The 115,343-nt window shown below is 40.6% G+C and carries 111 protein-coding genes (2 of these 111 cut by a window edge); 52 read left to right on the forward strand and 59 right to left on the reverse strand.

Features of this window, described 5'->3' with window-relative positions; genetic code table 11:
- The 6 genes from BFS30_RS00455 to BFS30_RS00480 all read right to left on the reverse strand — a co-directional run.
- Positions 1 to 718, reverse strand: the beginning of a protein-coding gene (locus tag BFS30_RS00455; protein ID WP_083251884.1) for a SusC/RagA family TonB-linked outer membrane protein. 2,348 nt of this gene lie to the left of the window's left edge; the window shows 718 of its 3,066 coding nt (coding positions 1-718); it begins with the start codon at positions 716 to 718; its stop codon lies off the left edge, out of view.
- A gap of 236 nt (positions 719 to 954) precedes the next feature.
- Positions 955 to 2,790, reverse strand: coding sequence for a beta-N-acetylhexosaminidase (locus BFS30_RS00460; RefSeq protein WP_069377471.1), 1,836 nt, complete (start codon positions 2,788 to 2,790; stop codon positions 955 to 957).
- A 159-nt stretch (positions 2,791 to 2,949) separates the two neighbouring features.
- On the reverse strand, positions 2,950 to 3,345 hold the full coding sequence (tssD, locus tag BFS30_RS00465; RefSeq protein WP_069377472.1) for a type VI secretion system tube protein TssD: 396 nt from the start codon (positions 3,343 to 3,345) through the stop codon (positions 2,950 to 2,952).
- 39 nt (positions 3,346 to 3,384) lie between these two features.
- Positions 3,385 to 3,780: a type VI secretion system tube protein TssD gene (gene tssD, locus BFS30_RS00470; RefSeq protein WP_069377473.1), complete on the reverse strand. Its 396-nt coding sequence runs from the start codon at positions 3,778 to 3,780 to the stop codon at positions 3,385 to 3,387.
- 240 nt (positions 3,781 to 4,020) lie between these two features.
- Positions 4,021 to 5,547 (reverse strand): alpha-L-fucosidase, encoded by a 1,527-nt coding sequence (locus BFS30_RS00475; RefSeq protein WP_069377474.1) that lies wholly within the window; start codon positions 5,545 to 5,547, stop codon positions 4,021 to 4,023.
- Positions 5,548 to 5,747: 200 nt separating this feature from the next.
- Positions 5,748 to 6,371, reverse strand: coding sequence for a sterol desaturase family protein (locus BFS30_RS00480; RefSeq protein ID WP_069377475.1), 624 nt, complete (start codon positions 6,369 to 6,371; stop codon positions 5,748 to 5,750).
- Between the two features lie 179 nt (positions 6,372 to 6,550).
- Here BFS30_RS00480 and BFS30_RS00485 point away from each other — a divergent pair, with 179 nt between their 5' ends.
- The 19 genes from BFS30_RS00485 to BFS30_RS00575 all read left to right on the forward strand — a co-directional run bounded on the left by BFS30_RS00485 (position 6,551) and on the right by BFS30_RS00575 (position 24,280).
- Positions 6,551 to 7,486 (forward strand): ring-cleaving dioxygenase, encoded by a 936-nt coding sequence (locus BFS30_RS00485; protein WP_069377476.1) that lies wholly within the window; start codon positions 6,551 to 6,553, stop codon positions 7,484 to 7,486.
- 2 nt (positions 7,487 to 7,488) lie between these two features.
- Positions 7,489 to 8,115, forward strand: a complete 627-nt coding sequence (locus BFS30_RS00490) for an alpha/beta hydrolase (protein ID WP_069377477.1) — start codon at positions 7,489 to 7,491, stop codon at positions 8,113 to 8,115.
- Between the two features lie 27 nt (positions 8,116 to 8,142).
- A complete protein-coding gene (locus BFS30_RS00495) occupies positions 8,143 to 8,859 on the forward strand; it encodes a pirin family protein (protein ID WP_069377478.1) in 717 nt (238 codons plus the stop codon).
- Between the two features lie 4 nt (positions 8,860 to 8,863).
- Entirely contained in the window at positions 8,864 to 9,169 is a 306-nt protein-coding gene (locus BFS30_RS00500; RefSeq protein ID WP_069377479.1) for a response regulator, read from the forward strand.
- Between the two features lie 114 nt (positions 9,170 to 9,283).
- Positions 9,284 to 10,036, forward strand: a complete 753-nt coding sequence (locus BFS30_RS00505) for an ROK family protein (RefSeq protein ID WP_069377480.1) — start codon at positions 9,284 to 9,286, stop codon at positions 10,034 to 10,036.
- 10 nt (positions 10,037 to 10,046) lie between these two features.
- Positions 10,047 to 11,459 (forward strand): NADP-dependent phosphogluconate dehydrogenase, encoded by a 1,413-nt coding sequence (gndA, locus tag BFS30_RS00510; RefSeq protein ID WP_069377481.1) that lies wholly within the window; start codon positions 10,047 to 10,049, stop codon positions 11,457 to 11,459.
- A 36-nt stretch (positions 11,460 to 11,495) separates the two neighbouring features.
- Entirely contained in the window at positions 11,496 to 13,007 is a 1,512-nt protein-coding gene (gene zwf / locus BFS30_RS00515) for a glucose-6-phosphate dehydrogenase (protein WP_069377482.1), read from the forward strand.
- 83 nt (positions 13,008 to 13,090) lie between these two features.
- Positions 13,091 to 13,816 (forward strand): 6-phosphogluconolactonase, encoded by a 726-nt coding sequence (gene pgl, locus BFS30_RS00520; RefSeq protein ID WP_069377483.1) that lies wholly within the window; start codon positions 13,091 to 13,093, stop codon positions 13,814 to 13,816.
- Between the two features lie 494 nt (positions 13,817 to 14,310).
- Positions 14,311 to 16,044 (forward strand): hypothetical protein, encoded by a 1,734-nt coding sequence (locus BFS30_RS00525; protein ID WP_157262840.1) that lies wholly within the window; start codon positions 14,311 to 14,313, stop codon positions 16,042 to 16,044.
- A 39-nt stretch (positions 16,045 to 16,083) separates the two neighbouring features.
- The gene (locus tag BFS30_RS00530) at positions 16,084 to 16,833 is read left to right on the forward strand and encodes a hypothetical protein (protein ID WP_069377485.1); all 750 of its coding nucleotides are present in this window, start codon (positions 16,084 to 16,086) and stop codon (positions 16,831 to 16,833) included.
- 40 nt (positions 16,834 to 16,873) lie between these two features.
- On the forward strand, positions 16,874 to 17,821 hold the full coding sequence (locus BFS30_RS00535) for a gliding motility-associated C-terminal domain-containing protein (protein ID WP_069377486.1): 948 nt from the start codon (positions 16,874 to 16,876) through the stop codon (positions 17,819 to 17,821).
- Positions 17,822 to 17,845: 24 nt separating this feature from the next.
- On the forward strand, positions 17,846 to 18,829 hold the full coding sequence (locus BFS30_RS00540) for a type IX secretion system membrane protein PorP/SprF (protein WP_069377487.1): 984 nt from the start codon (positions 17,846 to 17,848) through the stop codon (positions 18,827 to 18,829).
- Between the two features lie 48 nt (positions 18,830 to 18,877).
- A complete protein-coding gene (locus BFS30_RS00545; RefSeq protein WP_069377488.1) occupies positions 18,878 to 20,008 on the forward strand; it encodes an NAD(P)/FAD-dependent oxidoreductase in 1,131 nt (376 codons plus the stop codon).
- Entirely contained in the window at positions 20,005 to 20,718 is a 714-nt protein-coding gene (locus BFS30_RS00550) for a methyltransferase domain-containing protein (protein ID WP_069377489.1), read from the forward strand. Before BFS30_RS00545 ends, BFS30_RS00550 begins: the two co-directional genes overlap by 4 nt.
- Positions 20,715 to 21,767, forward strand: a complete 1,053-nt coding sequence (locus BFS30_RS00555; protein ID WP_069377490.1) for a type III polyketide synthase — start codon at positions 20,715 to 20,717, stop codon at positions 21,765 to 21,767. The genes BFS30_RS00550 and BFS30_RS00555 overlap by 4 nt, the downstream gene beginning before the upstream one ends.
- A 27-nt stretch (positions 21,768 to 21,794) precedes the next feature.
- On the forward strand, positions 21,795 to 22,241 hold the full coding sequence (locus BFS30_RS00560) for a 3-hydroxyacyl-ACP dehydratase FabZ family protein (protein ID WP_069377491.1): 447 nt from the start codon (positions 21,795 to 21,797) through the stop codon (positions 22,239 to 22,241).
- Positions 22,234 to 23,511, forward strand: coding sequence for a beta-ketoacyl-[acyl-carrier-protein] synthase family protein (locus tag BFS30_RS00565; protein ID WP_069377492.1), 1,278 nt, complete (start codon positions 22,234 to 22,236; stop codon positions 23,509 to 23,511). The genes BFS30_RS00560 and BFS30_RS00565 overlap by 8 nt, the downstream gene beginning before the upstream one ends.
- 50 nt (positions 23,512 to 23,561) lie before the next feature.
- The gene (locus tag BFS30_RS00570; protein WP_069377493.1) at positions 23,562 to 23,816 is read left to right on the forward strand and encodes a phosphopantetheine-binding protein; all 255 of its coding nucleotides are present in this window, start codon (positions 23,562 to 23,564) and stop codon (positions 23,814 to 23,816) included.
- Positions 23,813 to 24,280: a 4'-phosphopantetheinyl transferase family protein gene (locus tag BFS30_RS00575; RefSeq protein ID WP_069377494.1), complete on the forward strand. Its 468-nt coding sequence runs from the start codon at positions 23,813 to 23,815 to the stop codon at positions 24,278 to 24,280. The genes BFS30_RS00570 and BFS30_RS00575 overlap by 4 nt, the downstream gene beginning before the upstream one ends.
- Here BFS30_RS00575 and BFS30_RS00580 read toward each other — a convergent pair.
- The 3 genes from BFS30_RS00580 to BFS30_RS00590 form a co-directional block, all read right to left on the reverse strand.
- Complete coding sequence (locus BFS30_RS00580; RefSeq protein ID WP_069377495.1) at positions 24,271 to 25,167, reverse strand: exopolyphosphatase; 897 nt, start codon at positions 25,165 to 25,167, stop codon at positions 24,271 to 24,273. The genes BFS30_RS00575 and BFS30_RS00580 overlap by 10 nt on opposite strands.
- Before the next feature lie 5 nt (positions 25,168 to 25,172).
- Complete coding sequence (ppk1, locus tag BFS30_RS00585) at positions 25,173 to 27,230, reverse strand: polyphosphate kinase 1 (protein WP_069382212.1); 2,058 nt, start codon at positions 27,228 to 27,230, stop codon at positions 25,173 to 25,175.
- A gap of 111 nt (positions 27,231 to 27,341) precedes the next feature.
- The gene (locus BFS30_RS00590) at positions 27,342 to 28,130 is read right to left on the reverse strand and encodes a hypothetical protein (protein ID WP_069377496.1); all 789 of its coding nucleotides are present in this window, start codon (positions 28,128 to 28,130) and stop codon (positions 27,342 to 27,344) included.
- A gap of 126 nt (positions 28,131 to 28,256) precedes the next feature.
- Between BFS30_RS00590 and BFS30_RS00595 the strand changes: the two genes are divergently transcribed.
- Both BFS30_RS00595 and BFS30_RS00600 read left to right on the forward strand, forming a co-directional pair.
- On the forward strand, positions 28,257 to 28,748 hold the full coding sequence (locus tag BFS30_RS00595) for a YajQ family cyclic di-GMP-binding protein (protein ID WP_069377497.1): 492 nt from the start codon (positions 28,257 to 28,259) through the stop codon (positions 28,746 to 28,748).
- 74 nt (positions 28,749 to 28,822) lie between these two features.
- A complete protein-coding gene (locus tag BFS30_RS00600; RefSeq protein ID WP_069377498.1) occupies positions 28,823 to 29,257 on the forward strand; it encodes a GNAT family N-acetyltransferase in 435 nt (144 codons plus the stop codon).
- Between the two features lie 8 nt (positions 29,258 to 29,265).
- On the opposite strand, the gene BFS30_RS00605 is transcribed toward BFS30_RS00600, so the two are convergent.
- Complete coding sequence (locus BFS30_RS00605) at positions 29,266 to 30,579, reverse strand: nicotinamide mononucleotide adenylyltransferase (protein ID WP_069377499.1); 1,314 nt, start codon at positions 30,577 to 30,579, stop codon at positions 29,266 to 29,268.
- Between the two features lie 51 nt (positions 30,580 to 30,630).
- On the opposite strand from BFS30_RS00605, the gene BFS30_RS00610 reads away from it, so the two are divergent.
- Positions 30,631 to 32,385, forward strand: coding sequence for an ABC transporter ATP-binding protein (locus BFS30_RS00610; protein ID WP_335645349.1), 1,755 nt, complete (start codon positions 30,631 to 30,633; stop codon positions 32,383 to 32,385).
- Here the strand turns inward: BFS30_RS00610 and BFS30_RS00615 are convergent.
- Positions 32,382 to 33,269 (reverse strand): mechanosensitive ion channel family protein, encoded by an 888-nt coding sequence (locus BFS30_RS00615; RefSeq protein ID WP_069377501.1) that lies wholly within the window; start codon positions 33,267 to 33,269, stop codon positions 32,382 to 32,384. The two genes, BFS30_RS00610 and BFS30_RS00615, sit on opposite strands and share 4 nt — an antisense overlap.
- A 109-nt stretch (positions 33,270 to 33,378) precedes the next feature.
- Complete coding sequence (locus BFS30_RS00620; RefSeq protein ID WP_069382213.1) at positions 33,379 to 34,131, reverse strand: SDR family NAD(P)-dependent oxidoreductase; 753 nt, start codon at positions 34,129 to 34,131, stop codon at positions 33,379 to 33,381.
- Between the two features lie 142 nt (positions 34,132 to 34,273).
- On the opposite strand from BFS30_RS00620, the gene BFS30_RS00625 reads away from it, so the two are divergent.
- Entirely contained in the window at positions 34,274 to 34,624 is a 351-nt protein-coding gene (locus BFS30_RS00625; protein ID WP_069377502.1) for a winged helix-turn-helix transcriptional regulator, read from the forward strand.
- A gap of 1 nt (position 34,625) precedes the next feature.
- Here BFS30_RS00625 and BFS30_RS00630 read toward each other — a convergent pair whose 3' ends face one another.
- From BFS30_RS00630 to BFS30_RS00640, 3 genes are all read right to left on the reverse strand, one after another.
- Positions 34,626 to 36,995 (reverse strand): TonB-dependent receptor domain-containing protein, encoded by a 2,370-nt coding sequence (locus BFS30_RS00630; protein WP_069377503.1) that lies wholly within the window; start codon positions 36,993 to 36,995, stop codon positions 34,626 to 34,628.
- 117 nt (positions 36,996 to 37,112) lie between these two features.
- Positions 37,113 to 37,439, reverse strand: coding sequence for a LytR/AlgR family response regulator transcription factor (locus BFS30_RS00635; protein ID WP_069377504.1), 327 nt, complete (start codon positions 37,437 to 37,439; stop codon positions 37,113 to 37,115).
- Positions 37,440 to 37,554: 115 nt separating this feature from the next.
- Complete coding sequence (locus BFS30_RS00640) at positions 37,555 to 38,088, reverse strand: GNAT family N-acetyltransferase (protein WP_069377505.1); 534 nt, start codon at positions 38,086 to 38,088, stop codon at positions 37,555 to 37,557.
- Positions 38,089 to 38,372: 284 nt separating this feature from the next.
- On the opposite strand from BFS30_RS00640, the gene rnr reads away from it, so the two are divergent.
- Positions 38,373 to 40,502 (forward strand): ribonuclease R, encoded by a 2,130-nt coding sequence (gene rnr / locus BFS30_RS00645; RefSeq protein WP_069377506.1) that lies wholly within the window; start codon positions 38,373 to 38,375, stop codon positions 40,500 to 40,502.
- A 38-nt stretch (positions 40,503 to 40,540) separates the two neighbouring features.
- Positions 40,541 to 41,509 carry a polyprenyl synthetase family protein gene (locus tag BFS30_RS00650; RefSeq protein ID WP_069377507.1) on the forward strand — a complete coding sequence of 323 codons (969 nt, stop codon included), beginning with the start codon at positions 40,541 to 40,543 and terminating at the stop codon, positions 41,507 to 41,509.
- A gap of 52 nt (positions 41,510 to 41,561) precedes the next feature.
- Here BFS30_RS00650 and BFS30_RS27325 read toward each other — a convergent pair whose 3' ends face one another.
- Positions 41,562 to 42,524 (reverse strand): response regulator, encoded by a 963-nt coding sequence (locus tag BFS30_RS27325; RefSeq protein ID WP_083251886.1) that lies wholly within the window; start codon positions 42,522 to 42,524, stop codon positions 41,562 to 41,564.
- Between the two features lie 207 nt (positions 42,525 to 42,731).
- On the opposite strand from BFS30_RS27325, the gene BFS30_RS00660 reads away from it, so the two are divergent.
- Positions 42,732 to 43,097 carry a helix-turn-helix domain-containing protein gene (locus tag BFS30_RS00660; protein ID WP_069377508.1) on the forward strand — a complete coding sequence of 122 codons (366 nt, stop codon included), beginning with the start codon at positions 42,732 to 42,734 and terminating at the stop codon, positions 43,095 to 43,097.
- A 57-nt stretch (positions 43,098 to 43,154) separates the two neighbouring features.
- Here the strand turns inward: BFS30_RS00660 and rpmA are convergent, their stop codons facing one another.
- The 4 genes from rpmA to BFS30_RS00680 form a co-directional block, all read right to left on the reverse strand.
- A complete protein-coding gene (rpmA, locus tag BFS30_RS27330; RefSeq protein ID WP_083251887.1) occupies positions 43,155 to 43,580 on the reverse strand; it encodes a 50S ribosomal protein L27 in 426 nt (141 codons plus the stop codon).
- A gap of 59 nt (positions 43,581 to 43,639) precedes the next feature.
- Positions 43,640 to 43,951, reverse strand: a complete 312-nt coding sequence (gene rplU, locus BFS30_RS00670; RefSeq protein ID WP_069377509.1) for a 50S ribosomal protein L21 — start codon at positions 43,949 to 43,951, stop codon at positions 43,640 to 43,642.
- An 83-nt stretch (positions 43,952 to 44,034) separates the two neighbouring features.
- A complete protein-coding gene (locus tag BFS30_RS00675) occupies positions 44,035 to 44,547 on the reverse strand; it encodes a hypothetical protein (protein WP_083251888.1) in 513 nt (170 codons plus the stop codon).
- A 36-nt stretch (positions 44,548 to 44,583) separates the two neighbouring features.
- Positions 44,584 to 45,969: a dicarboxylate/amino acid:cation symporter gene (locus BFS30_RS00680; protein ID WP_069377511.1), complete on the reverse strand. Its 1,386-nt coding sequence runs from the start codon at positions 45,967 to 45,969 to the stop codon at positions 44,584 to 44,586.
- A gap of 150 nt (positions 45,970 to 46,119) precedes the next feature.
- Here BFS30_RS00680 and BFS30_RS00685 point away from each other — a divergent pair, with 150 nt between their 5' ends.
- Together BFS30_RS00685 and BFS30_RS00690 are read left to right on the forward strand one after the other, a co-directional pair.
- Complete coding sequence (locus tag BFS30_RS00685; RefSeq protein WP_069377512.1) at positions 46,120 to 46,617, forward strand: RNA polymerase sigma factor; 498 nt, start codon at positions 46,120 to 46,122, stop codon at positions 46,615 to 46,617.
- On the forward strand, positions 46,604 to 47,203 hold the full coding sequence (locus tag BFS30_RS00690) for a hypothetical protein (protein WP_069377513.1): 600 nt from the start codon (positions 46,604 to 46,606) through the stop codon (positions 47,201 to 47,203). The genes BFS30_RS00685 and BFS30_RS00690 overlap by 14 nt, the downstream gene beginning before the upstream one ends.
- 151 nt (positions 47,204 to 47,354) lie before the next feature.
- Here the strand turns inward: BFS30_RS00690 and BFS30_RS00695 are convergent, their stop codons facing one another.
- The 3 genes from BFS30_RS00695 to BFS30_RS00705 form a co-directional block, all read right to left on the reverse strand.
- Positions 47,355 to 47,804, reverse strand: a complete 450-nt coding sequence (locus BFS30_RS00695; protein ID WP_069377514.1) for a nuclear transport factor 2 family protein — start codon at positions 47,802 to 47,804, stop codon at positions 47,355 to 47,357.
- 88 nt (positions 47,805 to 47,892) lie between these two features.
- Positions 47,893 to 48,750 (reverse strand): helix-turn-helix transcriptional regulator, encoded by an 858-nt coding sequence (locus tag BFS30_RS00700; RefSeq protein WP_069377515.1) that lies wholly within the window; start codon positions 48,748 to 48,750, stop codon positions 47,893 to 47,895.
- A gap of 11 nt (positions 48,751 to 48,761) precedes the next feature.
- Complete coding sequence (locus tag BFS30_RS00705; RefSeq protein ID WP_069377516.1) at positions 48,762 to 49,124, reverse strand: hypothetical protein; 363 nt, start codon at positions 49,122 to 49,124, stop codon at positions 48,762 to 48,764.
- A gap of 242 nt (positions 49,125 to 49,366) precedes the next feature.
- On the opposite strand from BFS30_RS00705, the gene BFS30_RS00710 reads away from it, so the two are divergent.
- Positions 49,367 to 52,231 carry a ligand-binding sensor domain-containing protein gene (locus BFS30_RS00710; protein ID WP_157262841.1) on the forward strand — a complete coding sequence of 955 codons (2,865 nt, stop codon included), beginning with the start codon at positions 49,367 to 49,369 and terminating at the stop codon, positions 52,229 to 52,231.
- Positions 52,224 to 52,856: a response regulator gene (locus BFS30_RS00715; protein ID WP_069377517.1), complete on the forward strand. Its 633-nt coding sequence runs from the start codon at positions 52,224 to 52,226 to the stop codon at positions 52,854 to 52,856. The genes BFS30_RS00710 and BFS30_RS00715 overlap by 8 nt, the downstream gene beginning before the upstream one ends.
- A gap of 49 nt (positions 52,857 to 52,905) precedes the next feature.
- Here the strand turns inward: BFS30_RS00715 and BFS30_RS00720 are convergent, their stop codons facing one another.
- The 7 genes from BFS30_RS00720 to BFS30_RS00750 form a co-directional block, all read right to left on the reverse strand.
- Positions 52,906 to 53,529: a hypothetical protein gene (locus BFS30_RS00720; protein WP_237028684.1), complete on the reverse strand. Its 624-nt coding sequence runs from the start codon at positions 53,527 to 53,529 to the stop codon at positions 52,906 to 52,908.
- 20 nt (positions 53,530 to 53,549) lie between these two features.
- Entirely contained in the window at positions 53,550 to 55,451 is a 1,902-nt protein-coding gene (locus BFS30_RS00725) for a beta-N-acetylhexosaminidase (protein ID WP_069377519.1), read from the reverse strand.
- A 221-nt stretch (positions 55,452 to 55,672) separates the two neighbouring features.
- On the reverse strand, positions 55,673 to 56,635 hold the full coding sequence (gene trxB / locus BFS30_RS00730; protein ID WP_069377520.1) for a thioredoxin-disulfide reductase: 963 nt from the start codon (positions 56,633 to 56,635) through the stop codon (positions 55,673 to 55,675).
- 126 nt (positions 56,636 to 56,761) lie between these two features.
- Entirely contained in the window at positions 56,762 to 58,390 is a 1,629-nt protein-coding gene (locus BFS30_RS00735) for an acyl-CoA carboxylase subunit beta (protein WP_069377521.1), read from the reverse strand.
- A 128-nt stretch (positions 58,391 to 58,518) separates the two neighbouring features.
- On the reverse strand, positions 58,519 to 58,782 hold the full coding sequence (locus tag BFS30_RS00740) for a hypothetical protein (RefSeq protein ID WP_069377522.1): 264 nt from the start codon (positions 58,780 to 58,782) through the stop codon (positions 58,519 to 58,521).
- A gap of 1 nt (position 58,783) precedes the next feature.
- Complete coding sequence (locus BFS30_RS00745) at positions 58,784 to 59,002, reverse strand: hypothetical protein (RefSeq protein ID WP_069377523.1); 219 nt, start codon at positions 59,000 to 59,002, stop codon at positions 58,784 to 58,786.
- 204 nt (positions 59,003 to 59,206) lie between these two features.
- Positions 59,207 to 59,902 (reverse strand): diphthine--ammonia ligase, encoded by a 696-nt coding sequence (locus BFS30_RS00750; protein ID WP_069377524.1) that lies wholly within the window; start codon positions 59,900 to 59,902, stop codon positions 59,207 to 59,209.
- A gap of 83 nt (positions 59,903 to 59,985) precedes the next feature.
- Here BFS30_RS00750 and BFS30_RS00755 point away from each other — a divergent pair, with 83 nt between their 5' ends.
- Positions 59,986 to 60,699: a hypothetical protein gene (locus BFS30_RS00755; RefSeq protein ID WP_069377525.1), complete on the forward strand. Its 714-nt coding sequence runs from the start codon at positions 59,986 to 59,988 to the stop codon at positions 60,697 to 60,699.
- 1 nt (position 60,700) lies between these two features.
- On the opposite strand, the gene BFS30_RS00760 is transcribed toward BFS30_RS00755, so the two are convergent.
- The 11 genes from BFS30_RS00760 to BFS30_RS00810 form a co-directional block, all read right to left on the reverse strand.
- On the reverse strand, positions 60,701 to 61,285 hold the full coding sequence (locus BFS30_RS00760) for a TIGR00730 family Rossman fold protein (protein WP_069377526.1): 585 nt from the start codon (positions 61,283 to 61,285) through the stop codon (positions 60,701 to 60,703).
- A gap of 66 nt (positions 61,286 to 61,351) precedes the next feature.
- Positions 61,352 to 62,827 carry an IMP dehydrogenase gene (guaB, locus tag BFS30_RS00765; RefSeq protein ID WP_069377527.1) on the reverse strand — a complete coding sequence of 492 codons (1,476 nt, stop codon included), beginning with the start codon at positions 62,825 to 62,827 and terminating at the stop codon, positions 61,352 to 61,354.
- Between the two features lie 138 nt (positions 62,828 to 62,965).
- Positions 62,966 to 63,412, reverse strand: a complete 447-nt coding sequence (locus BFS30_RS00770; protein WP_069377528.1) for a DinB family protein — start codon at positions 63,410 to 63,412, stop codon at positions 62,966 to 62,968.
- Between the two features lie 113 nt (positions 63,413 to 63,525).
- Complete coding sequence (locus tag BFS30_RS00775) at positions 63,526 to 64,599, reverse strand: hypothetical protein (protein WP_157262842.1); 1,074 nt, start codon at positions 64,597 to 64,599, stop codon at positions 63,526 to 63,528.
- 68 nt (positions 64,600 to 64,667) lie between these two features.
- Positions 64,668 to 65,987 (reverse strand): hypothetical protein, encoded by a 1,320-nt coding sequence (locus BFS30_RS00780; protein ID WP_069377530.1) that lies wholly within the window; start codon positions 65,985 to 65,987, stop codon positions 64,668 to 64,670.
- Positions 65,988 to 66,336: 349 nt separating this feature from the next.
- Entirely contained in the window at positions 66,337 to 69,537 is a 3,201-nt protein-coding gene (locus BFS30_RS00785; RefSeq protein WP_069377531.1) for a TonB-dependent receptor domain-containing protein, read from the reverse strand.
- Positions 69,538 to 69,689: 152 nt separating this feature from the next.
- Entirely contained in the window at positions 69,690 to 70,721 is a 1,032-nt protein-coding gene (locus tag BFS30_RS00790; protein WP_167353111.1) for a FecR family protein, read from the reverse strand.
- Between the two features lie 176 nt (positions 70,722 to 70,897).
- On the reverse strand, positions 70,898 to 71,491 hold the full coding sequence (locus BFS30_RS00795) for an RNA polymerase sigma-70 factor (protein ID WP_167353112.1): 594 nt from the start codon (positions 71,489 to 71,491) through the stop codon (positions 70,898 to 70,900).
- A gap of 111 nt (positions 71,492 to 71,602) precedes the next feature.
- On the reverse strand, positions 71,603 to 73,009 hold the full coding sequence (locus tag BFS30_RS00800) for a S41 family peptidase (protein WP_083251890.1): 1,407 nt from the start codon (positions 73,007 to 73,009) through the stop codon (positions 71,603 to 71,605).
- Positions 73,010 to 73,096: 87 nt separating this feature from the next.
- Positions 73,097 to 73,993 carry a GNAT family N-acetyltransferase gene (locus BFS30_RS00805; RefSeq protein ID WP_083251891.1) on the reverse strand — a complete coding sequence of 299 codons (897 nt, stop codon included), beginning with the start codon at positions 73,991 to 73,993 and terminating at the stop codon, positions 73,097 to 73,099.
- A gap of 7 nt (positions 73,994 to 74,000) precedes the next feature.
- Entirely contained in the window at positions 74,001 to 74,840 is an 840-nt protein-coding gene (locus tag BFS30_RS00810; RefSeq protein WP_069377535.1) for an alpha/beta hydrolase, read from the reverse strand.
- 144 nt (positions 74,841 to 74,984) lie between these two features.
- Here BFS30_RS00810 and BFS30_RS00815 point away from each other — a divergent pair, with 144 nt between their 5' ends.
- The 3 genes from BFS30_RS00815 to BFS30_RS00825 are packed head-to-tail and all read left to right on the forward strand — an operon-like array spanning position 74,985 to position 77,244.
- Positions 74,985 to 75,941 (forward strand): ketopantoate reductase family protein, encoded by a 957-nt coding sequence (locus BFS30_RS00815; protein WP_069377536.1) that lies wholly within the window; start codon positions 74,985 to 74,987, stop codon positions 75,939 to 75,941.
- Between the two features lie 38 nt (positions 75,942 to 75,979).
- Positions 75,980 to 76,345: a helix-turn-helix domain-containing protein gene (locus BFS30_RS00820; RefSeq protein ID WP_069377537.1), complete on the forward strand. Its 366-nt coding sequence runs from the start codon at positions 75,980 to 75,982 to the stop codon at positions 76,343 to 76,345.
- Positions 76,342 to 77,244 carry an IS3 family transposase gene (locus BFS30_RS00825; protein ID WP_157262844.1) on the forward strand — a complete coding sequence of 301 codons (903 nt, stop codon included), beginning with the start codon at positions 76,342 to 76,344 and terminating at the stop codon, positions 77,242 to 77,244. The genes BFS30_RS00820 and BFS30_RS00825 overlap by 4 nt, the downstream gene beginning before the upstream one ends.
- A 319-nt stretch (positions 77,245 to 77,563) precedes the next feature.
- On the opposite strand, the gene BFS30_RS00830 is transcribed toward BFS30_RS00825, so the two are convergent.
- Genes BFS30_RS00830 through BFS30_RS00840 form a run of 3 tightly spaced genes read right to left on the reverse strand, consistent with a single transcriptional unit; the run spans position 77,564 to position 81,558 of the window.
- A complete protein-coding gene (locus BFS30_RS00830) occupies positions 77,564 to 79,153 on the reverse strand; it encodes an MFS transporter (RefSeq protein WP_069377538.1) in 1,590 nt (529 codons plus the stop codon).
- Positions 79,146 to 80,213 carry an HlyD family secretion protein gene (locus BFS30_RS00835; protein ID WP_069377539.1) on the reverse strand — a complete coding sequence of 356 codons (1,068 nt, stop codon included), beginning with the start codon at positions 80,211 to 80,213 and terminating at the stop codon, positions 79,146 to 79,148. Before BFS30_RS00835 ends, BFS30_RS00830 begins: the two co-directional genes overlap by 8 nt.
- Position 80,214: 1 nt before the next feature.
- Complete coding sequence (locus tag BFS30_RS00840; protein ID WP_069377540.1) at positions 80,215 to 81,558, reverse strand: TolC family protein; 1,344 nt, start codon at positions 81,556 to 81,558, stop codon at positions 80,215 to 80,217.
- An 85-nt stretch (positions 81,559 to 81,643) separates the two neighbouring features.
- On the opposite strand from BFS30_RS00840, the gene BFS30_RS00845 reads away from it, so the two are divergent.
- Complete coding sequence (locus tag BFS30_RS00845) at positions 81,644 to 82,459, forward strand: AraC family transcriptional regulator (protein ID WP_069377541.1); 816 nt, start codon at positions 81,644 to 81,646, stop codon at positions 82,457 to 82,459.
- On the opposite strand, the gene BFS30_RS00850 is transcribed toward BFS30_RS00845, so the two are convergent.
- Entirely contained in the window at positions 82,456 to 82,929 is a 474-nt protein-coding gene (locus tag BFS30_RS00850; RefSeq protein ID WP_083251892.1) for a GNAT family N-acetyltransferase, read from the reverse strand. The genes BFS30_RS00845 and BFS30_RS00850 overlap by 4 nt on opposite strands.
- Positions 82,930 to 83,100: 171 nt before the next feature.
- On the opposite strand from BFS30_RS00850, the gene BFS30_RS00855 reads away from it, so the two are divergent.
- Positions 83,101 to 85,104, forward strand: coding sequence for a DUF3857 domain-containing protein (locus BFS30_RS00855; RefSeq protein WP_069377542.1), 2,004 nt, complete (start codon positions 83,101 to 83,103; stop codon positions 85,102 to 85,104).
- A complete protein-coding gene (locus BFS30_RS00860; RefSeq protein ID WP_237028685.1) occupies positions 85,104 to 87,002 on the forward strand; it encodes a DUF3857 domain-containing protein in 1,899 nt (632 codons plus the stop codon). Before BFS30_RS00855 ends, BFS30_RS00860 begins: the two co-directional genes overlap by 1 nt.
- A 12-nt stretch (positions 87,003 to 87,014) precedes the next feature.
- Here the strand turns inward: BFS30_RS00860 and BFS30_RS00865 are convergent, their stop codons facing one another.
- Together BFS30_RS00865 and BFS30_RS00870 are read right to left on the reverse strand one after the other, a co-directional pair.
- On the reverse strand, positions 87,015 to 88,289 hold the full coding sequence (locus tag BFS30_RS00865; protein ID WP_069377544.1) for a M16 family metallopeptidase: 1,275 nt from the start codon (positions 88,287 to 88,289) through the stop codon (positions 87,015 to 87,017).
- Positions 88,282 to 89,526, reverse strand: a complete 1,245-nt coding sequence (locus BFS30_RS00870) for a M16 family metallopeptidase (RefSeq protein WP_069377545.1) — start codon at positions 89,524 to 89,526, stop codon at positions 88,282 to 88,284. The genes BFS30_RS00865 and BFS30_RS00870 overlap by 8 nt, the downstream gene beginning before the upstream one ends.
- Before the next feature lie 98 nt (positions 89,527 to 89,624).
- Between BFS30_RS00870 and BFS30_RS00875 the strand changes: the two genes are divergently transcribed.
- A complete protein-coding gene (locus BFS30_RS00875) occupies positions 89,625 to 90,749 on the forward strand; it encodes a CofH family radical SAM protein (protein ID WP_069377546.1) in 1,125 nt (374 codons plus the stop codon).
- Between the two features lie 56 nt (positions 90,750 to 90,805).
- Here BFS30_RS00875 and BFS30_RS00880 read toward each other — a convergent pair whose 3' ends face one another.
- Both BFS30_RS00880 and BFS30_RS00885 read right to left on the reverse strand, forming a co-directional pair.
- On the reverse strand, positions 90,806 to 91,651 hold the full coding sequence (locus tag BFS30_RS00880; RefSeq protein WP_069377547.1) for a ferritin-like domain-containing protein: 846 nt from the start codon (positions 91,649 to 91,651) through the stop codon (positions 90,806 to 90,808).
- A gap of 11 nt (positions 91,652 to 91,662) precedes the next feature.
- Positions 91,663 to 92,346 carry a ferritin-like domain-containing protein gene (locus BFS30_RS00885; RefSeq protein ID WP_069377548.1) on the reverse strand — a complete coding sequence of 228 codons (684 nt, stop codon included), beginning with the start codon at positions 92,344 to 92,346 and terminating at the stop codon, positions 91,663 to 91,665.
- 182 nt (positions 92,347 to 92,528) lie between these two features.
- On the opposite strand from BFS30_RS00885, the gene BFS30_RS00890 reads away from it, so the two are divergent.
- From BFS30_RS00890 to BFS30_RS00905, 4 genes are all read left to right on the forward strand, one after another.
- Positions 92,529 to 93,308, forward strand: coding sequence for a LytR/AlgR family response regulator transcription factor (locus tag BFS30_RS00890; RefSeq protein ID WP_069377549.1), 780 nt, complete (start codon positions 92,529 to 92,531; stop codon positions 93,306 to 93,308).
- Complete coding sequence (locus BFS30_RS00895) at positions 93,298 to 96,258, forward strand: ligand-binding sensor domain-containing protein (protein ID WP_069377550.1); 2,961 nt, start codon at positions 93,298 to 93,300, stop codon at positions 96,256 to 96,258. The genes BFS30_RS00890 and BFS30_RS00895 overlap by 11 nt, the downstream gene beginning before the upstream one ends.
- A 411-nt stretch (positions 96,259 to 96,669) precedes the next feature.
- On the forward strand, positions 96,670 to 96,858 hold the full coding sequence (locus tag BFS30_RS00900) for a hypothetical protein (protein ID WP_069377551.1): 189 nt from the start codon (positions 96,670 to 96,672) through the stop codon (positions 96,856 to 96,858).
- Positions 96,859 to 96,927: 69 nt separating this feature from the next.
- On the forward strand, positions 96,928 to 98,046 hold the full coding sequence (locus tag BFS30_RS00905; RefSeq protein ID WP_069382219.1) for a hypothetical protein: 1,119 nt from the start codon (positions 96,928 to 96,930) through the stop codon (positions 98,044 to 98,046).
- Between the two features lie 5 nt (positions 98,047 to 98,051).
- Here the strand turns inward: BFS30_RS00905 and BFS30_RS00910 are convergent, their stop codons facing one another.
- The 8 genes from BFS30_RS00910 to mce form a co-directional block, all read right to left on the reverse strand.
- Positions 98,052 to 98,381 (reverse strand): helix-turn-helix domain-containing protein, encoded by a 330-nt coding sequence (locus tag BFS30_RS00910; RefSeq protein WP_069377552.1) that lies wholly within the window; start codon positions 98,379 to 98,381, stop codon positions 98,052 to 98,054.
- A 39-nt stretch (positions 98,382 to 98,420) separates the two neighbouring features.
- Positions 98,421 to 99,776: a UDP-N-acetylmuramate--L-alanine ligase gene (locus tag BFS30_RS00915; RefSeq protein ID WP_069377553.1), complete on the reverse strand. Its 1,356-nt coding sequence runs from the start codon at positions 99,774 to 99,776 to the stop codon at positions 98,421 to 98,423.
- Positions 99,777 to 99,818: 42 nt separating this feature from the next.
- Complete coding sequence (gene prmA, locus BFS30_RS00920; protein ID WP_069377554.1) at positions 99,819 to 100,658, reverse strand: 50S ribosomal protein L11 methyltransferase; 840 nt, start codon at positions 100,656 to 100,658, stop codon at positions 99,819 to 99,821.
- Entirely contained in the window at positions 100,658 to 101,422 is a 765-nt protein-coding gene (gene tpiA / locus BFS30_RS00925; protein WP_069377555.1) for a triose-phosphate isomerase, read from the reverse strand. Before tpiA ends, prmA begins: the two co-directional genes overlap by 1 nt.
- Before the next feature lie 59 nt (positions 101,423 to 101,481).
- Positions 101,482 to 102,660 (reverse strand): GlmU family protein, encoded by a 1,179-nt coding sequence (locus BFS30_RS00930; protein WP_069377556.1) that lies wholly within the window; start codon positions 102,658 to 102,660, stop codon positions 101,482 to 101,484.
- Positions 102,661 to 102,731: 71 nt separating this feature from the next.
- Positions 102,732 to 102,980, reverse strand: a complete 249-nt coding sequence (locus BFS30_RS00935; RefSeq protein WP_069377557.1) for a type B 50S ribosomal protein L31 — start codon at positions 102,978 to 102,980, stop codon at positions 102,732 to 102,734.
- A 95-nt stretch (positions 102,981 to 103,075) separates the two neighbouring features.
- A complete protein-coding gene (locus BFS30_RS00940) occupies positions 103,076 to 103,363 on the reverse strand; it encodes a hypothetical protein (protein WP_069377558.1) in 288 nt (95 codons plus the stop codon).
- On the reverse strand, positions 103,363 to 103,770 hold the full coding sequence (mce, locus tag BFS30_RS00945) for a methylmalonyl-CoA epimerase (RefSeq protein WP_069377559.1): 408 nt from the start codon (positions 103,768 to 103,770) through the stop codon (positions 103,363 to 103,365). The genes BFS30_RS00940 and mce overlap by 1 nt, the downstream gene beginning before the upstream one ends.
- Positions 103,771 to 103,894: 124 nt before the next feature.
- Here mce and BFS30_RS00950 point away from each other — a divergent pair, with 124 nt between their 5' ends.
- From BFS30_RS00950 to BFS30_RS00975, 6 genes are all read left to right on the forward strand, one after another.
- On the forward strand, positions 103,895 to 105,106 hold the full coding sequence (locus tag BFS30_RS00950) for an IscS subfamily cysteine desulfurase (protein ID WP_069377560.1): 1,212 nt from the start codon (positions 103,895 to 103,897) through the stop codon (positions 105,104 to 105,106).
- A 66-nt stretch (positions 105,107 to 105,172) separates the two neighbouring features.
- Positions 105,173 to 105,586 carry a Fe-S cluster assembly scaffold IscU gene (iscU, locus tag BFS30_RS00955; protein WP_069382220.1) on the forward strand — a complete coding sequence of 138 codons (414 nt, stop codon included), beginning with the start codon at positions 105,173 to 105,175 and terminating at the stop codon, positions 105,584 to 105,586.
- A gap of 66 nt (positions 105,587 to 105,652) precedes the next feature.
- Positions 105,653 to 105,979: a HesB/IscA family protein gene (locus BFS30_RS00960; protein ID WP_069377561.1), complete on the forward strand. Its 327-nt coding sequence runs from the start codon at positions 105,653 to 105,655 to the stop codon at positions 105,977 to 105,979.
- 101 nt (positions 105,980 to 106,080) lie between these two features.
- Entirely contained in the window at positions 106,081 to 107,988 is a 1,908-nt protein-coding gene (locus BFS30_RS00965; protein ID WP_069377562.1) for an AMP-dependent synthetase/ligase, read from the forward strand.
- Between the two features lie 263 nt (positions 107,989 to 108,251).
- Positions 108,252 to 109,973: a lysine--tRNA ligase gene (lysS, locus tag BFS30_RS00970; RefSeq protein WP_069377563.1), complete on the forward strand. Its 1,722-nt coding sequence runs from the start codon at positions 108,252 to 108,254 to the stop codon at positions 109,971 to 109,973.
- An 87-nt stretch (positions 109,974 to 110,060) separates the two neighbouring features.
- A complete protein-coding gene (locus tag BFS30_RS00975) occupies positions 110,061 to 110,273 on the forward strand; it encodes a hypothetical protein (protein WP_069377564.1) in 213 nt (70 codons plus the stop codon).
- A gap of 46 nt (positions 110,274 to 110,319) precedes the next feature.
- On the opposite strand, the gene BFS30_RS00980 is transcribed toward BFS30_RS00975, so the two are convergent.
- Positions 110,320 to 110,859, reverse strand: a complete 540-nt coding sequence (locus BFS30_RS00980; RefSeq protein WP_069377565.1) for a hypothetical protein — start codon at positions 110,857 to 110,859, stop codon at positions 110,320 to 110,322.
- Between the two features lie 145 nt (positions 110,860 to 111,004).
- Between BFS30_RS00980 and BFS30_RS00985 the strand changes: the two genes are divergently transcribed.
- Together BFS30_RS00985 and ung are read left to right on the forward strand one after the other, a co-directional pair.
- Positions 111,005 to 111,517 carry a thioredoxin family protein gene (locus tag BFS30_RS00985; RefSeq protein ID WP_069377566.1) on the forward strand — a complete coding sequence of 171 codons (513 nt, stop codon included), beginning with the start codon at positions 111,005 to 111,007 and terminating at the stop codon, positions 111,515 to 111,517.
- Positions 111,518 to 111,521: 4 nt separating this feature from the next.
- Positions 111,522 to 112,199 carry a uracil-DNA glycosylase gene (ung, locus tag BFS30_RS00990; protein WP_069377567.1) on the forward strand — a complete coding sequence of 226 codons (678 nt, stop codon included), beginning with the start codon at positions 111,522 to 111,524 and terminating at the stop codon, positions 112,197 to 112,199.
- Positions 112,200 to 112,273: 74 nt separating this feature from the next.
- Here the strand turns inward: ung and BFS30_RS00995 are convergent, their stop codons facing one another.
- Positions 112,274 to 112,744 (reverse strand): Lrp/AsnC family transcriptional regulator, encoded by a 471-nt coding sequence (locus BFS30_RS00995; RefSeq protein WP_048906633.1) that lies wholly within the window; start codon positions 112,742 to 112,744, stop codon positions 112,274 to 112,276.
- 138 nt (positions 112,745 to 112,882) lie between these two features.
- On the opposite strand from BFS30_RS00995, the gene BFS30_RS01000 reads away from it, so the two are divergent.
- A complete protein-coding gene (locus tag BFS30_RS01000; RefSeq protein WP_069377568.1) occupies positions 112,883 to 113,536 on the forward strand; it encodes a metal-dependent transcriptional regulator in 654 nt (217 codons plus the stop codon).
- Between the two features lies 1 nt (position 113,537).
- Positions 113,538 to 115,343: the 5' portion of an Nramp family divalent metal transporter gene (locus tag BFS30_RS01005; protein WP_069377569.1), read on the forward strand. The gene runs 54 nt beyond the window's last position; the window shows 1,806 of its 1,860 coding nt (coding positions 1-1,806); it begins with the start codon at positions 113,538 to 113,540; its stop codon lies beyond the right edge, outside the window.

Here is a 115,343-nt window from a genome sequence, read left to right on the forward strand (position 1 = left end):
TTCCTTTTTTGGTAGTCACCAGGATGACTCCATTTGCAGCCCTGTTACCATAAATAGAGGCAGAAGCTGCATCTTTGAGTACTGAAATACTTTCCACATCATTGGAATTGATGCGGGCAAAATCTGCCGGGCTTGCCGGAATTCCATCTACGACAATCAAAGGCTCTTTTGAGACTGCGCTCTGCCCGGCCAGTGTGATCTGGTTCGTTCCGCGGAGAGACAAACCGCCGATATCGCCACCCACATCCCCTGTTGAGGATTTCACGGTTAAGCCAGGACTAATTCCCTGCAGGGCATTTTGCATAGAAGTAACCGGTCTGCCGGTAATCTGCGCAGAACTGATGCTGGCTACCGATCCGGTCAGGTTTACCTTTTTCTGCGTTCCGTATCCTACCACAACCACTTCGTTCAGACCCTGGTCTGCCTGAACCAGGTAGATGTCTAATTGTGTCTTATTGCCAACCTCTATCTGCTGACTGCCATAGCCGACATAGTTGACGATCAAAACTGCTGAAGCGGCGGATCCGACATCTAAAGTAAAATTCCCTTTGGCATCCGACTGTACGCCCTTCTTGCTTCCTTTAAGCATGATAGAGACTCCCGGCAGAGGCGAATTGTCTGCTTTATCCAGTGTTTTACCGAAAATATTTCTAACCTGAGCTTTTGCAAAGCCACAGGTCAGAAAAACAAATAATAATAGTAAATGTAAACGAATCATAGTTGGTTAGTTTAGGTGAATTATTGGTTATAAAGTTTGCGGGGGATGGCAGGACTAAAGTTAAGGGCGTTAAATGCCCGGAACTCTACTTTGATTGTCTAATGATGACACGATATTGTCCTAAATGATCTGCTCAACTTTATCAACCCTGACCTATCGGACTAAGCAGGCTATCAACAGAAAAGGCGCTATCCGGGTATGGATAGCGCCTTTTCTTGCAATAAATAATGAATGGCTTATTTTTTAGCCTTCTTTATTTTGGGAAATGAATCTGTAGATCCTTTTCTTTTGTCTTTAAAGAACAAGGCATATCGGATTACCTGATCCTTTTGTAAGGTTACCGGTTCTATATACCGTGAAGATGCCGGAGTCACTTCCCCACCATCGAGCGTAAACCTGATGATGCCATTTTTTGTAGGATCTGTTAATGCAATTGTAGAACTCAGTCCGGAAGTCCGGACTACCGCTAACTTTGGCACGGGAACACGGAACTGAATTCCCTGTTTTTCATACCGTTGATATTGAGCAACCAGTCTGTTGTTAAAGTCATCAAAATTCCTGGATGCTTTCGGCGACCAGTCTATTTCTGATAATGCAGCAATCCTCGGGAAGACCATGTATTGAAAATAATCTTCAGTACCGATAAACTCTGTCCATAAATTTGCCTGGGCTCCAAGGATATGTTTGGCTTCCTTATCTTTCAATGCCGGGTGGACAGGTTCAAAAGCATATACGCTATCCAACGGCACCCAATAACCGATAGCCATCGGTTCTATTTTAGAATCTGCCTGATATCCATCAAAATACAAATGAGAATATGGAGACATGATGGCATCATGGCCACTTTTGGCTGCTTTCAATCCACTTTCCACGCCTAACCAGGAATGAACGGTTGCATTTTCTGCCAATCCTCCCTGCATGATTTCTTCCCAGCCAATGATTTTCTTTCCTTTTTGATTGATGAATTTCTCCATTCTTCTGATAAACCAGCTCTGTAAAGCGGCCTCATCCGATAAACCTTCCGTCTTCATTCTGGCCTGACATTTAGGACAGGTTTTCCAGGCATCATGCGGGGCCTCATCTCCACCAATATGGATATATTGAGATGGGAATAAAGGCATAATTTCAGAGAGCACATCTTCCAGAAAAGTGAAGACCTGCTCATTTCCAGCACAGTATAAATCTTTTGATACGCCCCACACCTTTCTTACTTCAAAAGGTTTTCCATTTTCAAAGCTCACTGCTCCACATGCCAGATAAGGATAAGCAGTAATCGCGGCCACGGAATGTCCTGGCATTTCTATTTCAGGAATTACCTCTACATATCTGGAAGTGGCATAAGCTACCACTTCTTTTACCTGTTCCTGAGTATAATAACCACCATACCTAATCGTGTCTACATCTTTTTTACGATCCGGGCCAATCTGTGTTCCATTTCTATAGGCCGCAATTTCCTGTAAGCGCGGATATTTTTTGATCTCAATCCTCCAGCCCTGATCTTCTGTCAGGTGCCAGTGGAACTTATTCAGTTTATGTTTAGCCAGCTGATCGATAAACTTTTTGATAAAATCTACAGAAAACATATGGCGGCAGTTATCGAACATCATACCTCTCCAGCTGAAACGGGGTTCATCTTCGATAACCAGTGCGGGAATCTTTTTTGCTCCTGTTAAGGGAATTAATTGCTGAAGAGTTTGAATGGCATAGAAGAGGCCATTTTCTGTACTGGCTTTAAGGGTGATTTTTAGCGGGCTAACGTCCAGTTGATAGCCCTCTTTGGCTGTTACTGCCGGATCAATTTGCAGGCTAATTGTTCTTGCCCCTCTTTGCATCCACCTTCCGGTACGCAGTCCGGCTTTCAGACCACTGGTCTCCAGGATTGCAGACTGCAGGTAAACAGCGAGGTCTTTTAATTCCGTGTTCGGATAACTGATGTATACATTTTTATCCAATAAAAAACTCCCTTTTCTTTCTTCCATTTTTGCAGGTAAGGGAATCAGGGAGATCTTAGATTGTGCCGATAATTTGATAGAGCAGATCAGAAGAAATGCCAGGAGAAAAAATCTGTTCATGTGGTTTGTTTAGGTTTAATTTTAGCGTGTTATCACTGCCCCTAAGATAACCATTTAGTATAAGATTCCAAACGAATGTTTAGTATTGGTAAACAGATAGCATAAAAAAAATCCGCAGGAACCTGAAGCTCCTGCGGATTGCAACGAATGGTTATTTACTTAAGCTTTTGGCCAGTCGTTGATATGTTCTGCATTACCGATCTTTAATTTACGGGCCGATATTACAAAACTTAATGTCATTGGTGTATTGTCGTTCACCGCAATACCCTCGTTGTACTGGATGATGTAGCTGTCTTCGAATGACAATTCTTTCATCTTTGCATCTTCTTCACCTTTTTTAAAGGTAATGGTACCTGAAAGTGGTTTGTACTGATTGTTCACCATAGATTCAATCACTGAAGTATCTTCTGTAGATTCTACTTCAAGGTGAATTGTTCCACCGTAAACACCTGATGACGGACGTCCTTTTGCGTCTACGTCCCTGTTCAATGAAAAGCTGCACTGCAACACATCGAATTCTTTTGAACCTAAGTTCAGCCTGGTTTTAAATGCCATGATAATGTTTTTTTAAATGTTAAACTTCCTTAATTTGAATTATGCCTTAGGCCAGTCATTGGTGTGCTCAGCGTTGCCGAGTTTCAATTTACGGGCAGAGATCTGGAATTTCAATGTCATTGGATTATCTCCAACGATGTTGATTCCTTCGGAATATTTCACAATATATCCGTCTTCAAAATGAACTTCCTTCATCTTCGCATCTTCTTCTGATTTTTTGATCAGTAAAGTACCGGTTAAAGGTTTGTACTGGTTGTTTACCATTGCTTCGATGACAGAGGTGTCTTCGGTAGATTCGATCTCGATATCGATCGTTCCACCATAAACTCCGGAAGAAGGTCTTCCTTTTGCATCTACATCACGGTTTAGGGAATAGGCGCAGTGAAGTACATCGTACTCCTTGCCCGAAAAGTCTAATCTTGCTTTGAAAGCCATAACTTTTTGTTTTAGGGTTTGTTATTAATTAACTGTAAATGAGACATCAAAAAGTCTGCCATTTTTACGTTAAAATCAATACGGTATAAAATTAAGATAAAAATATCCTTAAAGTACTTCCTGCAAAGTTTGTTTTTAAATTAAAAATAATTTATTCGCTGTGTTTGAACGCAGTGTATGGATTACCAAACAATTTTAAGACAGCAGCATAAACAATCTGTCTTATTTCCTATACTATGTTTACTGGACACCACTCCCTTCAGGACGCAGGTATAATCCAACTTCAGCAATGGCCGGCTGAAGCCTCGAAGAAATAATTTTCAATCTCAGTTCTCTGGCAGTCACCGCAGGAAAACGCAGTAGACGTTTGTAACCGATTGTTGTTCCTTCCGTCGCCTTTTTCCAGCTTGTTCCTTCCTTATATTCCAATACAAACTGTTCTACTCTTTGTCCTATCTGCAGATTTTCCTGAAGAAGCAACACATCAAATTTTTGCGCTTTGTCCAGCTCAAAGTTCAGCAGCAGATGCCCTTCTCCTTTCTTTCCGGTTTTCCAGTAAGAACTATCTTTACCATCAAACAATGATGCTGTTTTCTTTGAAGCATTACCATTGACCTTTGCTGATTTCAGCAGGTTATTTTCAAATGTCTCATCCAGGTATTTCCTAAATCCGATTAAGGAACTGACATCACTATCGCTGATCAATCCGCGTTTATCGGGTGGGATATTCAACAAAAGCACTCCGTTTCTGCCCACCGAACTATAATAAATATCCAGCAGTTTTTCCGGTGTTTTCACTTTTGTATCTTCTGCCGGATGATGAAACCATCCCGGACGGATAGACACATCAATCTCTGCCGGATACCATACCAGGCTCTTTGCTTTAGCTATTTTTATCCGGCTTCCAAGATCATCAGACATCAGGTCACGTGGAGCAAAATCAACATTTTTCTGAGAATTAGCAGCTACCGCCTCAGGAATCATCTGATCTCCCGGAACGATGCTCCATTCTGTTTCTCTTCCATATCCCGTTTCTGTTCCAATCCATCTCACATCCGGACCCGACACCGCAATCGTAGCAGAAGGTTGCAATTTACGAATCAGGTTATACCATCTGTTATATTCATACACCTGCTTTTTACCGGTAGGTCCTTCTCCATTTGCGCCATCAAACCAGACCTCATCAATTTGTCCATATTGGGTAAGCAGTTCGGTCAGCTGATTGATGAAATAGTCGTTATACTGCATACTTCCAAAGTAAGGAGAATTGCGGTCCCAGGGCGAAAGATAAATTCCAAAGCCGATACCGAACTCCTTACAAGCTTCTGCCACCTCACGTACGACATCCCCTTTTCCCTCTTTCCATGGACTATTTTTAACCGAATGTTCTGTGAATTTACTTGGCCATAAACAAAATCCATCATGATGTTTCGCAGTCAGGATAATTTGCTTAAATCCTGCGTCTTTACAAACCTTCACCCATTGACGGGCATCCAGTTCCTGAGGATTAAAAATTTTGGGATCTTCCGTACCATCCCCCCATTCTTTGTTCGTAAAAGTATTGATCCCAAAATGAATAAAGGCTGTAAGTTCCAGTTGTTGCCATCTTAATTGTCGTGGGGAAGGTGTTACATTTGCCGCTTTTTTAATGATATCTGCTTCTTTGTCCTCAGGACTGATTTTTACATAATTCTTATCTGTAAAAATCTGCGCAATTCCCTTTTCTGGTAAAGCAAGTGCCGCAGCACAACTTAAAATAAACATCATGCGATGGCAAACTTTGCCTTTTAAAAACTTCATCTCCATTATTTATCCGGTGAGTATTGTGGTATCTCCAAAGAAAAGACGAATTCCAGTCATAAAATTGGCGATAATTGTCAAAATGTTAAGCTTTTTTGGCAATCACTCCTCTAATCCACTACGATGAGCAGATTATTCCGACCTCAGGGTATCCTACCGGACTAAGGTTATTTCGATGTCCTTTTTGAAAGCTCAGAGCCAAAAACTTTATCCCAAAGGTCAGAAGTTACCCCATAACCTTTCGTTGCATCATCGTAATGGTGTAACATATGGTGTTGTTTGAGTTTCTTCCAGAAAGGAGCGGTAAACTTTGCATGGTGCAACATGTAGTGTGTCATGTCATAAACCAGATAACCCAGTATGAAACCAGCAAAGAAGCCGTCCAGTATTGTTACAGGAATCAGCACTTTAAACAAAAAATAAAAGGCCGTGGCCAAAGGAATGCTTGCGGAGGGTGGCATCACCAATCTATGCGCATCATTTGGGTAATCATGATGTACACCATGAAAGATAAAGTGAATCCTTCTGCCCCACTCTGACTTTGGATAAAAGTGAAACACAAAGCGATGCATTACATATTCTATTAAGGTCCAGATAAAAAGCCCGACCAGGATCTGACCGATGGCAGTAAGCGGATTGTTTAGTACAAATGATTGCCAGCAAAAATACCCGATCACCGGAATGAATACAATCAAGGGTACAAAATAAGGAACTTTAGACAGGCTTTCTAAAAATGAACTCTTAAACATTCTAACAGATTCGGACGAATTTGATATATAATTCTTTTTCATTAAGATGGACTTTTGGGGAGTAGCAAACTTATGCAGGATTCGTTAAAATTTAATTTCTTAATAATAGTTATGAAACTATAATGACATTTTTAAAGTTACAAAAAAGTTATTTCTTACGATATGGTAAGATTTCCCCCGGTTGCAGGCCGTAATTTTGTGGTGTAATTAATAATTGAGTTATGAAAAACGAAATTTTAGGTATCCACCACATTACTGCCATCGCAGGAAACGCAAAAAAGAACTATGATTTTTATACCCGGGTATTGGGATTAAGGTTAGTTAAAAAAACTGTTAATTTCGATGATCCTCATACTTATCATTTTTATTATGGAGACGAACATGGAACTCCGGGGAGTATCCTGACCTTCTTCCCATGGGAAGGCATCGGAACCGGCAGAAGAGGGACCAGACAGGTGACTGAAATCGGATATAGTGTACCTGCAGGAAGTCTTGATTTCTGGCAGAGCAGATTTGAAAAAAACAACATCATTTATAATAAACCCGCGGTAAAATTCGGAGAAAGGTATTTAACTTTTCTGGATCCTGACGGCTTGAAGTTTGAATTGACAGAAGCAAAAAATCCGGATAACAGGGCACAGTGGGAAACCAAAGAAGTGAGTAAAGAAAATGCGGTTCATGGATTCCATCATATTACCATTACCACCAACAAAATGGAAGCCACTGCAGCAATTTTAACCCATGTATTGGGTTATCGCTTACAGGAAACTGAGGTAAACCGCTCCCGTTTCATTACTGATAGTGTGGAACATGCAGCAATTGTAGATTTAGTAGAAGCACCTGGGGAAGCTGTAGGGCATGTTGCAGGTGGTTCAGTACACCATGTTGCCTTCCGGGTTAAAGACGAAGAGACTTTGATGTATTTCAGAGATAAGATTGTGGAACTGGGTTTAAACATTACCGAAAAAATTGACCGCAACTATTTCTATTCCTTATACTTCCGTGAACCAGGAGGGGTACTTTTTGAACTGGCAACAGACAACCCCGGCTTCACCGTTGATGAGTCTTTAGAGGAGTTGGGCACCAATTTGAAATTACCGGCACAATATGAAAGTAACCGTGCAGTAATTGAGGGCATTTTACCTAAATTAAGTTAATTATGTATACACACCATAAAAACATCATCACGGCCGGAATTCCGGTAGAAAGTGCAGATAAAGCGATTATCTTTCTACATGGCCGTGGTGCTACGGCAGTCGATATCATTAGTCTGAACGATCATTTTCAGGTGGATGACGCTGCCTTATTTGCCCCGCAGGCAACCAACCATAGTTGGTATCCCTATAGCTTTATGGCGCCAGAGAATGAGAATCAACCGGCTTTAAACTCTGCACTGGAACTCATCTCGGAACTGGTGGCCGATATTGTTGCAAAGGGCATTCCATTAAATAAGATTTTTTTCGCCGGATTTTCCCAGGGCGCCTGTCTGACATTGGAATATATCAGCAGGAATGCTGCACAATATGGTGGTGCAATTGCATTTACCGGAGGCCTGATTGGAGAAACGATCAACAGGGCTAATTACAGCGGGGACTTCATGCAGACACCCGTATTCATCAGCACCGGAAATCCGGATCCTCATGTTCCGGTTTCCAGAGTTGAAGCGAGCAGCGATATCCTAAAAGAAATGAATGCAGAAGTACAGGTGAAAATTTACCCTGGAAGGGCGCACACCATTAGCAGGGAAGAAATTGATCTGGCCCGAAAACTGGTATTTCATCTTTAAGTTTAACCCGATATAAAAAACACAAATATGGCAAACACGATATTACATCAGGCCAACAGCCGCAGCCTCGCCGATCATGGCTGGTTGAAAAGCTATCAGACATTTAGCTTCGGAATGAATTATGATCCTGAACGCATACAGTTTGGTGCGTTGAGGGTACTAAATGACGACATCGTAGATGGAGGAATGGGATTCGGTGAACATCCTCATGACAATATGGAAATCATCTCGATTGCATTGGAAGGATCTCTTCAACATGAAGACAGCATGCAAAATGTAGCCATTATTGAACCAGGAGAAATACAGGTCATGAGCGCCGGAACAGGCATCTACCATAAAGAATTTAATAAGGACAAAAACCAGCCAGTGAAATTCCTTCAGATCTGGTTGTTTCCTAACCGGCGCAACGTTAGCCCAAGGTATCAGCAGGAACGATATGACACTTTACTAAAGCCCAATGAGTTTACCCAGATCTTATCCCCCGATCAGGAGGACAGCGGAGTCTGGATTTATCAGAATGCCTGGTTTCACATCGGTAAACTTGAAGCAGGAGTTAAGCTGACCCATCGTTTAAAAAACAAAGAAAACGGCATTTATGCATTTGTGATTAAAGGTGCGGTAAAAGTAAATGATCAGCAACTGGAAGAACGGGATGGCTACGGATTATGGGAAACCGAATCAATTGATATTGAAGCGATCAGCGCGACAGAGGTTTTATTGATGGAAGTCCCTATGAACTATTAATGCGATGGAAAAGACAGAAATTTTAGTAGTCTGCTGTCATCCGGAAATTTCAGCAACCATCATCCGCCTGATCAATAAAGATGAACAAATGACTGGTACTGCTGTGGTTTCTCCGGAAGCCGCAGTAGCCAGCTTTACTTCCGGATCATTTGACCTTGTACTGATTGGCGCAGGTTTGGCCCCGGAAACTGAAAAGCAACTGGAAACAGCACTCAAAAAGTTAAACCCAGTCATTCCGGTCATTTATCATTTTGGCGGTGGAAGTGGGTTGTTGTATACAGAGATTAAACAAGCCTTGAATAAGGTCTGAGGTGATGGAATGTTTTTTTATTGTATTATCTTGAGGTTTAGCATCTTTAAATGGACGATTTTTTGTTATTTTGAGTGTTATTAGTACACCGGGTTATTTTTATACAAATCCTACATGCCTGAAGAACAGAAAAACAAGAATATTTTATCCATCGATATTGGTGGAACAAGCATCAAAGCATGTATTTTAGACCCTAAGGGTGAACTGCTTTCCGAATTTAAAAAACTTCCCACTCCCAAAGACTCCAACCCGGAGCAGGTGATCAAATCGATCAGGGAACTGGTGGCGACACTGGATCTTCCTTTCGAAAAAATTTCTATTGGTTTTCCTGGTTATGTAAAATGTGGCGTGGTACAAACCGCACCAAACCTGGCTAAAAACAAATGGACCAATGTGGATCTTGCACAACAAATCAGTGATGCATTTGGAAAACCTGTCCGCCTGATTAACGATGCAGATCAACAGGCACTGGGTATTGTATCCGGTAAAGGTTTTGAAATTGTATTTACCGTAGGCACCGGTTTCGGCACAGCCCTGGTATTTGACGGAGACCTGCTTCCACATCTGGAACTGGCACATCTTCCAATTACCAAGACCAAGGATTACGATGATTATCTCGGCAATAAGGCTTTTGAGAAACACGGAAAGAAAGAATGGAATGAGCGTCTGAAACGCGTGATTGAAATCTACAAAACAGTATTTAACTACGACACCCTATATATCGGTGGTGGCAACTCCAAGGAGATTAATTTTCCATTAGACCATAACATCAAACTTGTATCCAACAAAGATGGAATCAAGGGTGGTGCAAAATTATGGGATATGGAAGAGAAGTTTCACGTATTCACCACACACCCTAAAAAATAAATAGCAGATAATGAACAAGTACACTTTAGGAATGATTGGCCTGGGCACAATGGGCCGCAATTTATTGCTTAACATGGCCGACAATGGCTTCTCAGTAACAGGTTATGATAAGAGTCAGGACATGTTAAAGAAGCTGGAGGAGGATGGTAAAGCACATCAATTGAAAGGTTTTGCGGTCCTTGAAGATTTCGTTCAAAGCCTGGAATTACCAAGAAGAATTGTTCTTCTGGTACCGGCAGGTCCCATTGTAGATAGTGTGATCCAGGAGCTTCTTCCTTTACTGGATAAAGGTGATCTGATCATTGACAGTGGAAACTCGCACTTTACGGATACCACCAGAAGGTCATTAGAACTGGCTGAACAGGGAATTCATTTCTTTGGAATGGGAATATCAGGTGGTGAAGAAGGTGCACGTTTTGGACCAAGCATGATGCCTGGCGGGGATAAAGCAGCTTACAATGCCGTAAAACCAATCCTTGAGGCGGTATCAGCAAAAGTAAATGGTGATCCATGTGTGGCATATATCGGTCCGGGAGCCTCCGGACACTTTGTGAAAATGGTACACAATGGTATTGAATACAGCATGATGCAAATCCTGGCTGAAACATATGACCTGTTAAAGAACAGCCTGGGTTACAACAATGAGCAGATCTATGCCGTATTCGAAAAATGGAACAATGGCCGTTTAAAATCCTTTTTATTAGAAGTAACCAGAGATGTTTTCAAGGTTAAAGATGTAAAATCCGGAGGTTACCTGATTGACGTGATCAAAGATCAGGCAAAATCAAAAGGTACAGGAAAATGGACTTCTCAGGTATCTATGGATCTTCAATTACCGATTCCTACCATCAACGAATCAGTAAGTGCACGTGATCTTTCCAAATTCAAAGATCTTCGGGTATCCCTTGGTGCAGCCTTGCCTCATCCTCCGGTTAAAATTGACGATGTAGAAGCTTTTATCGTTCATCTGGAGCAGGCTTTATATTTTGCGATGATCACTTCTTATGCTCAAGGTTTACACCTGTTGAACCAGGCTTCTATTGAATATAAATACGAACTGAACCTTCAGGAGATTTCCCAGATCTGGCGCGGAGGGTGTATCATCAGGGCGGTATTACTGGAAGATATTTATCAGGCTTATAAAAAACAACCTCAGCTGCCGCACCTTTATTCGGATGAAAGCATTCAGCAACAATTGAAAGATATCATACCGGGAACAAGAAATGTGGTAGTTACTGCAATTAACCATGGTATTGCCGTACCATGTTTTGCCTCTGCCCTTACCTATTATGATTCGTTAAGAACAGCAAATTCACCGCTTAACTTAACACAGGCACAGCGAGACTTTTTTGGCGCACATACTTTTGAACGTACAGATAGCGAAGGAATATTCCACGCGGACTGGAATTCAAACAATTCATAAATAACCCCAGTGAACTAAAGACACAAATTCACAACAATGAAAACAAGCATCAACCTCAATCCAACCATAATCGTAATTTTTGGTGGTACCGGTGATTTAAATTTGCGCAAACTTGCGCCTGCACTTTACAATCTACATTCTGACGGCTTTATGCCGGCAAAATATGCGATCATTGGTACAGCCCGAAAGAAGCTTACTGATGATGATTTCAGAAAAACATTGATGGGAGGCGTAAACAGCTTCTCCAGATCTGGTAAGGTGAAGGAAGATAAGTGGAACAAATTTGCAGAAAATATTCATTACAGCCCGGTTGATGTAGAAGCTCCGGAAACTTTTGGAGTTTTAAAAACTAACATAGAGAAGTATCAGAAAGAATTTGGCCCGGATACACAGATCCTGTATTACCTTGCAGTAGCGCCAAATCTATTCCCTCTGATTGCCAAATGCCTGTCTGAATATAACCTTGCAGGGGAAGAAGACAATTGCAGAATTGTGATCGAAAAACCTTTTGGAAGAGACCTGGAAACTGCCAGAGAGCTGAACAGCATCCTGACCAGCATCTTTACCGAAAAACAGATTTATCGTATTGATCATTATCTGGGTAAGGAAACCGTTCAGAATATCATGGCCTTCCGTTTTGCCAACTCCTTCCTGGAACCACTATGGAACCGTACCTATATCGATCACGTACAAATCTCTGTAACGGAGCAATTGGGTGTGGGCGACAGAGGAGGTTATTATGAGGGTGCCGGTGCACTGAGAGACATGATCCAGAATCACCTGCTTCAACTGCTTTGTTTAATTGGCATGGAAACCCCGATTAACTTTGATGCAGATGAGATCAGAAATAAAAAAGTCGATGTATTGAAAGCAATGCGTCCGTTCAGTCCGGAAGACATCAGGTTCAGTACCGTTCGCGGTCAGTACACCAAAGGATGGGTAGAGGGAAAAGAAGTTCCGGGATACCGTCATGAAAATGGCGTTGATCCGGATTCAAATACAGAAACCTTTGCTGCCATCAAGTTCTTTGTAGACAACTGGCGCTGGCAGGGAATCCCTTTCTATGTACGTACAGGAAAGCGTTTATTCCAGACTTCGTCATTGATCACCATTCAGTTTAAAGATGTACCTCACCAGGTTTTCCCTTCGGGAGTAACCGAGCACTGGCAACAAAACAGACTGATCATCAGCATCCAGCCGGAAATGAGTATCCGTTTACAGGTTCAGGCAAAAAGACCGGGACTGGACATGGTTTTAAATCCTGTAGATATGGTTTTCGACTATAAAGGAACGTATACTGCTCAGGCACCGGAAGCTTACGAAACGTTGTTACTGGACGTAATGACTGGAGATCAGACCCAGTTTATGCGTGCAGATCAGGTAGAAAGTGCATGGGAATTGCTGATGCCGATCGTGAATGCATGGGAGACTAAAAAATCATTGAGCTTCCCTAACTATACTGCTGATTCATGGGGTCCGGAAGATGCGGAAGCTTTGATTGCAAGAGATGGCTTCCATTGGTTTACTTTACCACTGAATAAGGATTAAAAAAAATCACATTTTTAAGAGGTTAATCGTAAGGGCATATATGGCAATTACGATTGACCTCTTGACAATAAAAACAAATCGTAATGAACTTATTGATATATAAAACCCAGGAAGAATTACAGGAAGATCTTGTCGATTATATTGTAGCGATCGCCAATAAAGCGATTGAAGAACAAGGTTGTTTCAATTTTGTACTTACCGGGGGGAACTCTCCAAAGGCATTGTACCATTCACTGGCGACCACCTATAAAAATAAAATCGACTGGACTAAAGTTTATTTCTTTTTTGGGGATGAGCGTAACGTAATGCCTACGCATGAAAGTTATAATGGTCTGATGGCAAAAAATGCTATGCTTGATCTGCTGGAAATTCCTGAAAATCAGATTTTCTATGTAGACACGACTCTGGCTCCTGAAAAAGCAGCTATTGAATACACCAAAGCGATCAATGCCCATTTCAAGGGTGGGGACCTGAGCTTTGACCTGATCCTTTTAGGGATGGGTGATGACGCACATACGGCCTCTCTGTTCCCTGGAACAACGATCCTGAACAGTAAAGAAGTAGAGGTTGACTCTGTATTTGTAGAAAAATTATCTACTTATCGCATCAGCTTCACCGCGCCATTGATCAATAAGGCAAAAAACATTGCATTTCTGGTTTTTGGAGAAAACAAAGCTGATGCAGTAAAACATGTGATCGAAGACAAGAAAAAGAATACCAGGTTATACCCTACCCAGCTGATTCAACCCGTTGACGGAAGTGTTACCTGGTTTCTGGACGATGCTGCTGCAGCCTTACTGGATAGCTAAATATTCAGACCTTAAATTAATATAAGGGTCCAATATCGGAATGCCCCAAAAAGTCTTTGACTTTTTGGGGCATTTTCTTTTATATTCGATTTCAAAGCGACAACGTTCATCTTTCGTTTATCGTATTCCGGGCTTTTTGAACCGGATAAAAAGGCGCCTCAAAATCGAATATAACGCACTTAACTATGAACAAAATGAATGATTTTTTCCTGAAATCAATACAAATGCCGATAGCTAAGTGATTTAGAACCCATTAGCAGATAGTTGTTCTATTATTAATAAAAAAACACTTAAATAAAGCAACTAAAAATGAACAATATGAACAGAGATTAAGCCCGTTTTCTGGCCTAAGTTTGAGGTAATAAAAAAACAAATTGGCTGTTTTCATGTATCCTGTGGCATAAAAACAACCATAAACCTCTTTCATCATGCTCTTGCTCAGACTGAAAAACATATATACAAGTTGTTTTTGGTTGCTGCTAACTTTCCTGTTAGTGGCTGGAGGAGGAAATGTGGTGAAGGGACAGCTGAGAACTTATGCCGGGATTTTGGGTTTACGCTCTGGAACCACCGGGGGAGCAAACGCCATCCTAACTGACGAAACTTTTGCTACCACTACCAGTCCGGTAGGACTTGCCAGTACATCCTCCCTTCAATTGCTATTTGCCAATACAACCAATGTGGTACCTGCAAACACCATTGTTTTTGTCAAAATCAATACGATTGGCTCCGTAGGTGTTACGGTCCAGACTGGTGCAACTTCCACAACTGCAGGTACAGATGTAGCCACCACGATGAATGTACTATTTTCTCCGGATGGAACCAATCTTTACGCCGCAGTCACTGCTGCCGTTCCATTTAATGCCGTGAAAGTAACCGTCACAGGAGCCTTGCTGGGCTCAAATTCCGTCAGGACATATTACGCATTTTACAATCAGAACAATCCGCTTGATTGTGGAACCGGAATGGCTGCCGGAAAGGCGGTGAATGCTGTATTGGCTATTGGCGCAGATGTCACGAATCCACTGAATGCCATTGATAACGACCCCACCCTTTCTACTGCTGCTTTTTTGACCTTAGGAACCCTTGCGGTTGCGGGTACTGTATCTGAAAATGTATATTTTTCCGGCCCATCTACTACGGGAGATGCTGTCCGCGCTACTTTTTCTATTCCTCCAAGCTTATTAAATGTTGGGCTTTTGGGCAATATCTCCATCCAGGCCTATAGTGGAAATACACCCATCGGTACTCCTCAAAGTCTGGCTTCAGTACTCAGTCTGGACTTGTTGGGATTACTGGGCAGCAATGCGAAATACACATTTTATTTTGTTCCAGGCCAGACATTTGACCGGGTCGAATTCGTAGTAGGTGGCGTAGTATCTCTTTTAGGTGGTTTAAACCTCTACGATGTTCAAAGGGTGCCCAGCCCCCTGATTGCTGGCGCCAGCCCTTTAAGTGAAGTGAGTGCCTGCGGAACAACCGCAACAGTCAGCATTGCCGCTCCTTTGGCAGGCATCACCTACCAGTGGTACAATACGGCCAGTGGCGGTACAGTTTTGGGCACAGGTACTTCATTTCCTGTAACGGGATTAACTCCTGGAACCACCAGCATTTATTATGTAGAAGCCATAAAACCAGGTTGTACCAATGCCTTAAGGCATCCGGTTCAGATTAAATCCCTTGCCTTACCTACTGTTGGTCCAATTACCGGTAATACCAATATCTGTTTAAATCAGTCAACTACACTAAGCAGCACTTCAACCGGAGGTGTCTGGTCCAGTAGTGATCCTTTAATCGCCACCATTAACAGCAGTACCGGTGTGGTAACTGCGGTATCCTCAGGAAGCAGTACCATTACTTATACCTATACAGATCCTGCTACAACCTGCTCCAATTCCGTCCAGGCAACCCTCACCGTAAAGCCTCTTCCTGCCCTAAGCAGCAACCTCAGCCCCGTTGTCTGCAGTGGCAGTGTCTTTAATTATACTGCTACAAGTAATTTAGGAGGGACCACCTTTAATTGGAACCGTGCTGTTGTTTCAGGTATCAGTAATCCTGCAGGCTCCGGCCTGACCAGTAGTATCAACGAAACACTGATAAATACCACCAATTCAGCTATTACCGTCACCTATGTATTCAACCTAACAGCAGATGGATGCTCAAATGTAATCAATGTCCAGTTAAAGGTAAATCCCAAGCCTGGGATTCCACATATATTATCTCAATAACCTCTTAATTATTCACAAACCCCTAAAATTTTAAAAATTATGAAAACGACAAGTAAAACAATCAGACTGGCAGTAGCATTTTGTTTCCTGTTCATCTTGCCATTAAGCGTTTTTTCAGCTACACCAGACATCTACGTATGCGGTACAGGATCCGTTACACTTGCCTATAGCGGTACTTATGTACTGGCAACAGGTGATAAGGTGGTATGGCAAAAGGTAGACGCCGGCGGAGTTCCCGTTAGCGGATATACCGCAGTAGTCAATACTTTTTCCGGAACAGCGGGTAGTGCAGATCTTACCGTAACTGGTGGCACGGATATTACCGCAGCCGGTGAACATTTTTGGGTGGCTCATGTAATCAGCGCAGATCCTGCAGCCTGTACCGGAGATGTATCCACACCTATTGATATCTATATGCTGCCTACATTTACTGTGGCTGTTACTCCGGCAGCAACGACCTATTGTGTGGCTGGAACAACAAATACAACTAAAACTGTGGTTAGTTCATTGGCTACTCCGGCCTCGGGGCTTCCTGCGAATGTAGTTTTTACCTACGATTGGAATGGTACAACTCCTGGTGCAGGTACAGTAGACGGAACTGATTCTAAAAAATTCAACATGACTTCTGTTACTCCGGCCAGCTATACTGTTACTTCCAACGTAAAATATGATGTATCCGCAACAGGAAAAACGTTAAAATCAGCAGGTGGTACCGCATGTCTTGAAACCGGTTCAACAACAATTACCGTTGCGCCTAAGCCAGGAACACCAACGATTACAGTTTCTTAAAACTAAGGTACAAATGTCTTACCTATAACTGATTAAATACGTGTCGAACAGAAAAATAAGTTTTGTGTCAGGTATGCTGTTGCTTAGTGCAACGGCATGCTTTGCGCAATCTTCTGGTTCTACTTCGACGAATATTCCAAATGGATCTTCTCTGAAGCTACGGGCCAATTCTGTTTATGCCGTATCCTATCAATGGATCAAAGACGGTGTAACGATTCCGAGTGCTACTCAACAGGAATATGTTGCATTACTACCCGGCACTTATACCGTAATTTCATTCAATACGGAAGGCTGTGCCTCCGATATCTCAGCACCGCTGATTTTAACCTCCGACCCCGGCCCTTCCGTTACAGCGGATGTAATGATCAAAAAGCAATCAGAACTCAAAGGGGTCAGCATCAACAATACTTTTGAATACACCATTCAGGTGAAAAATAATGGCGCAGGTGCAGCAAACCTGATCAAAGTACATGATGTGCTGCCTAATGAATTAATTCTGGAAGAACTTGGAAGGCCAACATTGGGTTTTGCAAATTACAACCAGGGTAGCAAAACCATCCTCTGGGAAATTGTCAGGTTGGAAAACGGAGCAACTGCGGACCTTAAAATAAAGGTGAAGGCTCTAAATTCCGGAATGATCAGCAATACCGCCACAGTAACGGCCACTGAACAGGATCCCAACCCGGATAACAATACCTCCACAGACCTTAAATCAGTGGCAAACATTACGATTCCCAATGTATTTACCCCCAATGGAGATGGTATGAACGACACTTTTGTTATCCCGGGACTGGAATTTTTTGAGGCCAATGAACTCACTATATTTAATCGCTGGGGCTCTACTGTGTACGACAAAAAAGGATACAAAAATGATTGGGATGGATCCCAGTTAAATGAGGGTACCTACTTCTACCTATTGAAAATCAAATCAGCTTCCAACAAATGGGAGGTCTATAAAGGGTTCATTACCATTATCCGCGGAAAATAGAACATTAAATGATCAGTTATTAAGATGAAAAAAGCTTTATTACTATTCCTTTTAATTTGCATCCATCAGGGACTTCGTGCCCAACAGGACAGCCAGTTCACCCAATACCTCTTCAATGGGCTCCATATTAATCCGGCATATGCAGGGACGAAAGGGGATTATTACATTCAGTCTTTTTATCGTTCTCAATGGCAGGGCGTAACAGGTGCACCAAAATCCTTTTCCATCGCAGCCGACGGATCCTTTTATGACGGTAATGTCGGACTTGGTTTAATTGTAGCCAATGATCAGATTGGTGCACAAACCAGTCTTACAGCCTTTGCAAATTATGCTTATCATTTAAGGTTAAATGATGAGGGAAATGCAAACCTCTCCTTTGGATTGGCCGCAGGTATGATGCAAATGGGCCTTAATGGAAGGAAGTTGATCGAAATAAACCCGGGAGATGGCGCCATCATGCCATACGCCTCACAAACCAAAATCTATCCGGATGCACGTTTCGGAATTTACTATTCCAGCAAGAAATATTTTGCGGGTATTTCGGCTACAAACCTGGTCGCCAGATATATGTCTGACAAAAACAGTAACGATTTTCTGGTACCAGTACCTGAACCTCATTTTTACTTCAGCGCAGGTGCATTGTTTCCGTTGAGTGATGACATCCACATCAAACCAAGTATTTTAGTTAAAGATGACATTAAAGGGCCAACCTCAGTTGATTTTAATGCCTTTTTTTTAATTAAGGAGCGCGTGTGGATCGGCAGCTTTTACAGAGGTTCTTACAACATACACAATCGCAACCTGCAGCAAAATCTGCCTGTTAACAATTCTATTGGTTTAATTACTGAAATATTTGCTACCCCGGATCTCAGAATCGGGTATTCTTACGACTATTCCCTTGGCAAACTCAGAGGTTATGGCAGTGGAAGTCATGAAATTTCTGCCGGACTGTATATCAATAAGAAAGATTATAAAAAAACCAGGCTCACCCGGTGTTATGTCTTTTAAACAATTCAGCAATTACCTTGTTATAGTTATCAGCTTACCTGTCCCTGTATGGAACCTAAGATTGATATACTCATTACAGGAGGTGGACTGGCGGGATTAACCGCAGCAATCCATCTCTTAAAATCAGGATTTCCAGTAACACTTATTGAAAAAAACACTTACCCTCATCATAAAGTATGTGGCGAATATATCTCGAATGAGGTTCTTCCCTACTTCGAATGGCTGGGTATAGACATTCAGGACCTTCAGCCCAACCGGATTCAAAATTTCCAGATCTCTACCATTAAAGGCGACCATGTAAAAGCAAGCCTTCCCCTGGGCGGCTTTGGAATCAGCAGATATACCCTTGATGCCTTTCTCTACAAATATGCAGCACTAAATGGTTGTGTCTTCATCCATGAAACGGTCTCCGACATTACTTTCAAGGAAGATGAATTTCAGGTAAGCCTTTCGAACAAGCAGGTGATTCCAGCCAGAATTGTAATCGGGGCCTATGGTAAAAGAGATGCGCTGGATCAGAGGTTATCCAGGAGCTTCATTCAAAAGAAGTCGCCATGGCTTGCCATAAAGGGGCACTATGAAGGTTCTTTTCCCGATGGGCTCGTCGCCCTCCATACTTTTGAGGGTGGATATTGTGGTGTTTCCAAAATTGAAGACAACCGGATCAACATCTGTTATCTGGTAAATTATGCCTCCTTCAAATCCTACAAAAGCATTCCAGAACACAGAATGCAGGTGCTTTACAAAAATGAGCACCTAAGGAAAATCTTCGAAAATTCAACAATGATTTTCGACCAATCGATGGTGATCGGACAGATTTCCTTTGAACGAAAAAAGGCTGTAGATCAACACATACTCATGATTGGAGATACCGCCGGATTGATCCACCCGCTCTGTGGAAATGGAATGGCAATGGCTGTACTTAGCGCTAAGATTTGTGTAGAGTCCATTATCTCCTATTTAGACGGAACAATTTCAAGTCGTCAGGAACTGGAAATACATTACCAGAATTTATGGAACAAACACTTTAACAGAAGGCTCATCACCGGAAAAATAATTGCCGGGATCCTGAGGAAGAAGCAACTCTCTTCCCGATTCTTACGTATCTTAATGAGGTTTCCATCCTTATTACCACTACTGATTAAACAAACCCATGGAAAACCTATAATGAATAAATGATGATAAATACCTCCCGAAGAAGTGAAGCAACAGAAATCATGGATAATTTTTCCATGGAGGGGGAAATATTGAGAGATGCCCTCGACAAAATTGCAGGAATCAACCGGCTTTTAGGAGGAAATAAAATCAGTATTCAGGGAGTGAATGCTTTGCTTAGGAGCGGCAAAGAGAGAGAGGAAATCAGAATTCTTGACGTCGGCTGTGGCAATGGAGATATGTTGAGGACATTGGCAGATTTTGCGATTAAAAAACAATTCAAATTCCATCTCACTGGCATAGATGCAAATTCCTTTACCATTGGTTATGCCCGGCAATTGTCTGAAAATTATGAAAATATTCATTTTCAATGTGCCGATATATTTGAGGAGATCCATTCGGAAAATAATTACGATCTCATTCTCTGCACCCTCACCCTCCACCACTTTAAAGATGAAGAGATCTTAAAGCTTATCAGCAGTTTTAAAGAAAAATCAAGGCTGGGTATTGTAATTAATGATCTACAGCGCAGCGCCATTCCCTACTACCTGTTTACCGCGTTATGTTTTGTTTTCCGGCTCAATAAGATGTCGAAACAAGATGGACTGGTCTCCATTTTGAGAGGATTTAAGAAAGCTGACCTGCAGCAATACTCCAAACAATTAAATTTAAAAAATACCACCATCCGATGGAAATGGGCATTCCGCTACCTATGGATTATCCCTTCAATATGAGTGTAAAAATTAAAACGATTGCCAGGGCATTGCCTGCCTATTCCAGGACTACAGAAGAGATCATTCCCTTTTTGGACGGATGGCTGTCCGGGCAAGAGGACCGGTTTATCAGAAAGGTAAAAAAGATCTTCGAAAATGCGATGGTCGACAAAAGATACTCGATCATGTCGCCGGAAGAAGTTTTCAGTAAGATCTCCTTTGAAGAAAGAAATGATATTTACATCAGAGAGAGCATCCGGCTTGGAACGGATTGTCTAAAGCTGGCTTTGGAAAAAGCCGACTGGAGTGCGGCAGATTTAGATTATATCATTACGGTGAGCTGTACAGGAGTGATGATCCCATCTATGGATGCTTACCTCATCAATAACTTAAAACTACGACAGGATATTGTACGCTTACCGGTTACCGAAATGGGTTGTGCTGCCGGAATCTCAGGAATGATTTATGCCAGGAATTTTCTACAGGCAAATCCCGGAAAACGTGCAGCAGTAATTGCGGTAGAATCGCCAACTGCCACATTCCAGCTGAATGATTTTTCCATGGCCAATATCGTGAGCGCTGCTATTTTTGGGGATGGTGCCGCCTGCGTGCTGATGTCTTCCGATCCTCGGGATGAAGGGCCCGAAATGATAGCAGACGAGATGTACCATTTCTACGATGCGACTCAGTTAATGGGTTTTCGCCTGCAGAATACGGGATTAACAATGGTACTGGATGTGGAGGTTCCGGAACAGATTGCTTTACATTTCTCTCAGATCATCCATCCTTTTCTGGCGAAACAAGGGTTAAGCATTGCAGAGATAGATCATCTGATCTTTCATCCCGGCGGAAAGAAAATCATTCAGATCGTCGAAGAATTGTTTAGTCAGTCAGGGAAAAATATCAATGAGACTAAAGAAGTACTCCGGCAATATGGAAATATGTCAAGTGTCACCGTACTCTATGTACTGGCCCGGTTTATGGATACCCGTCCTAAGAAAGGAGAACTTGGTCTGATGCTGAGTTTCGGACCGGGTTTTTCTGCTCAGAGAATATTATTAAAGTGGTAAATTAGCAGATTAATTATAGAAAAAGACATGAATACAGCAGAATTACTTAGCCACTTACCTTATACCAAGCCATTTTTATTTGTTGATGAGTTGCAGCACATTGATGAAAACAGTGTGAAAGGATCTTATACCTTTTCTAAAGATCTTGATTTTTATAAAGGTCATTTCAAGGACCAGCCGGTAACTCCAGGTGTGATCTTAACGGAAACAATGGCTCAGATTGGTTTGGTTTGCCTGGGTATCTACTTAACAGCAACAGCTGTTGGTGGTGTTCCCGGACATGTGATGCTGACTTCGACCGCCATCGATTTCATGAAGCCCGTTTTCCCGGGAGAGAAAGTAACTGTAACCGCAGAAAAGGTATACTTCCGTTTTAAAAAATTAAACTGTACCGTACAAATGACAAATGAAGCAGGCGAGGTCGTTTGTAAAGGAACGATTGCAGGAATGGTAACCAATAAAATGAATGCTTAACAGGGTAGTCATAACGGGTTTGGGTATAGTTGCCCCAAATGGGCCTGAACTCGGCTCATTCCTGGAGGCGATGCGCCTGGGTCGTTCCGGAATCGCCCATGATCCGCAATTGAAAGAACTCCAGTTTTCCTGTCAGATTGCAGGAAAACCATTTCTCTCTGAAGAACGGATTGCCCGCTATTTCTCGGAGCTGGAACTAAAAAACTTTAACAGCTCCGGGATTTTATATGGTGTAATTGCTGCCATGGATGCCTGGAGGGACGCGGGATTAAGTACAGAAGCCACAGAAGAACCGGACTGGGACAGTGGGACCATTTTTGGAGCCGGCAGCTCCGGAGTTGATAAATTCAGAGAAGCAATTTATAAAATAGACGACTTGCAGGCCCGTAAACTGGGGAGTACCATTGTCATGCAAACCATGGCGAGTGGCATCAGTGCCTATATTGGCGGGAAGCTTGGACTGGGCAATCAGGTCAGCACAAACTCTTCGGCTTGTACAACAGGCACAGAAAGCATTTTAATGGCTTATGAGCGCATCAAATCAGGACAGGCAGTCCGAATGCTTACCGGTAGTACCAGCGATAGCGGGCCCTATATCTGGGCTGGATTCGATGCCATGCGGGTATGCACATTCAAGCACAATGATTCTCCGGAACAAGGATCAAGACCCATGAGTGCCAGTGCCAGCGGTTTTGTTCCGGGAAGCGGCGCCGGGGCCCTGGTGCTGGAGTCATTGGAAAGCGCCCTGTCCAGAGGAGCGAGAATCTATGCAGAGGTTCTTGGAGGAAATATCAATTCCGGCGGGCAACGCGGTAATGGCACGATGACTGCACCAAATACAATCGCCGTTCAACGTTGCATCACTGCTGCAGTTCATCAGGCCGGCATCCAGGCGGCCGACATCGATCTCATCAACGGACACCTCACCGCGACTTCAAAAGATCCCATCGAAATCATGAACTGGAGTATGGCCCTGCAAAGATCAGGTCAGGATTTTCCCTATATCAATTCTTTAAAATCTATGGTTGGACATTGTTTAGGTGCAGCGGGAAGTATCGAATCTGTGGCCGCGGTGTTACAGTTACATCATGGATTTATAGCAGCAAACCTGAACTGTGAGGACATACATCCGGATATCTCTGCCTGCATAGATGCTGATAAAATACCCCGGAAGATGGTAGCTAAAGACATCAATATTATAGCCAAAGCAAGCTTTGGATTTGGAGATGTAAATGCCTGTATCATTTTAAAAAAACTTATTACTCCCTGATCTGTTTGATAGGAGTAACAGGGGGATCGACTACTATTTCAAAAGAAAACATGGATAGACAATTATTACTCTCAAAATTAAAAACCATTGTTGCCAGCTATAGTCATGACAAGGATGCTTTAGAATACCTCAGCGAAACCACCGATTTCACAAAAGACCTGAAAATCAATTCTGCCAATCTGGTGGATGTAGTACTGGATGTCGAAGAAGAGTTCGACATTGAAATAGACAATCTTTCTATGGAACGTATGCTCAATATCAGCGCTGCTATAGAAATTATAGAAAGTAAACTGAAAGAGAAGTGATCGGTAACGACATCGTTGACCTGCTGCAGGCAGATACAGACAGCAACTGGCAGAGAAAAGGATATCTTTCAAAAGTTTTCTCAGCTGATGAGCAGGAGATGATCCGGCAGTCGGCCAATCCTTGTCAGCTGGTCTGGCTGTTATGGAGCATGAAAGAAGCCGCGTATAAGGTTCATTCCAGAAGAAAAAACTGGCATGTTTTTGCTCCGGCAAAACTGCTTTGCAGCGAACTTAATATCCATGGTCAGCTTGCGTCAGGTATTGTTATTTGTCAGCGGCACCGGTATTTTACGCAAAGCTCAGTCTGTACTGACTTTATCCATACCATTGCCAGTGAAAGCTTTCCCATACCACCGGTAAGAATTGAGATCAGTAGTTACGACCCCGCTGAGCGCAGTTACCGGAATACAGCACCGGCCACAGTTAGTCACCATGGCCGATACCTTGCCCTGGCTTATTTGTAGTTCGATTGAACCAGATTCTCTTCAATCAAAAGGTTGATGATTCCATCAGCCATACCTACTTTAGGCACATAGATTTGTTTGATGCCTGTCCATTTCAACAATGTGATATAAATTTCACAAGCTGGAATAATTACGTCTGCACGATCCGGATTCAGACCAAAGACATTAATCCTTTCCTTTAAAGAATGTGCATTCAGATTGTTATATAGACCTTTCAATTTTAAGAATGACATTGGCATTCCTTCTTTTTCATCAGACATCCGGTAAAGTTTGTTGATGTTTCCACCCGTACCTATGGCTGCAAGATTTTTTAGTGTTTTCGTATTTTCCTTCACCCACAATTTCATTTCCTCCCAGGTCTCTTCCCTGTCCTGGTTGTCCAGGATTCTGATCGTTCCGATGTCAAAAGATTTAGAGGCAATCGGAATGCGGTTTACAAATACAGAAAGCTCCGTACTTCCTCCACCTACATCAATATACAGGTAACTTTTTTTGTTATCCAGGTTCTCTTCAATATGATTGGAATAAATGATATTGGCTTCTCTTTGTCCTTCGATAATTTCCAGATCAAGATCAGTTAATTTCTTTACTTTTTTGATGATATCGGTTCCATTTTCTGCTTCACGCATGGCGGAAGTAGCACAGGCCAGATATTTAGACACCTGATATACATCCATCAGGTTTTTGAAAGCAGCCATTGTTTTTAACAGGTCTTCAGTTTTACGTTCCGAGATGCGGTGATCCAGGAAGGCATCATCTCCCAAACGTAAAGGAACCCGGATCAAAGTGTTTTTTTTGAAGCCAAAGCCTTCATCATTTTTCGTGATATCAGCAATTAATAACCTAACGGCATTTGACCCTATATCTATAGCAGCATATCTAAGCATTGGCTTTATTGATGTTTATTTTTTAAGTAATTGTAGGTCTGCACCTGCGCCCTAACTTTTGTATTGATTCTGTTTTTATGATATTTATTATTGTTCAGTTTGGTAATATCCCGTGCTTTAACATTGTCCTGTAACTGAAATTCGATGATGTCTCGGATCTCCTGGCGAACCTCCTTATCGAGTACCGGAAAGCCGACTTCTACCCGATGTTCGAAATTTCTGCTCATCAGATCTGCTGAGGAAAGGAACATTTCTTCTTTCCCGCCATTTCCAAAGATGAAAACCCTCGCATGTTCCAGAAATTTATCAATGATGCTGATTACCGTAATATTTTCGCTGAAACCGGGAACTCCGGGCACCAGCGTACAGATTCCTCTAACGATCATCTTAATCTTCACTCCTGCATTGCTGGCTTCGTATAATTTTTCTACTACTCCCTCATCGGCAAGACTATTTACTTTCAGGATCATATATGCCGGTTTCCCCTGTTTCGCAATTTTGATTTCCCGTTCAATCAGGCCATAGAACTTCGTTCTGGAATCAAGGGGGGAGACGATCAGGTGTTTGAAACCATCCGCTACCGTTTTTTTATTCAATGCGGTAAATAGCTTCAGCAGGTCATGAGTAATTTCCTTTTTCGCCGTAAAAATACTGTGGTCACAATAGATTCTTGCTGTTTTCTCGTTGAAATTTCCCGTAGCGAGGTTCGCATAATAAACCGCCCTGCCCTTTTCCATTCTCTTCACCAGACAAATTTTGGAATGCACCTTATAATCAGTCAGTCCATAATTCACATTTACCCCTTCTTCCTTAAGCCTGGTACTCCAAAAGATATTGGCCTGTTCATCAAACCTGGCTTTCAGTTCTACTAGACAGTTTACCTTTTTACCATTTTTTGCCGCGTTGATCAAAGCGTTAACTACTCTGGAATTTTCTGCAAGCCGGTACAAGGTGATATTGATCTCCGTAACTTTCGGATCAATGGCCGCCTCTCTTAAAAATAGAATGATATAATCGTAGGATTGATAAGGCAGGTTGATCAGGTAATCGCGTTCGGCCAGCTTATTAAAGATGCTTTCTGTGCGGTGTAATCCAGAAACCTTAATCGGCGGATTTTGCGCATATTCCAGCTCTTTACCACCCACATTAGGGAAGGAAATAAAATCACCAAACCGGTGGTAACGGTTACCCGGAATCAGGCTTTCGGCTTCAATTTTCATCTTGTTCACGAGTACGGTAAGCATTTCAAAGGGCATTTCCGTATCGTATAGCAAGCGCATCGGCTTTCCTTTTTTACGTTTATCAAGGCTACTCTTCAATTCCTCAATAAACTTATCGCTTACATTTTTATCGATGTCCAGTTCCGCATCACGCGTCAACTGAATAGAATAGGCACTCAGCTCATCATAGTTAAAAACATAAAATATATCGTCCAGACAGTATTTGATAATGTCTTCGGCAAGAATAATAAATTTAAGGCCGTTAGTTTCCGGTAGCACTAAAAATCTGGGAAGATCCGGAGGCAATTCGATCAGGGCATACCTGGCATTCGTTTTAGACGATTTTTTAGAAAGCCTGACAAAGAAATATAGATAACGGTCTTTAAGTTCGGGAAAAGGCTTCTCCAGGTCCACCATAATGGGCACCAGATTGGAAAGTATTTTATCCCGGAAATGGTTTCTTACAAACTCTCCCCTCGCCACATTCAGCTGGGTTTCATTCAGGATAAAGATCCTGTTTTGTGCCAGTTCGTTGATTAGCGTGGCCTGGAATAACTGTTCGAACTTACGCTCCTGTCTGACCACAATATTCTTTATTTCATTCAGGATCTTTTTGGGATTGAAACCCAGTAAAGCTTTTGCTTTTTCGTTTAGATTGGCTAAACGACTCATTGTGGCTACCCTAACCCTATAGAATTCTTCCAGGTTAGAAGAAAATATAGACAGGAACTTGATCCGCTCAATCAGGGGAACCGTTTCATCTGCAGCTTCCTGCAGGACCCGTTCGTTAAAATATAACCAACTGATCTCTCTATTTAGAAATGGTGCCTTTTTTCTCGTCATGTATAAAATAAAAAAATCCCTGTAAGAAACAGGGATGCTCAAAACTGCAAATTCTATTGTTAAGTAATTGTTAATTATCACTTAACCATAGAATTAAAACTTAACCTCCCGTTATTTGCTCTCTGCAGCATCCTTCACAGGCGCTACAGGTTCCGCAGCAACTTCAGGCTTTGCCGGAGCAGGCTCTGGTTTGGCGGGTGTGGCTTTCGGCCCACTTGCTTTTGGTGCAGCAACAGGTTTGGTGGCAACAGATTTAGCGACCACTGGTTTAGCTGCAGCAGCCTTAGGGGCAGCCGGTTTCCTGGCGGCAGTGGGCTTTGCAGCCGGCTTAGCTGTTGTTTTTGCAGGCGCTTTTACGGCTGTAACAATTTCTTTTTTAGCATCAGCTGCAGCCTCAGTGACCGCTTTAGCAGCAGTTTTTGTTTTAGCTACCACCTTAGTCGCAGTTTTAGCAATAGCATCAGCAGCCTTTTCTTCGCTGGCAATTGCAGCAACTTTGACGCTTTGAACTACGGGTTTAGCCTTTGCAACCGCTTTCTTAACTACTTTCTTTGCATTTTTAACGTCTTTGGAAACTTCCTTCTTCACCTCTTTCTTTACAGACTTGGCTTTCTTTTCTGCTTTTTTACCAGCTTTAGCAGCTTTCTTTTTCACGGAGTCACTTGCCGCAGCTGCTTCTTCCAGTTTTTCATTCACTACTTTCCTTACTTCCAGGAATTTCTTAGACAATTTACCGGCAACAACCTTGCTGGCTTTGGCAATATCATCCCCTATTTTCTCGGCATCATGGCCTAAATGTTTTACTACTTCAAAGAACTTATCGCTAAGACTCTTTTCCAATTGTTTTTTGGCTGCCTTTTTATCAGCTTTCTTTTGCACTCTTGATTTATTGCCTTTCATATTCTTTTATTTATAAGTTTTATTGTTGATCGTATTCTTTGTTTAATGTTATATTTGTGAGAAGAACCCTCAATGGGTTAATTTTTACTTTAAATCTAATATATTTTTTATTCTAAAGCTATAATCATGCCCACTTTTGATATTGTAAGTAAAGTTGACGCGCAAACTTTTGACAACGCGATGAACAATGCAAAAAAAGAAATCCTGAACCGTTACGATTTCAATACGTCTAAAAGTACGATAGACCATGATAAGAAGACCAACCTAATCACTATCGTAACAGAAGACGATATGCGTTTAAAGGCCATTCAGGATGCTATTATTTCCAGAATGGTAAAACAAGGTCTGGATTCTAACAGCCTGGACTTTGGTAAAGAACAATATGCTTCAGGAAATATGATCAGAAAAGAGATCTCTGTTAAGGAAGGAATTGACAAAGAAACTGCTAAAAAAATTGTTGCAAAAATAAAAGCCAGTGGACTAAAAGTTCAGGCTTCAATGATGGATGACCAGGTTCGTGTACAAAGTAAAAGCATTGATGACCTGCAAGGCGTCATTGCACTTTGCAAGGGCGAAGATTTTGGACAACCGTTACAATTTATAAATATGCGTAACTAATCTTTTTACGTCACTTTATTTCCGGACAATTCCAGAAATAAGGTGACGTAATTTTTAGAGGTAAACCGATACTCATGGAAATTATTGACAGTGGTTTTATTTATTCAGACGACAAGCAAAAAATAGATGCGGTTGCCGTTCACCATTACCTGAGCACCCAATCTTATTGGGCTCAGAATATTCCCTTGAAAACCGTTCAGAAATCTATCGATAATTCCCTCTGTTTTGGAATTTACAAGGATGCCGAGCAGATTGGATTTGCCAGATGGATCACCGATAAAGCTACCTTCGCCTACCTTGCTGATGTATATGTATCTGAGATTTACCGCGGACAGGGACTTTCTAAAAAGCTCATGTCCCTGATGCTTTTCCATCCTGATTTACAAGGATTAAGAAGGTATATGCTGGCCACCATGGATGCCCATGGCTTATATGCACAATTTGGGTTTAAACAAATTGACCATCCGGAAAGGCTCATGGCAGTTGTCATTAAAGACGCCTACCTGTAAAACCGGCCTTAAACCGTTTTCACATCCCCCTCACTATAATCCCTGATATCAGCAATATATCCGTTCAGGATAAGGAAATCAAACAAAGGTTTGGCATCAGGCGTCACCGGCATATTTGCACTGGTAATTACCGTATTGGTCTTTTTGTCCAGAAAAGGATAGGCGAATAAGCGGACATTCTTACTGAACATATCACTCACATAGCTCAACAGCTGACTGGAATAGTTCTCTCCGAAGTTATTGGAGTTGAACACAAATTTAAGGTTATTGATGTTCGTAGAAATCCCCACACTTTTCGGCTTGCAACGGTCTAAATATTTAGCCAGTTTGTTGTGTCTGGTAAAGTTAGATACCATCACAAGGTTACCAGTTTTGCACATGTCTTCCGCACGTTTAGCCACGGCTTCCAGGTCGAAGCTTTCTGGTTCTTCTTCTCCGGAACTCAGCACATTGGACATCAACACTTCAATCAATACACTTAAATTCTCTTTACTGACACTTTCGGAGTGTACAAACTGGTCTACAGCTTTATTTAACATGCTGAAGTTGGGATTGGATTTCTGCGCGTATTTCGTCCGCAAAATCATGATGTCCTTTTTATACAAAAGATCTTTAGGTAAACAAGGTTTACCAAGAGAGTCAAATATAGCGGCATCCGAGAAGTCCTTTACAATCAGGTAAAGGTTCAAAAGGATGTTGTTGATATTTTTAAATGCAGGTCCGTTGACTGAGATTAAATCGATCTCCACAGAACCTACAGTAAGGTTATCTGCCAGAGATTCAATCATTGTTTTTGGATCCTGATTATAATAAAAGGCAGCATAAACCAGGTTTACTCCAATAATCCCCAATACATTCTGTTGCAATGCAGCATCGGTATCCAGTAACCTGACGTGGAAAAAGATTTCATTAGGCTCCCCTCCAGGCTCTGCCTGGAAACGGATTCCAATCCAACCGTGAGGATCATTTGATTTGTTATAATTTAAGGTTGTTACGGTATCTGCAAAAGCAAAGAAAGTACGGTCATCATATTTCTCTCCGTGTAACCTTTCATTCAGTAAGCTAAACTCATGGCTCAGCATTTTCAGTAACCTGGACTGACTAACATACCTGCCAGATTCTTCAACTCCATAAATCGCATCACTAAACGTCATGTCATAAGCAGACATGGTTTTAGCAACCGTTCCTGAAGCAGCCCCAGCAGTAAAAAAGTTACGGGCCACTTCCTGTCCTGCACCGATCTCTGCAAAGGTTCCGTAAATCTTAGGGTTTAAGTTAATCTTCAAAGCTTTACGCTTGGTATCCAGAATTTCTCTTTCCATTTTGCAAAAATAACACAATAACACGGAATTCAGGCCATAAAATTGCCTATCTTGATTTCAATTTTTTTAAGATCAAAACACTACCTTGGTTGTCAGATGCTAAACGTTAAAAACCTCGACATACAGTTCCTGAATAAAGAAGATAAATCCTGTCTAAAAGCCGTGAACGATATTAGTTTCCGGGTAGAAAAAGGAAAAGTTCTGGGCATTGTCGGGGAATCAGGATCTGGAAAATCAGTAACTTCATTCTCTATTATGAGGTTACATGATCCGGAAAATACCAGGATTACCGGAGATATTGAATTTGACAGGATCGACCTGCTTGGCTTATCCGCAGCTGAGATCAGAAAATACAGGGGCAATAAAATTGCCATGATCTTTCAGGAGCCTATGACTTCTCTAAATCCTGTCTTCACCTGTGGTTATCAGGTTCAGGAAGCCATTATACTCCATCAGCATAGTAATAAAAGCGAGGCCAGAGCACAGACTATCGAATTATTTAAAGAGGTACAACTCCCTCGTCCGGAGCAAATTTTTGAAAGCTATCCCCATCAGCTTTCCGGCGGACAAAAGCAGAGGGTAATGATTGCCATGGCACTTAGCTGTAATCCGGAGTTGTTAATTGCCGATGAGCCAACGACTGCCCTGGATGTTACGGTTCAAAAAACGATCCTGGAGTTGTTACTGAGGTTAAAGGAAGAGCGCCAGATGGCCATGATATTTATCTCTCATGACCTTGCGGTAATCCGCGAAATTGCAGATGAAGTTGCAGTGATGTACAAAGGGAATATTGTGGAGCAAGGACCTGCGAAATACGTATTTGAGTTGCCGGAACATCCTTATACCAAAGGTTTGCTGGCTTGCAGGCCCGATCCGAAACATTTATTAAAAAAACTTCCTGTTGTTGCAGATTTCCTAAACGAAAACAAAGAGATGGCGGTGGCCCACCTGTTGGAAAGCAATGCCTATACTGCTGTGGAAATTGCAGAAAGGAGAAAAAACTTATATGCTCAAACACCTATCCTTCAGGTCAGAAACCTATGTACCTGGTATCCGGTAAAAAAAGGGTTATTCGGTAAACCTACAGAATTTGTAAAGGCCGTAGATGATGTTTCATTTGAGATCTTTCCAGGTGAAACGCTTGGACTGGTTGGCGAATCCGGCTGTGGTAAAACCACACTCGGCAGAAGTATCCTCAGACTTGTAGAGCCCAGTTCCGGAACCCTGCTGTTTGAAGGAACAGATATGCTGTCTTTGAATAAGACCGCCTTAAGAAAAATGAGAAGAGAAGTGCAGATTATTTTTCAGGACCCCTATTCTTCTTTAAATCCGCGACTAACAGTAGGTAACGCATTGATGGAACCTTTACAGGTTCATGGGCTGTTTGTGAACGACCAGCAACGTAAAGCCCATGTGCTGGAATTGTTGGAACGTGTAGATTTGAAAGCGGAGTATTTCAACAGGTATCCACATGAGTTTTCCGGCGGACAACGTCAGCGGATTGTGATTGCGAGAGCATTGGCACTCCAACCTAAATTCATCATCTGTGATGAATCTGTTTCTGCGCTGGATGTGTCAGTTCAGGCACAAGTGTTGAACCTATTGCGCCAGTTGCAGCAGGATTTCGGATTGACTTATATTTTTATTTCGCACGACCTTTCTGTGGTAAAACACATTTCCGATCGTATGATCGTGATGAATAAAGGAAAAATTGAAGAAGCAGGTTTTCCGGAAGACATTTACAACCATCCCAAAGCGGAGTACACTAAGAAACTGATTGCCGCAATTCCCGGCAGCAATCGCTAATGAATTTCCAGTTCATCCTGCCCTGCAGCAAGACGTAATAAAGCAGTATTGAGCAAACGTCTGACCACCCTTTCTTTGACTTTGTCATAATGTTTCAGCAGCACCATGACTTTAAATATGGCTGCATCCTTGTTGATGGCTATCGTCTTTACTGACAGGCCACCCTCCATTACATTTTCCGTATTATTGGCAATGGCCTTGTTCAGGTATTCTTCGAGAAAAGCAGGAGTATATCCATTTTTTAAAGGCATATCAAATTCAATGCTCAGCTTCTTTGTATTCTGTTTGGACTGGTTAATAATGACAGAACTGAAAGCTACGGAATTTGGAATAATCACCATATCACTATCTTCATTCTGAAGAATCATATTGATCAGGGTAATGTCCAGAATCTTTCCTTCATGCTCCCCTAAGCGAATGTGGTCGCCCAGAGAAAGCCGGTCGGAAAACATAATGATCAAGCCGTTGATCATATTGGCAATATAATCTTTAAAGGTAACCGCCAGGGCTGCAGCAACAATGGAAACGCTAAAAATCAGGTCCTTCGGATTGACATCGAAAAAAGAAGTGAATGCAATTGCGAAAAAGACCGTATTCAAAATAGAAACCACCCTATTGATTCCAAGAATAAAGTTGTCCTTGATGTTCTTTTTTAGCTTGTGCTTTTTAACATACCAATAAATAACAATTAACCGGATCACAGATATGATCAGACTTGGTCCTAAAAAGAGAATGGAAGTATCTGCAATTTTATCCAGTGTAGGATATTCTTTATAAATTTCCGGATTACTGATGTAAAAATAGATCAATACTAAGCATATGAGCGCTTTTACCAGAATCATCAGGAGCTCCTTACCTGTTTGTCTCTCTTTGTCTTCTATCATTTTTAACTGGAGTTTTAATTAAAAAGGGTTCAATTCTCCGGTAAAAACAAAGGTACAAATTCATAGTGTGATTTTATTCAGCAGAAAAAACCTTCTCTGGTCTAAACGATCAAAAGGCGTAATGACGTCCCCCCCCGTCCACAACGGCCACCGTACCAGTAATGTATTTCGCTCTTGGTGATACCAGGAAAGCAGCCATATTGGCGATGTCCTGAGCTTCGCCAAAATCCCCAAGCGGAATTTCCCGCTCAGCGTGTTCTTTACGTTGTTCTGCTGTAAAGAAACGGCGAATATTTTCCGTGTCTATCAAACCCGGCTGCAGCGAGTTGACCCTGATGCCATATCTTCCCAATTGCCCGGACAACTGTTTGGACCACACCACAATTGCTGCTTTGGCAACAGCAGAAGCATTGATCATTTTTAATTCATACGTACTGGTAATGTTCAGGATGGAGCCTTGTTTGCGTTCCATAAACTGAGGTAAAAGTTGCTGGGTCAGTTGCCTGTGGCGATCAAAATCCAGCGTCATCGATGCAGCCCATTCTTCCTCTGACCCAATTACATCTAATGGCCGGCTGCGCCCTGCATTATTAACCAGAATATCAACCTGCCCAAGACTGGACAATGCAGCGGCCGCAATCTTTTCTGGTGCATCAGCAGCAACAAAATCCTGAATGAAGGTAACGGGCTCTATGCCACCAGCTTTCCTGATTTCGGCTTTCAGACTGTCCAGTAGATCTTCGTTTCTGGCTGTGGCAAAAACTTTTACCCCCTCCGTAGCCAATTCTTTCGTGATTGCCCGTCCAAATCCCTGACTCGCGCCAGTCACTACTGCTGTTTTACCATTTAAATAGAGATCCATAGTTTTTATAATTAAGGCGACCGTCTCCCGGACGATCCGGTTAAAAAAATGTTTTTCAGAAATTCCTTTGTAAAAGTAGTCCGAAGCATCTAATTTTACCTGTGTTACAGCCAATTGTGCGGTACGAACAAACTTGTAAGTAATGGCAGCCCGAAAAAAAAACTCAACCTATACCCGTAATGAAGAACACATCATTGAATGTGATCTTACCTATGCTGTCAACAAAATCAATGGCAGATGGAAAATATTGATCATCAGCAAACTGGAATCGGGAAAAATGAGATTCGGGGAGCTAAAGAAAGAGTTCCCCTATATGACAGAGCGTATGCTCAGCCTACAACTCCGGGCAATGGAACAGGACGGACTAGTTAAACGCACAGTTTATGCTGAAGTTCCTCCAAGAGTAGAATATGAACTTACGGAGATGGCATTGGCATTCGGACCTATTTTTAAGCAATTGAGTGAATGGGGAGGTAAATACCGGCTTCCATGATTTACCTTCTATCCTCTTCTGAATTCGGATGGCTCGGTTTGTCATATTTGATTTTTCTGCTGCCCAACTTGTATTGTAATGACAGCCTAAAAAACCTAGGTTCCCAATAGTTGTAAAAATCTTGATTAATATGATTTACCCGGGTAGAAAAACGCTCAGAATTAGACTTTAAGACATCCGAAATAGTCAGGCCCACATTAAGACTCTTTTGAAGTAATAAAAACTTCAGGCCCAGATCCAGATTATATTGTTTGCCATAAAATGCTTCTAACTCGATATTTGACGATTGATACCAGAAACTCAGTTCTGCTGAGACCGTTTTTGCTCCATTTAACTGCATCTGGTTATTCATCATAAAATACCATCCTTTAAGCTTAGTGTCTGATATTGAACTAATTTTAGTCAGGTATTCTTTATAAAAGCCCTGCAGTTGCAGATTGGTTTCCAACCATCCGACTGCGCGGATTGATTTGGTTAACATTAGCTGATACAGGTGAGCATTCATATAATTTAAGGCCTGGTGAGCAACAACATTACCCGGCTGAAAAACGGCGATCTGTTCAAAATTATCTTTGATATTCGAATAAGAAAAAGCAGTAATGAAGGTCTGATGAAAACTATGAGAAATATTCAGGTTATTGGTCACCGATGGCCTCAGGAAGGGGTTACCTTCCCAATAATCATAGGCATTAACATACGCCCGGAATGGGTTCAACAGCTTAAAACCAGGCCTGTTTATTCGTTTTCCATAAGTCAGATCGAAACTATTACTTTCATTCAGGTTATATCCTATACTCAAAGAAGGAAAGAACTGCAAATCATCTTTCCGGAAAGAAGTTTTGTGAATGGTTGCCGACAGCCCATTGATCTGTGTATATTCCATTCTTAACCCCAATTGAAATTTCCATTTGTCAAATGTCTTTTTAAGATCTGAAAATACCGCCTGTCTATTCTCTTTATACGTGGAAACCGGTGATTGCGAGGCATTAAAAACATTCTCATCATTTAGGCCTTCAAATATTTGCGAATTATTCCTCAAATCGATGAAAGTGGCCTTCCCTCCAACAGACAGCTCGTATCCGTCAAAAGGCACTTTGAACTCCGCATTAACGGTTAAAACAGCTAAATCTGTTCTGTTCTTGCTTCTGATTCCAGACTGGCTAAGCGGCTGAAGTACAACCGGGCTAAGGTAATTTTGACTCCACAGATTCTGACTTCTATTTTCCCCTCTGTCTAACCAGTCTGTCGCCATGGTTAGCGATTTCCCATCGGAATTAAAGCTATGTTTAAATTGAAAACCAACCGACGATTGGCTGCTTTTCCTATTTAGCGCAGCAATGCTATTACTTATGGAGTCCAGCTGGTTATTAAGCCCAAAAATATGGGTCTTAGAATCCGTCTTTTTAGCAGACTTTATGTTTGTATTTGAAAATGTAAAACTCAGCTGCGTTTGATCAGAAAGACGATATTGAATATCCAGGCCTGAATTGAAGTTGCGGTTCTTATCGATCCCCGCTCCCTGGAGATGCCAGGTTTGATTCGTATAATAGGTATCAATCCCGTTTTTTTCCAGATCTGTCCCCGCAGCATAAGCCAGCCCCACATTGAGCTGCCATTTCCCTTTATTGAAAGCTAAGCTGGCCTGCTCATTAAAAGTTGCATACTGGTGTTGTCTATAACTCAGATTAACCGTTGCACTATAGCCTTCTTTGCTGTTTATTTTCGTAACGATATTCAATACGCCACTGCTCCCCTGCGCATCATACTTTGCTGAGGGGCTGGTTACCACTTCAATTTTAGCGATGTCACTGGAAGAAATCGTTTTCAGAAAACTTACTAAATCCTCCCCGGTTAACTGCAATATTTTATCATCTACAGTCACAATTACATCGCTCTTACCCATTAAACTGATTTGCTTCGAAGAGGTCTTTATACCCGGTGTTTTTCCGATCAGGGAAAAAGCATCAGCTCCCATTGCCGTTATACTGTTGGCGACATCTATCACATATTTATCAGGTTTTCTTGCAATGAGATTTTTCCTTGAACTAATCACGACTTCGCTTAATTTGTGCGCAGTCTCTTCAAGTTCCAGATCTGCAATCGTGTCTTTAGATATGGAGAATGACACCTTTTTCCTTATAAAATTGAGGTCCTGAAAAAAAAGATCATAGTAACCAGTCTTGTTAATTTTCAATCTATAATTTCCCGAAGTATCTGTTATTGTCTGGGCAACAAGAGATGAATCATGCTTAACAACTACATTTACAAAAGGAATTGGCATTTTATTCCGGTCTGAGACTTTACCTGAAATAAAGATTTGTGCAGATCCCGCAAGGGGAAACAGGAGCATGATGTAAAAAAGTAATTTCATTTTATAGTGTTTTAGTCTTTCGATTCCGAGCAAACTAAACCATAATTAAATGTGCCTTAAATTTTTTTATGCTGATATACTATGTTCTTATTTGGTTATCTGTTTTTCTTATTTATGTTATAGTAAAAACTTATTAAAAGTAGACAATAAGCATTCCTTATAACTTTTTCCAATCGCAATTTTTACGTCTTTTAAAACAATATGATTGTCCTCAAACAGATCGACATTAGTCAAATTCACAATGTAAGAATTATGAACCCTCATGAATTCATTTGGCAAATTGGCTATCAGATCTTTGAGTGACTTGTAATACACGTATTTCTTTTCGCTTACCGTTGAAATTTCCACATAATTCCCTAAGCCTTTTATGACTGTCACATCGTCAAAATATAACTTGATTAGCTTTTTGTCAGTTTTAATGAATGTGAATTTTTCATTCTTCATAAAGGTGCCTAACCGTTTTATAGATCATGGTATTCAAATCCGGTCACCCATAAAAGTATAAAAAATTGCCGAAACAGTTTAATTCATGGATTTCACGAAACATACCATATAGAAGCTAACGTGTTTTCGAAGGAAACCAGGCCATTGGAATATCCGCTTCAAATGAGTTGTTGCCATTACTGATCCTGTTTTCAAACCTTCCTTCTATTTTAAAGCCAAGGTTTTGATATAACTGAATCGCTTTTGAATTTGATTCCCTGGCAATGAGCTCAACCCTTAAAATATCTGGTCTGTTTAATTGAATATCGTCCAGCAAAGTTTGAAAAAGCTTTTTCCCTAAGCCCTTCCCCTGGTAGTCAGGATGTACAGCAACCGTCAACTCAGATAAGATATGTTTAAAGACACCTGGCTCCAGTTGATAGCAATGAATTTCAGCTATAATTTCCTGTTCATCTGATGAATCAGTAACCACAAACTGTAATCCGTTTTCAAATGATTTATGGCTAAAGTTTTCGATGTAACTTTTGGTAATTTCTTTCTCTATCCGGGCAAGACCACCGATTTCCTTACTTACCGTTTTATAGAGTTCAAAAATCTGATCTGTGTCTTCAGGGCTTGCTTTTCTGATCATGAATTGAGTCGTCTTCATTTTATAATAGTTCCGGATTTTATTAAAAAGATTTTAGAGATATGCCATAAATATGCTAATATTAAACAAGAATCAAAATCCCATTCCCTGGTTGAGATGGTGTTTAATTAAACCTTTTTAAAGTAATCGATTCTACGCTTTACCCATCAAATCATTCTTTTCCTCTTATTTCCCGAATTCCACAGTCCAACTGTCATTTCAAATCCCTCTTAAACACATTTAACTAGGGTTTCAGTCAGTTTTTCAGTTCAAATTGTTACCTTCGAAAGATTCATATCTATACTATGGCAAAAAATAAATCATCTCATTTAGAACTCGTTTTAATACAATTAATTAGCGATGTTCTGGAGAAAAGCAATAAAGAGGCTTTAAATTACAAACAAGTCTCTGCAAAATTAAACATTACGGATGCCGCTTCAAAAGAAACCATCCTGGACATATTAAAACAACAGACACGTAAAGGAGTATTTGCAGAGCCTGAAAGAGGAAAGTTCCGCTTAAAAGACCTGAAGGTTTACCTTACAGGTAAAGTAGACATGACTGCTGATGGTTCAGCATTCATCATTCCCGACGATGAGTTCGAGAAAGACGTTTTTGTTTCTTCCAGAAAGCTGCACAATGCCCTGCATGGTGATAAGGTAAAAGTTTACATCTACGCTAAGAAAAGCGGACGTAAAAATGAAGGTGAAGTCGTGGAGATTATTGAACGCGCGAAGACCGACTTTATCGGGGTCATCAAGATTTCCGACCGTTTCGCTTTTGTCAACATTGACGACCGCAAAATGATGCAGGACATCTTTGTTCCTTTGAGCGACCTTAACGGTGCTAAAAACGGACAAAAAGTACAGGTCAGCATTACCGACTGGCCGGATGGGGCTAAAAACCCGATCGGTAAAATCATTACGATCCTTGGTGAGCAGGGGGAAAATAATACCGAAATGAATGCCATCCTTGCGCAATATGGATTTCCGCTCAGCTTCCCACCAGAAGTAGAAAAAGAAGCCAATGCGATTCCTGAACAGGTAACGGAAGCAGAAATTGCCGGCCGTAAGGATTTCAGGAATACGGTGACCTTTACCATTGACCCTGCTGATGCAAAAGATTTTGATGATGCCATTTCCTTTAAAAAGCTGGAAAACGGCAATTATGAAATAGGTGTGCACATCGCTGATGTTTCTCACTATGTGAAACCCAACTCTCCCCTGGATAAAGAAGCTTATGGAAGGGCAACCTCAGTCTACCTGGTAGACCGGGTAATTCCAATGCTTCCTGAGCGTTTAAGTAATGGCGTATGCTCTCTTCGTCCGCATGAAGACAAACTTTGCTTTGCTGCAGTTTTCGAACTGGATGATAAAGCAAATATCATTACCGAGTGGTTTGGAAGAACGGTCATCCATTCTAACAGACGTTTCAGTTATGAAGAAGCCCAGGAGGTTATCGAAACAAAAGAAGGCGATCACGCGGAAGAGATCCTTAAACTGAATGAGCTTGCTTACATCCTGAGAGACCGTAAATTTAAAAATGGAGCGATCAGTTTTGAAAGTACAGAAGTAAAATTCAAGCTTGATGAGACGGGAAAACCTATTGGTGTTTTCGTAAAAGAACGTAAAGATGCCCATAAACTGATTGAAGATTACATGCTGCTGGCCAATAAAAAGGTTGCAGAGTTTATCGCCAAGAAAGGAAAAGGCAAACAGAAATATACATTTATCTACCGTTCACACGACTCTCCAAATCTGGAAAACCTGGGTAATTTCGCCCTGTTTGCCGCTCGCTTCGGATATAAGATCAACATGAAATCTGATAAAGACATCGCAAAATCGCTTAATTATCTGATGGAAGATGTTGAAGGCAAGAAAGAACAGAATGTGCTCACGCAACTGGCCATCCGTTCTATGGCAAAAGCCGTTTATACCACTAAAAAGACCAGCCATTATGGATTGGCATTTGACCATTATACCCACTTTACCTCGCCTATCCGCCGTTACCCTGATGTGATGGTACACCGTCTCCTTGCCTCCTATCTGAACAATGAAAAGTCGGCCAACGCAGAAGAGTATGAGGTAGCAGCATCTCATTCTTCTTCTATGGAAAAACGTGCTGCAGATGCGGAACGTGCATCCATCAAATACAAACAGGCGGAATATCTGGAAGAAAATATTGGCAATACTTTTCTCGGGATTATTTCAGGAGTTACGGAATGGGGAATGTATGTCGAACTGGTAGAGAACAAGTGCGAAGGTATGATTCGCCTGAGGGATTTATCAGACGATTTCTATGTACTTGACGAAAAGAATTACTGCATCATCGGACAGCGCAAGAAAAAAACCTACCAGCTGGGTGATGAAGTACAGGTAAAAGTCAAAAAAGTAGACCTTTCAAAAAGACAAATAGATTTTTCTTTAATACAATAACAATAAAACAGACACTACGGTAAATTCCATTGCAAAAAATGTATACTCCTGCCCAATTACAAGAAATTATAGAAAACGCTATTCAGAACATCCAGTATCCTGCTCATCCTGCGCGGTTATATCAACCGATCAGTTATATTATGAGTCTTGGAGGTAAAAGAATAAGACCAGCACTGGTATTAATGGCAGCCGACTTGTTTGGGGCAGACCTGCACCGGGCAATTCCCGCAGCGCTGGCGATAGAGACCTTTCACAATTTCACATTGATCCATGATGACATTATGGACAATGCTCCTTTAAGAAGGGGTAAACAAAGTGTGCATGAAAAATGGGGTGTTAACAACGCCATTTTAAGCGGAGATGTGATGATGGTAGAATCCAATAAACACCTTTCTAAGCTGGATGCTTCGGTACTTAAGGATGCGCTTGACACCTTCAACACCACCGCACAGGGTGTATGTGAAGGCCAACAGCTGGATATGGAATTTGAAGAGCGTGAAGTGGTAAGTATTGAGGAATACATCAATATGATTCGCCTGAAGACAGCAGTATTGCTCGGCGGCGCGATGAAATTAGGTGCCCAGGTAGCGGGAGCAAGCCCAGAGGAAGCAGAGCAGCTTTACCAGTTTGGAGAAAATATCGGGATTGCTTTCCAGCTTCAGGACGACATTCTGGACGTTTATGGAGACCCGGAAAAATTCGGAAAACAAGTTGGGGGGGACATTATGGCAAATAAGAAGACTCTGCTCCTGTTAAAACTGAAAGAACTTGCCAGAGATTCAGATTTAGCGGAACTGGAAAAGCAAAGTGCAAATCAGAATTTTGACGATAAGATCCGGAATACCACCTTACTGTACAACAAATATGACATCAGGGAACTGGCGAGCATAGAGATGAGAAATTACTCAGATAAAGCTTTTAACGCCCTCAGTAATTTAGCGGTCCCTGAAGAGCGTAAAAGAGAATTGATACTATTGTCTAATCAATTGATGAACAGAGAGCACTAGCCGCTTTAAAAGCAGCTTAAAAGATCGACAAAGCAGCTGTAAGGAGATGCATTTAATCTTCCAGCAGCTGCTTTACTTTTTCGGAGGTCAGTGGCTTTACATAAAAGTCTTTGACACACATAAAGGATTTCGCCCTTAATCTTTCCCGGGGGTCTATCGACGAAGAAACAATAATCACATCAATAAATATGTTATGTTCTTCCATCATATGCAGAAATTTCCATCCATCAATCTCCGGCATATGCAGGTCAAGGAGGATTAAATCAGGATTGTTCTCTTTTATATACCCCAGTGCAACCTCAGGATCGTCAAAAAGCGCTATTTTTTTATCACTATGGTGTTTTTTAATCAACATCTGATGCAACCTGTTTGTGATGACATCATCATCTACCAGAACGATATACTTATTCTCTCCTTTCTCATTTAAGGCATCAAACAGATCTGTATTCTCTTCCTGATGTAACATAGAATTCAGCATTTTGATGATTTCATCCAGTTTTAAGGCCTGCAGATTGATGTCACTGAGCAGCTGGCTGATCTTAAGGATATCATAAGATTCCAATGGGTGATAATTAGTGATGGTGGAGAGGCTTAAGATATTGGTGATCGGGGCCCTTAATTCATGTGAAGTGAGGTGTGAGTACTCGCTTAGCATTTTCATGGATCCCAGCGTATCGGTATTGTTGATCAAGGTGCAGATGACCTGGTCTTCTTCCCCATCTTTTGATAAAGGGGTAAAGATAATCTGCAGAAAAAGATCATTTGATTTCTCTATAGCGAAGCGCTGTTCAATACTAAAACTACGGCCTTCAAAGCATCTCGCCAGTAGGTTTTGAAAATTCTTTCTGTATTTCTGAGCAATCATTTCCACAGCAGAATCCCCAATTGAGGGACTTTTAGCGAGAAAGCTTCCCAGATCGTTCTGAGGATCGATCTTGAAAAATGTTACCTTATAATTTTTATCAATTAAGAAAAATGAACTGTTTGCGCACCCGCAAATCCTTCTAGTTGGCATGTTTGACGTCTTTTATGCCATTAAATGAACATAAATGCGTATAAATACATTTTACCTCACATTCATTTCCTAGCTTTAGCATTAACATAATTAAACCTTATTTATTGTAACCTGATACTTTGACGAATTTTATGGAGCTATAATTGCCTTACATTCAAAACAATTAACCCCCGTACTCATCACAAATCAACGAAATATATATTACTTATGCAAGAAATTCTATCAAAGAAGGATATTGGTGAAAGGATAAAGGATTTAAGATTAGACAATGGCCTTTCCCAGTCATTTATAGCTGAAATACTCCATTTATCCAGAAGCAATTACTCCCAAATAGAACTTGGAAACCAATACCCGTCCTTCCACACTTTACACAGTATTGCCAGATATTATAGCAAAAGTTACGAATGGCTTTTACATGGCAGTGGAGGAGAGAAAAGCGATGAACCTACAGCTAAGGTCGACCTGCTGATCAAAGATCTGGAGAGCACCTTAAAGAGCTTCACAGACTCGTTGGAAAAGCTGGAACAGGAATTAACGCAGATTAAGAACAGAAGAACTAAAACCGCATCATAAGCCCATAAAAAAAGGCCACAACAAATGTTGCGGCCTTTTTTATATTTTAATATTTTACTATTCTGCCGGAGCTGCTTCTTCAGTAGCTTCAGATTTAGTTTCTTCTGCTTTAACTACTTTCTTTGCAGGTGCTTTTTTAGCCGGTGCAGCTTCTTCTTTAGCAGGAGCAGCAGCTTTTGCAGCTTTAGCTACAGGTGCTTTTTTCTCTGCTACTTCTTCAGTAACTACCGGTAAAGGCAAGATAGAAACATATGATTTGTTATCTTGTTTCTTTTTGAAGATTACGGTACCATCAACCAAAGCGAATAAAGTATGGTCTTTACCAATACCTACTCCTTTATCTGGATGATGTTTAGTACCACGCTGACGTACAAGAATGTTTCCAGCGATAGCTATCTGACCACCAAAAATTTTAATACCTAAGCGTTTACTATGCGATTCACGTCCGTTTCTCGAACTACCGGCTCCTTTTTTGTGTGCCATCTTGTTTTATATTTTACAAATCACCTGATAATCCGGCAATTTTTTTGTTTAACAACTAATTATAAACTGATACCAGAAATCTGGATTTTAGTGAAGTACTGGCGGTGACCATTTTTCTTTTTGTAACCTTTTCTACGTTTCTTTTTGAAAACGATTACTTTATCACCTTTTAAATGAGACACGATCTTAGCTGAAACCGAAGCACCTTTCAAAGTAGGAGCTCCTACTGTGATTTTACCACCATCTTCAACCAACAATACATTGTCAAATTCAATACTAGCGCCTTCATCTCCTTGCAAACGGTGTACAAAAAGGTGCTGGTCTTTTGCAACTTTGAATTGCTGTCCTGCTATATTTACTATTGCGTACATTGTTAAATAATTATTATTTTAAACTGTTTATTTTTTTATCGAGGTGCAAATATAGAATTAATTATTCTAAATCCATAACAGATTTATTTTTTCTTTCCATACCTTTCTTCTGCATCATTGATGCTCTGTGAAACAAGGGTTTTCATTTGTTCTGCCAGCCCTTTTAATTTAGGGATCTCCACATAATCTGACAGGTAAACCACCTTTTTAGATTTCTTCTTATAATTGAACTGGATGACATAACGCAGGACCTTTGAAGAATCCAGGTTAGTTCCCTGATTGGCAATCACCTCAGGAAAGTTCCAGAAACCAATTTCTGCTGCTTTACTGTGCAGGTACAACATGTCGTTAGACCTCAGTTTCACATTTGTTCTGATTACAGAGTCTTTCCCATCCACATACTGATAATCCCCCGTTGCAGAATTATAAGTATTCTCCAGATTATTCCCCAGTCCCCATTTGAAATCAATAGATTCAAATTCAGTCGACTTAAAAGGCGCATTACGAAACATTGGCGTGTAATAAATGACACAATAGGCCAGGAAAGGAACGACAATGGTTAATAATAAGAAGATTTTCTTCGCTTTGCTACTCATGTTATTTTATTGTTGTTTATATATATTGTTTTAAGGCTAATCCTGCGGTTCTGAGAGTTCTCCCTCCCACTTGCTGACCACTGCGGTAGCGATGCTGTTTCCGATTACGTTGGTTGCAGATCTGCCCATATCCAGCAGAGGATCAATTCCAATCAGCAGGGCTAAACCTGCTTCGGGAATATTAAATGAAGCAATTGTACCTGCAATCACCACCAGGGATGCTCTTGGCACACCAGCAATTCCTTTACTGGTCAGCATCAGAATCAACAGCATGGAAATCTGCTGTTCAAAAGACAAATGAATGCCGTAAGACTGTGCAATAAATAAGGAGGCAAAGGTCATATATAACATGGATCCATCCAGATTGAAGGAATACCCCAATGGCAATACAAAGCTTACAATTTTCTCTTTACAGCCAAAGCGCTCCAGCTGGAGCATCGTTTTCGGATAAGCGGCCTCACTACTGGCCGTGCTAAAAGCAACTAATACCGGCTCTTTCATTCTGTTCATCAGATTAAACACCCTCTTTTTTAGAATGGCAAAGCCAATAAAGATGAGCAGGATCCACAGCAATAACATACTTGAATAGAATTCTCCTATAAACAATGCATACGTGGACAACACACTCAGCCCCTGTTTGGCAACAATGGCGGCCATCGCACCAAACACGGCAAAAGGCGCAAAATTCATCACATACCCCGTTACTTTTAAAATTACATGTGCCACCGCATCAAAGAACTTAATAATCAACTGTCCTTTTTCGCCAATTGCAGCTGTAGCAACCCCAAAGAAAAGCGAGAATACCACAATTTGCAGGATTTCGTTGGTGGCCATAGCCTCAGTCATACTTTTAGGAACAATATGAGAGATAAAATCCTTAAGTGAAACGGCAACTTTATGAATGCCTGTATCTGCATTGCTTGGAGGCAAAGGCAGGTTCATGGCTTCTCCGGGTTTAAAGATATTGACCATAATCATTCCCAGTACCAGTGATAAAAGAGAGGCACTCATAAACCAAAGCATGGTTTTTCCACCAATCCTTCCCACTGCTTTAATATCGCCCACTTTAGCTACCCCTACCACAAGGGTCGAGAAAACAAGGGGTGCCACGATCATTTTAATCAGGCGCAGGAAGATATCGCTTAATAAAGTCAGTGGTTCTAATTTCTTCTCTCTGATCTTTTCCGCTTCCACACGTTCTTTCTGGGCAGCAACCTTCTGAACTTTAAGTTCTGCATATTGAACAACAGTTGTGTCTTTAAGGTTATTAAGTTTAACTTCTATACCTTTTATGTTATTCTCTGCTTTGGCAATGTCTTCATTGTAACCTTTAAATGAATTTACATTTAAAAAATACCCCAGTGCAACCCCCAATATCAGGGCAAGAAAAATGAAAAATGTTAACCTATTGTTCTTTGACATCGTAAGCTTTTAAAGTAATTGTACAGCCTGTAAAACTACAACAATTAAATTATTCTCTAAATATTATTGATAATGCAACTAACTTTATACCTTGCATTTTGTAACAAATGGCCCTTGTCTACATCTAAACCAATAATAAAAAGACGCATATTGAAAGAGAAAGACCTGTTATTTAAACAAATCTTTGACACGAACTCCAAGAAAATATTCCACCTGTGCTATGGTTATACAGGAGATGAAGACGCAGCGAATGACCTCCTGCAGGAAACCTTTTTAAAGGTTTGGCAAAATCTCGATAAGTTCCGGAATAAGTCTCTGATTTCTACCTGGATTTACCGTATTGCCGTAAATACCTGCCTTACCTATTTAAGATCAGAAAAGCGGCAGGCAAAAGATGAGCTGACCGACAATATTATAGAAAGCCGGCCTGAGGAATTCTCTGAGAAGAACGAGCAAGTTGCCTTACTTTATAAGTCGATTTCTCAATTGGAAGAAAATGACCGTTTGATCATTACGATGGTTCTGGATGAGCTCCCTTACCACGAAATCGCGGAGATATCAGGAATCAGCGAAGGAAACCTAAGGGTAAAGATTCATCGCATTAAACTAAAACTTACAGAATTATACAATCAGCATGCAAGAATTTGATCATATACAATCGCTTTGGCAATCTCATTCCGTGGAGGTAAAGATCTCTTCGGATGAAATGTTGGCCCAGGCAAAAAAGGAAGTGAATTCCATCCGCAACAGATCGGTATTAAATATTGCAGGCATGGTAATTTCCTTTGTAGCTGTAGCCAGCTTATGGATCTTCTTTGACTTTCAGTCATGGACCACACATGCCGGAATAGCCATCTTCCTGGTCGCAATAGCTGCCCTTACTGTTATCTTAATTCATGGACACCGTCTGATCTCCAGGAATGATTTCACCACACATCCCAATGAGTTTCTCGTGAGCCTGAAACAATACCAGCTGAACAGGTTTAGCCTCTACAATAAAATGTACTGGATTTATGCAGTTGCCTTAACACTTGGAACAGCATTGTACCTCATAGAAGTCCTGACCTATATGGACTTATGGGCGCAGATTCTCATCGTGCTCTTCAGCCTTTTATGGATGATCTTCTGTTCTACCCTGGTCCGCAAAGCAGTGATAAAAAAAGACAGGGAAAGAATTGCCCTCCTGATCGAGAAGTTCGAAAGACTTGGGAGTCAGTTCAAAACCCAATCTTAAAACATCAGACATAAAAAAAGTCATCTTCCTGAAGGAGATGACTTTTTTACTATTAACTAACCCAAATTTAATTCATCCGAACTTATATGTGGATCATCCTGCAACAAATATAGTTTCAATGATCCCCCTGCGATAGGCGAAAATCACCAATTTATCGGTTTTCATTAAATTTATTAACCTGTGTAACTTCCCAAAGTCCGCGTTCATTTTTTTCAATTGTCAGAAAATTACGCTGTAAAAAAGTGGGAAATTTAAAATCTACGCGCACCATCACCACATTACCGCTACTGGACAAGACTTCATAATCCGACTCACAATTCAAGTCTGTAGGACCTTGTTTTTTATAGAAAGATAACAGGGCTGATTTGCGTTGTTTTTCGGCCTTTCTTCCGTTGCAAAAGCTGACGAATGCCTGATCACTCATCACCTGGTTAAACAGCTTTGCATCAGTATGCATACTGGCATCAATATATGCCGTAACGACATCACTGGGTTTACTGTTTACCGTCTTTTTTAAGGGGCGTTCTTCAGCAGTTTTTCCGTATACTACCGTGCAGCCAATACATAGTATCGTCAGGCACATTATCAGCTTTTTTTTCATGTTGTGTTTTTTTATTAAAATTCATTTAATTAACTGACTATCAGTATGCTAAAAACACTTTTCAACTAAAAAAATAGTAATAATTAAGTTACCTGTATTGCCCTGGAGTAACCTGGAAAGAGTTCCTGAACAGGCGGATAAATGAGCTCGGGCATTCGAAGCCAACGATGTCTACAATTTCATTGATAGGGTAATCGGTATTTCGCAGAAAATACTTAGCCTGCTGCAAGCGGATGCTCGTTAAAAACTGATGTGGGGATTGCTGATAAGCCTGTTTAAAGGTACGTAGAAAATGATTTACAGACAGGCAGGCTATTCTGGCAATATCTTCCAGACAGATATTTTTATTGTAATTGCTAATGATGTAATCTCTTGCAATAGATAATCTCCTCAGTATTTCTGATTTGGTCGTATGGCTGAGAAACTTAAGGGACGCTTCCCTATTGATCACCTCTGCATGGTAGATTTCATAATAATTGATCAGACAATGTTCGAGGTAGCTGCTGAGCAGCAAATTATCCGTACTCCCCTGATCGATGTGTTTTTTCAGGTGGAGCATATTAAATTTCATATTTCCATTCAAAGGATAGATTGCCTCTACAAAAACCGGAGCTTCTTTTTTGTGATTTTCAGGATTATCCAAAAGGATGCTGTCTTTTGCAGTTCTGGAATATTCAAAATCACTCACAAAACCAGGATCAAATAACACCGACATCGAACGGACTTTTACACCGGAATTGATCCTTTTGGTATAGGAAGTCTGTTGGTTAAAAAAGATAAAATTTTCAGAGAAAAGTGTCAGATCACGATTCGCAGCAGTATAATCTGCAGATCCGCTAAAGATCATATCAATAGCATACCTGCCGGAAATTTCCGGGTGAAAAGAATCGTAAGCCGATTCTATAATCACTTCATTTTTGTTAACCAGGGTTCTTTGATATTTCATATCCTTATTAATTAGGCATCTTTATAATCTCTTTCTTCCAGCAATATAAATCTGTTGCCACAGGGATCGGGGAATTCTACAGCTATACCATCAGGTCTGTATACAGGATCAGTTAAACCACTTACCTGCACTTCTTTAAGTCGATAATGATCCCTCAGACAATCATCAGTACTTAAGATAACCGGAGCGGTTTCCAGCTCATCATTTTGCAACAACATCAGAAAATCGCCATTGAACATTTCCAGTACCACACAATCCCTTCCCTGCACGTCCAATTCCTCCTGTTCTTTCAAACCAATCTTGTTGATAAAGAAATCAAGTGACTTCCGGATGTCGGTCACATAGACAACTTTATATTTTTGTTCAAGATTCATGATATAAAAATCAGCGAAGATGGGTTCTTTTGTAAATTATTTAACAAATTTAACATCGCTTAATCACTGTCTGTTCCCCCCTGAGGGGGTATATTTCATATTTCATAAAATATCACCCTTAAAGGGGTATTTTTTAATTGTATCGGGATAAATATATTTACACTGGTTTAAACCCTGAATTCCCACCTGCAGTGTATTACAAAAAGATTATTCTCCTAGGATTATGCTTACTATTACATAGTTTGCCTGGTTTTTCACAGCGTTATAATTTTCGTCAATATGATATTGAGGATGGCCTGACTCAATCTCAGGTAACCTCAATTACCCAGGATAGCAAACGAAGATTATGGATAGCTACCCTTGGCGGATTAAGCTGCTTTAACGGTAAACTGTTCTGCAGTTATACCAAGACGAACGGTTTAAACAACAATTTCGCACTGGCCCTTAGCCTGGATAAAAATGATGGCATCTGGGTAGGCACTGCGAGAGGGGTTTCGAAATTTAACGGACAGAAATTCAACAATTACAAACAAACCAAAGATTGGGTCGGCAAACTGGTGACCAGTCATACCGGAACCGTATACGGACTTTCTTCCGCAAAACTGTTCAAAACCAATGAAGCAGTCACAGAGTTCCTGAACATCACTAAAGATGAGGACGAGAATGTAAGTGCATTAAAAGTGGATGATGAAGGGAAGATAGCCGTTGCCATTATCAGAAAGGGTATTTTTTATCTGGAAAATGAAAAATGGCGGCCACACCCACTCAACGATCAGTTAAAGAATTTTTTCATTACTGATTTTTTCAGCGATAGGTTTCATAAAAACAAGCTCTGGTTTCTGAGTGTTGAGGGGCTTCATTCTGCTGAAAATGGCAAGATATCTCAATATGTATCAGGAAAGTTCAGGGTAATAGAACAGGATGCAAAAAGTAACATCTGGATAGGTGCCACAAACGGAGCTTATTATCTGACAGATACCGAACTCATTCATTTCAATGGAAAAAATGGGTTCAGTAACAATATGGTCAATGCCATTTTCAGGGATGCGGAAAATAACATCTGGCTGGCTACAGATGGTGCCGGATTGTTTAGATTTATAGACCGAAATTATGTAATTTTTGATGAATCACAGGGATTAAGAAGCAAGATTGTCATGAGCCTGGCTAAAGGGCATGCCCAGGATGAGATTTGGATGGGTACCTATGGAGGTCTTTTTCAATACAAAAGCGGACAGATCAAAGAGATCAAAATTCCTTCAGATCAGGAAGACAGCAAGAATGTTATCTTTCTGTACAACGACCGCGAAAAGAACATTTGGATCGGAACAATGTATGGTGGTCTGTGGCGGCACAACGGCAAGCGGATGGAGCTCATGACTAAAGATCAGCACGCCATTGCCTATAACACCATTCTCGAAGATAGCCAGGGGCGTATATGGCTATCTACTGACGCAGGTTGTTTCCTGCTGGATAAGAAGAATAAACGGCTAAAATCAATCAGCAAGCAATTTGGCAGCGCCTTATTGGAAACCAATCAGGGCGAGATCCTGCTGGGGACAGAGGATGGGGTTTATATGATCAATTCCAGGTATGAAGTTGTCCGGTTAAAACTACCACAGTTAACAGGCTCCAGTATTCTTTGTATGGCAAAATCAGGGGGCGCTATCCTTTTTGGAACTTCTGATAACGGAATACTCGTATGGGATCGAAAAACGGGAAACACCCAGGTCATCAATACCCGTGCAGGTTTAGCATCAGACCATGTATACAGTATGCTTGTTGATGATCAGGGCATCCTCTGGACAGGTACAGGTAAAGGGGTAAATAAGATCAAGACCGGCGATTTCAGTGTGATCAAAAACAGCAATGAGCAATCCTTACTTGTAGAATGCAACCAAAACGCCATCCTTCAGGATAAAAATAAAGTCTGGATAGGAACAACCAAAGGGGCTATTGTTTACAATAGTGCCTCTTATATTCCAAAATCCGGAAAACCGTATATTTATATTAACTCTGTCACTGCTTTTGCACAAAATAAGGGGCAGCAGCAGAAACAGCAAACTACTTTTCAAGCCAATGATCTGGGCAGCATCATCAGCATTCCTTATCAGCAAAACAACATTATCGTCAATTTTACAGGCATTTTCCTGACCAATCCTGAAGGATTGCTGTATCAGTACCGCCTGATCGGCCTGGACACCAAGTTTAGTGAAACGATTAGTAATACTTCTATGAACTTCACTTCCGTTCCTCCGGGAAGGTATACTTTTCAGGTAAAAGCGATTACAAAAAATGGAACTTCCTCGGTAAATGCAGCTTCTTTTACTTTTGAAATTAGTCCGCCCTATTATCAGACAGGTATATTCAGATTATTTATCTTTGTACTCATTGTCCTGCTTATTCTTTTAGCAGTTTATATCATTATTAATTTAAAGGAGCGTAAGCGAAAACTAAGATTGAAGATCAAGCTGGAGGAGCAGTTTAAGGTCAGAAAACAAACTGCTGAAGATTTTCATGACGATCTTGGTAACAAATTGACCCGGATCTCTGTCTTATCAGAAGTATTGAGCAGCATGATTGATGAGAAAGACACTGAAAAGAGAAGTATCATCTTAAAGATCAATGACAATGTAAATGAATTATATAGGGGTACCAAGGATATATTATGGTCGTTAAATCCTAAAAATGATAAGTTAAGTGAATTGCTGGAGCACATCCGGGAATTTGGAAAGGAAATGTTTAACAGCACTCCTATTCGTTTTGAAGATCGCATTCAACTGAATAATCAGGATGGAAAACTATCATTAGACATGAGCAGAAACCTGCTGATGATATTTAAGGAAGCGATACACAATGCGCTGAAACATTCCAAAGCGGGAGTGGTTATTTTTTCAGCAACAGTGCAGGATGGTATACTTGAAATTGCCGTAAAAGACGATGGACAGGGCCTGAGTACTGCAGCATCTATGGATGGACATGGAATAAACAATATGAATGTGAGAGCACAGAGAATCAATGCAAAATTAAATATCAATTCGAACCATTCCGGCATGGAAATCATGTTAAGGGTTAATCTTTCCACGCTAATGCGCGCCAAAAATGTATAGCCAGCCAGAGCCAAGAATAGTTATTATTGAGGACGATCAGACGATCAGGGAGGGATATGCTTATTTGATCAATCATACCTCGCCTTATACTGTCGTTGCCACTTATCCGTCCTTTGATGCCGCAAGGAACAAAATTGCTAAAGATAATCCTGATGTTATTATACTGGATATTCAGCTTCCTGGCACAAATGGCATCGATGCTTTACCCATACTCAAAAGATTACTACCAGAAACATATATCATTATGCTTACGGTTTATGAAACAGAAAAGACCATTCTTGATGCACTGGCTAATGGGGCATCCGGATATTTCACTAAAAACACCCCTACTGCAAAATTGATTGAAGCGATCCGGGATGTCGTTCAGGGTGGTGGCCCTATGAGCCCTGATGTGGCCAAGACCGTAATTCTTTCCCTGCAAAAAAATCCGGATTCTCCCCTTACGAAAAGGGAAACCCAGATTCTCGAACTGATGACCACAGGTAAAGACCGCGGACAGATTGCAAAAGAATTATTTATAGAAGTAGAAACGGTCAGAACACACACCAAAAATATTTACAGCAAGCTCAATGTGAATTCAAAAGCAGAAGCCATACAGGTTGCAAAAAACAAAAGGCTGGTTTAAATATAAACCAGCCTTTTGTTTTAATTAATGTATCCTATTTACAGGTAACTTATTCTTTTATTTCATTCGTAGAAAAGCTGTTCCCGGTTAAGCGGTATTGCAGCATCTTTATTGCACCGGCTTTAATGGTCGTATCCCTGGGATTGACCATAGGGAAAGAACGGAACAAATCACCATTTTTAATAATGAATTTATCGCCTCCGGCATAAGATTTTTTCATCGTACTGCTTAAAGGTGGGAAACTGATCTTTCTAAACTCCCCTCCTGCATATTCGTAAACATTCAGGTCCAGCACATTTTTCTTGCTCAGCAGTTCAATATAAAGCTCAGGGTTTCCATCATTATCAAGATCCATATTCCAGGCATCAGTAATGACTCCCTTACGTTCGTTAGAAAAAGATTTATAGTTATTTCTAAGGGTATCTGATAACAGAATCAGGTACCCTCCTACACTATCCACCCCTTTTCCCCAGCTTACGATTTCAAAATTAATTCCCGGCCGGATGGCAATGTCCTTATAAAAGGGAAACTGGCCCGCAGGTTTTTTAGTCTCAGACTGGGCAGATTTGGTCGCAGCCATCTTTTCAGTGGTATTGTCTCCACAGGAAGCCAATAAAAACAGTCCTGCAAATAGCAAGGACAGCTTCATGAAATATTTACCTAGGTTCATCATTTGTCTTTTTTAGCGAACAATTATTTAGCTTTTACATCAGCAGCACCATTGTTTAAAATGGTCTCTGTTACCACACTTTGTTTTCCGGATGGCGTAATCACCACTGTCTTCAAAATACGCTTTTCTCCCTTAGGAACGATTACTTTTACTCCATTAGTATACAAGTTCCCATTAATTGAAGGACGGGTAAGGTCTAATGTATAATAAATTTTCGATCCTTCTACCGGGGCTTTAAGCTCAAGGTTAAAGTTTTCTCCATTTAACACTTTCTCATTTAAACCAATTGGCGCAGGTACCCAATAATTGGTTTCGGATTTATCCAGTCTTGCCAAATGAAGCGGAAGACGTTGCTCAGAGAAGTTTTTAAGGTCTTTACGTTCCGCCTGGCTCCAGGCAATTTCCGCCAAAGAGAATACTCGTGGAATGATCATGTATTCCACCTTTACCGGAGTCTGAATATATTCAGTCCAAAGGTTTGCCTGAACACCAATTACATATTTCTGCTGATCAGCATTCAGTTCTTTAGGCATCGGGTCATAAGCATAAGAGCTGGTATATGGCGCAAAACCACCAATATTTGTAGGCTCATCCGGAGAATTGCTTTGCTTATGGTCAAAATACAAACCACCTGCATTAGGCGTCATGATCACATCATGATTTTGTTTAGCAGCTGCAATACCACCTTCTGTACCTCTCCAGGACATCACGGTCGCATTAGGAGCCAAACCACCTTCCAGGATCTCATCCCATCCGATTACAGAGCGGCCTCTTTTATTGACATGCTTTTCTATTCTTTGGATAAAATAACTCTGTAAGCCATGCTCATCCTTAAGATTTAGTTTTTTAATCAGTTTCTGACAGAATTCACTTTGTTTCCAATATTCTTTAGGGCATTCATCACCACCAATATGGATGTATTTAGAAGGGAATAGAGCGATAACTTCATCCAATACATTTTCAAGGAATTTGAAAGTGTTATCATTAGGTACGAAGACATCATCAAATACACCAAACTGTTGTTGAACCTGTTTGCCTTTTCTGCTTCCAGACCAAGGTGTTTTCGGATCGATAAAAGTATCTCTCTCCGGAAAGCAGCTCAACTCCGGATAGGCAGCAATTGCAGCTGAAGCATGTCCTGGAAGTTCAATTTCAGGAACTACATTGATGAACCTTGCCGCCGCATAAGCCAGGACCTCTTTCACTTCATCCTGAGTATAAAAACCTTTATATTCTTTATTGTCAGTTCCTACCCCCGGGTGGTGCCCGATAATGGTTCCGTTTCTACTGCCTCCCACTGAAGTCAGTTTAGGATATTTTTTAATTTCCAGTCTCCATCCCTGATCGTCTGTTAAATGCCAGTGAAAATTATTCAGTTTATACTGAGACATGACATCAATGTACTTCTTAACCAAAGCAACAGGAAAGAAATGACGGGATACATCAAGGTGTAACCCTCTGTATTTAAAACGGGGATAGTCATTAATTTCAGCAGCGGGAACCAGGATTTCATTGTTCTGTTTTTCCGGCATCAGCTGCATGATGGACTGTACAGCGTAAAACAATCCTGCTTCCTTACCTGTAATTGTAATCTTTTTATCTGTAATATTGATTTTATAACCTTCGGCAGGCATTTGATCAGCCCCCTCCGAAGTCAGAATGATTGCTTTTTCATTTGCCGACTCAGATTTCACTTCTCTCAAAGCAAAACCGCCTTTGGTAGTGACAAAAGCATTTAGCAAATCTGCCATCCTTGAATTTTTAGGTTCATTGGATATTAAAACCACTGTTTTATCCAGTTTAAAGGTTCCACTGTTCTTCTTAACGGATACCGGTGCAGGAATGATCCCCATATTCGGGTCACTCTGTGCAGAAGCTTCTATTGCAAGAAATGCCAACAGAACAATTGTAAATAGTTTTCTCATTTGTGTGTTTTGTGTTTAATTCTTTTTTTGATCCCTGAAATTTCATCAGCCTGGTAAACAGCTGGTCATTTGCAGAAATCTGGTTAAATAATCTGGTTTGAATTAATGCACAAGATAAAAAAAATCCGTCAAAAGATTCCCGGGGTTATTTTACAAAAAAAGCGGGCTCCTTTACAGGGCCCGCTCTTTGATATCATGATATCTTAATATCTCTATATCTCTTAAGATAAAGCTTTCACTTCATGTTCTTTAGCAGCCAGATAACGTTCCGCATCTAATGCAGCCATACAACCTGATCCTGCCGCAGTTACTGCCTGACGGTAGTAGTGGTCCTGAACATCACCAGCAGCGAAAACGCCTTCTACATTTGTTTTTGTAGAACCTGGAATGGTTTGCAGATAACCTGTTTCATCCATTTCCAGCCATCCTTTAAAAATATCTGTATTTGGTTTATGACCGATAGCGACAAAGAAACCTTCAACCGGGATTTCTGACTCAACACCGGTTTGGTTGTTCAATACTTTCACAGCAGTTACGTTTTTTCCATTACCAATGATTTCCTGAGTTTCGGTATGGTATACTACTTCGATGTTTGGGGTATTCAGTACCCTGTGAACCATAGCTTTAGACGCTCTGAATTCATCTCTTCTTACCAGCATATATACTTTTCTACAAAGTTTAGCCAGATAAGTAGCTTCTTCTGCAGCGGTATCACCTGCGCCAACAATTGCAACGTCCTGTCCTTTAAAGAAGAAACCATCACATACTGCACATGCCGAAACACCAAAGCCATTATATTTCTGCTCGGAAGGCAAACCTAACCATTTTGCAGTAGCACCGGTAGAGATAATTACGGTATCAGCAGTAACGGTTTTAATATCATCCACGACTACTTTATGTGGCATAGAAGAAAAGTCTACAGAACTCACATAACCAAAACGGATATCTGTACCAAAGCGTTCAGCCTGCTTACGAAAATCTTCCATCATCTCCGGTCCCATAACTCCACCCGGATATCCCGGAAAATTATCAACATCGGTGGTTTGTGTCAATTGCCCACCCGGCTCCATACCGGTGTACATTACTGGTTTAAGGTCTGCGCGCGCTGCATAAATTGCTGCAGTATATCCTGCCGGGCCTGAACCTATAATTAAACATTGAACGTGTTCTATTTCTTGTGACATATTATTCTTTCTATTATTATACAAAATTACAATTTAATCCTGCTTTGAACAAGTAACAAAATGCAACAAAGCAGCATTATGATTTATTGATTATAAATCACTCCGTTACCGTATATTTTCAGAAAATCAGGTTTGGATTACTCCTACGTTAAAAGGCTTTTTAATTGGCGACTGATTTGCCGCTTCTATTCCCATAGAAATCACTTTACGCGTCTCTTTCGGATCGATTACGCCGTCTACCCATAATCTGGAAGCCGCATAATAGGGTGTCGTCTGACTATTGTACCTGTCGGTAATTTCTTTGAGCAGTTCCGCTTCTTTTTCAGGAGTAATCGTCTCCCCTTTTGATTTTAAAGAAGCTTCCTGAATCTGCAACAATACCTTTGCAGCCTGAGCACCTCCCATTACTGCAATTTTAGCACTTGGCCATGCATAGATCAGACGGGGGTCATAAGCTTTACCACACATGGCATAATTCCCTGCACCATAGGAATTCCCCAACACAATGGTAAATTTAGGAACCACTGAATTGGCGACTGCATTGACCATTTTGGCTCCGTCTTTAATGATTCCTCCCTGCTCCGATCTGCTACCTACCATAAATCCGGTTACGTCCTGTAAAAATACAAGTGGAATTTTCTTTTGGTTACAGTTCATAATGAAACGGGCAGCTTTATCCGCACTATCCGAGTAAATCACTCCACCGAACTGCATTTCTCCTTTTTTGGATTTCACCACTTTACGTTGATTCGCCACAATACCAACCGCCCAGCCGTCTATTCTTCCCAGTCCGCATACAATGCTCTGGCCATACAACTCTTTATATTGTTCGAATTCGGAATTGTCTACCAGACGATGAATAATGTCCATCATATCATAAGGCTTCTCTCTGTTTTCGGGCAGGATACCATAAATTTCTTCCGGATCAAGCTTAGGCATCGCCGGCTTAATCCTATCGAAACCAGCAGATTCCGGTGCACCTAACATGCTCATGATGTTACGGATGCTATCCAGACAGGCCTGGTCATTGGGATGTTTATAATCCGTTACTCCTGAAATCTCACAGTGTGTCGTAGCACCTCCAAGAGCTTCATTGTCTATATCCTCACCTATAGCTGATTTCACCAGGTATGAGCCCGCAAGAAACACAGAACCCGTACCATCTACAATCATGGCTTCATCACTCATGATTGGCAAATAAGCTCCTCCTGCTACACAAGACCCCATGATTGCAGAAATCTGCACGATTCCATCAGCAGACATCAATGCATTATTTCTGAACATCCTTCCGAAATGTTCTTTATCTGGAAAAATTTCATCCTGCATGGGCAGGTAAACCCCGGCACTGTCTACCAGATAGATTACGGGCAAGCGATTTTCCATCGCTATTTCCTGTGCCCTTAAATTCTTTTTGGCAGTCATAGGAAACCAGGCTCCCGCCTTAACGGTAGCATCATTTGCGACGATCATGCATTGTCTGCCGGAAACATAACCAATCCCACAGACTACCCCCGCAGAAGGACAGCCTCCCTGTTCAGCGTACATACCATCTGCGGCTAAGGCGCCTATTTCCAGAAACTCACTTTCTTTATCAATTAAATAGGCGATGCGTTCACGTGCCAGCAACTTTCCTTTTTCCTTTTGCTTCGCAGCACTCTTCTCTCCTCCACCCTGATATATCTTTTTAAGTCTTGTCTTTAATTCGTAAACGGACTGTTTATTCAAGTCTTCGTTTTTATTGAACTCTATATTCATTGGGGCAAGTTAAATCTATTTTCCAATGAAACAAAAGTCCGTTTCGGGCTTTGGTATAAAGCTTCCATTTGTATTGCATTTCGTTGTAAATTTATTACAAATAGAATATACATCCGGGGTATTAAGGATCAGAAAGAGTCTTCAGGCGGATGTTTGGCAACCCGAATCTCAGGAGTATATAAGTCGGAGAACTCTTCCAGAAACTCTTTAAGTTCACTATAACAGGTCAATACCCTAAGCCTTTCCTCCCGATCAACCTTAAGCGATACCTGTAGCGCCCAGCCTCTGTAAAGGATATAAAGCAGGTCGATGAGTTCATCAAATGAATGCTCTTTGAAAAACGAATGAACCAATAGCTGAAGCCTTTCCCGTTTACTGTTTTCCGTATCCATTTTATTGCTCCTTTCTTTTTAAAAGATCAAAATGAGATTTATCTTTTTTAAATTTACCAGCACATTTTTTATACTTTCTCCCGATCACTCCTATATATTTAGCCCTCCCGATAAAATGTCCTTTCAATACAGGTCTGTTCCGGAAGGAAAAAACGTGCATAGGCTTTGCAGAAAGATCACAGCATAGCAAAGCCATACCAAACAACAACATCTTTTTCATATTGAAATTTAATTAAACCATTATAAATTGGTGGAGCTCGTCATTAGAGCGTTCGAATATATGAGCTGTCTATCCCCATAGACAGTAGATACGATATATCCCTTATTACCCTATATAACCGAATCTATATATTTTAGGTGATAAGGTGGTAATAATCTGTTCATTAATTTGATAACGATTTATTCGACATCAAACCGCTCCTGGTTAAGGCAGCAAATCAATATACCAGTAACCCGCAGGCTTTTCTGATGTGCTTAGCGGAGATGGGAAGGTTTTAAACACCTTTTCTCCTAAAGTAAAAGGTAAGGGCGACTTAAATATTGGCCCGTCAAATACAAAAGTGTGGAACTCTCCGTTCTCTCCGCAGGGATCAATCCCTGGAGGAAGGTCGTCAATAAAGTGCTCATCGATCACCCTTCCACAGAAGTCTTCCAGTCCTTCCTGCGTGCAAACAATCACCGTTTTATACCCCAATGCAATAAATTCCCGGATAATGGCTTTGGTATCCTGTTTCCATAGCGGAAAGACTGCTTTCAAACCGACTTCTTGCAGTTTGGCTTCGCGATAATTTTTCAGGTCTTCCAGAAAAATATCCCCAAAAATTGAATGCGTGATCCCCTCCTTTTTCAATTGGGTTAAATGGCCATGCATGCTATTTTCATAATCTTCCATCTTTGGAGATTCCGGTAATCGGATCTGGTACAATGGAATTCCAATATTTTTCGCCTGTTTTACGAGCAATTCTTCTCTGACCCCGTGCATACTAATCCGGTTAAAAGCTTCATTTACGGTAGTCAGTAAATACCGGACTTCAAAACGTTCGTCGGCTAAAATATGATGCAGGGCCAGGCAACTGTCTTTACCCCCACTCCAGTTGAAAAGGCTGATCTCTTTACTCATGATGGTACAATATTACAAGATCTTTTCTTAGTTCCGAATAGAGCGGAACACTATTTCGGCATGATTATCGTTCTTTTAGACGTATGAGAATAAAACTGGTCTTATTTTTTTTAGCTTGTCAGACGGCTGTTTATGCACAAAACTTTAAGTACCCGACGCTTCCAAATCAGGGGAAATCCTTGTCTGCATTAATTCCGGCCAACTGGAAAATTTTAGATTCCATTTCCGGGGACCTGAACCACGATCAATTGAATGACTTTGCCTTTATCATGGAATACCATAAGGAAATCCGCGAAAGCCGGGCTTATGGAGACAATACCACAGAGATTATTACGGAAATCCAAAAGCCGAGAATCCTGGCTGTTTACTTTAAACGGGCAGATGGAGCAGGTTACCAGATCGGTGTACAAAATAACAATTTCATTCTCCGCTCGGCAGAGGGTGGTGCTATGGGCGATCCATTACGACCATTAAAAATTGATTCCAATAAACTTGTTTTATCCTTTGAAGGGGGTGGCGACTGGCGCTGGAAGCTGAACTATACCTTCCGATACCAAGATAAAAACTGGTTTCTGGAAAAAGCAGGCAACCAGTATTACAATGAGACTTCGGGAGAGATGACCAATAAAAAATATGATTTCATCCTGAAAAAAAGATTGGTCACTACCGGAAAAACCCACAACAGAGATGCGGCCAATGAAACGGTGTCTCAGGATTTTCCGCTAAAAAACCTGCGTACCTTTCATAGCTTCAAAAAGCCCTGGACCTGGGAAATAGGTCCGGACGAATTCTTATAACTTAGCTCAGGTTCCGGTCTTTAAACCATTTATCGTCGGGAAGGGCATCAAATTTCATCATCTTTTCTACCAGAATTTTCGGATCAGCTTCGTTAAATACCAGATCTCTGTTGCTTTGCTTCAGAAACTGATGTTGCACCATCACATCCATCTGTGCAAAAAGATGATCGTAGAAACCACCTATATTCAATACGCCGATTGGTTTAGCATGCAAACCGAGCTGCAACCAGGTCAGCACTTCAAAGAACTCTTCTAAAGTTCCGAAGCCTCCGGGCAGGATGATGAAACCGTCCGCCAGATCTGCCATTTGTTGTTTACGCTGATGCATATTTTCAGTGATGATCATTTCTGAAAGCCCGGTATGACCTACTTCTTTATCCATCAGAAACTGAGGAATCACCCCGGTTACCAAGCCATTACGGCTTAAAATCTCATCCGCAATTACACCCATTACCCCCACGCTTCCGCCACCATACACCAGGCGGATCTCATGGTTAGTAAGCGTCTCAGCAAGATTTTCGATAGCGGCTAATAAAACCGGATCGCCATTAAAGTTTGCACCACAGTAAACACCTATAGATTTCATAAAAGGTTGAAATAAGAAAGGGTTTCCATGGAAACCCTTTCGGTAATAATAATATCTGGATTTAAATTATCTCGTACTCGAGTAGTTTGGTGCTTCTTTAGTGATAGAGATATCATGTGGATGACTTTCTCTCATACCCGCTGCAGTGATGCGTACAAACTTCGCTTTTTGTAAATCTTCAATTGTTGCGGCTCCGCAATAGTGCATTCCTGCTCTTAAACCACCAACATACTGATAGATCACTTCTGCTAAAGTCCCTTTGTAAGGAACACGGCCTACAATTCCTTCCGGAACCAATTTGGTTACCACATCTTCTTCATCCTGAAAATAACGGTCTTTTGATCCCTGTTGCATGGCTTCTACTGAACCCATACCACGATAAGATTTAAATTTACGTCCTTCATAGATGATGGTTTCACCTGGTGACTCTTCTACTCCTGCAAACAGTGAACCTGCCATGATACAGCTTGCTCCTGCGGCAATCGCTTTAACGATATCACCTGTTTGTTTAATTCCACCGTCAGCAATTACAGGAATTCCTGTTCCGATCAATGCCTGAGCACATTCAAAAACCGCATACAACTGAGGTACGCCTACCCCTGCGATAATTCTTGTAGTACAGATAGATCCCGGGCCGATACCTACTTTAACCGCGTCAGCTCCTGCTGCTGCCAATGCTCTTGCCGCATCAGCTGTAGCGATATTCCCAGCAATCACCTGTAAATCAGGGAACCTTTCTTTAATCGCTTTTACCATATCAATCACACCTTTGGAATGACCATGTGCGGTATCCACAGTAACTACATCTACTCCTGCCGCAACTAAAGCTGCCACACGATCGATGTTGTCTGCTGCCACACCTACCGCAGCACCTACACGTAATCTTCCGCGCTCATCTTTACAGGCCTTCGGGTAGTTTTTATATTTTTGGATGTCCTTAAAAGTAATTAAACCGGCAAGGTGTCCCTCTGCATTAATTACAGGAAGTTTTTCAATTTTATAGTCTTGTAAGATTTCTTCTGCCTGTAAAAGAGTCGTACCTTCAGGAGCAGTGATCAGATTTTCTCTGGTCATCACTTCCGAAACTTTACGTTGCATGTCTTTTTGGAAACGAAGATCTCTATTGGTGATGATACCCACCAGTTTATTGTCAGCATCAATTACAGGAATTCCACCGATTTTAAAGTCCTTCATGATCTGGAATGCATCCGCCACTTTAGCATCTGCATTTAAAGTAACCGGATCCTGGATCATTCCACTTTCTGAACGTTTTACTTTTCTGACTTCTTCCGCCTGGCGCTCAATGCTCATGTTCTTATGAAGCATTCCGATACCACCTGCCTGGGCGATGGCAATTGCCAGACCAGCTTCAGTTACCGTATCCATTGCTGCAGAAACTACAGGGACATTTAAGCGTATTTTTTTGGTAAGAAAACTTCCGGTATCCACGTCACGTGGCAGAACTTCAGAATAAGCAGGGACTAATAATACGTCGTCGTATGTTAAGCCTTCAGAGATAAATTTATTGGGATCGAGTTGCATAGCAAATAATTTAGGAGTTACTATTTGCCGGGCAAAGATACGATTATTTTGACTATCCTGCAACAGTTTTCAGAATATGGCCGGTTTGAGTTAAAAGATTACACTAAGATTAAGATTCCTTAATCCAGGCTGAAGGGCCTAATAAGTTAGCATCTGCCGCAGATGATGTTCCATATGGGCAACATAATCGATGAACAGCCATCTTATAGTTTGGGCTGTTTCTCCCCCATTGAAACAAGTTCTGTTTAAATTTTCAGGGTCCATATTCCGGATCAGTGCAAGGATATGACGGTTATAGGTTTCCCAGAACAAAATCAGTTGTTTGCTGTCCAGCAAATTGTAATGACTATAGGTATTCCAGGAGTTCTGATCATAAACGATTACCGGTACCTGTTCGAACTGTGCTCTTACAAATCTTTGGTGGTTATTTGTTGCACTGTCAATGAGGTGTCCAAGCATCTCTTTATTACTCCATTTTCCGGGAGCAGGTTTATGCTTAAACTCTGCTTCAGCGCTATTTCTTAATAAGGATGGGATGGTATCACAAAGATACTGCAAACGTGTGGTGCTTTCCTGAACTGACATAAAGCAAATATAAGATAAGAAAATCAAAAAACGCCATGTGGCCTATACAACGGGGGGATACTTGCATAGACCAACATGACGAAACGAGAACAGATTTTAAAATTATCTGTATTTTATTTAAAGTAAGGAGCGATGTCTTTCATGGTAGGACGAATGATGGTACCATCCCAATCATCTGGTATAATTTGATCTCCCAGAATAAAAACGGCAGCTCCTCCGGCGGTAAAGGTGATATTACCGGCAAAGAAACCACTTTCCGGTCTGGCAGGTGGAAATTCATTCGTCATGTCATAAGGAAGTTCTGTTAATGTCCCTCTTTTCACAATTCGGAACGAGTATACGTTCAGGTTAGGTGCTCCGGAGTCGGGCAAAGGGGGCAATTCTATATTTTTACTAAAAGAGCCATCAGCTGGCAACTCAATTCTCAATGTTGTTGCTGTAAATTCAAAAGGTCTCATTCCGGTAGAGGCACCTTTATAAAAGATCAAATCTATCGGCCCCAGAAAAACCCCTACTTTATTTGTAAATGAAGCATTTACAATCATATTCGCAGGATTAGTTGGTACAGCAAGATCTATCTTATCAAATATTTTTGTCCCGTCATAAAAAAAGGTCAAAGACGCAGCTGATTGTGCACCTATAATTTCTTTATCCATTAACGGTACTGTTGTTCCTTTTTTACGTATTTGTAATGTTCTTTTCTGGTCTGCTTCGATACCAATGCTCAATACAGAATTGATGACATCGCTACCGGATTCCAACACCTGACCATCCATCACAAACTCCAGCTCTTCTGCTCCTGAGTATCCTTTGATACTTAAAGCAACGACTTTGCTGAATATTTTATCACCATCAAAATAATAGGTTATATTTTGCAGTTTTTCTGCTGCTGAAATCATTCTTTTACTTAGAATTGCTTCCTTCCCTTTACTGCGGATTTGCAATTCGGCACCTTCGCCTTTCACGATTACCTTAACATTGAGATCTCCATTACTTTTAGTTGTCTGTCCAATTACTTTTCCATCTTTCAGGAATTCAAGTGTGTCTGTTAAAGTCGTTCCTTTAATAGACAGGTCAATTACGTTGGGTGGACTTTCTACAGCCAGTTCCTGTTTTTTACAACCAAACATCAATAGGAACATCATTCCCAGACAAGAACAGAAGATAATTTGTATGTTTTTTTTCATGTATGTTTTGTTTAAAAAAATGAATTGCAGCAATATGCTGCAATTCATTTTAACCATTTTTTATTCGCTTACAAAGTTGACCAACCTTGAGCCCAGGTAGCATCAACTGCAAAGGCACCATTAGTAGCACCAACGAAGCTTAAAGTTCCATTGTTAAAGAACGGCTGAGACATGCTGAAAGAAGGAGCAGTAGCAGCGGTAGAAGTTGTATTTCCAGTGTAAGTTCCTGCAGGAGTGATTGCAGCAGTAAATCCATGGAAATCATTGCTTGTTAGTTTAGAAACCGTTGAAGCATAGAAAGATTCTGTACCATCATTGAAAACGAAACCTGAAGGATAACCAGTGATGATTGAGTTAGACAATTCGATTTCAGCACCACGACGGTTACGAACTCCGAATTTGTATCCAGCGTTAGTAGCTGAAGTACCAATAATACTGAAGTTTCTTAGTTTTGGGTGAGTTTTTGGAGTTAATGCAAAAGTAGCATCTTCTGTAGGAGCATTGTTATCCGACTCGATACCATTTGAATCTGAAGAACCACCGCTTTGGCTATGTGTAGAGTTTTTATCTGCTACAGCTACTGCATATCTGATCGATCCATTGTATCCGTTATCGAAGTCAAAGTTATCATCATCAGCTGCTTTAGAAACCAGGTAAGTTGCATTTACAGTTCCACCGAAGAATTCGAATGAATCATCTTTTCCATAAAGAACAGCAATATGATCTAAAGTAGTTAGGTTACCTACACCACCAAGTGTTAGTCCGTTTACTTCGTTATCAGTGCTTAAGTTAAAACCAGCATACTCGATACGTACATATTTTAAAGTTCCTGAGTTATCATTTTCAACTTCAGAACCTTTAGCCGAACCAAATGTATAAGCTCCGCCTGTAGGAAGACCTTCAATTTCTTTAGTTCCGGTTGTAGTATTCACGTGTGCTTTACCCAAAAGGATTACACCACCGAAATCACCAGGAACAGGATTTGTAGCAGCGTTGTTATCTAACAAGTTACGGCTAGTGAAAACAATTGGGTTTTCAGCTGTACCAATTGCATTGATTTTAGCACCACGTACGGCTACCAAAACACCATTCGGAATACCTACAGTGTTTACAGTTGATTTAATGTAAGTTCCAGGATTGATCGTTAAAGTAACACCACTTGCAACAGTAACCACACCGCTAAGTTCCCAAACTTTGGTATTATCCCAGGTAGTATTGGTTGTAATTGTACCACTTACAGTTTGAACAGGTAAAGCAGCAGCAGCAGCATAACTTGCTACGGTACTACGTTTTTCAAATCCGTTATCGTTAGTATTTGAATCTTTTTTGCAAGAAGAAGCAAAAGTCAGGGCAGCTAAAGCTAAACCGGTTAATAATACATTTTTCATAATATTACAATTGTTGTTATTGGTTCTTGGATGATTTTTTAATTATTATTATGGTATTTTAAACATGAATGTTACCATTGTATGTTTTTTTTATTAAATTGCAGTCGTATTTAGCTGACTAAAGCTCTAAGCTTATGGCCCTTGGCTGATAAGCTTACCAAATTGACAATTTTAAATTAAGACGGTCTTGTACTGTTTTCATACTGATGCGCCATTAGGGGTAGCACAGGCTTTTTATCTGACAGGGTTCTCAACAACCCTGTTTTTTTTTAACCTTTATTTTCAGTTGAAAAGACCATTGTTATTTTCTCCTTTCTTTGTTTTTTAGGGGGGATGAAACTTCTGTTAGTTAAAAATTATAGTTTAGCTGTAAGCTAAATGTCCTTCCAAAATAAGTTCGCTGCGTAATTCTTTCACCCGGCTCATAATTATCAGACTTTCCAGGAGCATAGCCCGGCACTTTTTCTGCATTGGAGTCTGGCGTATTTTTATAAAAAGTAGAAGCCTGATCAAATAGGTTCGCGACATTGAACTTCAACTGCATCTTATTTTTCATCAATCTATAACTTACCTGTGCATCAACCATGCTTCTGGGCATTTCATAATCAATGGACTGAGGTCCGGCACTAACGATATAGGTTTTCCTTCCGCTTTTATTATACATCAGGTTAGCGCCGAAACGATCTCCCTGATATTGAAGTCCCATATTGAGCAGATATGGACTTTGACCATACATTGGACGATTTAACTTTTCCAGTATATAAGTTTCTTCGTTTGTGATCAGATCAATAACTCTCCTCCTTCCCTGAACCCTGGATTTCTGTAAGGTCAGGTTTCCGTATAAGGTGAAATTCTGAAGCCATTCCTGTGAATCAAAAAAGTCTAGTTTTTTACGGAATTCAAATTCAAGTCCATAAACTTTGGCATAATCAGAATTTGACAATAAATAATAAGTATTCGCTCCTTCCGTCTGACTTAACTCTACAGGTTTATCAAAATACTTATAAAATCCTCCTATTGAAAACACTTCACCAAGCCCTGGGAACCATTCACCGCGAAGATCATAGCTGGTAATTTTTGTGCTGGTTATTCCACCATTGGTCATATCACCATCCAATTCCGGAACATATCTGAAAAATTGGCTATTGTCTAGCAATTCCGGACGTACAACAGTAACTGACCATGCTCCTCTGATATTAATCTGGGAATTCATACTGTAGGTCAGGTTTGCTGAAGGTAGCCATCTCCATGCCGGATCACGTTGTTGGGTATAAGGTACCCGTGACCCACCATTGCTTGGATTAGTAATAGGTGTATATTTAAAATACTCTCCACGAAGGCCCCATATTAATCGCCACTTCTCTGCCAACCGGTTATCAAACATTAAGTAACCTGCATCAGTGGTACTCTTTCCGGAAAACCTGTCCATAAAATAGAGCTGATACATATAACCTTCAGCACCTACGTTTTCAGGCTTTTGCATCTCCGCTACGGTTATATATTTTAATGCGGGGTTTAATTTACTGCTATTCACAGTCAGAGGAAGTATAGTCCAGTCAAAACCTCCTTTTTTTCTATTTCCATAATATCCTATTTTAACCGTATTGCGCAATGGTCCGATATTAAATGGCAATGTTCCGGCAATATTCCAGGTATAATGTTTTTCGTTATTTTTATAATACTGTCGGGACATCGGAGAAGTCTTCGGTTCAGAAAAATTACCCGGGTAATAGAAATATTGATATTGACCTTCGATTAATTCAGGCGCCTGTTCTGCGGTGATCAAGTCCTTTTCTTCTCTGGTTACTGCTGTCCTTGCAGCATCCCATTCCAGCTTTATTTTACCAAGCTGATGCTGTCCTGATAGTTTATTTTGCAATAAACCAGTAAATGTAGGATCATCATTTTCACGGATAAATGGTGGCCGGCTTGCAATTTCTTCATTAGAAACGTCAGCATTATATCCATAGGTTCTGAATAATTTATTGCTGAACATTCTGGTATAAGTATTTCTCAGACTTAAACGATGTATACCCAATTGAAGGCCCACATTTAATAATCCACCCCAGGTGGTGTTATAACTATAACTATTGCCATAATTATTGGCCGCTAAATTCCAGTTACCACGTCGGAAGTTATCATAGTTTTCTATGCTCTGACCATTCCTGTATGTGATCGCGCCGGTAAAACCAAGTTTAGCTTTTTTAGCCGTATCGAGATCAAATTTTTGCCCTATCGTAAACTGATAACTTTGGTTAACTGGTGCACTGTTCTTATAAAGCGTAAAATTATCATTTGTAAAGCGTCTGCTCTGGTCATCCACACGTTGCTGAAGCTCTGCAGGTGTTAAAGATTGGTTTACACTAGGATTGGTAGGCAATAAATTATCTGGTGCACTACGTCTGCCATCATCAAATCCAAGAAAATCGTATTTACCCCGCTTATGACTATAAAATGAATTTCCGGTTGTCCGGTCATTATAAGAATTTCCTATTGCAAAGGTGACAAAGTTTTCATCCGGCATATCCTTAGTGCTGACCTGAATCAGGCCCCCCCCAAAGCTGGTATTCATATCCGGGGTTACCGTTTTACTGACCACTACATTATCTACCAATCCTGAAGGGATCAGATCAAAAGAGAAATTACGGCTTTGAGCCTCCGTACTTGGTAAAGGAGTTCCGTCCAGCAATGCAGCATTATAGCGCTCTCCGATACCACGCACAATAACAAACTTATTGTCAGCAGTACTTACTCCGCTGATTCGTTTCAAACTCTCGCCAATATTCCTGTCTGGCGTACGGCTGATTTGCTCAGCGCTGATACCATTACTCATTTCGGCGGCATTTTTTTGACGTGCCAGCAGCCCTTCAGCAGATGTTTTCTTGTATCCACCCGTAATAACCACTCCCGTTAATGTTTCCGAGGCTGGTTTCATACTTACATTCAAGGGAATATTCTCTCCTGATTTAACGATCACCTCGGTTACTCTTCTGGGCTGATAACTCACATAACGTATTTCTACGGTGTAAGTACCCGGATCAACACTGATGCTAAACGAGCCATCTACTCCTGTACTTGCCGTACGATTCAGTTCTACAACCTTAATCCCGGCGCCTGGCAATGGCTCTCCTTTTTCGTCCAGGATTTTACCACTGATTTTTCCTGGTTTTACCGGATCCGGAAGTTTATATAAAAGAATGGTATTAGGGTCATTGATTTTATAAGCAACACCGGTTCCTTCCAGCATTTTTTTTACCACCTGCGCAACAGGCATATCTTTTACATCGATACTGATATGATGTTCTCTTTTAAAAATAGCAGGGTTATAATTGATGATACAACCGGCTTTATCTTCTAAGGTGCTAAGTCCTTTAATCAGGTTAACGTTCAACAGCTTCAGGCTGACCCTGCTTTCTGCTTTATTCTGTGCTTTAGTGCTCCCTGAAACGCTGCATACACAACTGGCTGAAAGCAGGACAGCAATCAGAAGTGATTGAGGTTTAATTTTGTTAAAGTATTTTATTATTAAAAAGTATAGCGTTATATTCATTGATTCAAAAAGTTTTTTAATTATCGAGAGTTACGAAACATTTTTAAGGACCGTCCTGTTACAGCAGGGCGGTTTGTTTTTTCATCATTATTCCGTTAAATTTTTCATAGCGTAGCCAATAGGGATGTGGCGGTTTATCAAAACTTAACTCATCATTGACAGTCCTCCCCCCATAAAGTAATTATTGTTTTAGGTGCATTAAATTCATAGTGTATTTTGCCACTACTCATGGTATGCAGCTGCTCCGTAATCTGCTTGATATTTTTATTATAAAAAGTAGCATTGAAACGACATTTCAATATTTTTTCATTTTTCACCTTAAAGCTCACATTATAGCTTCTCTCCAGACGGGTCAGCATCACCCCCAATAACTCATTCTTAAAAATAAACCGGTTTTCTGTCCAGCTGTTAAAGTCTGCGGGGCGTCCTTCGTTTACAGCATAACTGGAATCGCCCAACTGATAGATCAGATTCTTGCCTGGAGTCAGAAAAGAGAGGTGTTTCAGCTTTCCTTTATCTGAAGAAGATACACCAACTTTACCTGTACGTACAGAGACACTGAAACGTTTGCTCTCCGGATAGGCATCCACATTAAATGAGGTCCCCAATACTCTGGTTTGCAAATGTCCGCTATGGACAATGAACGGGCGACTGGCATCCTGCTTCACTTCAAAGAAGGCCTCTCCTTCCAAATGAATTTCCCTGTTTTTACCTTTCTCAAAATGCTGGGGAAAGCTAAGCTTACTTACTGCATTTAAATAAACCACAGAGCTGTCCGGAAGCAACAGTTTGACCCTTTCTCCGCGTCCAGTGATTCTGGTCATTAAAACCACCTGTTGGTTTTCTTCCCTGGTTTCTGTCTTAACGGAATACCAACCTAAAGCCGCTGCACAAACCAAAATGAAGGAAGCCGCATACTTTAACCAGGAAGAATTTGCCTTTTTGAGGGACTCTTCTTCCTCCCCTATTTTTGTCCATACGGACTGAAGCTCAACCTGAGCTGATAAAGAATCATCCCTCCAGTTGTTATCTTCATTCCAGGCATGCTCAGTAACCTCCTTAAAAGATTCATCCATATCTTCCTGTTTCCGTATAAACGAAAACAATTCTTCCTCCTGTTCAGGACTGGTATTCCCTTCCAGATAAAGTTTAAATAATTTCTTTGCTTCTTCGTTAGTATTCACTTTCATTACTTTAAGACGGCCAAACTTCTGCCTGTCTATAAGTATATATCCCGCTAATGGGCAAGATGTCTAGTCGGAACTGAAATAAATTTCAAATAATTTATAATGCACTGAAAATCAGCAAAAAAAACCTCAGCAAGTTTTGCTGAGGCCAATCAAAATAGGGATAGATTGATTTAGGAAATGGTAAATACTGTAAATAAAACAAGTACAGTTTCCGGCGTATGGATTTTAAAATATTGTCTGATATGGCTTAAAGACTTTGCCATATGACTATGTACAGTGTTTCTGGAAATATTCAATTCGTTAGAAATGTGCTCGTAAGTTGCACCTTCCTCCCGGCTTAGCTTAAAGACCTTTTTACTTTGTGGTGGTAAACTATTGATTGCTTTTTCAGCAAGGTTACGATAGTCCCTTAAATCCATAAAACTGGCAATAGGATCATAAACCTGTTCTATCTTTAGTATTTCATTCTGATAAGCACTAGCCTTCGCTTTCCGTTGAAATTCTTTAAATACCAGGTTTCTGGTAATGGTTAATAAAAAAGCATCAAAATCTTTGGACGCATCTATCGTATGTTTATATTTCCATAAGCGTACAAAAACCAGTTGTGTCAACTCAGCAGCTGATTCGGAACACCTTACAAAGCGATAGGCAAACTGGTGCACCTTTCCCTTATAACGATAATATAATTCATTAAAAGCAGCCGTATCACCTTCACGAAGCAAAACAACCAATTTCTCAAGCAAGGATTTGTCTAACTGTTTCAAAATAATTGAGGATAAGATTCTTCCGTTTTTATACTTCCGAAAGTAGGTCCCCTATTTTAACTTAGTATTAAGCCTAAATCAAATGTGTTAACGCGTTTTCTTTTTTTGAGTTTAACGGTGTGTAAAGACCATGCTGTGTACCGCTTTACTAACATGACTATCAGAAAGAACCAGCATCTTCTTCTGAACGGTTCCAGCCTCATTTACAGCAGAAAGTTTTCCGGATATTTTTTTCTGAGCTGAAATCTGATCCAGGGCCTTGCTCAATAAAGCATCATTTATATTTCCGAACGGAACTAAAGGAAGTACGGTAAATTCACTCATTTCTATATCAGGATTGATTCCCGCACTATAGCCTCCCTGCCCCTGTGCATTGAACAGCTTATAGATGATTGGATACATCTCCCAATTTACCTGTCTGGGTATTCTCTGATCCCGGATTAAGAAACTGGCCTCATCTTTACCCACAGTTTTTTCTCCAATGACCCTCACTTGCATATAGGGTTTGAGGTTATTGATGAATACCTCTGATGCAGATGCAGTAGCTCCGGTAGCCAGGACAAAAACCCGTTTTAGGCTCAGGTTGCTTTGAAGAAGGGTGTTAAAATCCACTCGCTGATCAAAGGTTGCCGCTGCTCCGATTGATTCCTTTCTCGTTCCACCGTTCTTATTTCCTTTATAAGTGATGAAATCTGTATCATAGTTTATTCCGGGTGCAATCATGGCACACAAAGCGGCCGCTTCAGATACATCTCCACCTGAATTATACCGCAAATCTATAATCAGATCTGAAATGCCCGAACTTTTAAATGCTGAAAAAACCGGAATTAATGTACCTGAAATACCTGCAGAAAAACCATCTATATAAACGTAGCCTATTTTCAGCTTCTCTCTTTCTATCACCTCATGGACTGCCGGCTGTTCAAAAGTCAAACCAGCAATCATATTCAATTCGGATTGATCAATATACTGTCCTTCTTTAAATTCCGCCAGCATAAGTTTCGTATTCCTGCCATTGAGCAGTTCCTGATCAAATGCCCTGGCGTTGCTGTTCGTAAAACTCTTTCCGTTAACTTTACTGATATAGTTACCTCTTTTCAGGCCATATCTTTCTGCAGGAGATCCCTTTAGGACGCACTTTATCAGACCAAAAACCCGCCCGGTTACCGGCTCCTGAATTATTGCATATTCAAAGCCATATAAGGAACGGGAACTTGGCGCACCCGCCTGATCAGGCAAATAAAGCTGGGAAAAGCGGTCTGCTGTGTTTCTTACCGAACTGAAAAATGTACCTGGAACCTGGGCCAGATCAGGCTTTGAGGGCAACTGATCAGCCCAATAATAGTATCGTCTTAAACTGTCAAGAATCCAGGTATTGACCTGCTCATTACTTCCCTGAGGATATTCTCTTTTTGCATTGTCCTTTTTGCAGGCCCCAATCATCAGGATGAATCCCATAAAAAATCCCGGAATAATCAGTCTGATCAATTGATTAATCCTGCTGTCTTGAATCTTCATTTTTTTCGCATTAGCTTTGATTGGCTAAACACAAAATTAATGCAGCACTATAAACAAATTGTTAAGCCCTCTTCAATTCCATCTCATTTACAGCAGATTAAAATCCTCCCAGACTACCGAGCTGATTTTCCAACCCTTTCTGGTTTTAATGAACTGAAAAATCTTATTTCCGGTAGCTTTAAATGGAATTCCGTTTAATGTGCCGCTTTTCTCATATGTTGAATATCGCTGAGCAATATTTCCGTAAATGCCGGTCTTGTGGTTGATTTCACTTTCAGCAAAACCGGTTAAAGTTCCGTCAGAAAGTATTTGCCGGCGGGGTTCAATAAAAGCGTTCAGATTATAAATTTCTTCATCCAGTCCGCTTTTTTTGATAAAGGTGCTTTCCGTCAAACAAATTTCGGGGATAGATTCCCAGTCTGGCTTCTGATGATTTACATTACTGAAAACAGAAAAGAAACGACTGGTAAGCTGGTTTAGTAACAACTGATCAATTTCAATGGAGTAAAGCAAAAGCTCTTTATTTTCAACATTGATCTCCCGATCAAACACCAGACCTAAGCGTTCTAAAAGCCGGACAGAACTCTTGTTTGTTTTTAATGCTGTTGCCAGAATCCGGCTATGTGCACTAAGTGTTGATGGATGGTTCAGCACCGCTGATGCTGCTTCATAAGCATATCCCTTACCTTCGTATACAGGAAGAAAAGCAAACCCAATATCATCATGTTCGAAATAATCACGTCTGATCATGCTCACCATCCCAATCGTGGTACCTTCTTCTTTCAACCTGACGGTGAAATAACCGAATTTAGGATTATCTATAATTTTCTGAATATAGGCACTCGCCTCCTCTTCATTATTGACGTTTCTATCTCCAATAAATCGTTTCCAACCATCGGTATTTAAAAGCTCCAGCATAAACACCTTGTCATCCAAAGTGATGTCATTAATAAAAAGTCGTTCCGTAACTATATTAGTTTGCATCAATCGCTTAATTTTTTTGATTTAATAATTGGAATCCTTTATATAACGCCATATGCAATACGTCTGCATGTGTTGCCTCAGGAAAGAATGCAAAATCTACTTTTAATTGTGCATGATTGAGATCCTTTAGCACCTCAGACAACTTTTTTGCATCTTCTTCCATAATTTTGCCCTCCTTACCTACTGCAACATAGACCTTAACTTTTTTACCTGGAAAAGATTTCGATAAACCAGAGGATTGGGTCAACAGGGATTCATTATCCCACCATAAACTTGGGCTTATAATCAGATAATTATTAAACAAACCAGGTTCTTTGAACAAAATCTCTGTAGCCAACAGCCCTCCCAGCGATTGTCCGATCAATGTTTTGGAAGCATTGGTTTTATAATTTTTTTCAATATAAGGTTGTGCCTCCTTACTCAGGAACTTGATAAAGTTTGCAGATTTACCCGTCGTAGGAAAATCTTCCTTATCCTTTGCCACCGTAGTAGGGAAAGTGAAATCTCTTTTCCTGTCTACATTCGCAATCCCCACCACAATTGATTTCGGCATCATCTCCGTCAGATTAAAGAACTGAACCAATCCAGACACATGTATAAAATCTTCATTTGCCGATCCATCCAGTAAATAAATCACCGGATAAGTAGTTGCTGAATCTGCACTATAGCCCTGAGGTAAATAAATATTCAGAATTCTTGTTTCTGAAAGTACAGCTGACCGTATTTCGTCGGTTTTGCCTAATGTGAAAGCCTTACTAATCACCTTCTCCGAATGGGAAGAACTCTGCCCATTAACCTGATTACCGAAAAAAATAAAAGAGAAAAAAAATAGCAACAATTGTTTCATACTGTCAAAAGTAGCAATCCTGTCAAACAAATATCAGCTGATCAGCAAATAATTTTAAATAATTTGTAAAAAGAAAATCATAAATAGAAATCTAATAGTGTTTGTACTTTGCGGGCGATAACTCAAAAATTAAATAGAGCGCATATGAAAACAAAAGAGATCACAATTATAGGTCTTGGTGGTGTTGGAGGTTATTTCGGGTTTAAGCTGGCACAGAAATATTTGTCTGATGAATCTGTAAACATTTCTTTTATTGCCAGAGAGCAGACCTATAAGACGGTCAAAGAGAATGGATTGACTTTGCTTTCAGCAGAACATGAAAATTCGGTTGCCCATTCAAAACAGATTTACAAAAGCATTGAAGAATTGCCAGAGACGGATATATTCGTCGTATGTGTAAAGGAATATGACCTGGAAAATATTTGTCAGCAATTAAAAAACAGGGTCAATGACGAGACCGTAATTTTACCCTTAATGAATGGAGTGGATATATATGAAAGAATCCGTAAAATTATTCCGAATGGGATTGTACTTCCCTCCTGTGTATATGTGGCCTCCCATATTAAAGAAAAGGGAACGGTAGAACATAAAGGCAATCCAGGCAAAATAGTGATGGGAAAAGACCCTAAAAATCCAGAATATGATGCTCAGGAAATTGCAAACCTGCTGAAGGCAGCCGGCATTGACCTCGACTATAAAGAAAACTCTTTCCCTGATATCTGGACAAAATATTTCTTTATCGCCAGTTTCGGTTTAGTTACCGCAAGATACAACAAATCAATCGGACAGGTAGTTGAAGAACCGGCATTGCATAACAGGGCGGCTTTGATTATGAAAGAAATCGAGGCAATCGCTGAAAAGAAGGAAATTTCCATACCTGAGGATATTATCGAAAAAACCTTCCAGAAAGCAGCTTCCTTTCCTTACCATACCCCCACTTCCCTGCAACTGGATGTACAGTCCGGAAAGGAAAATACAGAACTGGAACTTTTTGCCGGAGCCATCATTGACTATGGAAAAGTGTTGGCGGTCCCTGTTCTGGAAACTCAACTGATATACGATGAAATCGCTTCGGGGATCCTCTGTCCGTTCCTGCCCTGAGTTTACATAAGAAAGTTTTTCAAGAGAGAAAAATGAGTATGAAAAATGAACGTCCAAACAAAAGAAAAGGAGGCACAGAGTGGAATCATTCCGAGAGTCTTAGAGTACAGATCGCCTTAGAGTATCTTGATGGTGATTTTAGCCAGGTTCAAATAGAACGTAAGTATGGGTTATCGCCCAATACGGTTTATAGATTCGTATCTTGGTACAAAAGTAATCATAACCATCTTATGCCAGAAGCCGTCAACGTAGCTGAAGAGCTGCCTTTCAGCGCTAAAGAACGAAGAGAGCTGAAAAAGCGGCTGGCCTTATCAGAACTGAAGGTCGCCGTGCTGGAAAAAGTGATTGCCATTGCTAATGAGGAATATGGTACAGATCTTAAAAAAAAAGCTGCTACCAAGTGATCTCAGAACTCAGAGGCACCCGCAAATACTATAGCATAGCTCTTCTTTGCGCCACATTTGATTATACCAGGCAAGCCTGGTATAATCATCTAAAAAGTGTTGAATTGCATCTTCTGGAGGAGCATATTGTACTTGAAAAAATCATTGAGATCCGTAAAGCGCTTCCTAAAACAGGATGCATAAAGTTGTATAAAGAACTCAATAATGGCTTTTTACAGGCCCATGGTATCACTATGGGAAGAGATGCGGTATTTGAATTCGTACGTTCTAATGGAATGTTGATCAAGACAAAAAAGAAATGGGTTCGTACAACAAATTCTTTTCACCGGTTTAAAGTTCATCCTGATCTGGTGCAGCGCAGGCCAGCGATACATGCTGAAGAAATATGGGTAAGCGATATTACTTATCTGCGTACCAGTACTTGTTTTCTTTATTTATCACTAATCACAGATGCCTATTCAAGAAAGATCGTAGGTCATCATTTGGCGACTGATTTAAAGGCAATCGGATGTATTAAAGCATTAAATCTAGCCTTAAAAGGAAGATTGTATCCAAACAGACCCCTTATTCATCACTCAGACAGAGGAACTCAATATTGTTGCGATGACTATGTGACCATGCTTAAAGACAATGGAATACAAATCAGTATGACTCAGACAGGCAGTCCATATGATAATGCAATAGCAGAAAGAGTGAATGGAATACTGAAAATGGAACTAGGGTTGGAAAAGACCTTTAAAAATGTAGCCCAGGCGAAAGTATCAGTAGAACTGGCTATGGATAAATACAATAATTTAAGAATGCATTCCAGTTGCGAATTCCAAACCCCACAGCTGACTCACATGGTGGAGAATATCGTTCCAAAACAACAAAAAACACAATCCTTACTGCCTATGTAAACTCAAAACAGGAAAATCAGCATTTTTGGGTAAACTTATATCAGTAATAAAATTTATCATTGTAAACCTATATCAGTAAAACAAAAAAACTACGTAAACACTAATCAGTAATTTACTTTCTGTATGTAAACTTATTGCAGTATAAGACACTCTGTAAACAGACTCTGGGGTTGGAAGGTAGTTGCGAGGTAGTTGACCGGTATCTGGGAGGTAGTTGCAAGGTTATTTAACCTTTCAACTACCTCGTAACTACCTCTCAGCTACCTCCCAGATCCGGACTCATTACGGAGGGTCTCCGAAGCGAACTCAAGCTCACCTATTAAAATCCAGCTGGCGCAGGATGTTTTCCTTTTACATTAATCATCGTCCTGCTAATAACCGGCTGTAACCCAATTAATACGATGGTAACCAGACAAAGAATGGCAATCATCTCATAATAATCAATGCAGAACTGAAGAAAAGCCTGCTTTTGTACCGCCTTATTCAACAAACCTGTGGCCACTTTAGCAGCCTGATCTTTTAACATCCCATGTCCCGACAAAGTAGCCTGGTAAATGCCCAGCCGTTCCGCCAAACCTGAATCCAACAAGGACAAACCTTTCCCCATGTTATTGCTATGTCCGCCTTTAAAGTACAACTGGAAATAATTGATCAGTGACAAACTCAGACTAAAGGTTGAAAAACGTACAAAAACTCCTACCGAGGCAGCAGATTGTCCCATTTGTACAGGAACAGAAGAAACGATAAACATGACAATAGGCGACATCACCATCCCGGCTCCCAAACCCTGAAGAAACAAAGGCATAATAAAAGTTTCTGCATCTGCTTCAGTAGCGAAAAGAAAACACATCATTCCAAAAAATACCATTAGCAAAGTGAATCCGGCAATCCATAAAGCCCGCAGCATCTTTTGCCGGATCAAAAACCGGATGGCAATAAAAGACCCGGTAATGATCCCCAGAATATTATAAATCATCAATTCATTGGCATGTAACGAATCCATCCCTAAAACCGAGATAAAATAAGTAGAGGTTAATCCAAATGCCCCCCGAATCAGGTAAAGGATAACCAGAAAAACTATTCCAATGCTAAAATTCCGATACTTAAAAACGGAGAGGTCTACTGTTGGGCGTTTTAACGACAGCTGCCTTAAAACAGAGGTCAGAAACAACAGCAAAATGGCAATGATGCTGTAAACAATTCCGGAGTCATCCAGCCAGTCCTTTTGTTGCCCGTAAATTAAAACGTAAGCAATTAAGATCAGCATCACCACGAACAGCAAAAAACTGCCCCAGTCCAATTGATAAAGTGGCTTTTTTCGAAAAACATGCACCCGGTTTAAAATCATGAACAACAAAGCGGCACTGGGCAAAAAGCAAAAGATGATCGCCTTATACAAAACATTATATTCAAAATTCTCTACTAAAGGTGCAGCGAACAATGCTGTTACAGGTGATACACATAAGATCATCGCATAAAATATCGTGTACCCCACTTCCCTGGAATGTTCAGATTTTAGACGCCCGAATAAAAGGTTCAAACAGATACTGGTAATTCCACAGTTTACCAGTCCCTGCAAAAACCTGAAAGTAAATACCAGCCAGATCTCCCTGGTATGGTAACAGCAATAGGCAATTACAATTTCCAGTACAATGCAGATCAGTAGGTACTCTTTGGTCACAATCCGCTCAAAGAACCGGCGTTCTACACCTGCGAAACTGGCAACAGCAGCATAAAACAGGAGCAAAGAAAACTGTACGTCTGCAGGCTCCATTCCATAGTATCCTGCAGCAGCACTCCCATCTGCTGTAGAAAGGGCAAAAAGTAGTACTGAGGACAGCAGCAGGAGCATAATGCTCAAGCGGATGAGCCATTCCGGTGCCCATGATTTAAAAATGGACTTAGTCATGCGTATCGCTCTTTCTGACATGAACTGTAGCACTCATTCCTGCATTCAGATCAGACAGGGAAGCCATTGCCCCTTCCAGACGAATCCTAACCGGGATTCTCTGGGCAATTTTCACAAAATTTCCGGTTGCATTATCCGGAGGTAAAAGCGAAAACCTGGATCCTGTAGCCGCCGATAAAGATTCAATTTTCCCGGAAAACTCTTTACCTGGAAAAGCATCTACTTCGATATTAACCGGCTCTCCTACATACATTTTTCCGATCTGTGTTTCCTTAAAATTAGCAATCACCCATTTTCCCGCATCCCGGTCTACAATAAAGGCTATCGTTTGCCCGCTTTGTACCAATTGACCTGGCTGAATGGTTCTTCTTCCCATCTTGCCATTATAAGGCGCCACGATTACGGTATAAGAAGTGTTCAGGTCGTTCTTTTTTACAACTGCTGCCCTTCTTTGTATTTCAGAAATCAGCACTTCAGATTGTGCCTTAATGTCGTTTGTTTTAGAAAGCGCTGCAGCATAATCCTCCTGGGCTGCATGATATTCTGCTTGTGCAACTTCGAGCATACTTTGTATATTCTCCAGCTGCTGACGGGTCGCAGACTCCGCATCGAATAATTTTTTATAGCGGTCGTATTCTGCCTGCTGCTTCCATAACCTGGCTTTAGCTGCAGCAATTTTAGCTTTACTTGCCCCCGCCGTAGTACTCGCGGTCTGAATGCTGCTCTGCAACACGGACACCTGCGCTTTGGCATTCGAAAGTGAGGCCTGAGCTTCATCCTGCTGAACAGTATAATCACTATCGTCAATAACCAATAAGGTATCTCCTTTTTTAACATCCTGGTTATCTGTATAACGTACAGATTTGATATAGCCATTAACCCTGGCAGTAACCGGGTTGATGTATTCTTCAATCTGGGCATCATTGGTATCTTCATAACGCAAATAAGTGAATACCGTTCTGGTTCCCCAGAATAACAATACGACCAACACGATGACCGCAATGACGGTCGTGACACGTGAGATGATCTGATCTGTTTTACTTTGTTTTTGAGTGCTCATTTTATAGGGTGCCTACTGCTTTTTGTAATTGATAATATTGAATTCTGGCATTTACTTTTGCGGTGGTCAATTCAAACCGCGATTGCAACAACTGCGTTTCCGCATCCAGCAAATCGGTTAGTAAAGCCAGTTGATTGAAATAAGTATTCTGTACAATCCTGTAACTTTCGGAAGCCTGGGTAATATTTTCTGAGGCAACCTCGATACGTTTCAGCGATTCCTGGTATCGGATATAATATTCCTGAACCTCCTGCCTGAGATTTTCCTTTACTTCTTCGTCCTCCACTTCCTGTCGCCGGAGCTGGATTTCCGCTACGCGCACTTTATGTTTATTCGTATAAAACGACGAAATGGGAACCTTTAATTTAAGCCCTGCCATTCCGTTACTATACAAAGAAAGTGCGTAAGGATAAAACTGGATTTGAGGATAAGCATACATATACTCCGCAAAAAAACCGATGGAAGGAAGTACATTAGATTTTTGCTGTTTCAGTTTTAATACCGCCAGTTGTTGTTCTTTTTCCGATATCTGCAGTTTAAAGGAACGGGATTCAGCTTCAGACAGGTAATTTGACAACCCTTTTAACAAAACCGGATCGGCCTCCATATCGGAAACGACGGGCATCAGCATCATATCGTCCTGCTTACCGATCAGGAGGTTCAGTTTTTGAGCCGCAATATGGATACTGTTTTCAATTTCTGTAAGCAGCATCTTTTGTTTTGATAAACGAAGTTCAGCACGCAACACATCACTCTTCAGTACCGTGCCGTTTTTATAAAGTTCCCTGATCTCCTGAAGTTGCTTTTCCCGTTCTTTGATGTCCTGTTTTAATAAAGACTGATAAGATCTGTTGCGGTACACATCATAAAAATAAACAGCGGCGATATAATGGATTTCCTGTTTTGTCAGGTTTTTATTGGCTACAGCCAGCTCATTTTCCGTCTTCGATGCAGCGATTTCCCGATTTGTTTTCCCGCCGTTATATAAGTTCAGGTAAGCATCCGCAGATACCTTATAATATTTAGGTTCTACCGGATACTGCGAAGGAGTGTGAAATAAACCTTTTTCATAAATTGGCATTTGAAAAATATACGCCAATACGCCATTGGCCGCAACTTCCGGTAAGCGTTCTGAACGGGCAACCTTAATTCCTGCTTCTGCAGCAAGTACTTCCAACTGCTTCATCTGAAGTTTTCTGCTATTGCTATCGGCTAATTGCCAGACTTCTGTAATGGTAAGTGGAATTTCGGGCTTGACTGTTGTGTGTTGTGCATGGACAAAAAGAGAGGATAAAAGAAAGGACATGCACATCCCAAACTTTCTTTTATACGGGCTAAAATTCATATAAAGTAATTAATGCTGCAAATTTCGGCTAAGAATTATTTCTTTATTTTATCTAAAGTGACATATATTTGTTCAAACCAGCCACATGAATACCTTAGACAATGAAGTGCTTTTATCTGCGATCGATGCCCGTGAGGAAAGTACTTATGTATGGCACAGTAAGTTTGAAGATCGTTTCCGGCACCATAAACACATTAAAGGGCAACTTACTTATGTAGAAGGCGGGGTTATTTTTCTCTATGCGAATGATAAATCTTATTTCATTCCCGCCCGTCATTACTTATGGATTCCCGCAGGAGTAGAACATCACCTGCAGCACCGCTATCGTGCAGCTATTGTCCGCAACATCTATTTCAATACCAAATCCGAGGAAGACAATCCTTTTTTTGATCATATCGGCATCTACCCTGTGAATAGCCTGTTATTAGAAATGCTCAAATTTTCCGAGCACTGGAATGGGGACATTTTTCCGGGGACACATGAATTTGGCTTTTTGAACACCATACAAAATATTCTGCCCACTATCAGTAAACACCCCTTACCAATTGTTGTTCCGACAACAGATAATGAGAGACTCAGACCAGTATTATGGTACATTCACCAGCATTTAGCGGATGAGCTGACCTTAGAAGTCATCGCCGCAGCAACCGGTTTTAGCGAACGGACTTTATCAAGGGTATTTCAGGCGGCTCTTGACATTTCCTTTTTTCAATACCTGAAACTGGTCAGGATCACGAAAGCCATGGAAAAACTACTGGAAAGCGACCTGACCATTAGCGAAATTGCTTATGAGGTTGGTTACGACAGCATTTCTTCCTTTAGCAATACCTTTTTTAAGATGACCGGCAGCAGACCTTCTACCTTTAAAGAATTGAAAGTAGCGAGTTTGGGTACGGATTAATTACCGGCCTCTTCTTCTGGTTCGGTATGTTGTCTGAGTTGTTTTGGTCCCTGTGGCCAGATAAAGCAGGTAGACTGTTTCTTCCATCCGAGGCTTTTATAAAAATCGCCCTTTCCCGGAGCTGCCGTCAGGTTCACGAAATGATAATTATCACCCAGCTTCTCATTCAGCGCATTAACAAGGTATTTACCCAGACCATTGCCCTGGAAATCCGGATCCACAATAATGTCGGCCAATACCGCGTAATATCGCCCATCATCCACCGTTCGGCCAAAAGCAATCAGCTGCTCTTCTTTATAAATAAATAACGTCCAGCTACTTCTTCCAAATGCTGCTGCTATTTCTGCTTCTTCCCTTTTCCTCCAGTCTACTTTGGAAAACAGCTCACATACGTAAGCCCAGTCCACAGTGGATAAATCAGGGTTGATTTTATAAGTCAGGTCATTCACGTTTATTCTGCTCGGAGACATATTTATCTTAAAGATTTTAATTGGGCCACAAATATCAGTAATTAATTCTGCTCTATTTAATCCTTTAGGTAATTGTGGAAAAAGTTTAGTACTTACCCGCCTAAAAACAAAAAAAAACAAACTTTCTTTTCAAGAAAAAAGACTATTATTGCGGCAAATAATTAACCTCTAATGGACAAGATAAAGTCATTGTTATCAGGCATTTTTGTACTGATATCCCTCTGCTCCTACGCTCAGAAAAAAGAAATTCAACTCAAAACTTTCAAGTTTGGAAAAATTGACCCTACAGAATTCAATACCAGGGTAAGCGGGATTGACTCCGCCGCTTCTGCCGTGGCATTATTTGATACAGGAAGGGGCTGGTTTGAACTGAGCCCGAAAACAAAAGGTTTTGTGTTTGTCTTTGAACGCCATACCCGTTATAAAATCATTAATAAAAATGGTTATGACCTCGCTAATTTAGAGATTCAGCTTTACCGGAACAATGGTTCGGAAACTACGCTGGATTATTTAGATGCTACTACCTATAACATGGAAAATGGCAAAATGGTAGCCAGCAAAATCAATAAGGATGCTAAATTCTCCGAAAAACAAGACAAAAATTTCACTCTTAAAAAATTCACACTTCCCAACGTTAAGGAAGGCGCTATTATAGAATATAAATACAGGCTTAAATCTGACTTTATATTTACGCTTAACCCATGGTATTTTCAAAAGGAAGTTCCTGTTTTATATTCCAGTTACCAGGTAAAGGTTCCGGAATACTTTAACTATAAGACAACTGCTGGTGGCTTTGTCGCGATCAACCCGAAAGACGAAATGTTAAATGAAAGTTACGCATTGGGAACTGACCGCGTGAGTACAACCGTAAAACAGACCACTTATATTGCGGAGAACGTTCCTGCACTAAAAACAGAAAAATTCATTACCACACTGCAGGATTATGTGAGCAAGGTAGAATTTGAACTGAGCTCTACCCGTTTTCCGGGAGAAATGTATCAGGAATATACCTCCAGCTGGCCAAAAATCGTAACCATTTTAAAGGAAAGTGATAAATTTGGTTCATTTATAGACAAAAGAAGTTACAATAAGACGCTTGTACAACAATTAATTAAAGGGGAAACCAATCCCGACAGCATCATCTCCATCCTGTTTAATCATGTTAAAAATAACCTGAAATGGAATGATGAACATAGTAAGTATGCAACGGTTTCGAATCCCAAGGCTGTTTTTGAGAAAAAATCAGGAAATGCAGCAGACATCAACCTTAGTTTATACAGTTTATTAAATGAAACGAGTGTCAAAGCATTTCCGGTATTGCTGAGTACAAGATCCAATGGAATGCATCCTGGATTCCCTATGCTTACTCAATTTGACAATGTGATTGTAGCTGTTCAGTCAGGTGAAAAATACCTGTTGCTGGATGCTACCGACAAAAATCATACGCCTGGGTTAATTGCTTACGACAACCTTAATCACGAAGGTTTCAGGGTAGATATGGCAGCAGTAAATGGAGAATGGATCTCTCTTGAAGAAGAAAAAATCAGCAAAAAGAACATTACCTATAGCCTGGTTTTAGATGCGGAGAATAAACTATCAGGTAAACTCTTTCTTTCCTATACCAATTATGAAGGACTTAACCGCCGGGATAGTTACCATAGTGCAGCCAATGAAGAAGAATATTTAAAGAAATATAAGGGTGATAAACCGGGTCTGGGAGTTAAAAATTATCAGATTACCAATTTAAATCTTGTTGAGGCACCTCTGACAGAAACCATGGATGTGATGATTGAAGACAATGTGGAAGAGGCAGGCAACCTGGTATACTTCACGCCTTTGTTATTTGACCGGACTAAAGAGAATCCTTTTAAACTTGAAGAGCGCAAATTCCCTGTAGATTTTGGTTATCCTACGGAAGAAAATTACCGCATTACCATAGATTTCCCTAAAGGATATCAACTGGACAAGACGCCCAAAAATGAAAAGATTATTTTACCGGACGAAAGTGCAGCTTTCACTTTTATGACGGCAGCGGAAGAGAACAAATTACTTTTATCGAGTAAAATCACGATTAAAAAAGCATATTATACTCCGGAAGAATATCAGGATTTAAAAGAGCTTTTTAAGAATATCGTAAGAAAACAGGCAGAACAAATTGTATTTAAAAAGATCTGATGAGGAGGAAACTGATGTTAACGGTTTTGCTGGGCATTACCGGAATTTGTAGTTACGGACAGGGGGAATATGATGTCAGCAAAATCCCAGCTGGGCTAACGGAAAATGCGGCCATAGTAATCAGAAACCAGGAAATGGTTTATGAGGTTAAGGGACTGGGCAGTGCCAGACAAGACTATAAGACCGCGGTAACGATCCTGAATAAAAAAGGAGAAGGCGCTTCTAACATGTATGAGTACTATGATAAATTCTCTAATGTTTACAACTTAAAAGCGACCTTGTATGATGAAAAAGGGATAAAGATAAAAGAGTACCGGTCCTCTGATTTCAAAGACAGAAGTGCGGTGTCCGATGGCACCTTATATTCAGATAGCAGGATTAAGTTCATGGAGTTTTTATATGCCTCCTTTCCCTATACCGTGGAATATAGCTATAGTGTAGATTATAACGGCATCCTGAACTATCCTTCCTGGAATCCTGCAAGCTCCTGGGCTATGGCGGTAGAAAAATCTTCTTATACCTTTAAGGTTCCAAAATCTTTCAGCTTTAAACACCTGAGCAGCAAAGGACTGAAAACAGATTCAACTGAGGTTAAAGACATGAAGCAGTACCGCTGGTCATGTGCCGCTGTACCTGCATTGGTTTATGAGCCGATGAGCGCAGGATTAAAAGGCGTAAACCCATGGGTAATGGTTGCCCCGAATCAATTTGAATACGACAATACCAAAGCCAATATTGAAGACTGGACAAAGCTGGGGAGCTGGCTGTATCAATTGAGCAGCGGATCGCAGGTACTACCTGAAGCCGCTAAATTAAAAATCCAACTGCTCATTAAGGATGCGAAGTCTCCTAAAGAAAAAATCAAAATATTATATCGCCATTTGCAGGAAAATACCAGATATGTAGGCGTTCAGCTTGGCATTGGCGGATATACGCCTATTGTAGCAGAAAAGGTATCAACTGTAAATTATGGAGATTGTAAAGGTCTTTCCAATTACATGAAAGCGATGCTGCAGGAAGCAGGAATCAAATCAAACCTGGTTGTGATCGGAAGCGGCATGCCTTCTCTTAACCGGAAATATGCCAGCATGAACCAGGCCAATCACATGATTCTCTGTGTGCCTTTAGAAAAGGATACCACCTGGCTCGAATGTACCAGTTCTTATGATCCAACCGGATTTATAGGAAATGACAATTCCGGAAGAACCGTTTTGCTGGTTACAGAACAAGGAGGTAAATTGGTAGAGACTCCCCTGCTTAAACCTTCCGGCAATTATCTGAAAAGAAACACCAGGGTTGAGCTGAACGAAGAAGGAAATGCAGCCATTCAGATCGATGCACAGTACGCTAATGCGCAGTACGAAGACAACATCGGATTGATGCTCATCGAGCCTGTAAATCAGCGTAAAAACATCATGAACTCATTGGGCATCCCCAATATGGAAATCACTTCGGTAAAATATACACAGCCGGATAAAGATCTGCCTTTGCTAAACGAAAATATCAGTCTGAAAAGCAGTCAGCTGCTGACCGGAGGAGGAGGAAAATTATTCCTCACCCTGAACCTGTTAAACAGGCAGGAAAACACGCTTACGCCAATTGAAAACCGCAAAACTCCTTTCGCTGTCAGCTATGGTTACCTTGATGAAGATGAGGTGATTTATACCATCCCTAAAGGATTTAAAGTTGAGTTTATCCCTAAAGATATTGTCATCGAATCGGAATTTGGAAAATATACAACGAAAGTTGTGGCGAAAGACAATACGCTGATTTACACGCGAACAAAATCCATTATCAATAAACAATATCCTGCGGAAAAATATAACGAGTATGTAGCTTTTCATAAAAAGCTCTATCAGGCAGACAAACAAAAAAGTATCCTGGCTAAAATAGAATAGCCAGGGCACCTTTTATTTCTTTCCTACAACGACCTTCGTAAAGTCGGCAGTGTTCAAATATTGATTGGCCAGCTGTTTTAAATCTTCAGCGGTAATCGTTTTGACAGTCTCGATATAATGATCGTAATAGGTATAATCCAGACCAGAGAAATAAGCGTTTTTAAATTTGTCAGCATGAGAAAATGCATTCTCCAGGCTACCCAACATGGATCCCAGCATATAGTTACGAACCAGGTTTAACTCTCCGGCACTTACTGCTTCAGTCCTTAACAGGTCAATCTCTTTTTCAATTTCCCCCAGTGCATCATTACAAACTGCGGCGCCGACTTCTGTCGCAATGAAGAAATAACCCGCATCCTTTAAGGAAACCACCGCAGAGCCAATACCATAAGTATACCCTTTATCCTCTCTGATATTCGCCATTAGCCTGGATCCGAAATAACCTCCAAGCAAGCAATTCAGCACCTGGAATCCCGCAAAATCTTTATGTTTTCTGGTGATGGCCAGTGTACCCATCCGAATGGCAGACTGAATGGCCTCCGGACGTTCGACCAACATTTCTCCTTTTACGCCCCCGGTAAACTCAAATTTGTTGCCAACAGAATTTTCATGGTTATCCCATTGTTTTCCAAGGAAGCTATTGAGGAGATCAAACTCTTTTTGTTCAAATTTCCCGGCCACGATGATGGTACAGTTTTCCGGTTTGTAAGCTGCTTTGAAATAACTCAATAAATCTGCTTGCTGAATCGCATCATAATCTACAGCTTCAATACTGGAACCATAGGTAGAATCGCCAAAAATAGCATGAGCAAAATGTTTCCTCGCTAAGAAGTCATTCTTTTGCAGACTCACCTGCAAAGATTGTTTCTGATTCTGGATAAAGATATCCAGCTCCTGCTGAGGAAAGATACTCTCATTAAGGATAGACCTCAGAATAGGCAATACCGAAGCCAGGTGCTTATTCAGGGTATAAACCTTGACACTCGACTGATCGGCACCATATTCTGTTTGCAGAAAGGCACCATAATAATCCACTTTTTCAGCGATGTCTTTGGCCGTCAGCTTTTCCGTTCCATTGTTGATCAGGTGGCTTACCGTTAATGCCTGAAGAGGTTTTGACTGATCCCAGTTTACATTTCCAAATATAAACTCAATGCGTACCAATTCCTGTTTACCTGCATTAATGGTAAATACAGGAATCCCATTATCCAGTTGTTGCTTTAAAGGTTCAATAAAATTTATTTCATTCACCTGTTTTGATTCAGGGGCTAATGTACGGTTAAGCATCTTGGGCAGTTAAATAATATAAAGTTGAGGATTGTTCTTTTACAAAGGTGCGTTTTGCAACGTCTAAAATACGTGCTGAAGTCACTTCATGGTACTTATTAATTTCTGTGTTCAACCAGTCGGCATCTCCAAGCAACTCGTAATAAGCCAGGTTCATCGCTTTATCTAAAAGACTCATTTCAGCAAATACGATGATAGATTCAGACTTATTTTTCACTTTGGTGAGTTCATCTACCGTCACCTCTTCAGCAGCAATGGCATTCAATTCCTTCCAGATGGCAGCCTCTGCAGCTTCCATGGTTACACCTTCGATCAGTTTACCTTCTACAATAAACAATCCTTTATCCAGACTTCCGGTCAGATAAGCATTAATTTCACTGAATAACTGCTGTTCTTTTAACAGACTATTGTATAGTCTGGATGATTGTCCCTGCGAAAGGATATCCGACATCAGGTCATACACCTGATAGTCTTTATCTGATCGGTCTGGCATCTGGAAAGCCATGTAGATGGCATTCAGGGGAACTTCTGCAATTACGGTTTCCTGGCGTGCTTCGGTTTGCTGAGGCTCTGCAGGAAGATTTCTAAGGTAACGCTCTCCTGCAGGAATTGGTGCAAACCATTTCTCGGCAAGTGCTTTTACCTCTTCCGTTTTCACATTCCCGCCTACCACCATAATGGCATTCTGAGGATTGTAATGCTTTTTGAAAAATGCCTTTACATCTTCCATTTTAGCATCTTCAATCTGCTTCAGGTCCTGCCCTATGGTAGCCCATCTGTAGGGATGTTCTTTGTAGGCAAGGGGTCTTAGTTTCAACCATACATCACCGTAAGGCTGGTTAAGATACCTTTGTTTAAACTCTTCGCACACTACATTACGTTGCGTTTCCAGGCTTTTATCAGAAAAAGCAAGGCTCAGCATACGGTCGCTCTCCAGCCAGAAAGCGGTTTCCAGATTGGTGGCCGGAAGGGTAATATAATAGTTGGTGATGTCATTGCTCGTGAAAGCATTGTTTTCCCCTCCTACTCTTTGCAGCGGTTCATCATAACTTGGAATATTTACGGAGCCACCAAACATCAGGTGCTCAAACAAATGGGCAAAGCCGGTTTTATCTTGTTCTTCGTCTCTTGCACCAACATCATATAGGATGTTTAACACCGCCATAGGTGTTGTATCATCTTCGTGTACCAGGACACGTAATCCATTGGCCAATGTAAAACGGTTAAAATCTACCATATATATAAAATAATTGTGCCAAATATAGGAATAAAGCAAAAGGGAAATGTGATAATAATGTGAAATAAAAAGAAAGGAACTTATGGTATATTTGCAGTATGAATACTGCCGAATTATTGCATAGGGCCTTACATTTCGACTTTCTGACACAGGAAGAAGGCGTTTTTTTGTATCACCATGCGTCAACTGCCGAACTGGCTTACGTAGCCAATGAACTGAGGAAAAAACAAGTACCCAGCGGGAAAGTAACCTGGCAGATAGACCGTAATGTCAACACCACAAACGTATGTATTGCCAACTGTAAATTCTGTAATTTCTTCAGAAGGCCGGGGCACGACGAAAGCTACATTACTGACATCGAGACGTATAAAGTTAAAATTGAAGAAACTTTCCGCTTAGGTGGGGATCAGCTCTTGCTTCAGGGCGGACATCATCCGGACCTGGGCCTGAAATTTTATGCCGATCTGTTTAAACAATTAAAAGAATTATATCCCGATCTTAAGCTCCATGCTTTAGGTCCGCCTGAGATTGCTCACGTCGCAAAACTGGAGGGGATCTCCCATACAGAAGTGCTGACTGCATTAAAAGCTGCCGGAATGGACTCCCTTCCTGGTGCGGGTGCAGAAATCCTGAACGACCGGGTCAGGAGATTAATATCCAAAGGTAAATGTGGAGGAAAAGAATGGTTGGATGTGATGCGTGCAGCACATCAGCTGGACATTACCACTTCTGCAACCATGATGTTCGGACATGTGGAAACTATCGAAGAGCGTTTTGAACACCTGGTATGGATCAGAGAAGTTCAAAGTGAAAAACCGGCAGATGCCAAAGGTTTTCTGGCCTTTATTCCATGGCCTTTCCAGGATGACGGTACTTTATTAAAAAGATTAAGAGGCATCAGCAACAATGTTTCCGGTGATGAATACATCCGGATGCTGGCATTGAGCAGAATTATGCTGCCTAACGTTAAAAATATCCAGGCTTCCTGGCTTACCGTAGGTAAAAATGTGGCAGAATTATGTCTGCATGCCGGGGCGAACGACTTCGGATCCATTATGATCGAAGAAAATGTAGTGTCTGCAGCAGGCGCACCACACCGTTTCACCGCTAAAGGAATTCAGGATGCCATCCGGGAAGCAGGCTTTGAGCCGCAGCTCCGTGGCCAGCAATACAATTACCGTGACCTTCCGGAACACCTGGAAGAGCAGGTGATCAATTATTAAAAAAGATAGGGGACTTCCGTCCCCTATCCACCTTAAACTTAAACACATCCCCCTCTCTAAGAAATCCCGAATAATTTTACAATATCCAATACCTGCTGGGTAGTTAAGGGTTCATCAAATGACTCCGAAGCCGCCGCAGCATTCACTGCTGTACCATTGATTCCCGTAATCTGAATGGTAGCCTGGGTAGTCAGCTCTTCTCCTGCATATACCGCAGCGGCATTAGGTACCCCGCTATCGTTTCCACCGGTAATCCATGGTTTAATGGCAAAGCCATTCTGTGCACGCATATAACGGATCTTCGCAGCATGACGGGCCTCTACAGAATGGATGTTTAACGCAGCGGTAAGCACCCCTCCCTGACCAACCAGTGCTGGTGCCTGTCCTTTGTAAGCACGGACGCCGGTATCTTCCAAAGCCTGTGCTACTGCCAGAAACACCGCGTAATTACCTATTGCAAATGGATTTGGAAATGCACCGCTTGCCGTCCAGTCGTAGCTGGGTTTAGCCACTACGGCGTCTGAACCAATGACCCCTTTCAGGAAATTTACATGGGCAGTTTCATGACCGCTGATGATTCCAATGGCTGTTTTATCTGATGCTCCCTGTGCTGTAGATGGAAAATCGGCACCTCCGGAAGCTTTCAGCGCCTGGGTGTAAAAAGCAGCTTCAAAATGTTCCAGGGTTAAGGCAAACTGAAGTACTCCTTTTACTGCAGAAGGTAAGGTACTTTGTCCGTAAGCTTTGGTAAACATCGAACCCAGCGCCATAGGAACGGCAGCGAGGCTTATTTTTTTACCAATATTAAAGAACTCCTTCATGGCAGTTCTACGTGGACTAAAGCGTTCATACACTTCTCCATCCACTTTTTCAATTTCTGTTAATATGTCTACGATATTCATGTTTTCCAGGTTTAGGCGTTTAAATTGATCACGTTGATTTTTGTTTTCACAAATCCGGCTGCAATGGTTAATACTTCCACCGGATTACGGGATTTATCCAGGCCGTTTACCATATCTACCACTTCCACATTAGAAAAGGAGTTTGGAGAGATCAGTTCTCTGATATACGCCGCGTGACGGGCCTCTACAGAAACAATTTTACCGGCCAGACCTAAATAAACCGTGCTTTTCAATAAACTTCCGGCACCATTATAAGCAGAAACACCTAAATCTTCAAAAGCCTTTGCAGTTCCCAGAACGCTGGTACGATCCGCAAAGTTGATCTTTGAAAAATCAACTTCCAGACTTCCGATAGCGGCCTGCCCAAGGGCATTTTTAAAAAATTCCCGGTGGGCAATTTCATGAAACTGAATATCTTTGAAATAGGCCAGCTCTGCAGCGCTGATATTGGCATAGGGAGTGGCGGCAACCTGAATATAGAAAGCGGCTTCCAGCTGCTCCAGTGCATAGGCATAATTTAATACGCCAAAATCATCTTTAAAATCTAAGGTCACTCCTGTTTTACCAGGTTCCATTGGATCATTCCGGTCTTTTTTACAACCGGCAGCAATCAATGCAACGCCTGCTGCACCTGCGCCGGCATATTGCAGGAAAGAACGACGATGCATTCCTTTTTCTTCATGTAAGTTTTTCATAATTTTCAGTTTTGGGTTTAAAGCTTATGAAACTTACCTGCGCAGGATTCCGGTTCATAAAATTTATCGGTTTTTATAAAGGCACGTACGAAAGAAAAAGCAAGCCGGTTTTCGGACTGCTGAAGAAATATTCTTAGTTCCCTCAATTTTTTAATAAATTCACCCTATAAAACTGATAAACTGTGCTGAATACGATTATTGTTGATGATGAAGAATTTGCCCGTTCCTCTCTTTATTTCTTATTACAGGAAAACTGCGAGAACATCCATATTTCGGGTATTGCCAAATCTGTCTCCGAAGCAAAGAACTTACTGAGCAATAACCAGATAGACCTGATATTCCTGGATATTGCCATGCCTGGAGAAAATGGGTTTGAACTCATTCCTCATGCCCAGCTTAATAAATCACATGTCATCTTCACCACTGCCTATGATCAATATGCTTTAAGGGCAATCAAGGCGAATGCATTAGATTATCTGTTAAAGCCTATAGATATCGATGAGTTGAAACTGGCGGTAGAAAAAGCCGGTAAATACATTGCGCTCAATAAAAAAGAACACAACAGGAATGAAAACCTTCAAAACCTGGCTGTTCATCTATCGGAAAGAAATGAAATCCGCAAAATCAGCTTGCCCAACGGACAAGGATATTCCCTGATCAATATCGATGACATCATTCATATTGAGGCAGACAGCAATTATTCTATATTCCATCTTGCCAATAAAGAAACCATTACGGTTTCCAAGGTTTTGAAAGAGTATGAGGAAATTCTGCCTGATCATCAGTTTGTGAGAATCCATAAATCGAGTATTGTAAATCTGAATTATCTAAAAGAGTATAATTCCAAGAATGGCGTGGAGGTGATTCTGAAAAATGGAGATAAGATTGCAGTGTCGAGAAGAAGGGCCAGCGATTTCGCTGAAAAGGTTAAATCATATACCCGTTTTGAAAGTGATAAATAAGAGAAAGATATGGACCATCAGACTTTTTTCGATTGGCATATTAAGCTTTTTGAGCAGCCTGACCTGTTTTTCACAAAGCACCTACCTGCAGCATTTCAGCACTAAAAACGGACTTCCGAGTAACAATTGTTTTTATACATTACAAGATAGCAAAGGTTATATCTGGATTGCCACGGATGCCGGGGTAAGTCGTTTTGATGGTAAGATATTTGAAACATTTTCTATCAATGATGGCCTTCCCGACAACCAGATTCTTCAGCTAAAAGAAGATAAAAGTGGGAAGATATGGTTCCTTGCCTTAAATGGGCAGCTTAGCTATTTTTACAATGGGAAGGTTTATAATGAGACCAACAACAAGCTGCTGAAGCTCCTGAAATTCAATGCGGTTATTGTTTCTTTTTTCCAGGATAGCAAAGGTAGAATATGGCTGGGCACCAACAAGAATGTGCTCATTATGTATAACGGGAAATCTATTACCAAATACATTTCAGCAAATCACGACAAACAGTTTATCAATACTTTTGTCCATGAAGATGCTGCCGGAAAAATATGGGCAATCAGCAATACCTCTGTAAGGGTAATGGAAGGAGATACATTTAAGGTGAAGCCCCATAGCAGCTTGCCCATCTCTTATAAAACAGCAGTCAATCTTCCGGATAAAACACTTGCCTATCTCGATCCCAACGGACTGAATATCAGAACCGGAAATAAAGAAACCTTATTGGCAAAGCTGAGTACAGGCTTACTCAGCAATGACCCCGGATACTTTCATGTAGACCAGAATAAGGACCTTTGGCTAAGTAACGCTTCAGGTATATATCACATTGAATCTGATGGCAACACCAAACGTTATCTGGATAACATTTCTTCCAGTCAGGTGATCAGAGATGCCAAAGGAAACATGTGGTTTACGACCAGCAACGGGATCTATATGCTACCCCAGAAAAATGAGCGTCTGTACATCATCAATAAAGCCAATGGCCTGAGCAGTGATCTTGTAAAGAGCATTACAAAAGACGATAAAAACAGGTTATGGCTGGGGCTTGATGAAGCCATGATGAACATAATTGACCCGCAGAATAACCAGATCAGCAATATCATCCTTGGAGATAAAAAGAAATATAATATCATCAAACAGCTTGCTTTTGATAGCGCTCAGCATTCCATATATTTCGCCTCGGATTATGGGTTGGGCAGGATAAATGACATCTATAAAGGCAACCGGAATATTGATTTCCTGAGGGAGACCAGCAGTTCCATGTTTGTAATCAAAAGCTTTAGCATCTCCTCAGGAGGGCGTAAAGACCTCGCGCTGGCGCTTTCTTCAGGTGTTGTAATTATACCAGACCGGACAAAGAAATTTGAATTCACTTCCCTTTCCTTTAAAGAGGGAGAAGATTTCTTCAACAACAGGTCGTATCGTGTGTTTTACGACCAGCAACAGAATTTATGGTTTTCCAATATAAACGGCCTGTCAGAATTTTCCAGGGGCACCTTATCCAATTTCTTCGAGAAACAACCGCTTTTAACGAAACGCATTAATGACATTCAGGAGCTTGCCGATCATACGATTATACTGGCCACTGATGGAAACGGGTTGATCATCATGAAAGAGGGAAGAATTGTCAAGGTCATCACGCAGGAGGATGGCTTAGCCGATAATATATGTAAACGCCTGTTTATAAAAAACAACCAGACCTGGGTGGTCACCAATAACGGTATCAATAAGATTTCTTTTGATGGAGAGAATGCCACAGTTGAATCCTTCGAATATACCAATGCTTTGCTTGCTGATGATGTGAACTGCCTGTATATAGATGAGAAGAATGCCTATTTTGCGACAAATAACGGCCTGGTATATTTCGCCTATAACCAGTCAGAACACAATAAAGAAGCTCCGAAAGTTTACATTACCTCGGTAGTAAATAATAAGAATAAGCTGGGAATAAACCACCAGGATCATATTTTAGATCCATCCAACAATAGCATTACCTTTTATTATAGTGCGATAGATTTCCAGAATAAAAGCATTCTTTACCGGTACCGCTTAAAAGCTGATGCTCCCTGGACGGAAACAAAAAGCAGGCGACTTGAATTCTCTTCGCTGGAACCCGGAGAGTATATGTTTGAACTGAGTGCAAAATCAAATAACAGTAACTGGAGCAATCCGGCGAAAATTGGTTTTGTACTTAAAGCCCATTTCTGGCAAACCACCTGGTTTTTAATTCTGGTTTTTCTTCTGGCAGGATTTGCCTTTTACAAGCTGGCCGTTATCGTAACCCGCAGACAGAAAAATAAAGAGCAGGAACAACTGCTGCTGAAGAATAAAATCCTCATGCTGGAACAACGTGCCTTACAGGCGATGATGAACCCGCATTTCGTCTTCAATGTGATGAATTCCATTCAACACTATATCAATACCAAGGACACCAACTCTGCCAATAAGATACTTACCGGATTTGCCAGGCTGATCAGAAAAAACCTGGAAATATGTACCCGCAGTTTCATCAGTCTGGAGGAAGAACTGGATTATCTGGAATTATACCTGAGCCTGGAGAAAAAAAGATTTGGGGATAAATTAATGTACCAGATCAGGGTGAGTCCGGCCATCGACAAGGAAGAAACGATGGTCCCCTCCATGATTTTACAACCTTATATTGAAAATGCAATCTGGCATGGAATCATGCCTAAGGAAGAAGGCGGTAAGATCGATCTTCTGATTGACCTCCAGGGACCGGATCACCTGATCATTAAAATCATTGATGATGGGATTGGAATAGATAACTCTTTGAAGAATAAAAAGGGAGAACACCTGAGTAAAGGAATGGATCTGACAAAGGAACGCATCAATTTATTGAATCAGGTTGAAGCGAATCCTATACAGATAAATGTACAACAGACCGGGATTTCAGGCACTTTTGTATCGATTTTGATCCCTTTAACCAGCTAAATTACCGTTTACTCAATTATACCTACCACTTACTAATTTTAGATTATTCCTGCTGAAATTTGCATTAAACTTGTTATAGATATTAAAACAAACATAGTTTGTAAAAAGCGTTCTTATAGAATTGATCAAAGATATTTTACCTAACCTAAAACTATATCTCAATTCAGGTTTCATTTGTGTGTTAAAAAATGGTAAAGCCTCAAACTTTACCATTTTTTTTTGCCCCTACCTCCCATTTCAGAAGCCCGAAAAATTTCTGTTATTTATTTTAAAATAACTCTTCCCATAAAAGTTTTTTATACTAATTTTGACGCACCAAAAAATCGAATAAACACCTTTGTTTATATTTAAAAAGATTTTTCGTAATTTTAACATACCAATAGAAACCTTACTGAATTTATTTTTTTTGTGATGAAAACTTCAAAACAACCGATTAGCAAAAGCCCTTTAGTTGACCCTGAAACTGACATGGATGATTCAAGTGAAGAAACCAGTAAAAAGAAGTCATATCAAGATGATGATGACGATGATTTTGACGTGCCATTAGATGACCTGGAAGGTTTCGATAATTTCGGTGATGATGATGATGACGACTTCTAATAAATAGAACATAATGATTTTCTAAGCATCCTTACAAGGATGCTTTTTATTTTAATTCCAGCTCAGCGCATGCAGATTATAGCAGTATCCGATTCAAAGACCAAAAGAGATTTTTTAGACGTTGCCCGCTTTCTATATAAGGACGATCCCAACTGGATCTGTCCGCTCAACGCAGAAATTGAACAGGTATTTGATGCGGCTAAAAATCCCTTCTTTCAACACGGCAAATGCAGCCGCTGGATTTTAAAAGACAAATCCGGAAAGACCATCGGCAGGGTCGCAGCTTTTATCAATGAAAAGAAAGCCTACCAATATGAACAGCCTACAGGTGGAATGGGTTTCTTTGAATGTATTAATGATAAAGAGGCTGCTTTTCTCTTGTTTGATACGGCCAGAAACTGGTTGCAGGAACAAGGAATGAAAGCAATGGATGGCCCCATTAATTTCGGGGAGAACGATTCCTTCTGGGGATTGCTCGTAGAAGGCTTTACGCCTCCTTCTTACGGCATGAATTACAACCACGCATACTATCACGGCTTTTTCAAAGATTATGGATTTGAGACCGCCTATGAGCAAATTACCAATCACCTGGCTGTCCGGAAACCATTCCCGGAACGCTTTACCAAAATTGCAAACTGGGTAGCCAATAAACCGGGATATACTTTTGAGCATTTCTCCAAGAAAAATGCGGCAAAATATGTTCAGGACCTCATGGACATTTACAATGATGGATGGCAGGACTTTGAAAATTTCGTTCCCATTAAAAAAGAAACCCTGGAAGAAAGCTTCGGTAAGATGGCGGACATTATGGACGAGAAGCTGATCTGGTTTGCTTATGTCAATGGAGAACCTGCTTCTTTTGTAGTCATCATTCCTGATGCGAATCAAATGATCAAAGGCTTCAATGGAAAATTAGGGCTCCTGGAAAAACTCACTTTTCTTTATAAGCGCTGGGTTGGAGTAAGCAGAATGCGTGCGATTGTGATGGGAACCAAGAAATCCTTTCAGAAACACGGACTGGAATCTGCGTTGTTTATTAAGCTTAAGGAATATGTATTGCCATTAAATCAGTATAATGAACTGGAGCTTTCCTGGGTAGGTGATTTTAATGATAAGATGCTTGCGATTCATGAAGCAACAGGTGCCACTTTTGGAAAGCGACACCTGACACTTCGTAAGGTCTTTTAAAAGAATTATTTCTCTCTGATTTCTTCATAGAGGTCAATCACCTTCTTCTGAAGTTTGATGATCTCTTCTTCTCTCATAGAAAGTTTATCTTTAAGGCTATTGATTTCTTCAAAATTAAGCGACTGGGGATTTTCTCCTTCTTTAGAGATAATGTCCATAGTCGATACCGCAAACAGGTTTGCTATCTGTTCCAATCTTGAGATGTTAATATCTGTAATACCCGTTTCTATTTTAGAAAAGGCAGGAATAGAAATATTTAGACGTTTAGCCACTTCCCCTTGGCTCCAGCCATTTTTCTGGCGTAATTGTCTAATGTTTTTTCCAATGATATTCATGTTATTAATTTAGGTGTATTATATAGTTAGTACTTTATTTTATTTTGTATTCAACTCGCGTGCCAATTTCACTAAATCAAGTCCACCAAAATTACCCGAACTCATTAACAATAAGTTAGTACCAATAAAATTCAACCCTAATAAGTAATCTTTAAGCTCATCAGAATTATTAAAAAACTGCAATTCCTTACTTTGAAACGCCGTTTGAACCTCAGATTTGCTAAAAGGTTTAATCCTTTTATGCTCAAAAGTTTTTTCATCAATATATACAATTGCCCTATCTGCTGCTATCATCGTATCCGCATACTGTGCTAAAAAATCTTTATTCAAACTACTAAATGTATGTAACTCTATACACGCTACCAATTTCCTTTCAGTAAATTGAGTTTTCACAGCCTGTATAGTTGCCCTTAGCTTTGAAGGGGAATGAGCAAAGTCTTTATATACATTCGTCTGGTCATTTTTACTCAGCAATTCCAGCCTTTTTGCCGCTCCTGTAAAGGACGAAATCGCCAGATTAAACTGCTCATCCGTCAGGTCTAAAGCATTGCAAACTAACCGTGCCGCATTGAGGTTCATTAAGTTATGATTTCCAAAGACATTTAAAACAGTGTGATCAGGCAGTAGGGAAGTTATACCATCTTTCACCTCATGCTGAGGAATTTCATAACCGATTTTCTCTACGTTGGCGGTCGACTTTAATACCATCTGGTTCAATTCCTCATCTTCTTTGCAGTAAATCAGTTTACCGCCGGGCTGAATGGTGTCAATGAATAAATCAAACTGACGGGTATAATCTTCAAAAGTAGGGAACACGTTGATGTGGTCCCATGCAATTCCACTAATCACACCGATATTTGCTTTATACAAATGGAATTTAGGCCTCCTGTCTATAGGAGAAGCCAGGTATTCATCCCCTTCAATAATGATCAGTGGCGCAGCATCAGTCACCTTTACCATGGTATCAAATCCTGCCAGCTGAGCACCAACCAGATAATCAAAATCTCTGTTGTAATAGTTTAAGACATGTAAAATCATGGAAGTAATGGTGGTTTTACCATGACTTCCACCAATTACTACACGAAGTTTGTCTTTGGTCTGCTCATAAATATACTCTGGGTAAGAATAGATTTTCAAGCCCAGTTCCTGGGCTTTCAATAGCTCCGGGTTATCCAGTAAAGCATGCATTCCCAGAATCACCACCTCTAAATCAGTGGTAATGCGACTGGCATCCCATCCCATTTTTTCCGGTAAAATCCCATGCCTGGCAAGCCTGCTTACGGAAGGTTCGAAAATAACGTCATCAGATCCCGTTACCTGATATCCTTTTTTATGTAATGCAATGGCAAGATTGTGCATGGCACTACCACCGATAGCTATAAAATGTACGCGCATATTTCAATGATAAAATGAATAAATTATACCGCCGTAGCGGTATTAATCTTTTTTAAAGCGGGCAGCAACCCATTCCCCGATTTTCTTATGATCGACATAGCTGATCTGGAATTTTTCGCACTCCGCTTTGATCATATCCAGATCAGGGCTTTCATAAAATCCGCTGAAAAAGATACTTCCTCCCGGAGTCAGCACGGAAGCATATACCGCAATCTGATCCAATAAGATATTTCTGTTGATATTGGCAAGGATCACCTCAAAAGGTCCTGCCGGAATGGTTTCTTTTCCACCACATGCAGCAATAATGTTGCTGATCTGGTTTAATGCTGAATTCTCTAAAGTACTTTGGTAACAGACCTCATCATTGTCTATCGCAACCAATGATGATGCTCCTTTTTTTGAAGCCAGAATAGCCAGAATTCCAGTTCCACAACCCATATCAAGAACAGTTTTGCCCTGAACATCAGTCGACAGGATATACTGCATCATCATCGTAGTGGTCTGATGATGTCCTGTCCCGAAAGCCATTTTCGGATCAATCACAATTTCATATTTATACTGAGGTTGTGGCTGATGAAAAGTTGCCCTTACATAACATTGGTCATCTATGATCAGGGGTTCGAAATTCTTTTCCCATTCTTCATTCCAGTTCTCCGCAGCAATTTCGGTGATGGTGTAATTGGATTCAAACTCCCCCTCATACCTGGCCAGAACATCGCCAAGGTTTTCCTTTTTATAACTATCGAAATCAATAAAAGCGGCAAATCCATTTTCGGTATCCTCAAATGTATTATAGCCGATCTCCGCCAAATCACTGATCAGCAGATCCTGCTGATATTCTTCTATCGCTGTAAAGCTGAATGTTACCTTGATATACTGCATTAAGAATTGAAAGTTTTAACGATGTCTACAAAATCCCTTGATTTCAAGGATGCACCACCAATCAGTCCGCCGTCGATATCAGGTTGCGCAAATAATTCAGCCGCATTTTTTGGATTGGCACTTCCACCATAAAGGATAGAGGTGGCATCTGCAATCTCCTGACCATATTTAATCGCAATTTCTTTACGGATATAGGCATGAACTTCCTGAGCCTGATCAGAGGTTGCGGTTAATCCTGTACCAATAGCCCAAACCGGCTCATAGGCAATCACCAATTTAGAGAAATCTGTAGCATCCAGGCCAAAAATACCGTGGTCAAGCTGAGATTTCAGCACTTCAAAATAACTTCCGTTATTTCTTTCATCCAGGGTCTCTCCGATACAAAAAATCGGGGTCAATCCGTTGGCCAGGGCAATGGTTGTTTTTTGTGCCAATAATGCATCATTTTCAGCGAAATACTGACGTCTTTCCGAGTGTCCGATGATCACATATTCACAACCTACAGATTTGATCATTTTTGCAGAGATCTCCCCTGTATAAGCACCACTTTCATTCTGATGGCAATTCTGTGCACCAATCTTAACAGTTGTTCCTCCTAGTTGTGCCAAACTGTTTAAATGAATATAAGGTGAGCAGATGATGGCGATTTGATCCCCTTTTTTCTCATCTCTTACCATATTTACAATTTCTGAAAACAAGGATACGCCTTCGGCATAATCCAGGTTCATTTTCCAATTTCCGGCAACAATTTTTTTTCTGGTCATATGTTTATTGTTTTAGCAGGCATGGGCCGACAACAGTCCGCCCAATTCCACTGGTTTTTCTAATTATTATAGGATTGTCTGTAAATTTGAGTCTGCTCAAAAACTTCTTTTAAGATATTCTTTTCCACCTCATCAAATGCAGTTTTTCTACGTTCAAAAACCTTCTCGGTAGTTTCGAACATTTTATCCAGGTTATAGGTTTCAAAGCCATGTGCACCGCCCCAGGCAAAGTCAGGGATGAAATTTCTCGGGAAGCCGGATCCAAAAATATTGGCACTTACTCCAGCCACCGTTCCGGTATTAAACATGGTATTGATCCCGCATTTTGCATGGTCAGCCATGATCAGGCCACAAAACTGCAAACCTGTTTTGCGGAAGTTCTCCGTTTTATAATCCCAGAGTTTAACTTCAGCATAGTTGTTTTTAAGGTTAGAGTTATTGGTATCTGCGCCGATGTTACACCATTGTCCGAGCACTGAATTGCCCAGGTAACCTTCATGGCCTTTAGAGGAATAACCCCAGATGACGGCATTATTGATCTCCCCACCAACCCTGCTAAAAGGTCCGATTGTAGTCTGTCCGTAGATTTTAGCCCCCATTTTCACCTGTGAATCATGGCATAGTGCAAAAGATCCACGGATATGGGTACCTTCCCAAACCTGACTGTTTTTACCTATATATATAGGACCGTTCAGACTGTTGAATGTCGAACATTCGGCACCGCCTCCTTCTTCGACAAAAATCTGGTCTCCGATCAAAACATTGGTCGCACTCAGCAACTGAGAAGTCCTGCCTTTCGTTAATAAGGCAAAATCTTTTTTAAGCTCCGCGTCATTGTTCTTAAAGATATCTTCAGGATAATAAATTCTGGTCAGTTCCTGATCATAAATTACAGGGGCCAAAGTTAAAGCCTGATCCGGTTGCATACCTGCTATTCCGCGATAGGCGATCACCAGATCCTGCTGTTTTAAAACCTCTCCCTCAGAAAGTTTGTCGATCGCCTCCAGTAATCCGGCATCCGGACATATTGATCCGTTAATAGCCAGTGTAGCCCCGGATTGGGCAAGATATTTAGCAGCAAGATAAGGAGCGGTAAAAAAACCGGCAGCAGCCCCCAGGTATTTTTCCCATTTCTGAGCTATGGTTAAAATTCCTACACGAAGATCGGCAACCGGTCTGGTAAAAGATAACGGGCGAAGGGATAGCCAGGCATTATCATCAAATAAATTGATTATCATAAGCTACAAAAATAAAAAAAGTCCCGAAGCAACAGCATCGGGACTTAAAATAATTACCTTTTTTGGTATAATTACTTCTTAGCGTAACGAGTTTTAAATTTATCGATACGACCAGCAGTATCTACCAACTTCATTTTACCAGTATAGAAAGGGTGTGAAGTATGAGAAATCTCTAATTTGTAAAGAGGATATTCGTTACCATCTTCCCACTGAATACTCTCTTTAGTATCTACACAAGATTTAGTTAAAAAAGAATATTCGTTTGACATATCTTTAAATACTACAAATCTATAGTTTGATGGATGCAGATCTTTTTTCATAATGCTTATATATTATTATTTCCTTATTTCTCGCTTATTTTTAAGGTTGCAAATATCCTAAAATTATTTTTCAATAGCAAGTAAGTGTGGAAAAATTATCTACTATACTTTTTCCGGGTCTCGATTTTCTCTTTTTGCCTGCTTAAATAGGCCTCAGCGATGACTTCCGCTGAAGGAAGCTCGGAATTACTGATCAAAAGTTTTTTCAATTTATCTTCATCCACATCTGTACGATATAATATATTCATCATTTTAGAAATATCATTATCCAGCAGGTATGCAAAGGCCTCAATCAATCTTTCTCTCAGTAAAGACTCCGATAATAAATCATCAATCTCAAAATCCCGGCTAACAATGGTGATCAGCGACTTCAGTTCGTCCATTATTTCAGTTTTATTTCCTGACATAATTCTACCAGGACACCATTTGTTCCTTTAGGATGCAGGAAGCAGATCAGTTTATTGTCGGCCCCTGTTTTTGGTTCCTCATTTAATAAGACAAAACCTTCCTTTTTCAGACGGTCCATTTCCTCATAAATATCTTCCACGTCAAAAGCGATGTGATGAATCCCCTCTCCTTTCTTTTCCAGGAACTTCGCAATCGGACTATCCGCATTCGTGGCAGATAACAATTCAATTTTGTTTTCCCCGGTTTTAAAAAAGGCGGTATTCACCCCTTCAGAAGCAACTTCTTCTCTTTTATAGCAAGCCGTATTCAATAACTTTTCGTACAGATCACAGGATAAGTCCAGGTCTTTAACAGCAATACCAATATGCTCAATTTTCCTCATCTATGTTTAAACGGTTAGAAAAATGTAAAAATGCATGTTTTAACTATATCCTCATAGCTATTATTTATAATTGTTGGCATTCTTTTTTCGTACCTTTGTGTATTAATAAGAATAAATATATACAATGGAACTTCCTATTTACTTAGATAACAATGCAACTACTCCTCTTGATCCAAGGGTATTAGAAGCGATGCTACCATATTTCACCAGCAAATTTGGTAATGCTGCCAGCCGTAACCATGCTTTTGGATGGGTTGCTGAAGAAGGTGTTGATTACGCCCGTGAACAAGCGGCAAAACTGATTGGCTGTACTGAAAAAGAAATCATCTTTACTTCAGGAGCCACAGAGGCAGACAATTTAGGTATCAAAGGGGTTTATGAAATGTACCAGGAAAAAGGTAACCATATCATTACCGCTACTACTGAGCACAAAGCTGTTTTAGATACTTGTAAACACCTGGAGAAATTAGGTGCTAAAGTAACTTACCTGAAAGTGAAAGAAGATGGATTAATCGATCTTCAGGAACTGGAAGCAGCAATGACTGAACAGACGATCTTAGTAACCATAATGTATGGTAACAATGAGATTGGTGTGATTCAGCCTGTTAAAGAAATTTCGGCGATTGCCCATAAATACGGTGCCTTATTCATGACTGATGCAACACAGGCTGTAGGAAAGATTCCTGTAGACGTAAATGCAGACGGAATTGACTTAATGGCTTTCTCTGCACATAAAATGTACGGTCCTAAAGGTGTTGGTGTATTATATGTACGCCGCAAAAACCCAAGGGTTAAAGTAACCGCACAGATTGATGGTGGTGGTCATGAGCGTGGCATGCGTTCAGGAACTTTAAACGTACCTGGAATCGTTGGTTTAGGTAAAGCATGTGAGCTTTGTCGTCTGGAAATGGATGAAGAAGCAAAACGTTTGTCCGCTTTAAGGGATAAACTGGAAGCATCATTGAGCCAGATGGAAGAAAGTTATGTAAATGGTAATGTAGAACACCGTTTGCCACACGTAGCAAATATCTCCTTTAAATATGTAGAAGGTGAAGGTCTGATGATGGCTATGAAAGATTTAGCAGTATCTTCAGGTTCGGCTTGTACTTCAGCCTCACTGGAACCTTCATACGTGTTAAAAAGCTTAGGTCTGTCTGATGATTTAGCACACTCTTCTATCCGTTTCGGCTTGGGTCGTTTTACGACTGAAGAAGAAATTGATTATGCTATTGAAAACACTAAAAAAGCAGTTAACCACCTGAGAGATCTTTCTCCGCTATGGGAAATGTTTAAAGAAGGAATTGACTTAAGTAAAATTGAATGGGCAGAGCACTAAGCTCAACCCTTAAATAAAACAATATTTAAATGAATCTCTCTGATGAGGGATTTGGAGGAAAACAAAATGGCATACTCAGAAAAAGTAATGGAACACTATACCAACCCAAGAAACGTTGGTACCTTAAATAAAGATAGCAAATCTGTTGGAACAGGATTAGTTGGTGCACCTGAATGTGGTGACGTTATGCGCCTGCAGATTGAAGTAGATGAAAACAATGTAATTACAGATGCAAAATTCAAAACCTTTGGTTGCGGATCTGCAATTGCTTCTTCTTCTTTGGCTACAGAATGGTTAAAAGGAAAAACTGTTGATGAAGCTTTAACTATTGACAATATGGATATCGTGGAAGAACTGGCATTACCTCCGGTAAAAATCCACTGTTCTGTATTGGCAGAAGATGCCATCAAATCGGCAATTAACGATTACCGTGTGAAAAACGGTATGGAGCCGATTGAGATGCCTAAATCTCATCACTAATTTTTATCAGATTTAAGTTTGGTATATCATTTGATTTATCATTCTTAACTTAAAATTTTATAAAAGATGATTACGATAACCGATAAAGCGAAAATCAAAATTGATCACCTGATGCAGGATTCTCATCTGGATGATAAATATTTTTTGCGCGTCTCTGTTAAAGGTGGAGGTTGCTCTGGTTTATCCTATAATTTAGATTTTGATAACGAAGAGAAAGCCGGAGATCAGTTTTTTGAAGATAGAGGAATCAGGATTGCATTAGACATGAAATCCTTCTTATATCTGGCAGGTACTGAACTTGACTTTACCGATGGATTAAACGGAAAGGGATTTAACTTCAATAATCCAAATGCCAGCCGCTCTTGTGGCTGTGGCGAAAGCTTCTCTGTTTAACAAACAAACCTTATTGAATATAAAGGGCACAATAGTGCCCTTTTTTCATTTCCGGAGAAAAAAGTTTATCATTGTCCCTCCAATCAAAAAAATAAATCAATATGGTACTATTCAATGAGTTTTCTACAGTCCCAAGCCTCTTGAGAAATGTAGTGGAAAACATCCATAAACCAGAGGAAACCTTTCTTATTCATAAGAATAATACCACATGGGAAGAGATCTCTTTTGGAAAAACACTTGAAAATGCTGATGCCGTTTCTTCCTTTTTCCTGGATAAAGGAATTGTAAAAAGCGACAGGATGGGCCTTATGATTGAAAACTCGCCTGAATACGTATATTATGATCAGGGTATTCAGCAAATCGGGGCAATCAATGTATCCATCTACCCCACCCTTTCTGAACATGAAGTAGAATACATCATCAACGACTCAGGAATCAGGGCTATATTAATTGGCAGTCCTTTTCTATATAAAAAAGTAATTAAAATAGCGGAAAACTGCAGGCAACTGCAATACATTGTCCCTGTTTTTGCAGAATATCAAAAGATAACTTTACCGGAAGACCTGAAAGCAGAAATCATCAGTTTTTCAGAAATACTGAAAACCGAAGTAACTGCTGAAAGAGGAATGGAAATCACAAAATTACGTACTGCATTGCGTCCATCAGATATTTCCTCTCTGATCTATACTTCAGGTACAACAGGCACCCCTAAAGGAGTGATGTTATCCCACAGTAACTTCGTCGAAAACGTAAAGGTTTGTCTGCAGCAAATTCCTGTGATCGACGAGACGGAGACCTTTTTATCTTTCCTTCCGCTCTCTCATGTGTTTGAGCGAACAGCTACCTATCATGTATGCTGTGCCCAGGGTTGCAAAATTGCCTATGCCCAAAGCCTGGAACTGCTGGCCAAAAACATGGGAGAGATCAAACCTACTGTCATGAGCTGTGTGCCACGTTTACTGGAAAAGATCCATGATAAAGCCATCAAAAGCGGAACCGCAGGCGGAGGGTTAAAATCAAAGATTTTCCTTTGGGCATTGGAAGTAGGGCAAGATTACCGACGCCAGAAAGAAGCTGGAAAAAGTCCTGGTATAATATTGTCCGGAAAAAAAGCAATTGCGGAAAAACTGGTATTCAGCAAAATTAAAGAGAAAACCGGCGGAAGATTGAAGTTTATGATTTCCGGTGGAGCAGCATTACCGAAAAATGTAGGTGAATTCTTTGGCAATCTGGGCATCAAAATTCTGGAAGGCTTCGGGCTTACGGAAACATCGCCGGTAATGGCGGTTACGGAATACGACAGACAGGTATATGGTACGGTTGGACGGGTAATTCCAGGAATAGAAATCGGTATCCAGAACGTGGAAACCAAAGAAATGATCAGTATTCAGACACATGAATCTTTTAAGGAAGATTTTGAATGTGAAGAAGGGGAAATTATTGTCCGTGGACATTGTGTAATGCAGGGATATTTTAATAAACCGGCAGAAACAGCAGAAGCAATAGATAAACACGACTGGTTCCATACCGGAGATATTGGCCGCTTTTTCAAAGGAAACCTTCAGATTACGGATCGTTTAAAAAATATGATCGTGAATGCCTATGGAAAAAATGTTTACCCTACTCCCGTTGAAAACATTTACCTCAAAAGCCTTAAAATTGATCAGCTGTTTTTAATTGGCGACAAAAGAGAGTACCTGACTGCTTTTATTATCCCGAACAGAGAAAACATGCAGGAACAATTCAAACTTCCGGAATCTTTTTTCCAGCAGCCTGATCTGTTCATTGACGATAAAGAAATTGTAGACTGGATCGGACAGGACATTAAAAAGCTATCCAATGAGCTGGCGAAATTTGAACGCATCAAGAATTTCAAGATCAAAAGAAACCCTTTTAGCATTGAGGATGGTGAAATGACACCAACTATGAAAGCAAAAAGAAAGGTAATCGAGAAAAAGTATGCAGGATATATTGATGAAATGTATGCGGAATCTGTAGAAGCGGATTAATTGATCCTCACATTACGATTTAATACCGAAAAGTATAGAAATATAGCTAAGTAAACGGAAAGGCATCATCACCATTAGATTGGACATGGTACTTTTTTAATTCAAATTTGAATTTGAGAAATTAAGCGCAATACATGTATAATAATTATTATACATGTATAAATAAAGGCTTCAAATCACTATTTTTGCGTTCAACACTAAATTCAGTGTTAAATCAATAACACAACAAACATTTTCCGGCCCTAGCCGGACAGATCACATATATGAGTACAGGACTATCAGAACAAGAGTTATTGCGCAGAAATTCGCTAAATCAACTCCGTGAATTAGGGATTGATCCCTACCCTGCCGAAGCATTTGAAATCAATGCTAATGCTGCAGATATTTTAGCTAACTACGAAAGAGATAAAACAGCTTATAAGAATATCAGCATTGCAGGTCGTATCATGACCCGTAGAATTATGGGAAGTGCTTCTTTTATTGAATTACAAGACTCCACAGGCAGGATCCAGGTTTATCTGAAAAGAGACGATCTATGCCCTGATGAAGATAAGACCCTGTACAATACTGTATTTAAGAAGTTGTTAGATCTTGGCGATTTTATCGGTGTAAAAGGTTATGTTTTCACTACGCAGACCGGAGAGATTTCACTTCACGTTACGGAGTTTAAACTACTATCTAAATCCTTAAAACCTTTACCAGTGGTAAAACGTGATGAGGAAGGAAATATTTACGATGGTTTTACGGATCCGGAGATGCGCTACAGACAGCGTTATGTGGATCTTACGGTAAACCCGGGATTCAAACAGATCTTCATCAACCGTTCCAAAGTGATCAATACCATGAGGAACTATTTTGATGAGCAGGGATGGATGGAAGTGGAAACACCGATCCTTCAACCCATTCATGGTGGTGCTGCTGCACGTCCTTTTGCCACGCATCACAATACCCTGGATATGCCTTTATACCTGCGTATCGCAAACGAATTGTACCTTAAAAGGTTGATCGTAGCCGGTTTCGACGGCGTATATGAGTTCGGTAAGATGTTCAGAAATGAAGGAATGGACCGTACGCATAATCCGGAATTCACTTCTATGGAGATCTATGTAGCCTATAAAGATTATATCTGGATGATGGCTATGGTAGAAGAATGTCTGGAGAAAATTACCCTGGCTATTCATGGAAAAGCAGCCATTGAAGTGGGTAAGCATACCATCAACTTTGAAGGCCCTTATGAAAAACTGACCATGTACGAGTCGATCCAGAAATACACTGGCATTGATGTTTCCGCCATGACAGAAGACGAAATCAAAGAGGTTTGCAAAAGCCTGAATATTGAAGTTGATCCTTCCATGGGCAGAGGTAAGCTGATCGATGAATTGTTTAGCGAGAAAGTAGAAGCCAACCTGATCCAGCCTACTTACATTACTGATTATCCTTTGGAGATGACCCCGCTTGCAAAAAAACACAGAAGTAAAGAAGGTTTGGTAGAAAGGTTCGAATTATTTGTAAACGGAAAGGAAATTGCAAATGCCTATTCTGAGCTGAATGATCCGATCGATCAGAAAGAACGTCTGGAAGATCAGCTAAAACTGGCAGCAAGAGGTGATGATGAAGCCATGGCTATGGATGATGATTTTATCCGTGCTTTGGAATATGGAATGCCTCCGACTTCAGGTTTAGGAATCGGAATCGACAGATTAGTCATGCTGATGACCAACCAGTCTACCATTCAGGAAGTATTGTTCTTCCCTCAGATGAGACCGGAGAAAAAAGCAAAAATTACTACTGATGAAGATTTCGTTAATGCCGGGATCCCTGCAGAATGGGTTCAGGTGATCAGAAAAATGAATATTAACACAATTGAAGAGTTAAAAGCAGCGAATCCAAATAAAGTTTTTAATGATTTAGGAGGAATGCGTAAGAAAATGAAGCTAGAATTAACGATGCCTTCAAAAGACGACGTAACTGCCTGGTTTTCTTAACAAACAGATAACAAAAATTTAAAGGCTTGCTACAAATAATGTAGCAAGCCTTTTTTATTTTTAGATGTATTTAAATTATAGAAAATTATGAACAGTTCAAGTTTAGAAATAACCGAAAAAGAATATTGTATTAAGCTGAGTAAAGAAGCATTTGACCTTACCCTGATCCGCCAGTTGATCACCAGGATTCAATCAGAGCAGTTGTTCTTCAGCAAGAAAAAGGATTATATGGAAGATGATATCATCAGTAGAACTACACGTGACAGCGTTGAGAATTTCGACAGATTGAGTGAAAAATAAAAAGCCACATTTGCATGTGGCTTTTTATCTGTTTTTTCTTTAGATGTTATCTGTATCTTACTTGTTGTTGTCTGTCCATCATTCCCATCTGATCTTTCATTTGTTTGATCTGATCAGCAAGTAATTTATTTTTATCGGCTTTCTTCGCTTCTGTCAGATACATCTGCGCTTCTCTTTTGTTTCTCTTTCCCATTGCAATTCCTGCAAGGCTTAATTTAGCCAATGCAATATTGTGGTCCATCGTCATTCCTAAAGAAAGTGCTTTCTTAAAGTATTTTTCAGAAGCCATAGGTGCTTTTCTGGATTCAATTAAACCAATCAACAAGTTATAGTAACCATGTTGGTTTCTGATCAGTTGTTTCTCATAGTTGGTAATCCTGTTTAAAAAAACCTCTGATTTAGGCATGTTATCCTTTCTCAGGTACCATTGAGCAAGCAACATATTTTCGTTGAAGAAATAAGTCACCAATATTAAAATACTTATGAAAAATGCTAAAATTCCCCATCCCCATAAACCGAAGACCATCAGGGCAATCGCCCCTCCTAACACTGCAAAACCTAAAATAAGGCGAACTATATTTGGCATATTCCTTTTAAATTATTTTTTGCAAATATCGTGTTTATATAACAAAAAGTAGATTTAAAGTTATAATTTCAACAAAAAAAGGAAGGAGCGCTGACCTCTTTAAACGGATACAGCGATTACAGATCATTATAAGCCTATAATAAGGATGAAAAAATTAATCAGCGCCATATTACTACTATTTGCTATGAATGCCAGTTCACAAGAAATCAATAAAAAAATCCAGGACGATGCAGGCAATGTGCTTGGATTGATCAATACCTGCAGCAGAGAAGGACTAAGTATGATTCCCGAAATGAAGAGCAGGTATGATATCGAATATCCCGGCTATCAACCCGACAGTGCCATACTAAAAGCATTAAAGCCACTGCTAAAAGGCAAAAAGATAACCATTGTAATGGGTACCTGGTGTGGGGACAGCCATTTACAGGTTCCACGTTTCTACAAAATTCTGGATGCACTTGGGGTAGCCGAAAAGAAACTGAGCCTCATTTGTGTAGACCGCAGCAAAAAGGCAGAAAATGGCCTTATAGATCATTTAAACATTTTACATGTACCCACCTTTATCTTCACAGAAAAAGGAATAGAAATAGGTCGTATTATTGAATCACCAAAGGAGACCCTGGAAAAAGATATGTTGAGTATCTTAGCAAAAAAATAATTTTATGTCTGTTGATTTAGATAAAAGCTGGGTAAAAGCCCTGGACGGTGAGTTTGATAAAGCATACATGAAAGCTTTAAAAGCATTCTTACTGGAAGAAAAAGAAAATGGATATACCATTTACCCTAAAGGTGCTGATATTTTTAATGCACTGAACCATACTCCTTTTGATCAGGTAAAAGTGGTCATTCTGGGACAAGACCCTTACCATGGAGTCGGACAAGCACATGGCTTATCTTTCTCTGTACAAAAAGGGATGACCATTCCCCCTTCTTTAAAAAACATCTATAAAGAATTGCAGGAAGATATTCCCGGATTTAAGATTCCTGCACACGGAAACCTTACCCAATGGGCTGATCAGGGAGTTTTATTACTGAACGCCACCTTAACCGTAAGGGCGCAAACAGCCGGATCCCATCAGGGAAAAGGATGGGAAACCTTTACAGACAAGATCATCACAGAACTATCCGCTCAGAGAGAAGGACTGGTTTTCATTCTTTGGGGAAGATATGCGCAAAATAAAGCTGCATTGATCGATACCGGCAAACATACTGTGCTTGCCGCAGCTCACCCCTCTCCTTTCTCCGCTTATAACGGTTTCTTTGGAAGTAAGCACTTTTCCAAAACAAATGCGAAACTGATTCAGCAGGGGCAGGAGCCAATTGACTGGCAGATCGCTTAAAAAAATAGGGGTTTGTCAAAACAAACCCCTATTTACAAATCAAACAGGGAAATGCCCCTGTTGTTAAAAATAACTTAATACTCCAAAGGAACAATCGGTTCCTTTTTAGTTGTAGACATGATCATCATCGTCTGAAAAGTTTTCACTACAGAAATCTTACTGATTTTATCCATAATCAAACGCTCATAAGCTTTGATATCGTTCACATATACCTTTAACAGAAAATCTGCCTGTCCGGTAACATGGTGGCATTCTGTAATCTCTTTAATCTGATTCACCTCATCAAGAAAAATCTGGATAGTATTGTTCTTATGAAAATCCAGTTGAACCTGGATAAAAGTTTTAATTCCTAAACCCAATTTCTCCTCGTCAACCAATGCATGGTAACTCTTTATAAAGCCAGACATCTCCAGTTTACGTACCCGTTCTAAAGTCGGTGCCGGAGAGAGTCCAATCTCCTGAGATAAAAGTAAGTTGGTAATCCTACCGTTCTCCTGTAGTAATTTAAGTATTTTAAAGTCTGTTTTATCTAATTCTGCTGCCATCTGTGTTTAAAATATCGTCAAAGGTAGAATATCAATGTGTTATTCACCAAATTTTATTCTAATAATCATATAAAAATTTATAGTTTATTTCTTTTTATTTTTTTAGATTTGTCTAAACATTTAGTTAGATACACAAAAATGCAATCATTTACGGAAGAGAACTACCTGAAAATTATCTATCATTTATCGGAAAATAATGACCAGGCGGTACAAACCAATGCTATTGCTGAAAAAATGCAGACTAAAGCAGCTTCAGTAACAGACATGATTAAAAAACTTGCCGACAAACAATTAATCGACTATAAAAAATACCAGGGAGTCCGTTTAACAGTAACAGGAAAGCAGGCTGCCATTAATATTGTACGGAAACACCGCTTATGGGAAGTTTTTCTTGTGGAAAAACTAAACTTTAAATGGGACGAGGTACATGATATTGCAGAAGAACTGGAACACATCAATTCTCCGGAGCTGGTAGAGCGTCTGGATGAGTTTCTGCTGTATCCAAAAAATGATCCTCATGGGGATCCCATTCCTGATAAACATGGAAAATTTGATGCCATTCCATTTACCAGGCTCAGTAAACTACAGGCTGGTGAACAAGGCCTGATCATGGGAGTCAGTGAACATTCCTCTGCATTCTTAAAACACCTTGAAAAACTAGGACTTACCCTGGGCAAAACATTAACATTAGCAACCATAACAGATTTCGACGGTTCTGTAGAAATCATGATGGAAGACAAAAAAATCAGTGTAACCAGAGAAGTGGCCAAGCACATACTCATCAGGATTTAATATGAAGCATTCCGAATCACTAAGCGAAGTAAACCAAAGTGTAGACACCAGCAAACGTACCGGCTGGCGTCGTATTTTATCTTTTATCGGCCCGGCTTATCTGGTCAGCGTGGGCTATATGGACCCAGGAAACTGGGCAACTGACATTGCAGGGGGAAGCAAATTTGGCTACCAGCTGATCTGGATCCTGCTGATGTCTAACCTCATTGCCTTGTTGTTACAATCGCTGAGCGCGAGACTAGGCATCGTTCGCGGTCTGGATCTGGCACAAGCCTCGAGAAATGCCTATCCGAAATGGATCAACATCCCCTTATTCGGCCTTGCTCAGACCGCCATTATCGCCTGCGACCTGGCAGAAATCATTGGTATGGCCATCGGTCTGCAGCTGCTATTCGGACTTCCCCTGATATGGGGGATCAGTGTCACTATCTTTGACACGGTTTTATTGCTGTTTCTGCTCAATAAAGGAATGAGAAAGATGGAAGCTTTCATTGTTTCCATGGTATTTATTGTTGGCCTTTCCTTTTTAGTAGAGATGTTCATTGTAGAACCCTCGTTAAAAGATATCGTGAAAGGCTTCGAGCCTTCTATGCTATCCGGGGATGCGTTATACATTGCTATCGGTATTATTGGTGCTACGGTAATGCCACACAACCTGTACCTTCATTCCTCACTCGTACAAACCCGAAAGTTTGAACGGGATCAGAAGGGAATCAAAGAAGCCATTAAGTTTAACTTTATTGATACTGCGGTTGCCCTGAATCTTGCATTTTTTGTCAATGCAGCGATCTTAATTCTAGCCGCAGCGGCATTTTATAAGAATGGATTACATGAAGTGGCGGAGATTCAGGATGCCCATAAGTTGTTGCAAAACATCTTTGGTAACGTAGCTCCTGCCCTCTTTGCCATTGCATTGATTGCTGCCGGACAAAGTTCTACAGTTACCGGAACCCTTGCCGGACAGATCGTAATGGAAGGCCACCTGAAACTGAGGATACAGCCCTGGTTGCGTCGGCTGATTACCCGTTTGCTGGCCATCATCCCTGCTTTTTTTACCATTATGTGGTTTGGCGAAAGTGCACTGGGGGGATTGTTAATTCTGAGCCAGGTAGTGTTGAGTTTACAACTGGGATTTGCAGTAATTCCCCTGATCCATTTTACCTCTGATAAGAAAACCATGAAAGGTTTTGCGATCAAGCCCTGGGTAAAAGTACTGGCCTGGGTGAGTTCGCTGATGATCGTAGGACTGAATGTAAAGCTTGTGGTGGAAGAAATCACCGGATGGTCCAGTTCAGGAGGCTGGTATCTATACGTTATTATCATCCCGCTGGCCATTCTGATCGGATTGTTATTGCTTTACATTTTCATTTACCCATTTCTGAGTTCCAGAAAAGAGGAACACAATAATGTTCCGCATGGAGTTGCCCTGGATATTGAGAGTGTAGAAAAAATCAGCTATTCGCGTATTGGAATTACCGTAGATTTCTCCAAAAATGATAGAAATACCATTCGTCATGCGCTGCTTCAGGGTGGAAAACATGCCAATTACTACCTGATTCATGTGGTAGAAACTGCGGCAGCAAGGTATCATGGTAATTCTGTGCTTGACTATGAGACACAAAGCGATGCGGAGAACCTGGAAAAATACCGGACAAACCTGAAGGAACTGGGTTATCAGGCGACAGCCCATATTGGCTATGGAGGAACAGTCAATGCAATCGTAGAAATCAGTAAACAAAATAACCTGGAATTACTGGTTATGGGTGCCCATGGACATCAGGGTTTAAAAGACCTGATTTTGGGAACA

It is taken from the genome of Pedobacter steynii (assembly GCF_001721645.1).
Lineage (GTDB): Bacteria > Bacteroidota > Bacteroidia > Sphingobacteriales > Sphingobacteriaceae > Pedobacter > Pedobacter steynii_A.

Excerpts from the sequence above, each read along its gene's own strand:
- BFS30_RS00460 (WP_069377471.1), bottom strand. The coding sequence starts at position 2,790 with ATGAACAGATTTTTTCTCCTGGCATTTCTTCTGATCTGCTCTATCAAA.
- tssD (WP_069377472.1), bottom strand. The coding sequence starts at position 3,345 with ATGGCATTTAAAACCAGGCTGAACTTAGGTTCAAAAGAATTCGATGTG.
- tssD (WP_069377473.1), bottom strand. The coding sequence starts at position 3,780 with ATGGCTTTCAAAGCAAGATTAGACTTTTCGGGCAAGGAGTACGATGTA.
- BFS30_RS00475 (WP_069377474.1), bottom strand. The coding sequence starts at position 5,547 with ATGATGTTTATTTTAAGTTGTGCTGCGGCACTTGCTTTACCAGAAAAG.
- BFS30_RS00480 (WP_069377475.1), bottom strand. The coding sequence starts at position 6,371 with ATGAAAAAGAATTATATATCAAATTCGTCCGAATCTGTTAGAATGTTT.
- BFS30_RS00485 (WP_069377476.1), top strand. The coding sequence starts at position 6,551 with ATGAAAAACGAAATTTTAGGTATCCACCACATTACTGCCATCGCAGGA.
- BFS30_RS00490 (WP_069377477.1), top strand. The coding sequence starts at position 7,489 with ATGTATACACACCATAAAAACATCATCACGGCCGGAATTCCGGTAGAA.
- BFS30_RS00495 (WP_069377478.1), top strand. The coding sequence starts at position 8,143 with ATGGCAAACACGATATTACATCAGGCCAACAGCCGCAGCCTCGCCGAT.
- BFS30_RS00500 (WP_069377479.1), top strand. The coding sequence starts at position 8,864 with ATGGAAAAGACAGAAATTTTAGTAGTCTGCTGTCATCCGGAAATTTCA.
- BFS30_RS00505 (WP_069377480.1), top strand. The coding sequence starts at position 9,284 with ATGCCTGAAGAACAGAAAAACAAGAATATTTTATCCATCGATATTGGT.
- gndA (WP_069377481.1), top strand. The coding sequence starts at position 10,047 with ATGAACAAGTACACTTTAGGAATGATTGGCCTGGGCACAATGGGCCGC.
- zwf (WP_069377482.1), top strand. The coding sequence starts at position 11,496 with ATGAAAACAAGCATCAACCTCAATCCAACCATAATCGTAATTTTTGGT.
- pgl (WP_069377483.1), top strand. The coding sequence starts at position 13,091 with ATGAACTTATTGATATATAAAACCCAGGAAGAATTACAGGAAGATCTT.
- BFS30_RS00530 (WP_069377485.1), top strand. The coding sequence starts at position 16,084 with ATGAAAACGACAAGTAAAACAATCAGACTGGCAGTAGCATTTTGTTTC.
- BFS30_RS00540 (WP_069377487.1), top strand. The coding sequence starts at position 17,846 with ATGAAAAAAGCTTTATTACTATTCCTTTTAATTTGCATCCATCAGGGA.
- BFS30_RS00545 (WP_069377488.1), top strand. The coding sequence starts at position 18,878 with ATGGAACCTAAGATTGATATACTCATTACAGGAGGTGGACTGGCGGGA.
- BFS30_RS00550 (WP_069377489.1), top strand. The coding sequence starts at position 20,005 with ATGATGATAAATACCTCCCGAAGAAGTGAAGCAACAGAAATCATGGAT.
- BFS30_RS00555 (WP_069377490.1), top strand. The coding sequence starts at position 20,715 with ATGAGTGTAAAAATTAAAACGATTGCCAGGGCATTGCCTGCCTATTCC.
- BFS30_RS00560 (WP_069377491.1), top strand. The coding sequence starts at position 21,795 with ATGAATACAGCAGAATTACTTAGCCACTTACCTTATACCAAGCCATTT.
- BFS30_RS00565 (WP_069377492.1), top strand. The coding sequence starts at position 22,234 with ATGCTTAACAGGGTAGTCATAACGGGTTTGGGTATAGTTGCCCCAAAT.
- BFS30_RS00570 (WP_069377493.1), top strand. The coding sequence starts at position 23,562 with ATGGATAGACAATTATTACTCTCAAAATTAAAAACCATTGTTGCCAGC.
- BFS30_RS00580 (WP_069377495.1), bottom strand. The coding sequence starts at position 25,167 with ATGCTTAGATATGCTGCTATAGATATAGGGTCAAATGCCGTTAGGTTA.
- ppk1 (WP_069382212.1), bottom strand. The coding sequence starts at position 27,230 with ATGACGAGAAAAAAGGCACCATTTCTAAATAGAGAGATCAGTTGGTTA.
- BFS30_RS00590 (WP_069377496.1), bottom strand. The coding sequence starts at position 28,130 with ATGAAAGGCAATAAATCAAGAGTGCAAAAGAAAGCTGATAAAAAGGCA.
- BFS30_RS00595 (WP_069377497.1), top strand. The coding sequence starts at position 28,257 with ATGCCCACTTTTGATATTGTAAGTAAAGTTGACGCGCAAACTTTTGAC.
- BFS30_RS00600 (WP_069377498.1), top strand. The coding sequence starts at position 28,823 with ATGGAAATTATTGACAGTGGTTTTATTTATTCAGACGACAAGCAAAAA.
- BFS30_RS00605 (WP_069377499.1), bottom strand. The coding sequence starts at position 30,579 with ATGGAAAGAGAAATTCTGGATACCAAGCGTAAAGCTTTGAAGATTAAC.
- BFS30_RS00615 (WP_069377501.1), bottom strand. The coding sequence starts at position 33,269 with ATGATAGAAGACAAAGAGAGACAAACAGGTAAGGAGCTCCTGATGATT.
- BFS30_RS00620 (WP_069382213.1), bottom strand. The coding sequence starts at position 34,131 with ATGGATCTCTATTTAAATGGTAAAACAGCAGTAGTGACTGGCGCGAGT.
- BFS30_RS00625 (WP_069377502.1), top strand. The coding sequence starts at position 34,274 with ATGGCAGCCCGAAAAAAAAACTCAACCTATACCCGTAATGAAGAACAC.
- BFS30_RS00630 (WP_069377503.1), bottom strand. The coding sequence starts at position 36,995 with ATGAAATTACTTTTTTACATCATGCTCCTGTTTCCCCTTGCGGGATCT.
- BFS30_RS00635 (WP_069377504.1), bottom strand. The coding sequence starts at position 37,439 with ATGAAGAATGAAAAATTCACATTCATTAAAACTGACAAAAAGCTAATC.
- BFS30_RS00640 (WP_069377505.1), bottom strand. The coding sequence starts at position 38,088 with ATGAAGACGACTCAATTCATGATCAGAAAAGCAAGCCCTGAAGACACA.
- rnr (WP_069377506.1), top strand. The coding sequence starts at position 38,373 with ATGGCAAAAAATAAATCATCTCATTTAGAACTCGTTTTAATACAATTA.
- BFS30_RS00650 (WP_069377507.1), top strand. The coding sequence starts at position 40,541 with ATGTATACTCCTGCCCAATTACAAGAAATTATAGAAAACGCTATTCAG.
- BFS30_RS27325 (WP_083251886.1), bottom strand. The coding sequence starts at position 42,524 with ATGCCAACTAGAAGGATTTGCGGGTGCGCAAACAGTTCATTTTTCTTA.
- BFS30_RS00660 (WP_069377508.1), top strand. The coding sequence starts at position 42,732 with ATGCAAGAAATTCTATCAAAGAAGGATATTGGTGAAAGGATAAAGGAT.
- rpmA (WP_083251887.1), bottom strand. The coding sequence starts at position 43,580 with ATGGCACACAAAAAAGGAGCCGGTAGTTCGAGAAACGGACGTGAATCG.
- rplU (WP_069377509.1), bottom strand. The coding sequence starts at position 43,951 with ATGTACGCAATAGTAAATATAGCAGGACAGCAATTCAAAGTTGCAAAA.
- BFS30_RS00675 (WP_083251888.1), bottom strand. The coding sequence starts at position 44,547 with ATGAGTAGCAAAGCGAAGAAAATCTTCTTATTATTAACCATTGTCGTT.
- BFS30_RS00680 (WP_069377511.1), bottom strand. The coding sequence starts at position 45,969 with ATGTCAAAGAACAATAGGTTAACATTTTTCATTTTTCTTGCCCTGATA.
- BFS30_RS00690 (WP_069377513.1), top strand. The coding sequence starts at position 46,604 with ATGCAAGAATTTGATCATATACAATCGCTTTGGCAATCTCATTCCGTG.
- BFS30_RS00695 (WP_069377514.1), bottom strand. The coding sequence starts at position 47,804 with ATGAAAAAAAAGCTGATAATGTGCCTGACGATACTATGTATTGGCTGC.
- BFS30_RS00700 (WP_069377515.1), bottom strand. The coding sequence starts at position 48,750 with ATGAAATATCAAAGAACCCTGGTTAACAAAAATGAAGTGATTATAGAA.
- BFS30_RS00705 (WP_069377516.1), bottom strand. The coding sequence starts at position 49,124 with ATGAATCTTGAACAAAAATATAAAGTTGTCTATGTGACCGACATCCGG.
- BFS30_RS00715 (WP_069377517.1), top strand. The coding sequence starts at position 52,224 with ATGTATAGCCAGCCAGAGCCAAGAATAGTTATTATTGAGGACGATCAG.
- BFS30_RS00720 (WP_237028684.1), bottom strand. The coding sequence starts at position 53,529 with ATGATGAACCTAGGTAAATATTTCATGAAGCTGTCCTTGCTATTTGCA.
- BFS30_RS00725 (WP_069377519.1), bottom strand. The coding sequence starts at position 55,451 with ATGAGAAAACTATTTACAATTGTTCTGTTGGCATTTCTTGCAATAGAA.
- trxB (WP_069377520.1), bottom strand. The coding sequence starts at position 56,635 with ATGTCACAAGAAATAGAACACGTTCAATGTTTAATTATAGGTTCAGGC.
- BFS30_RS00735 (WP_069377521.1), bottom strand. The coding sequence starts at position 58,390 with ATGAATATAGAGTTCAATAAAAACGAAGACTTGAATAAACAGTCCGTT.
- BFS30_RS00740 (WP_069377522.1), bottom strand. The coding sequence starts at position 58,782 with ATGGATACGGAAAACAGTAAACGGGAAAGGCTTCAGCTATTGGTTCAT.
- BFS30_RS00745 (WP_069377523.1), bottom strand. The coding sequence starts at position 59,002 with ATGAAAAAGATGTTGTTGTTTGGTATGGCTTTGCTATGCTGTGATCTT.
- BFS30_RS00750 (WP_069377524.1), bottom strand. The coding sequence starts at position 59,902 with ATGAGTAAAGAGATCAGCCTTTTCAACTGGAGTGGGGGTAAAGACAGT.
- BFS30_RS00755 (WP_069377525.1), top strand. The coding sequence starts at position 59,986 with ATGAGAATAAAACTGGTCTTATTTTTTTTAGCTTGTCAGACGGCTGTT.
- BFS30_RS00760 (WP_069377526.1), bottom strand. The coding sequence starts at position 61,285 with ATGAAATCTATAGGTGTTTACTGTGGTGCAAACTTTAATGGCGATCCG.
- guaB (WP_069377527.1), bottom strand. The coding sequence starts at position 62,827 with ATGCAACTCGATCCCAATAAATTTATCTCTGAAGGCTTAACATACGAC.
- BFS30_RS00770 (WP_069377528.1), bottom strand. The coding sequence starts at position 63,412 with ATGTCAGTTCAGGAAAGCACCACACGTTTGCAGTATCTTTGTGATACC.
- BFS30_RS00775 (WP_157262842.1), bottom strand. The coding sequence starts at position 64,599 with ATGAAAAAAAACATACAAATTATCTTCTGTTCTTGTCTGGGAATGATG.
- BFS30_RS00780 (WP_069377530.1), bottom strand. The coding sequence starts at position 65,987 with ATGAAAAATGTATTATTAACCGGTTTAGCTTTAGCTGCCCTGACTTTT.
- BFS30_RS00785 (WP_069377531.1), bottom strand. The coding sequence starts at position 69,537 with ATGAATATAACGCTATACTTTTTAATAATAAAATACTTTAACAAAATT.
- BFS30_RS00800 (WP_083251890.1), bottom strand. The coding sequence starts at position 73,009 with ATGAAGATTCAAGACAGCAGGATTAATCAATTGATCAGACTGATTATT.
- BFS30_RS00805 (WP_083251891.1), bottom strand. The coding sequence starts at position 73,993 with ATGCAAACTAATATAGTTACGGAACGACTTTTTATTAATGACATCACT.
- BFS30_RS00810 (WP_069377535.1), bottom strand. The coding sequence starts at position 74,840 with ATGAAACAATTGTTGCTATTTTTTTTCTCTTTTATTTTTTTCGGTAAT.
- BFS30_RS00815 (WP_069377536.1), top strand. The coding sequence starts at position 74,985 with ATGAAAACAAAAGAGATCACAATTATAGGTCTTGGTGGTGTTGGAGGT.
- BFS30_RS00820 (WP_069377537.1), top strand. The coding sequence starts at position 75,980 with ATGAAAAATGAACGTCCAAACAAAAGAAAAGGAGGCACAGAGTGGAAT.
- BFS30_RS00830 (WP_069377538.1), bottom strand. The coding sequence starts at position 79,153 with ATGACTAAGTCCATTTTTAAATCATGGGCACCGGAATGGCTCATCCGC.
- BFS30_RS00835 (WP_069377539.1), bottom strand. The coding sequence starts at position 80,213 with ATGAGCACTCAAAAACAAAGTAAAACAGATCAGATCATCTCACGTGTC.
- BFS30_RS00840 (WP_069377540.1), bottom strand. The coding sequence starts at position 81,558 with ATGAATTTTAGCCCGTATAAAAGAAAGTTTGGGATGTGCATGTCCTTT.
- BFS30_RS00845 (WP_069377541.1), top strand. The coding sequence starts at position 81,644 with ATGAATACCTTAGACAATGAAGTGCTTTTATCTGCGATCGATGCCCGT.
- BFS30_RS00850 (WP_083251892.1), bottom strand. The coding sequence starts at position 82,929 with ATGTCTCCGAGCAGAATAAACGTGAATGACCTGACTTATAAAATCAAC.
- BFS30_RS00855 (WP_069377542.1), top strand. The coding sequence starts at position 83,101 with ATGGACAAGATAAAGTCATTGTTATCAGGCATTTTTGTACTGATATCC.
- BFS30_RS00860 (WP_237028685.1), top strand. The coding sequence starts at position 85,104 with ATGAGGAGGAAACTGATGTTAACGGTTTTGCTGGGCATTACCGGAATT.
- BFS30_RS00865 (WP_069377544.1), bottom strand. The coding sequence starts at position 88,289 with ATGCTTAACCGTACATTAGCCCCTGAATCAAAACAGGTGAATGAAATA.
- BFS30_RS00870 (WP_069377545.1), bottom strand. The coding sequence starts at position 89,526 with ATGGTAGATTTTAACCGTTTTACATTGGCCAATGGATTACGTGTCCTG.
- BFS30_RS00875 (WP_069377546.1), top strand. The coding sequence starts at position 89,625 with ATGAATACTGCCGAATTATTGCATAGGGCCTTACATTTCGACTTTCTG.
- BFS30_RS00880 (WP_069377547.1), bottom strand. The coding sequence starts at position 91,651 with ATGAATATCGTAGACATATTAACAGAAATTGAAAAAGTGGATGGAGAA.
- BFS30_RS00885 (WP_069377548.1), bottom strand. The coding sequence starts at position 92,346 with ATGAAAAACTTACATGAAGAAAAAGGAATGCATCGTCGTTCTTTCCTG.
- BFS30_RS00900 (WP_069377551.1), top strand. The coding sequence starts at position 96,670 with ATGAAAACTTCAAAACAACCGATTAGCAAAAGCCCTTTAGTTGACCCT.
- BFS30_RS00905 (WP_069382219.1), top strand. The coding sequence starts at position 96,928 with ATGCAGATTATAGCAGTATCCGATTCAAAGACCAAAAGAGATTTTTTA.
- BFS30_RS00910 (WP_069377552.1), bottom strand. The coding sequence starts at position 98,381 with ATGAATATCATTGGAAAAAACATTAGACAATTACGCCAGAAAAATGGC.
- BFS30_RS00915 (WP_069377553.1), bottom strand. The coding sequence starts at position 99,776 with ATGCGCGTACATTTTATAGCTATCGGTGGTAGTGCCATGCACAATCTT.
- prmA (WP_069377554.1), bottom strand. The coding sequence starts at position 100,658 with ATGCAGTATATCAAGGTAACATTCAGCTTTACAGCGATAGAAGAATAT.
- tpiA (WP_069377555.1), bottom strand. The coding sequence starts at position 101,422 with ATGACCAGAAAAAAAATTGTTGCCGGAAATTGGAAAATGAACCTGGAT.
- BFS30_RS00930 (WP_069377556.1), bottom strand. The coding sequence starts at position 102,660 with ATGATAATCAATTTATTTGATGATAATGCCTGGCTATCCCTTCGCCCG.
- BFS30_RS00935 (WP_069377557.1), bottom strand. The coding sequence starts at position 102,980 with ATGAAAAAAGATCTGCATCCATCAAACTATAGATTTGTAGTATTTAAA.
- BFS30_RS00940 (WP_069377558.1), bottom strand. The coding sequence starts at position 103,363 with ATGGACGAACTGAAGTCGCTGATCACCATTGTTAGCCGGGATTTTGAG.
- mce (WP_069377559.1), bottom strand. The coding sequence starts at position 103,770 with ATGAGGAAAATTGAGCATATTGGTATTGCTGTTAAAGACCTGGACTTA.
- BFS30_RS00950 (WP_069377560.1), top strand. The coding sequence starts at position 103,895 with ATGGAACTTCCTATTTACTTAGATAACAATGCAACTACTCCTCTTGAT.
- iscU (WP_069382220.1), top strand. The coding sequence starts at position 105,173 with ATGGCATACTCAGAAAAAGTAATGGAACACTATACCAACCCAAGAAAC.
- BFS30_RS00960 (WP_069377561.1), top strand. The coding sequence starts at position 105,653 with ATGATTACGATAACCGATAAAGCGAAAATCAAAATTGATCACCTGATG.
- BFS30_RS00965 (WP_069377562.1), top strand. The coding sequence starts at position 106,081 with ATGGTACTATTCAATGAGTTTTCTACAGTCCCAAGCCTCTTGAGAAAT.
- lysS (WP_069377563.1), top strand. The coding sequence starts at position 108,252 with ATGAGTACAGGACTATCAGAACAAGAGTTATTGCGCAGAAATTCGCTA.
- BFS30_RS00975 (WP_069377564.1), top strand. The coding sequence starts at position 110,061 with ATGAACAGTTCAAGTTTAGAAATAACCGAAAAAGAATATTGTATTAAG.
- BFS30_RS00980 (WP_069377565.1), bottom strand. The coding sequence starts at position 110,859 with ATGCCAAATATAGTTCGCCTTATTTTAGGTTTTGCAGTGTTAGGAGGG.
- BFS30_RS00985 (WP_069377566.1), top strand. The coding sequence starts at position 111,005 with ATGAAAAAATTAATCAGCGCCATATTACTACTATTTGCTATGAATGCC.
- ung (WP_069377567.1), top strand. The coding sequence starts at position 111,522 with ATGTCTGTTGATTTAGATAAAAGCTGGGTAAAAGCCCTGGACGGTGAG.
- BFS30_RS00995 (WP_048906633.1), bottom strand. The coding sequence starts at position 112,744 with ATGGCAGCAGAATTAGATAAAACAGACTTTAAAATACTTAAATTACTA.
- BFS30_RS01000 (WP_069377568.1), top strand. The coding sequence starts at position 112,883 with ATGCAATCATTTACGGAAGAGAACTACCTGAAAATTATCTATCATTTA.